Origin of the sequence: Parashewanella spongiae (assembly GCF_004358345.1) — a bacterium.
Classification (GTDB): Bacteria; Pseudomonadota; Gammaproteobacteria; order Enterobacterales; family Shewanellaceae; genus Parashewanella; species Parashewanella spongiae.
Genome location: NZ_CP037952.1, coordinates 57672 through 173014 on the forward strand (window position 1 = coordinate 57672; position 115343 = coordinate 173014).

Below are 115343 nucleotides of genomic sequence, written 5' to 3' on the forward strand. Positions count from 1 at the left end.
GATATTGAACGCGCTGATTTAGAGCGTGAAAGCCATCAGCTTGCTAAACATATAGGCTCGCTGCATGGTATTGCCGCTCCTGAGTTCTACGATAAAAAACTGTATGCCACCCTTACTGTCAAACTGAAGGACATGGGGTTGTTAGGCCAACAGCAACAAGCGCAAGTGGATGATATTGGGCAACAATTAAACCAGTTGCTTGATCCCTCTTTAAAACAAACACTGATTAACGGTGTGCATCAAACGCAGCGTGTAGAACAAGGACTATTAAATTAATGCCAATATCTGAAAAGGGAATTCAAAAGAAACAATCGATCATTGGCGGCGCAATGATTGTCGCTGGAACGGCTGTTGGGGCGGGGATGTTTTCGCTGCCTGTGGTTGGCTCTGGGATGTGGTTTAGCTATTCAGTGTTGATGTTAATTGGTGTTTGGTTGTTTATGGTGTTGGGTGGCCTGCTGTTATTGGAAGCGAACCTGCATTATGAAGCTGGGGTCAGCTTTGATAGTTTAGCTAAAAATATTCTTGGAAAGTTCTGGCGAGTCGTCAACGGTATCTCCATTGCTTTTTTGATGTATGTATTAACCTATGCGTACGTCAGCGGCGGAGGTTCGATAGTGGATCTCAGCTTCCAAGAAGCAGGTCTTCATTTGCCAGCAGAATGGTCAGGCTTGTTATTTTCTGTGGTATTGGCAAGTTTTGTGATTGTGGGCACGAAGCAAGTGAGCCGGATCTCGACCATTATGCTCGGTGGGATGATCCTGTGCTTTTTCTTCGCGACCAGTAATTTGTTATGGGAAATTGATCCTGTAAACTTATGGTTGCCTAATACTGACTCACATTATGCACCTTATATGCTCGCTGCTTTGCCAATTGGTTTAGCCAGTTTTGGTTATCAGGGTGTTATTCCAAGTTTAGTCAAACATTATGATAAGTCCGCGTCACAAGTCATTAAAGCGATTTTAGTGGGCACTTTGCTTGCGTTAATCATCTACATTAGCTGGCTAGTGGTCACTATGGGCAATATTCAGCGTAATGATTTCATTAATATTATTAATATGGGCGGCAACATGGGGGCAATGGTAGGAGCATTGACCGATGTTGTTGACAGTAATCTATTATCTAAGCTGCTCACACTATTTGCTAATTTAGCGGTTGCTTCGTCATTCTTAGGGGTAAGTTTAGGGCTGTTTGATTACCTTGCTGATCTGTTTGGTTTTGATAATTCATGGGGTGGAAGAATAAAAACAGGGCTCATTACTTTTGTTCCTCCAACTGTTTTAGGAGTGTTCTACCCCAATGGATTTATTTTAGCGATAGGGTTTGCGGCATTAGCTGGTGCGATTTCTGTGGCAATAACACCAGCATTAATGGCGTTAAAAGTGCGTAAACTTTTTCCGAATAGTGTCACTTTTAAAACACCGGGTGGGGCAACAGTAGCATGGCTAGTGTTGATCTATGGGGTGGTGATAATGGTTTGCCACATATTAAAGATGCTTGGGCTCTTACCTGTCTATGGCTAAATGACTGGGGGCTCAGCCTAAATAATGTGAAGATATAAGGAGAAAGTTCCGTTGTTTTAAAAAGTTAGGAACATGTAAAGGTAATATGTCCATTTAGTTCTTTCTAAATGATGTTAGCTAAAATTTCAAATTCAAAAAAATGCCAGATTTTGTTGTTTTAACCGAAATGGCGACTAAGTGGTTTTAAAGGTGAAAACCATTTACAGGTATCCTTATTTGTTCGCTTACAGAAAATCAATAAGTTAAAAAACTAACATCAATTAGGCTGAACACCCAAATGACTAGTTAAAGTTGCAGTTTTTCAACGTTTGTTTAATTGCAGCTTTTCCTTTTAACAAGTTGAAAGTAAGAACAACTGGTTTATTATTTCCATCAAGCAATCTAAATCTTACAACGCTTCCCTTAGTCATCTGTCTCAGCAAGCCAGCCCAATTTGTCCAATGACTACTTCTGTGAGCCGTTAATCCTTGTTGAGAATTAATGCCTACAAGCTCAACGCCAGGGTTTTTATCAACTTTTCCAAAACTAACATTTTTAAAATTATCATCGTGATTTGTATTGGTTACCATCATTTTTAGTTGTTTATTATGGCAAGATAAACTGAATTGTCCGTTATGGGACTTCGCGATAATTTCTGTAGTGTGAAGGTTGGTAAAACCATCAATATTTTCGGTCTTTTGCCAGTGAGTATCATTAATAGTGGTGGTTAAGCCAGAGGCTAAAAGAATGGCTGTCAGCATGACTACTACCTTTAACTTTAAGTAATGCAAGAAGGAGAAAAAATAGGCTTAAATTGCCAAGTATTGCCTTGAATGCGGATGAGTATTAATTATTTCCGACAGAGTAAAGCAACTAAGGGATCTAGCATTTAAAAATCTACCGCAATTGGAGTGATTGTAAGATCCCACTTTGGTAATTCACTATTTCTGACTATTTTACTTTCCAGCTCTTCTTTTTCTTTGTTATTGAGCTTGACTCCTTTTGAGTAAATTTTATCAATTAAATTGACTACTGGGCTCATCGCTTTCCATGTCATTGTTTTTGTCCATTCTATTACCGTTTTGGCTGTACTCAGTAATGTGCCATTCCAATGCCTCTCTAACGATGACCAGACTCGTTCTATCGGGTTGTACTTACTGTGGTATGGCGGGTAGTAGACGTTTCGAATCTTGAGTTTCGATTGTTCACTAAACGCTACTAATCTAAACAGGTATTGAGTACGACAGCCACTATTTTCAGGACCATTATCTGAAAAAATAATGAGTTCTTCCACTTCTAGATTTTCACTTTTAACTGAATCCCACCACCATTCAAGTGCGTCACAAATGAAGTCACTTGTTTTATTTGAGTTGCCATAAAAAACATGAAGTTGATCATTGTCGAGGTTAAGAATTCCGAACGGGATCATTTTCTTTTTTATTTCCATATCATGATCCAACGCTTGAACAGCATCAGCACTACGAGATTTACCGTAACGGGAATACTCACCAACATTAACTGTCGCTTTACAGTCGATACTAATACGGATGACTTTTTTATTACCGGTTGTTTCTTTATTGATTTTGTTTACGTTTTCAAAGATAGCGTCTGTTTGAGGAATTTTTTTTGGGGTTTAGTTTTTTGGACTCGTCGAAGTCTGTATCCCAGTCGATTTAATATGTCGTTAATGGTTCTTTCTTTAGGTAATTCTTCAGGTAGCCAGCCTTTTTCTTCAATTAACTTTTTTCTGACGCCTTTCGCTGTAATTCGGGTATACACAAACGTATTTTTAAACTTCGGGTCGGCTTGCGATTCAGGATCTACTAACGCTCTAATATCTATTTCTAATTGAGGCTGACTCACTTCACTTCGAGGTTTTCCGTCATAGTTTCCGAAACACTCGAAGCCCGTTTCTTGTTCATGAAGCCCAAGCGCAACAGCCTTTCGACACCAGCCAAATTCTGTTTCAGTTAAGCGTGGACTCCCACAGCAGAAGGTTTTGGATACTTCGGCCATAAAAACTCTTTTCTCCATCCCATGAAGTTTACTGGATGCAAGTTTAATTATCCTTTTGGACTCACTAGAAAGGTAAATTGAAGTAGACATTTGGCTGCAACCGTAAATTACTCTGTTTGGATTATACGTCGGTATAACCTAAGTCGCAGCATCCCTAAACTGACAACTCAATATAAATTATTATTTTTAATTTTCTTTTCATGAGAGCCCACGTTATAAATTCCTGTGATTATTCAGGCTGGTAAACCATAAAAGTGTTGGAGCAATTTCCTTTATCGATTTGATAACTTGTAGTGATTAACTCTTTTAATGGCGTGTGGGAATCTACTACTTTTGGCAATGCGAGGTTAATTTCTACCAATAAGCCACTGGTGCATTTTAGTTTTAAGTGTTGGTGTGCGTCTTCACCAAAGCTGTTATCAAAAGCCACAATGGTATCTTGAAAACTGACTTTCTTTCCGATATTTGGCTGAATAAATTCAGTAACAAAACGGGTACTGTTAAAGTTTTCAACAAGATTTGTGGCTAAAGTAAAAAATAAATTTGGATCATTATTTTCACAAGTACCGTGCTTCCACCATTCGTGACGTTCAAGGCAAGATCCATAGGTAACACTTGGCATAATCGCTCCAAGCCGTTGCTTAACGTCAGTATTCAGTGATATTTGTGGGTAACTACAGAAATTACTTGGTTGATGTGAAACAGAGCCGCAATACCCATAATGGGTGCCGCATTTATCTTTATTTGGCCACAAACCATGAAGACTAAAAGATTGCCACTCAGAACTCGTCGGATTGTTTTTAATCGCTATACATTCAGGTTTACTTGAATGCGTCACACAAAAAGCCGCTTGCCAGCTCAATGCAAGTACATGAGAGTCAAATTGGTTGCTGACGGAGCAACTGTCACTGCCACCATCACCACCACCGTCATCATTTATTTGTACAAAACCACAGGATGCTTCTACCCAGCGCAATGGAGATTGATTGGCTTGAGTATATACACGATACCACTCAGGGTTTTCTTTCGTACCTAAAAACTCGATGAGTGAGTAATGAGTATTGATTTGTGTGTGTAACCCACCAGGATTGGTATGATGATTTTTTGATTGGTACATAGGGCAGGTTTTAGTCGCAACAAAGCTACCTTTGATAGGCTGTGCGATGGTTATCGTTGAAAAGTTAAAGAGTAATACCGTGCACAAAATGACTTGGCGAATAAAACAATGCATGGAACCGTACCTTTCATTTCAAAAGATACGGTTTTATAGCATGTTTATTAAACTATTATCGTTGTAAAGCGGTCTAAATCGACGACTTGTTGATTAATTTTTATTAATAATTGAATTTCTTTTTATAAATTAATAAGTAAATAGCAGGCAAAACGAGTAAAGACAATAATGGTGCCGTGATCATCCCCCCGACCATAGGCGCTGCGATCTTTTGCATAACATCATTGCCTGAACCACTGCCCCACATGATGGGAAGTAAACCGAAGAAGATGGTTGCCACCGTCATCGCTTTCGGGCGAATTCGCATTACTGCACCATGAATTAATGCATGTTTTAAATCCTGTTGGGTGTGATATTCGTCGGCGGCCTTGGCTTCTTTAATGGCGTTGTTTAGATAGATCAGCATGATAACGCCGAACTCAGCCGCGACGCCCGCTAAGGCAATTAGGCCTATCGCCACAGCAACAGACATATTGAAATCGAGGAAATACAGAAACCAGCCACTGCCGACTAGTGCAAAAGGTAAGCTCAACATGATAACGCTAGCTTGCACGCTGGAGCCAAAAGTGATCATGAGTAATACAAATATCACCATCAAAGTCATTGGGATGACTTGAGTGAGCTTGTCTTTAACTCGTTCCATATATTCGTATTGACCACCAAAACTGTAGTTGTATCGTGGCGGTAAACGGACTTCTTTCTGCAAAGCTGTTTGGGCTGCTTTAATGTATTCACCCATGGATACGTCTTTAATATCCACAAAGACCCATGAAATTAAACGGCCATTTTCACTTTTTAACATGGGTGGACCTTGGATGATGTCGATATCGGCTAAATTTCTTAATGGCAAATAATGGCCTGACTTAGTGATAACAGGCAATTGGCGCAATTTTTCAATGTTGTCACGTAAAGCGCGTGGATAACGAAGATTGATGGGGTAACGCTCCTCACCTTGCACTGAGGTACCAATAGTCTGGCCTCCAATGGCATATCGAACTACATCATGAATGTCATTTAAACTCATGCCGTAGCGTGCTGCAACGTCTAGTTTAGGAGATATATCAATGTATCGGCCGCTGCTGGCCCGTTCGGCGTAAGCTGATTGCGTTTGCGGTAGTTGATTTAATACCTGTTCAATTTGAACACCGATTTGTTGCAGTTGCTCGATATTATCACCACTGACTTTAATGCCTACGGGGGTTTTAATGCCAGTCGAGAGCATATCAATACGGGTTTTAATCGGCTGTACCCAAGCGTTGGTAAGTCCAGGCACATTAACCGTATTTTGCAGTTCTTTGATTAACTCATCAAGATCCATCCCTGCTCGCCATTCATCGCGAGGCTTGAGCATGATGGTGGTTTCAATCATGGTGAGAGGTGCGGGATCTGTCGCGGTTTCTGCTCGGCCCACTTTACCAAACACGCGAGACACTTCAGGAACCGTTTTGATCAATCTGTCGGTTTGCTGAAGAATTTCAGCGGCTTTACTGGCACTTATCCCCGGTAATGTTGTTGGCATGTAGAGTAAATCCCCTTCTGCTAATTCAGGCATAAATTCATTACCTAATTGAGAATATGGGAACCACGCACTGCTCAGAATTGCTAATGCAATACCAATGGTGACTTTAGGGAAATCTAACACCCATTTTAATATCGGGTGATATATGGCAATCAATAAGCGACTGACAGGATTGCTGTGTTCACTGGGAATTTTTCCGCGAACAAAATAACCCATCAGGATAGGCACAAGGCTTACTGACAATAACGCCGCTGCTGCCATTGTGGCGGTTTTAGTATAAGCCAACGGAGCAAATAGACGACCTTCTTGTGCTTCTAACGCAAACACAGGAATAAAGCTCAAGGTAATGATCAGCAATGAGAAAAATAATGCCGGCCCGACCTCAATACTGGCTTCAGTCACAATCTGCCAATGCTCATCTCGTGTTGGTTGTCTTTGGTGCTCATTTGAAAATTGCTCTAAATGTTTATGCAGGTTTTCGATCATGACAATAGCGCCATCGACAACGGCACCAATGGCAATGGCGATGCCCCCTAAGCTCATGATATTGGCATTAACACCAAGGTGGTTCATGACAAAAAAACCGATTAAAATAGACAATGGCAAAATGACAACCGCCACGAGAGTTGAACGCCCATGAAGCAAGAACAATAAGCATACCAGACCCACCACGATGATCTCTTCTGTGACTTTTTGGAACAGGTTATCTACTGAGCTGTTGATTAATTCAGAGCGGTCATAAGTGGGCACAATTTCTACGCCAGCGGGTAATCCAGCCTTGAGTTGTTCAAGTTTCTGTTTGACGGCTTTGATGGTTGCTAAGGCATTTTCGCCGTGGCGCATAACGACAATTCCGCCAACGACTTCCCCCTCACCATCGAGTTCAGCAATGCCGCGACGTGCTGCTGGGCCTTTACGAATTGTGGCAATGTCTTTAAGCGTTACGCCTGTCCCTGATGTACTGGTGATCCCCAATGGAATTTCTCGAAAATCATCGAGGGTTTGACGATACCCCTTAGCTCGCACCATATATTCAGCTTCCGCCATTTCGATGACCGATCCACCAACTTCACCATTAGCATTGTTAATGGCTTTGATGACTGAAGCAATATCGAGCTTGTAACTGGCGAGCTTGTCAGGATCTAACACTATCTGATAGGTCATTTCCATCCCGCCTACCGTGGCAATTTCGGCAATGCCTGATACGCTTTGTAGCTCTAATTTTAAATACCAATCTTGTAAACTTTTAAGCTGAGCGAGATCATACTGCCCAGTTCGATCTACCAGCGCGTATTCGTAAATCCAGCCTACACCAGAGGCATCGGGGCCAAGCTCAGGCTGAACACCTTGCGGCAGGCGACCATTGACTTGGTTTAAGGTTTCTTGCACGCGAGAGCGCGCCCAATAGATATCTGTACCATCTTCGAAAATGACATAAACGTATGAATCACCAAAAAATGAATAGCCTCGCACCGTTTTCGCACCGGGAACCGACAACATCACCGAAGACAGCGGGTAGGTGACTTGTTCCTCGACAATTTTCGGAGCTTGACCGGCATAGGGGGTTTTCACAATGACTTGCACGTCAGATAAATCGGGCAGTGCGTCGAGCGGAGTATTTCGCAATGCGTCAATACCCACTAAGGTCATCATAATAGCCACAATCAGGACGATGACACGATGACAGATCGCCGCGGTAATAATAGTTTTCAACATAATACCGTCCTATTGTGGTGTTTCTTGACTTAAACGGATCAAGCTACCGCTCAAGCTGGCTTCAGAATCTAAAAGAAACTGCCCTGAAACGACGACTTGGTCGCCAATATTGAGCCCTGAGAGTATTTCAGCTTCCCCTTGACTCAATATTCCGACTCGAACCGTGGTGGCCTTGAAAGTATTGTCATCTTGCTTGACGATGACACGGTTAGTTTTACCAGTTTGTATCAAGGCTTGTTGTGGGATCACTAAGGCATCTGGATTTGGGCGACCAAACAGCGCGACTTTAGCCAGTGTGTTGGGCTTAAGCGCCGTATTGGGGTTATCTAATACCACTCGGACTCTTAAACTACGAGTGATGGTGTCAAGCTCTGGGTAGATATAATCGATACGGGCTTGAATTGCGTTAAGCTGAGCTGCTGGCACAGAGACATGAGCTTTTTGTCCGACTTTGAGCCAGTTTTGTTCATTTTCAAACACATCGGCAATGATCCACACTTTTTGTAAGCTGGCTAAAGATAACATCTCAGTTTGAGGCTCGATGTACATGCCTTCTCTGATCTTCAAGTCATTAACGATACCGTTGTCATTGGCATAAAACGAAACTCGATATTGGGTTTCTTTAGTTTGTTTCAGTCGCTTTATTTGATCTTGGTTAAAGCCTAAGAGCTCAAGGCGTAATTGTGCTTTTTTCAGTAAGGAAAGGTAACCTTGGTGCTTGCCTTGCTGAGTTAATGTATTCAGTGCCAGTAAATAATCATCTTGAGCATTAATAAGATCGGGGGAATAGATTTGATAAAGTAATTGCCCTTTAGTGACTTTATCTCCGACAGATTTAATCGTGAGCTTCTCGACCCAGCCACTAAAACGAGCATGAAGGTGAACGATTTGGCTTTGATCATATTCCACCTGACCAACGGTTTGCACAAATTTACTGAGGTTTGCACGTTTGGCTGTAGTGACTTTAATCGCCAGTGATTGTTGCATATGACCAGAAACATTAATGTCGTTTGGGGACGACTTATCCTCAGATTTTGTCTTCGTTTCAACCTGCACGAGATCCATTCCGCATATTGGGCATGTTCCCTTTTTATCACTGACAATATGAGTATGCATTGGACAAATAAAAGCAGGTGTTGACGATGGCTTCAAAGCCGATAATTCAGGCTTTTCAGTAAATAGTTCTGCCGTTCTAATCATTGAATGAGTGTGATGATCGTGCTCAGCATCGTTGGCCGATGAATAAGACAATGGCACATAAACTAAAAAGAGAGAAAAACCAAAAGAGAGCGTTAATAATTTCATTGAACTACCCCATCAATAAACGCTTGAATTAGAAAATAACAGCAAAAACAGCTGTCACTAAAAAATAATAATTAAGAATCGTTGGCTCGTTGTTTATTGAGCTAAATATTGGTGACTAAGAAATGGGAGGACGTAATTCAGTGAAGCCAGTAATGATATAAAAGTGATTCAAAGGCGGAGCGTTTACAACAGTCGTTGGCGTTTGTGCTGGCCAATGAATTGATGCCATCATGGCGCCGCTGACAGAAAAAGCAAAACAGTGGCTGCAATTACTCTGGCAAACATCGTCTTGTGAGCAATCGCTATCACAACAGTTATTTTTATCTGTACAACTTGTTTGATTATTGTCAGACATGGTCATCATGTGACAGTCGTGGGCACTCATCTGCAGTGAGGGCTCCATTGCTGGTACTTGAGTTTCCATCCAAGACGCATCATTTTGAGCCAAATACGCCATAGTATGTCTTTGACTCAATGCGCTTTGGCTTATGAATAAGCAAAAAACGAGTAGCAATGATGTATAACGAGGTAGACCTATGGTCATGTAACGACGCTCAAGTATGATCCAAATGGTGAATGTTCAGTTTAGCACAGTCTGTTTTTATAAGTCACAGACTTGAAACAAACGATAACAAACTTGACCAGCCTGTTTGTGTTTTAATTCCTGCCAATGAGTTGGAATATTAAGATGTGTTAACTCAGATTCTGTTTCTACATAGACTAATGCATTGTTATTTAGCCAGTTATGCTCGTGTAATCGATCAATGCATGGTTGTGCTAAATGCTTACGAAAAGGCGGATCAATAAACACAATATCAAATTTATGCTCAGGCGTTTGTTGCAGTAAAAGAAGAGCATCGCCTTTTATGACATCGGCATTTGTGCTGTTAAGGGTATCCAGATTGGCCGTTAACTGATTGGCAGCATTGGATTGAAGCTCAAAAATTTTCGCATAGTTGGCGTAACGTGATAGTGCTTCAAAGCTCAATGCACCACTGCCAGCAAAGCAATCCAGCACATTAGCACCGGCAATGTCCGGCGCTATCCAGTTAAACAGGGTTTCCCGAACTCTATCCGTTGTAGGTCTAAGGCCTTCGAGATCATGAATGGGTAATTTACGCGAACGCCACTGCCCTGAGATAATTCTTACTTGGCCACTACCGGCTTTATTTTTAGCCATTCAATTCTCGTAATGTTTCTTGAAATCATAAGGTGATAGACTATTCCCACAAAGAGAGACGTTATTCTATATCAATCGTTAAGAAGATCCGAACTGAGTATGTTGAATTTTCTGATATCTGTGATGTTAGCGTCCAACAATGAATTAATATTGAATAGATGAGCGCTGGAATTATTTATGGCAAAGAAAGGTTTTTTTTCCTGGTTTCGTAAAGATAAATCATCAAAAGAACAAACTGTGGAGCAAGACTCTGCTTCAACATTAGCAGAAGAGACTCAAGCTAAAGAAGCGGCTGAACAGGCTGAACGTGACGCTCAGGCCGCGCGATTAGTTCAAGAAGCAGAGCAACAAGCTGAAGCGGAACATTTAGCTAAAGCCGCAGCCATCGAAGCGGAAGAAGCAAAACAAGTGCTTGAAAAAGCCGCTGCAGAGCAAGCAGAGCGTGATGCTCAGGTCGCGCGATTAGCCCAAGAAGCAGAACAACAAGCTGAAGCGGAACGTTTAGCTAAAGCTGCAGCCATCGAGGCGGAAGAAGCAAAGCAGGCGCTTGAGAAAGAAGCCGCTGAACAGGCTGAACGTGACGTTCAAGCCGCGCGATTAGCCCAAGAAGTAGAACAACAAGCTGAAGCGGAACGTTTAGCTAAAGCCGCAGCCATCGAGGCGGAAGAAGCAAAGCAAGCGCTTGAGAAAGAAGCCGCCGAACAGGCTGAATGTGACGCTCAAGCCGCGCAATTAGCCCAAGAAGCAGAACAACAAGCTGAAGCGGAACGTTTAGCTAAAGCAGCAGCCATCGAGGCGGAAAAAGCAAAGCAAGCTCTTGAGAATGAGGTTGAACAAGCAAAGGATGAACAACAACCTGAACCTCAAGAAAAACCAGCGAAAGAGGGATTATTTGCTCGATTAAAAAGAAGCCTTAAGCGCACCAGTGATAACATTGGTAGCGGCTTTATTGGTTTGTTTCGCGGGAAAAAGATTGATGATGAGCTGTTTGAAGAACTTGAAGAACAGCTATTGATTGCTGATGTTGGAGTAGAAACCACAACACGCTTGATCAATAGCTTGACCGATCATGCCTCTCGTAAGCAACTCAAAGATGCCGAAGCTTTATATGAGTTATTGCAACAAGAAATGCAGAAAACTCTTGAGCCTGTTGCCATTCCCTTGATCCCTGAGGGTACAGATGGCCCCTTCGTTATCCTGATGGTTGGCGTGAATGGGGTGGGTAAAACCACCACCATAGGTAAACTTGCCAAGCAATATCAGAGTCAGGGTAAATCCGTTATGTTGGCTGCAGGAGATACTTTCCGTGCCGCCGCCGTCGAACAATTACAAGTATGGGGGCAGCGGAACGATATTCCAGTTATTGCTCAGCATACGGGAGCAGACAGTGCATCGGTACTCTTTGATGCGTTGCAAGCCGCTAAAGCACGAAATGTTGATGTGTTGATTGCAGATACAGCAGGACGTCTACAAAATAAATCACATTTAATGGAAGAACTGAAAAAAGTTGTCCGCGTGATGAAAAAGCATGATGAAGCGGCGCCCCATGAAGTCATGCTAACCTTAGATGCAAGTACAGGGCAAAATGCCATTAGCCAAGCGCAGTTGTTCCAAGAAGCCGTTGGAGTGACAGGGATTACACTGACTAAGTTAGACGGTACTGCGAAAGGAGGAGTAATTTTTGCAATTGCAGATAAGTTCGCTATTCCGATCCGCCATATTGGTGTGGGTGAGCAAATAGATGATTTACGAGCGTTTCATGCCAAAGATTTTATCGACGCGCTTTTTGACCAAGATAGCGCTTCGTCGGAATAAGGCGCAAATAGTGTCAATAGATGGCATCAATAACGTTAACTAAATAGCATCATAAGCAAAATGGATGAGTATGATTTTATTTGAACAAGTGAGTAAGGTGTATCCCGGCGGGCAGCAAGCCCTTAAAAAAGTTGATTTTCACTTAAAGCAAGGAGAAATGGCTTTTTTAACTGGGCATTCAGGTGCGGGTAAAAGTACCTTACTTAAATTGATCACTGTCATTGAGCGAGCTTCGACTGGTAGAGTGGCCATTAATGGTTTTGATGTGGCGAAATTAACGCCTAAACAGATCCCTTATTTGCGCAGGAATATTGGCATGATTTTCCAAGACCACAACCTCTTGATGGAAAAAACCGTCTTCGATAATGTGGCTTTACCGCTGATCATTGAAGGCTATTCTATCGGAGAAATTCGCAAGCGTGTTGCCGGTGCTCTGGATATGGTTGGACTATTTGGTAAAGAGCGTCATCAGCCGGTCATGTTATCTGGTGGTGAGCAGCAACGTGTCGGCATCGCCAGAGCGATTGTGAATAAACCCGCTTTACTGCTTGCTGATGAACCAACAGGGAATCTAGATCCAAAGCTATCGATGGACATCATGCAGTTGTTTGAAGTCCTAAACGATTCAGGTACCAGCGTGCTTATTGCGACTCATGATCTTGGGCTGGTGGCACGAATGAAATACCGAACTTTGACCTTGAAACAAGGGCAGTTGTTCGAGTTACGTCGAACAATTGCTCAGGAAGAGAGCGTCAGCTGATGAAATCATCTAATCAATTAAAACACGTTAATCAAAGTAAATTGCCCATATCAGGGCGTATCGTGATATTTTTTATCCGTCATGTTCAACAAGCCATGGCTAGTGTCGGTGAATTGTGGCGACACCCATTATCATCATTGATGACCATTGCCGTCTTGGGGGTCAGTTTAAGCTTGCCAGCCACCTTACAAGTATTAGTGAAAAACGCCGAAGTCGTGACTCGTTCATGGGATGATGCGGCGCAAATTTCGTTGTTTGTTAAAGTGGGCCGAAGTGAGCAATCTATTCAAAGTTTACTGGCAAGAATTAAGACTTATTCAGAAGTGGATGAAGTACATTACATTAACCGTACAGAAGCACTAGAAGAGTTCCAGCAGTTGTCTGGGTTTGGTGATGCACTGGCTTATCTCGATGAAAACCCATTGCCTGCTGTGATAACTGTGACTCCAACAATCAGTATTTCGAATCCATCACGAGCAAGAAATTTATTATTAAAATTAGAACAAGAACCTGAAGTCAATTTTGGACGATTAGACATTGAGTGGCTTGAGCGCTTACAGGCATTGGTTAGTGTGTTTCAGCACGGGGTATTTTCGATTGCCGTATTATTGATTGTGGCCGTGGTATTGGTGATAGGAAATACCATACGTCTTGCGATTATTAATCGCCGCAGCGAAATAAAAATAATGAAATTGATCGGTGCTACTGAGTCCTTTATTCAGAGGCCTTTTCTGTATACGGGAATGTGGTATGGAATTATTGCAGGGATATTTGCTGGGATAATTGTAAATTTTATTGTGTGGTACCTTGATGGCGCTTTATTGGAACTGCTTGAATTATATGAAACCAAAGGGTCATTGCAGTCACTATCCTTGGATGAGATAATTTTTTTAGTGGGTTTTGCATCGTTTTTGGGTTGGATCGGGTCTTATATTTCGGTGAAACAACATTTAAGAGCCATCGAACCAACGTAAGGGAACTAGTAATTTAGAAAGTACCAATCTTTGTACCAGCGAAGGCAGGTATCCAGTGACTTTCTATAGGAAAAAGCAAAGGCACTAGGGTCTGTTGATCTTTCGTGATTGTTTTTGCAGCGATAAATTGGCTATTTTATGCAAGGTAGAGTTTGTGAGGTTTGGTTATTATCGACATACAGAACTGTCGTTACTTCGTTTCCAGCCTGCATTGGATTGACGTGAACTCATCGGTATACTTTTTTCCGCAACTTTCCTAAACAGAAATTAATGATTAAGTATTTCCTACTAAAGTTGGTTTGCGAACTGATAAAAGTTACAAGATAATATACATAAGATATAAACTCACAATTGTTGACATATTTTGTCAATTAGTGAATAGTGCTAAATCGTTCGATAATCAACCTGATGATAATCGAGTAAAAAACAGTAGTTATAAGTAGGAGAGTAAATGGCCCTTCAAACGCAATCAATGACTATGATGGTTCCTAACGGAGGCAGCAGTCTTGAAGCTTATATACAGTCAGTCGCCAGCATTAATATGTTGGATGCCGAAACTGAACATGAGTTAGCGAAGCGTCTACATGAAACTGGTGACTTACAAGCAGCGAAAAAACTGATTATGTCGCACCTACGCTTTGTGGTTCATGTCGCTAAAGGTTATGCCGGTTACGGTTTGGCTCAAGCGGACTTGATCCAAGAAGGCAACATCGGCTTAATGAAAGCCGTAAAACGATTTGATCCAAGTGTCGGCGTAAGATTAGTATCGTTCGCAGTGCATTGGATAAAAGCGGAAATTCATGAATACGTTTTGAAAAACTGGCGTATTGTGAAAGTCGCAACCACAAAAGCACAGCGTAAGTTGTTTTTTAATTTACGAAAAGCAAAAAAGCGTTTAGGTTGGTTCAGCGATGAAGAAGTCTCTATGGTGGCTGAAAACCTAGGCGTATCAAAGGATGATGTGACCGAAATGGAATCGCGCATGGCCGCGCAAGATCCAGCTTTTGATATTCTTAATGATAGTGATGACGAAAAAGACTATGCACCCATGCATTTTCTTGAAGATCACTCTTCAGATCTTGCTAGTAATGTTGAGCAAGACAATTGGGAATTCAACGCGAATTCTCGTTTATTGTCAGCCATAAAAACCTTGGATGAACGTAGTCAACATATTTTGCAAGCCCGTTGGTTAGATGATGATAAAACCACATTGCAAGATTTAGCCTCGATTTACCAAGTGTCAGCAGAGCGTATTCGTCAATTAGAAAAAAATGCAATGAATAAACTGAAGAATTGCTTGCAAAGCTGAAATGTTTAACGATTTTATCGTTTGATTAAAACCTGCTACGGCAGGTTTTTTTGTTTGCCCAGCGAAGCTGGCAAACCCGACAGGCAGAAAGAAGTCTGTATCACCCAGACTGAGAGGAAGATAATCCGAATGGCAAGGGCGTTGTTGGCTAACGGCAAGGTCTGAAGGAAGCCATAGGAAGTTAGAGGTACACAGCGAAAGCAAACCTGATTCGGCATAATAGAGAGGTAAGCGTGCGAAATAGCGCAACGCCATATACTCAGTCAGCTCTATCATGTGCTTGAGGGTGGGATTTCTAACAGGGAGCGAGTGCAGTAACTGGGGAAGCCTGACACCTTATCTGGGATAGTCCAGAAGCTTTTATACAAGAGAAAACTCAAGGTAGAAGTTGGTGCGAGGTGGCCGATGAGCCCGTAGTAGTGAGTAAAATCCAGCCAATGAAAGCCAGTAATGGTGTGGAGGGCAAAACTGGATTGACCAATGACGTAGTTTATTGGCGACATCAACAGCCAAAAGCCAAAAGCCAAAAGCCAAAAGCCAAAAGCCAAAAGCCTTAATGTTGGCGAAGGGGTGAAGCTTAATTTAAGTTTGTGATGGACAGGATTATTTTTCACAGATACAGAAAATCACAAAAAGATGAGTGAGGCATTTCCGACTGGAGGCATTAGGTATAATGACTCTGGAGACCGAAGCCGTATACGGGAGTAATTCAGTCATATCAACCTAAAAAAATCAGTTGAACGCTGAGTATATAAGTAACTGTTTGAGCAATAAGATGATTTTATTATCATGGTTTTCACCCAATGAGTGAAATGCTCTACGCTCACAAGCTTGCTAAAATGGCTGCTATCTGCGTTGTAACTTTTGCAAGTAGAATAACTACTTGCTGCAAGCTACGCCTTAATATCAGCCATTTTTTTACGGTAGGCTACACCGCAGACTTAAGCAACTTGGTTATAAGCCACCATTTAAGTTCTAGGATTATGCAATGCCGAATAAATGGTTTGCAGAGATGGGGCTATACAATCTTGAAGAAGTACGAACGGGCTATGTGCTCAGTACAAAGTAATTGAATAAAATTAAGCAGGAGCCGTATACGAGACCCGTACGTACGGTTCTGTGAGAGGGATGGGGCACTACGCCTCACCCTACTCGATGTGCTTCAAGGATTAATTTTGAGAATTAAATCACCTCAGCTTAGGGATCTAGCATTTAAAAATCTACCGCAACTGAAGTGATTGTAAGATCCCACTTTGGTAATTCACTATTTCTGACTATTTTACTTTCCAATTCTTCTTTTTCTTTGCTATTGAGCTTGATTCCCTTTGAGTAAACTTTATCAATTAAATTGACTACTGGTCTCATTGCTTTCCATGTCATTGTTTTTGTCCATTCTATTACCGTTTTGGCTGTACTCAGTAATGTGCCATTCCAATGTCTCTCTAACGATGACCAGACTCGTTCAATCGGGTTATATTTACTATGATATGGCGGGTAGTAGACGTTTCGAACCTTTAGTTTCGATTGTTCACTAAACGCTACTAATCTAGACAGGTACTGAGTACAACAGCCGCTATTTTCAGGACCATTATCTGAAAAAATAATGAGTTCTTCGACTTCTGGATTTTCACTTTTAACTAAATCCCACCACCACTCAATAGCGTCACAAATGAAGTCACTTGTTTTACTTGAGTTGCCGTAAAAAACATGAGGTTGAGCATTATCGAGGTTAAGAATTCCGAACGGGATCATTTTCTTTTTTATTTCCATATCATGATCCAACGCTTGAACAGCATCAGCACTACGAGATTTACCGTAACGGGAATACTCACCAACATTAACTGTCGCTTTACAGTCGATACTAATACGGATGACTTTTTTATTACCGGTTGTTTCTTTATTGATTTTGTTTACGTTTTCAAAGATAGCGTCTGTTTGAGGAATTTTTTTTGGGGTTTAGTTTTTTGGACTCGTCGAAGTCTGTATCCCAGTCGATTTAATATGTCGTTAATGGTTCTTTCTTTAGGTAACTCTTCAGGTAGCCAGCCTTTTTCTTCAATTAACTTTTTTCTGACGCCTTTCGCTGTAATTCGAGTATAAACAAACGTATTTTTAAACTTAGGGTCGGCTTGCGATTCAGGATCTACTAATGCTCTAATATCTATTTCTAATTGAGGTTCACTAATTTCACTTCGAGGTTTTCCGCCATAGTGTCCGAAACATTCAAACCCAGTTTCTTGTTCATGAAGCCCAAGTGTAACAGCCTTCCGACACCAGCCGAACTCTGTTTCAGTTAAGCGTGGGCTTCCACAGCAGAAGGTTTTGGATACTTCGGCCATAAAAACTCTTTTTTCCATCCCATGAAGTTTACTGGATGCAAGTTTAATTATCCTTTTGGACTCACTAGAAAGGTAAATTGAAGTAGACATTTTGCTGCAACCGTAAATTACACCGTTTGGATTATACGCCGATATAACCTAAGTTGCAGCATCCCTTAGTGTAACGAAATCAATAAACCTAAATAAATCGGTTGGGAGCGTTCGTATACTCATAAAAAATAACTAATAGCAAGGCATAAATAGCAGCAAGCAGTGGTTTTACTTACAAAATTTATAACGCAGCTAGCGGTGATTTTGGCAAGTATATGAATGTTGAGCACTCACCTGATGGGTGAATTTGGGTTGTTTAATTTTGTATTTAACTTCATTAGATTAAAGTTAAATTGTGCGTTCAACCAATTTATTTAGGATAAAGGTTTTATTTAGCTAGGGGCTGTTTATCTTTCGTGATTATTTTTGCAGCGATAAATTGGTCGTTTTATACAAGACAGAGCTTGTGCGGTTTGGTATTCCAAATAAGCAAGCGATAACGCAGTAGAAATGACCAATTTACGCTGTCTTAGATGCTTTTGAGCGTTAACTGTTCTGTGTTGTAACTCGTTTACTTAGATGACTAAGCTTCATTGCTTAAGCCTTGAACAGATAAACGCTCAAATAGCACAAAATTTAATCCTGAAAGATAAACAGCCCCTAATATATAAAATCTGTATAAATTCAGCATCTTACTTTGAAACGTTTTTATTCTGGCTAATATTCTTGAATAGTCTAAAAAATGATTAACCGTTTCAAATGCTTAATAAGTCTATAGTTAAGGTAGATTCGCGAAGAAACTGGCTTACTAAAAGTAATGCGACTTAACGTGTGAAAAGGTGAAGTGACATGATACCAAGATCCTCAATGATGAATTCTGCAACTAAAGATTTGACCGAGGTTTTTGCGCCTAGTTTTTCAGATGAATTAAAATTTTCATTTGAACTCATCAAAAGAAATTTTTCTGTTACAGAACGAGAAATATTTGACAAGTTATTCGAATCAAATAATTTTCAACAGCTTAAGTTGAGTGAGCAAGTGTCAACGTTCATAAATGAAGTTAAAAAATTACCGTTGGAACAACAAGAGAAATTCAAGTATCAACTTAATAATGGTGATAAAAATACGTGGAAGCTTATGATTTCCTACGAAGGAATGAAGGCGTGTTGGTGTGAATTAGAAGTGAGTGATCAAGATGAAGAAAGGGAATACATACAAATAAAACTATTTGCTGAACAAATAGCATCAACATTAAATCAACTGTGCGCTGATACTTCTGCTCAAACCTTATTCAGTGAGAGAGAGCTTCAACAGCTTGTGTGTAGCATGATTGAGAATGATGCAAATTTTCCTTTGAGCAAACTAGCCGATAGAAAAACAATGCTTATCTTGTCAGAAGTGGGTGTGTTTGACACAAACCTAGCTGCAATCTGCTCAGAATATGTAAGTGAACAAAATAAACACATGTCACAAATAGAGCTCGAAAGACAGAAAAAATATGCAGGGAAAGTGAGAGAAAAGCAAAACTTATTAAATGAGTACGATGATGTCTTTATGGATGAAGTCTCTGTTCATAGTATGAGCCGATCTCGAACAAGCACGATGAACTCATCTAATACATCGAATAGCACCGGATCGGGGGAGAGCCAAAAGTCTCCTCAAGATCATAATAATGAATCAATTGAGTCACCGTCTTTGGTAAGAAACCCTGTTGGTGAGACTGAAGTGCCAAGGGGGTGGGAAGACTACGCTGAAAATAGGGAGTTAACAAATCTAACACTCGCGGAAATGGATGCTCAGACACTAAAAAGCCAAGTACAAAGAGCATTAGTTGCAGTCAACGACTATAAGACATTTGAAGCATTAACCATACAACAAATAGTAAAGGACAATAAGCATATAAGAAAAGGTGAGTTGTTGAGCGCTCTAGATAATCATACTTTTTGTTCAGATGCCTTAGTTGATATAACAAGCGGCGGAGCTGAGTCTGCAGAAAAGGAATATTGGAAACATGGATTTTTTTTACGAAAGAGCAGTAAATCTAGGAGTATGAGGAATTCTGATGATTTATTTAAAGTAACATTTGTGAGGCTTGAAAATAGCGTTGATGAAATGAGTTTATTTGTAAGGAATGAAATGCTGTTTTTAAAACGGAACTTTGATGAGACAAGTAGCGATTTTTTTCAAATTGTTGACCGTGCAAGTGCCAAATCTGAAAGCATAGATTCAATCAATCAAAATGATGCTGTGAACAACAAAGCGACGCGACAAGAAAGTGTTTCTCATGACGCAAGACAGAAAGCAGAAAGAAAAAAAGTGACTTTAGAAAATATTCATAGCAAGAGAAAATTATTACTTGAGAACAAGAGTAAAATAGAAGCCGAACTTGGAAGAAAGGGAAAAACAGAAAAAATACAGCTAGAATCCATTGAGAATGAATTAGCAATGTTAACCGTTATTGAAGAACGATTAATGAAAAGTTCAGAAGATCTTTCTTCGAAAAAGACAGATATTGCCCCTCGAGACGAAAGAGCTCAGCTACAACAATGGGCGAAAGGACAACAAAATAAGAATGGGGAAAGAAATCTCGTTGCTGATTTTCAAGTGCTCAAAGTTAACGCTAGATCGCTAAGGGGTTTTATCCAAACTTTTTATCATCGACAATTGTCAGACATGGTGACAAGCCTTGCCAATAAAAGCTCTCTATTGTTGAAAAAACATCTGCAACACTCTGAGATTCAAACAGAACTACGACAGGTAAGTGTAGGTAATACGAATTTGTATCAAATATGCTTAAATTGTTTGCTCTTAGCCTAAATTATTAATCCACTCACTCATCACTACGTGGGTTTTTATCCTCACAATATCGTCTTGCGCATCGATTAACTCGCGAATTTGATGCAAGCGTTTCATCGATGCGGCTTTTACATAGACTAACAAATCCATCTCTCCTGAAATACCACGGCAAGTAATGACTTCAGGAATGGCGTGAAACACGTGCATCACTTCAGAGCATCGAGCGCATTGGTGCTGAATTTCAAAATAAGCCGAAACGCCTTCTTTTTGAGATTCACTGAGCAGCACTTGATAACCGCGGATGATCCCCGATGACTCTAGTTTTTTAATCCGATCTGAAACCGCACTGCGAGATAAGCTGACTTGCTCAGCAATAAAAGAAACCCTTTGACGTGCATTTTTTCTGAGCAAGTTAATGATTGCTTGGTCGAATTTATCCATGACTAATAATGTTAAATTGGCTTACGTGTATAAATAACAGACATTTTGCAGGAATAATATAACAATCCCGACATATTGTCGGTGAATGAGCCGAATTTGTCGGCAAGCAGTAGCAGAATGTTCATGCAATACCCTCTATAATTCAGCTTTCTAAATTAGATTAAAAGAGTATCAATAATTAATGAACGCAACAATTGGTCGTTGGCAAGGCGCTGGATTAATGGCAACCACCCTATTAGGAACCGGAGTCTTTATTTTACCGCAGATTACGGTTGAGGTCGCAGGCTTTGGAGCACTGTTTGCTTGGGCGGCACTCACAATATGCATTATTCCTGTGACTTTGGTGTTTGGTAAGTTGTCGAGTATTTTTCCTCATGCGGCTGGGCCGGCGTATTTTGTAGAAAAAGCGTTTGGACGCACTATGGGACGAACAATCGGGCTGATATTTCTGCTCGTGGTGCCTTTAGGCGCACCCGCTGCAATTCTGATGACCTTTCAGTTTGTTGATGCATTATTTTCAGTCTCAGGATGGGCGAAACTGGGGCTGGAATTACTGGTTATTGTTGGGCTGTATTTTTTTGGTAAGCAAGGGCTGCAAGTGTCAGCTAAAGTCCAATTCGCGTTAACGCTCACAGTGATAAGTATCGTTGTTTTATTGTTTGGTTCAAGTACAGTCAATAGTGAACAGTTTGTCAGTTTAAGCCATCACGACGATGCGCAACTGTCACTAATCTTGGTTGCCTCAGGTATCGCATTTTGGAGTTTTCTTGGTGTGGAAGCCATGACTCACTTGGCAGACGACTTTAAACAGCCTGAAAAAGACATGCTGCCCGCAATGATGATTGGTGTTGCCTTGGTCGGTATTATTTACGTCGCTTGCACCTTACTCTTGTTGTTAGTTCCGACTGATCATTCTGTTGCAATGATAGGTATTTTTGATCAGCTTCTCGGGGGATATGGCGCACAAGTCATAGGTATTTTGGGGATCAGCAGTGGTTTGGCGACGGTCAACGTTTATTCAGCCAGCGCCGCGCGATTAACCCGTAGTTTTAGTCAAGAGCAAATTCTGCCGCGATACTTTGATAAGGTGAATGAACGTGGCGTCCCTGAGCGTGCTCTTACTGTAATTCTCATTGTTATGGCCGTTGTATTATTTTTAAGCTTTGTTACGGAGCAGCAGTTAGAGCATTTAATCTCTTGGACCAATGGTGTATTTGTGATTATTTATATGATGGCGATGCTATCAGCCATCAAGCTCTTAAATTGTAAATATTTGCCTTGGATCATATTAGGTTGTGGATTTTGCTTGGGAATGGCGATTGCCTTGGGCGCTAATATGACATATGCCATGTTGATGACAGCAGCAGCTGCACCAGTATTGTGGTGGCAAAAACATTATTTACGTAAGAAACAAGTGAGCGTTGAACAGCAAGGTTAATACCAATTACAGTAATTAGGATCTGTTGATCTTTCAGGATTAAATTTTGTGCTATTTGAGCATTTATCTGTTCAAGGCGTGAGCAGTGATGCTTAGCCATCTAAGTGAGCTGGTCACAACACAGAACAGTGAATGCTCAAAAGCATCGAAAAAAGAGAGAGCGTAAATTGGTCGCTCTTTCTAAATAAAAGGTGCTGCGTTATCGTTTTCTTATTTGGAAACGAAGTAACGATAGTTTTGTATGTCGATAATAACCAAACCTCAAAAAACCTGCCTTGCATAAAATAACCAATTTATCGCTGCAAAAACAATCACGAAAGATCAACAGACCCTAATCTCTCACCCAGCAAGAGATGTTGTGGGATTTGTCTCAACGTATACGCAGCCAAGCGAATACATGGCCATAAACCTAGAAACATCAGTTGACTGCGTTCTCAAGCGTAGAAAAAATGGCTGATATTAAGACGTAGCTTGCAGCAAGTAGTTATTCTACTTGCAAAAGTTACAACGCAGATAGCAGCCATTTTAGCAAGCTTGTGAGCGTAGAGCATTTCACTCATTGGGTGAAAAACATGATAATAAAATCATCCAATTGCTCAAACAGTTACTCATATACTCAGCGTTCAACTGATGTTTTTAGGATAAACCAGAGACAGCAACGTTATTATTTATAATAAGTCCATCAGGTTGAAACGTAGCTGACGGGATAATTACCAGTTCATCCCGAAATCTGACGGGCATGCATAATGGGTAACCGCTATGGCATGAAGCCCCGTGAAAAAGGTTGAGATGCAATGTAGACCGCAGCATCAAGCGAATTCAGTTAAGCGTTGTAAATCAAAAATGAAGATGGGAAGTCTCTCCTAGTTGATGACCCCTGACACAAACAGAGAAGCAACAGATAAATGCATCTGTTTGATCTTCCGGCGTAATATGAAGTGGCATGTATTGAAGGAAATAAAGTGAACGTGGGAGAGCCTGAATGTTGGAAGGTAGTGACTTCCACTATCCGAATATAAGGTAAACCGAAATTTCAGATAGGGCACTCAGGCAGTCGGATGAGCCTATAGCACCGTTAACCGTGAAGACAACATAACTTCACATCAGGGAAGGGGCTCAGTGTTACACCCGTTTTTAACCTAAACGTTCATGATAGGCGTAGATGTCATGAGCGTTTACTTTAATTTCGATTTTTCTATCACACTACACCATGAAAATTCTTTCTGTTTTATTCTAACTATTAGCAGAGCTTAAATCGTGGTCGCATTTTTTTTAGTTTTCATAACTGAACCTAAACTGATCTGGATATGGTTGCTCGTACCCTCGGCTATTTCAGCTTTTACGCATTGAATGAACGGTAAAATGACCAGTTCTTGTTAGAGTTCTTGGCAATCCAATCTATCCACTAGGCTCTGCTACTCACTTTAATTCAGTGGAGTAGTATTTTATGGAGCCTATTGTAAAAAGTTGTGCAGGATTAGATGTCCACAAGATGATGGTCATGGTCACTATCCGCAAGGAGACAGAGCAGGGAATTGAAGAAATCACCCAATCCTTTGGTACTTTAAAAAAAGAACGCTTGAAATTATGCCATTTTCTCAAACAGCATCATATTGAGCTAGCTGTAATGGAAAGTACAGGTGTTTACTGGAAAAGCATCTACCTTTCACTTGTTATTACTGGCATAAAAACGCAGGTCGTTAATGCAAGACATGTCAAGAATGTTCCCGGTCGAAAGACAGATGTCATTAACAGTCAATGGCTCGCTTCACTCGGTCACTATGGACTCGTTCGGTCAAGTTTCGTTCCAGCGCCACAGCAGGAGCAACTCAGATTACTGACTCGCAGAAGAGACAAACAAAAAAAGGAATTGAGTAATGAGAAAAATCGATTACATAAAACCTTAGATGATGCTGGTATTCGTCTGGGCGGGTTTATTAGCGACATTAACGGGAAATCAGGGCAAATACTCGTGAACGGTCTGATTGAGGGAAAGCCATTGTGTGACTTGATAAAAATGGTCGACCCAAGACTGAAAGCCGATAGAAGTGAACTTATGGCGAGTATAGACGAAACTCTTACTCCGTCACACCTTTATATCTTGCGTAATATCAAAAGTCACATTGAGTTTCTAGAGAAGCAGCTTGCTGAGCTAGAAACCTTAATTATTGAAACGATAAAACCGTGGAATGAGGCTCTGGAACTTTTGCAAACGATACCGGGCACTAGTGTTATCAGTGCAGCTTGTCTTATTGGTGAAATCGGTGACGACATGAGTTGCTTCGATGGAATGAAGGGTATCAGCTCATGGGCAGGTTTATGTCCGGGAAATAATGAAAGTGCAGGAAAAAGAAAAAGTGGGCGAATGCGTAAAGGAAACAAAATGGTCAAAACACTCTTGTGTGAAGTAGCTAATGCTGCCGTTAAGACGAAAAGCCAATTCAAAGGCAAGTACCAAGGTTTGGTCATCCGTCGAGGACACAAGAGAAGTATCATTGCTATCGCCCACAAACTTTTACGTATTATCTACACAGTATTAAGCCGAAGGAAAGCCTATTTTGACCCAGATATTAACTACGAGGAGTTAATGGTCAGGAGAAATAGTCCCCGATGGCTTCAAATGATGATTAAATACAATATGGTATAAACAGTTAAGCAAAAAGCTTAACAGACAGCCAGACTTATTTTTATCCCTTCAATAATTGCGGGGAGGACTATGTTGCGTCTAATACTATTAATTTTCACGGTAACATCAGTTGAACGCTGAGTATACGAGTAACTGTTTGAGCAATAAGATGATTTTAACCTTATACCAATTACAGTAATTAATCTCTCACTCAGCAAGAGCTAAAGGGTTTCAGTGCAAGGCACAAGCTCGAAGTACTATATTCCCTACGGCCGCCATACAAAACTGGCGTTCAACGCACTTAGTGCTTTTGTCGGGATAATTCAAGTGCTTGTAACGCAGTAATGGAATCCTTTAGCCTTGCCCTTCGGGAGCTTGTATGTGCTCACTTTGGTTTATAAAGAATACTTCTCAAAATTGTCTTGACGTAGCAATGTAATAACGACAGCTTTGTATGCCGGTAACAACTATGCCTTCATCAATTTCGATTGCACTTTGAGCACATACATAGCTCTGAGTTGAGCATTTAATTACTGTTAATTACTGTAATTGGTATTAGCTTTCAATCTTATTGCTCGCGGTAAACTGGATACTTCAGATACTGATCATCATAATAAGCACTACGTTGGTAAAACCAACGTAAGCGAGCTTTAGCATCACTAGCAAAAACCTCATCTTTTAAGGCAGCATCAAATTCAGCTTGCAGTGAAGGATTATCTTGCAACATCTTTTGTGCTAATGGCTCTACGGCGTAATCTTCAATGTATTCAGTACGGGTAAATATTGGATTAAAGAATCCCCACTGTAGAAAGGAGTCTGTCGATTGTGGCTCAAGCAATAAAATCGCTAAATCTCCCAGCGGTTGATCCGTTTCAATTTTAACCGTGCCTGTCGGTAGAGTGAGCTCTAGAGGTGATAAACTACTTTGAACGGATACACGCTGGTGGCCTTCATAAGATTGTTTGTCGAAGGTTGGATCACTAAATTGGTATTGTTGCACAATTTTACGGGTCGGCTTTTGCAATTGTGTCATGCGAATACCATGAATTGAAAGACGCTCAATGACTTCAGTCCATTGTGGCAATAAGTAATAAGCACTTGGGCGGTTAATTTTCAGTTTAGCTTTGGTGCGACCAACGACAGGCAACTGTTGATACAGCTTAGGTTCACCACTCCAGCGTACTACAGAGTTACCACTGATTGGGCTTTGCTCGGTGGAATAACCAATGCCTTTAAAATCCCACCCTTGTGGTTGCTGTTCGGCTTCCCATGTCAGTGTCACTCGATCATTAAAAGCAAATTTGTCTTTCGATATCGCCATTTTAAGCAATGTACCATGCTGACTTAAGGTTTTTAGAGTCTGCTCTAACAAGACATACGTGCCGAGCACTCGCTGTTTATAAGGCTTCAGGCTGTGATTTTCAATCAGTATGGTAGGCAAATGTCGTGCATCGCCATAGCCGTTTGAAAACCGCGGCGAGGCATTCCAAAGCGTTAGGCCTTTGGTTAAATCAGTATTGTCGATGGCAAAAACTAGTGGTCCTGGAATATGGCCTGCGGCGGTGAGGGCGGTCTCAATTTGTGGACGATACTTATTTTCGAGCCATTGATAACTGTTAGGACTTAATCCGTTCGAGAGATTATAACCAAAGGTAACATCATATTGGTAATCGATGCCGTCGGTGACATGAACGTCGATGTACAGTTGCGGATCCCATGTGTTGATGGCGCTGAGCATTAACTGCATTTCAGCGGTATCCGCTTTGGCGTAATCACGGTTTAAATTGAGATTATTGGCATTGGTACGCCAGCCCATGTCAACAGGACCTCGTTGATTGACACGATTGTATTTTCCGTGGCGTTCATGACCATCGACATTAAAAATTGGCACAAACAAGAGATTGACGTCATCGAGTAACGAGCGTTTTTCTCCAAGTACTATATCGCGCAGTAACATCATGCCAGCATCTTTACCGTCAATCTCACCAGCATGGATGCCTGCTTGAACAAGTATGCTGGGTTTATGGTTTTGTTTTAACTCATTAGGGGTTTTAGCGCCTTTACTTGAGGCGACAAACATCCAAATGTCACGCCCTTGTGGACTTTTCCCTAGACTGACTTTATGGATGAGGTTTGATTGTGCAACGAGTTTGTCGAGCCAAACAAAGGTATCGTGATAATTTGGGCTATTGATATAGTTGGACTGTTCAAAGGGCGTCGACCAAGGTGCGTTTTTGTCCAGTAATAATGATTCACTTGCTCCATGCCATTGGATCTGTGGCGGTAAGATAGTGTCATTAACAAAGGTGTCGTTAATCCGTGGGCTGGACATTTCCTTTTTTGAAATATCGCCTTCACTGGGCGCATTTACTGCAAAGGTTGAAAAAGAAGCCAAACACAGCACTGGTAGCAAGGAGGATAAATTGAGCACACGCATGACTTGGTCCCGTAAGTCGATAGAAAAACACAAATATCCTTACTTATCGTTTGCTTGAGTGCAACAAGAATCTTGAAAAACAGTACATTTATGCAGAAACACTGAGTTTTGTTATAATCCGAGCTCTTTATGAATGATATGGCTTAACTTCCTTTGACTCCACGTTTAACACGCCAGCAGTGTCAATATTGCCACTTTCCTCAGACTCATTGCTTATGTGGCATAGTGAATAAAATAACCAGTCGCGATCAATTGGTGGTGTTGCAACATCCCAGTGAAGTTAAACACGGCAAAAACAGCGTGAGATTATTGCCATTAGCCTTAGATTTTGTAAGAGTGGCAGTCGGTGAATGCGCCGATGATTTTGTCGATATTCGCCAATGGCTATCTCAGCAAAATAAACCAGTTTATTTATTGTATCCATCAGAGACCAGTATCGATGTGGGTACAGCCAAACAATCAACGGCCTCGATTTTAATTGTGCTGGACGGTACATGGCGGAAAGTGCATAAAATGCTGCAACTGAATCCTTGGCTGTATGAACTACCTCAATTGCATATCTCGCCAGATAAACCGAGCCAATACCGTATTCGAAAAGCCAAGCGTAGTGACAGTTTATCGAGTTTGGAGGCAGCGGCTTATGGTTTACAAGCTTTAGAGCCTGAGTTAAATATCGAGCCGTTATTCACTCTGTTTGATGCTATGATAACTCAACAAATCAATGCGATGCCGCCAGATGTACGGCGTCGTTACGAACCAGAAAGTTAAACAAAGGATGCAATCATGAAGTGGACAAAGGAACTGTCACAGGGTGTTTTAGTCGCACTGTTAACTCTTATCATTAATGTGATCCCACAAGCCATGGCCAATGAGCAAGGCAATAAAAAAAAGCTGAAGTGGGTGCCTAAAACCGAACGGGCTCAAGCTGAAAAAAAAGTCTCAGAACACACCAAAACTGAAATGCTGCAGGCCGAAAAAGCCAAACAAGCTGCAGAGCAAACTCCAATCCGGGAGCAAAAAGTGTTGGCGGCGCAACAAAAAAGTGATTGGGAACAACAGCAACAAACCAAATCTCAGCAGCAGTTTGCTGAACGTCAAAGCCGTGAGCAACAACAATTGATAAAAGCGCAACAAGCGGCAAAGAAAAATAAAAAGATAGAGTAAAATGAGTAATCAAGTTTGCGTGTTATGTCACCAAGAGTTGTTAACCTTTTATGCTAAAGACAAAAAACGCTCCTATCATCAATGCCAATTGTGCAAATTGGTGCAAGTTGAATCTGAGTATCATTTAAGTGCTGAAGATGAAAAAGCCGAATACGATAAACACGATAATGATGTGGCTGATGCTGGTTACCAAAAGTTTCTTTCTCGTTGCTTAGATCCGGTGCTGGAGCGAGTCAGCCCTGATAGTTCGGGATTAGATTTCGGCTGCGGAGAAGGCAAAGTATTAAGCCAAATGGCAGCAAGCCGCGGCGTTCACGTCGCAAATTATGATTTGTATTACGTCAATGAACTGAAGGCTCTTAGCCGACAATATGAATTCATTACCCTCACAGAGGTCATTGAGCACATTTATGATGTGAACCAATTATTGATCCAACTGAAATCCCTGCTTAAACCCAATGGCCTACTGGCAATCATGACCAAGCGGGTTAAAGATAAACAGGCTTTTGCTCAGTGGCATTATAAAAATGATATGACCCACATTTGCTTTTATTCGATTGAAACCTTTGAATGGATAGCCAATCAGTTTGGCTGGCAACTGGAAGTGATTTCAGATGATGTGGTGATATTGACCGTGAAGTGTGTTTGATGAGTTTGTCCTGAAGTTTTAAAAACCTAAATTTGCCTTAAGCAAAAAGGAAATTGCATTCAGCTCTAGTTTAGGTTGTGCTTGTTAGCGTGGGGAACACATGCTTTGTTTCCATATGGTGACAATATGAAGCGCTATATAAAAATGTCATTTCTTATCCTTATCTTTAGTGTGTTAACTTTATGTTTTTTAAAAATGGCAGCGGCTAATACTCAGACAGAATTGTCTTCGGCGAAAATCATTCAGCAAACATCGCCTTTCAGCTTGAGTCAACTCACTCAACGATCACCGGAATTTTTGCGTTATCAACAGAAAACACTCAATAGGGTACTTGCGTCAGAGGAAAATCCAAAAATTGTCGCAAGATGTGGTTTAGATAAAACGACGATGAAGGTCGTTTCAATTAAAGATTATGATGACTTAAAAACTCAGCTTGCGCTTTATAATACCTACAAAGGAAATTTGATTTTATTGCTGCCTGAAGCCAATTACACTATAGATACTATGTTCATTAAGGCTAAAGATGGAAACATTAGATTGTGCGGTGTTTCTGATCTGCTTGATGATGTAAATAGTGATGAGCAATCGGTTATATCTGGCGATATGAATAGCCAAAAAAATAAATATTTGGGACTGGGGATTTCTGCAACTAATTTTGTAAAAAAAGATGGCTCTGTGGCAGTCTTTAACCCAGTAAATTTTGATAACAATAGTGTGGATGATGTTTACGATAAAACGCAAATTATTGTAAAAAACGATATTCAGTTAGTCGATAACGCTTCGGTGTCTTTTATTGGTTTAGATATAAGGGTTCAAGGTGGTGATGCCGATAGCAATATAGGGTCACTCCAAGCCGTACGCTCGGGTACGATTGATATTATCGAGTCGGCATTAAGTCAAGGAGAAAGAAGTCAATCAAACTATACCTTGATTTTTTACCAAAATAGCAAACTTAGTATCTATAGGTCGGTGCTGATGTCAGCTAATAGTTATCGGTTAATTGAGTCACATACGCCTTATTCGACAGTGATTTATCAGTCTCAGCTTATTCATGTTTGGAACTCTGATTATCCCAAAAAAACCTTTTACGATCCTCTCGCTTTTGCCTTGTGTAGTTATAACACTTTTTGTATCGAAGCCGTAAACGAGCCTGTAAATATAATGCTTTATCAAAATGTCATTTTGGCGCTAGGAGGGTTTCCTGAAAACAGTTATACATCAGCAATTATTAACAATATGGCTGGAAGCTTAATCTTATATGGAAACTACTATGGGGAAAATATTTGGTTACCGCTCAATGTTGGTCCGATTACTGAATACGATAGAGTAGTGGATTTAATAAGCCTAACAGCCAATTTATGGAATAAAGCAGGCTTGACCAGCAAAAGTGTGCCCTGCATAGTGCCAAAAAATGCGACTGGTGAAATTAAATTTTATAACAGAGATAAAAGTTATACAGGGATCTGTAAGGCAGAGCATTAGTCCCTTCAACGCTACAGATTGTTGGTTTGAATGAATTTAACCAAAAAATTAACAAATACAACAAAAAAAGGTAACGTACATAAAAACTACAACAGGATAGTGTCTTATGTATTTCCCTTCTAAACCTTTACTTATTGTCACCGCACTCTTAGCACAGTCTGCAACCTTCATTGCAGCGCCGAGTTTTGCTAATCAAGCCAAATCGCTTACTGAAATGATTGAGCCAAAAGTGATCGCATTACGGCGGCAGTTACATCAGCATCCAGAACTCTCTAATCGCGAATTTGAAACCAGTAAGCTGGTGGCTTCTGAATTGAAAAAACTGGGTTTAGAAGTACAAACGGGTATCGCTCACACTGGCGTTGTCGCGATACTGAAAGGTGGAAAACCGGGGCCATTCATCGGCTTACGGGCTGATATGGATGCATTGCCGGTAACTGAGCAGTTGGATTTGCCTTTTGCATCTAAAGCGATAGCCAAATATAGAGGAAAAGACGTTGGTGTGATGCATGCCTGCGGTCACGATACTCATGTGGCCATGTTGCTAGGTGTTGCGTCCAATTTAAGTAAAATAAAAGAGCAGCTTGCTGGTGACGTGATGTTTATCTTCCAGCCCGCTGAAGAGGGCGCGCCAGCGGGTGAAGAAGGCGGCGCGGAGCTGATGTTAAAGCAAGGACTATTTAGCAAGCGTAAACCTGATCGTGTATTTGGCATGCACGTTACTTCTAGTATGCACAGTGGCACCATTGCCCTGCGCAGTGGCCCAGCGATGGCCAGTGAAGATTCATTTACCATCAAAGTTGAAGGCAAACAAACCCACGGTTCAAGACCTTGGCAAGGTGTTGATCCAATTGTTGCGTCAGCCCAAGTCATTAATGCGGTACAAACTATCATTAGCCGCCAAGTCGATGTGACTAAAGCGCCTGCAGTAGTCAGTTTTGGTGCCATTAACGGCGGCATTCGGTCAAACATTATTCCAGATGAAGTAGAGTTGATTGGTACTATCCGTACCTTCGACCAAGACATGCGTGCTGACATAAAAAAACGTTTAGCTGAAATTGCATCGAATGCGGCGCAGATTGTTGGAGCCTCCGCAACGACCGAAATCGATCATGGCTACCCGGTCACCGTAAATAATCATGAATTAGTCACTGAGATGCGTCCTGTTATTCGTAGCGTTGTCGGAGACACTAACCTTATTGAGCCGAGCTTAATCACGGGTGCAGAAGACTTCTCTTACTATGCGCTTGAAACGCCCGGCCTGTTTTTCTTTTTAGGCGTTACACCGTTAGAGCAAGACCTATCGACTGTTGCTAGCAATCACTCGCCGAAATTTTATGTGGATGAATCGGCATTAAAAGTGGGCGTAGAAGCCATGACTAAAGTCGCTATGGTTAATTTGGGTATGAAAGATTGAAATCAATTACAGTAATTAATCTCTCACTCAGCAAGAGCTAAAGGGTTTCAGTGCAAGGCACAAGCTCGAAGTACTATATTCCCTACGGCCGCAATACAAAACTGGCGTTCAACGCACTTAGTGCTTTTGTCGAGATAATTCAATTGCTTGTAACGCAGTTATGGAATCCTTTAGCCTTGCCCTTCGGGAGCTTGTATGTGCTCACTTTGGTTTATAAAGAATGCTTCTCAAAATTGTCTTGACGTAGCAATGTAATAACGACAGCTTTGTATGTCGGTAACAACTATGTCTTCATCAATTTCGATTGCACTTTGAGCACATACATAGCTCTGAGTTGAGCATTTAATTACTGTAACTGGTATAACTGCATTGCTAACAAATTTTACAAATTTCTTTACAAATAAAAATGCCAACTCTGGCTTGAGTTGGCTTATTCTATTGGCGAAATTAAAAAATTAAATTAAGGAAACACGATGAAGCGCACGTTAAGTGCTCTGAGTCTTTCATTGGGGTTGATGTTTGCTGCGACAGCAGCACAAGCCACAACGGCGGAAGACGTAAAGAGCTTCACTTTAGACAATGGTATGAAGGTGATGGTACTGGAAGATCACTCCATTCCGAATGCCAATATGTATTTATTCTGGAAAGTCGGATCACGTAATGAAGTACCCGGTATTACCGGCATTTCACATTTCTTTGAACACATGATGTTTAATGGCTCCAATAAATACGGTCCAAAAATGTTTGATCGCACCATGGAAGCCGCTGGTGGTGCGAATAATGCCTACACAACAGAAGATCTCACCGTGTACACAGATTGGTTCCCAGCCAATGCGCTTGAAACCATGTTTGATCTTGAAGCCGACCGCATCGCCAATTTAGACATTAATCCGCAAATGGTTGAAAGTGAGCGTAACGTAGTTGCCTCAGAGCGAACTACTGGACTTGAAAACTCAAATTGGCGCGCATTATCAGGACCACTAAAAGGTGTGGCTTTTCAAGCGCATCCGTATTCATGGTCAGTGATCGGGCATGAGTCTGACATTCATGCGTGGACGTTAGACGATTTAGTGAAATATCATAAAACTTATTACGCACCGAACAATGCCGTAGTGGTGATCGCTGGTGACGTGCAGTTTGATAATGTTAAAAAGCTGTCTGAGCAGTACTTTGGTGCGATACCAGCACAAACGCCGCCAGCAAAGGTTCGTACCGTTGAGCCTGAACAAAAAGGTGAGCGACGCTTGTTTGTCGAGAAAGCATCTGTTAGCACACCAAACGTAATGATTGGTTATCATACTCCGGCAGCTAAATCTGATGATTACTATGCATTAGATGTTTTGTCTTCAATTTTGAGTGAAGGTAATAGTTCTCGCTTGTACCAAGGTTTAGTCGATAAGCAAATTGCTTTAGCCGCACAAACGTACATGCCGACATCATTCGATCCGAACTTGTTTTACGTGTTCGGTATTGCTAGTCCAAAAGTATCGGCTGAAACAGTAGAAAAAGCCTTGATTGAGCAAATTGATCTTATCGCTGAAAAAGGCGTGACTCAGCATGAATTGGATAAAGTGAAAAACATCAAATTAATGAATTTTTACCGAACACTTGAGACGATTAATGGTAAAGCAAATACGATTGGAACCTATGAATTGTATTTTGGCAGTTATAAAAAATTGTTTAATGCTCCTGAGCTGTATAACAAAGTCACTCCTGCGGATATTCAGCGTGTGGCAAAAACCTATTTGAAAAAGTCGAACCGTACCGTAGGTGTGCTAGCGGCGAAAGAGGAGATGGATAAATGAAATTATCGCCTTTAAGCAAACAAATTAAGTCATGTTGGTTAGTCGCATTAGTGCTCGGGTCTAGTGTGGCGTTATCAGCTTGTAATTCAACGCCTGCACCGAAAATTGCTGAAGTTGCGGCGGTTGATACCGGCAGCTTTAGCCTGCCACAGTACGAGCAATACCAGCTAGCGAATGGTTTAACCGTGTATTTAATGCCACAAAAAGAAGTGCCATTGATCACTATTGATGCTGTGGTACGAGCAGGCAGTGTTAACGATATTCTTGGCGGCGAAGCGCGTCTCACCGCTAAAAGCCTGATGTTGGGTGCTGGTGGCAAAACCAAAGCTGAAATTGAGCAAGCTGTTGATTTTCTCGGCGCAAGTCTTGGAAGTAGTGCAGGTAAAGAAGGCAGCTACTTAAGCAGTGATTTTATGGCAAAAGATCTTGATGTGATGTTGCCTATCATCAGTTCAGTATTGACCTCACCTGATTTTGATAGCAAAGAATTTACTAAGCTCAAAGAGCGGGAAATTGCTGGGCTATCACAAGCCAAAGAAAGTCCACGTTCCGTGATTGGTCGTTATTTTGATAAGCTGATATTTGCTGATCATGCCTATGGTAAGCCAAGTTCAGGCAATCGTGATGGTTTGAAAAAACAAGACATTAGCCGGTTAAAGCGTTTTTACCAAAGCTATTATCAACCACAAAACACCGCCATTACGGTGGTCGGTGATTTTGATAAAGCGGCAATGAAAGCCAAGTTAAAACAGGCATTTGGTCAGTGGGAAATGCTGTCACAAGTCAGCCAACCTAATTTAGCGGTGGACTTACCTGAGTTAGACCGTAATCGTGTGTTACTGGTAAACAAAGGAGATGCCATTGAAACCACGTTTTTAATTGGTGGCAAAGGTGTGGCATATGATAATGCTGATCTTGTGGGACTCACCGTGGTTAATACCATTTTGGGTGGGCGTTTTACCTCGTGGTTGAATGATGAATTACGAGTGAATGCTGGGTTAACTTATGGAGCACGTTCAGCATTCATTCCTTACTCAAAGGCCGGCGTATTCCGGATTAGCACATTCACAAAAAGTGATACCACTGAAGCCGCCATTGATTTAGCGCTTGAAACCTACAGTCGTTTGTGGGAGCAAGGTGTTGATCAAGCGACGCTTGATTCAGCTAAAGCTTACGTGAAAGGGCAGTTCCCACCAAAATATGAAACTAATGGACAGTTGGCGGGCTTATTAACCAATATGTACCTTTATGGATTCGACGACAGTTACATTAATGACTTTCAAGCTAAAGTTGATGGCTTGACCATTGCTGAAACCAAGCGTTTGGTGAGTAAATACTTCCCACAAGACAATCTGCAATATGTCTTGATCGGAAATGCAGACAATATCGGCACGGTTGCAGCCAAATACGGCACCGTAACTCAGGTAGACATTAAAGACATTGGGTTTGATGTGAAGTAATTGCTATAACATTCACTGTGAATTAATAAAAGGGCTTTGGCCCTTTTTTGTTTGGCCAGCGAAGCTGGCAAACCCGACAGGCAGAAAGAAGCCTGTATCACCCAGACTGAGGGGAAGATAATCCGAATGGCAAGGGCGTTGTTGGCTAACGGCAAGGTCTGAAGGAAGCCATAGGAAGTGAGAGGTACACAGCGAAAGCGAACCTGATTCGGCATAATAGAAAGGTAAGCGTGCGAAATAGCGCAACGCCATATACTCAGTCAGCTCTATTGTGTGCTTGAGGGTGGGATTTCTAACAGGGAGCGAGTGCAGTAACTGGGGAAGCCTGACACCTTATCTGGGATAGTCCAGAAGCTTTTATACAAGAGGAAACTCAAGGTAGAAGTTGGTGCGAGGTGGCCGATGAGCCCGTAGTAGTGAGTAAAATCCAGCCGATGAAAGCCAGTAATGGTGTGGAGGGCAAAACTGGATTGGCCAATGACGTAGTTTATTGGCGGCATCAACAGCCAAAAGCCTTGATGTTGGCGAAGGGGTGAAGCTTAATTTAAGTTTGCGATGGACAGGATTTTTTTTCACAGATACAGAAAATCACAAAAAGATGAGTGAGGCATTTCCGACTGGAGGCATTAGGAATAATGACTCTGGAGACCGAAGCCGTATACGGGAGTAATTCAGTCATATCAAAGTAAATTGCCAAGGGCTAGAAGGCCTTGAGGCTGAGTGAAATACACCAACTGATGAAAACAAGACACTGAACCCAAACAACGCACACAGAGAGCTCAATGGAATGGCTCCTCTGTGCGGTGGATAATTTTCGGTTATACATTTATAGAATGCCTTAAAGCTGAATCATTTTGTATTTATCTATTTAGTGCGTTATTTCTTGCATGTTAATTCACTCACTTATTGAGTAATGTGATGGCGACAGTGCGCACACCTGCTGAGCATGAATCAATATATAGATTCATGCTCACAAGTCTCCAAGAATACCCTAGCGAAGCCGTATTATATCTGAACTTTGAGGTTTCAAAGTTTGATGGTGATGAATACTTACAAGAGTGTTATCAAAGACTAAGCAAAACCAATAGACAAAAGCTGTATGATTTTTTCAACAATAAATCATCGTCGACTCGCTCTAACTCTCGCACACGAGAGGCTCATTATTGTAAGAAGCCAAGTAACGCTTGCCGATGTTTGGCAACTGAGCCCCGCTCCATTACTCCAAAACCGAGCACTCAATATACCAAGAAAATACAGCAACCACCTTCCTCCCCTGATCCCTTTTTTACTCAGACCAGTGAGCTTATTCACTCTTGGAAACTTAAACAGAAAAGCAAAAATCAACTGGGTATTGAGTTAAATGCATTAATTGGTGGTTGCACTAAACTTTCGCAGCTTATTGAAATCATTCACACCCTAAAAAACGACAAACGGGTAATGGAAACATCATGGAACATAAGGTTAATCCATAAATTGTTACACAAAGCGGCTGAGTTTTCTGACAGCCATTCATCTAATTTCGACGGCATTTTTAGCGACATAACACGATTTAAATCGTCCTATGAAGCGAAAACATGCATATTATTACTGAAATTAATTAAGTTAAATTTAAATTTTTCAGATGCCAAAGGATTAGTGCTAGGCAATACAGCTGATGCCGGCTTAATGCAACAATGGGGCATCAAGCCTAATGTTGCCATTTACAATGCCTTTATCACGGTATGCGCTAAAACTGACCAGTTTTATAGTGCTTGGCAACTGGTGCGTGGTGATAAACCCGTGATGGCACCTCATTTGATATTAAAAGCTAATCAAATCACCTGCATGAATCTGCTCACTGCTTGCGCTGAAGCTGGACGTTATGCAGAAGCCAAATCATTGGTGTTGGGCGATTCAGCTACAGACAGTTTAATGCAACAATGGGGCATCAAGCCTGATGTTGCCATTTACAATGCTTTTATCACGGTATGCGCTAAAACGGGCCAATTTGATAGTGCTTGGCAACTAGTGTGTGGTGATAAGCCCGCGATGGCATCTCATATGTCATTAAAGGCCAATAAAATTACCTGCATGAATTTGCTGACGGCCTGCGCTGAAACGGGGCGTTATGTAGAAGCCAAATCATTGGTATTGGGCGATACAGATACAGCCAGCTTAACGCTACAATGGGGCATCGGGCCTAATGTTGCCATTTACAATGCCTTTATCACTGTATGCGCTAAAACGGGCCAGTTTGATAGTGCTTGGCAACTGGTGTGTGGTGACAAACCCGTGATGGCACCTCATCTACCACTAAAAGCCAATCTAATCACCTGCATGAATTTGCTGACGGCCTGCGTTGAAGCGGGGCGTTATGCAGAAGCCAAATCATTGGTGTTGGACGATGGCGATACGGCTACAGCGACAGTCAGCTTAATGCAGCAGTGGTGCATCAAACCTGATGTTGCCATTTACAATGCCTTTATCACGGTATGCGCTAAAACGGGCCAGTTTGATAGTGCTTGGCAACTGGTATGTGGCGATAAGCCCGTGATGGCACCTCATCTACCACTAAAAGCCAATCTAATCACCTGCATGAATTTGCTGACGACCTGTGCTGAAACAGGGCGTTATGCAGAAGCCAAATCATTGGTGTTGGGCGATGGCGATACAAATAGAGCCAGCTTAATACAACAATGGGACATTAAGCCTGATGTTGCCATTTACAATGCCTTTATCACGGTATGTGCTAAAACTGGCCAGTTTGATAGTGCTTGGGAACTGGTGTGTGGTGACGAGCCTGTGATGGCACCTCATCTACCACTAAAGGCAGATTCAATCACCTGCCTGAATTTGCTGACGGCCTGCGCTGAAGCGGGGCGTTATGCAGAAGCCAAATCATTGGTGTTGGGCGATGGCGATACAGCTACAGCTACAGCCAGCTTAATGAAACAATGGGACATCAAGCCTGATGTTGCCATTTACAATGCCTTTATTAAAGTATGTATTAAGGCAAAGGAATTAGACACTGGAATATGGTATTTAGAAAAAATAATGAACAAATGTAACATGAGTACTTTTTCACAAATACATGCTCAACTTGCGCCGCTTGAAAAAGATAATTTCGCAAGCATGATTGATAAAGGGATAATAGAAGGGATATATAAAAAAAATGTTGGCTTAATGAATCATTGTATAGATTTGCATATGGATAAAATCTTCGAAGGACATTCAGGCGATGGTACACATATTCGAGGTGTTCCATTAGCTTTCGCAAAACTATTATTTTGTTACCACAAACAAAACAATGAACCCAAAATAACATCGATCATAACTGGATACCATGGCAATAATACGTTAAAAAATGGAATGATAGGTTTTCTCAAAGATGAATTTGGACTTGAGTTTACCGAGAGTAAACTCAACTCAGGAATGATAGTATTGAGCGAGTCTACCCATTAACTTGATATTAAAGAGCACACTTTTTAGTATGAGCGTATCATAAAATGAACATCATAGAACAACGACAATATTATAATGTTAACTGCATTTTTGTTTTAATGTACTAGGGTCTGTTGATCTTTCAGGATTAAATTTTGTGCTATTTGAGCATTTATCTGTTCAAGGCGTGAGCCGTGATGCTTAGCCATCTAAGTGAGCTGGTCACAACACAGAACAGTGAATGCTCACAAGCATCGAAAAAAGAGAGAGCGTAAATTGGTCGCACTTTCTCAATAAAAGGTGCTGCGTTATCGTTTTCTTATTTGGAAACGAAGTAACGACAGTTTTGTATGTCGATAATAACCCAACCTCACAAACACTGCCTTGCATAAAATAACCAATTTATCGCTGCAAAAACAATCACGAAAGATCAACAGCCCCTAAATGGTTTTGGGGCAAAAGTGCGTTTGTCAGCATAAAATCAACGGCAATTAAGTATGTCTTTATTGCCCAGTATGATTCTTTAGCTGCTCACTACATCTATAACATAGTAAATTTGTACGAATGGTAATACTTCGTTTCAAGCTTTCGCTGGAGTGACGGAAAAGTTCGCTGAACTTTGTAGGTAAAAAGGAATCTTTATTGATTTCGTTACTCAGAGCTCAGGTTATTTAAATTGATGTCGCCTGTAGAATTATGCAACACTGTTTATACACTGTTTTGGTGCGATATAAGTGTTGCGTTATCAATGGATAATCATTATTTGAAATGAAACCCGATAATATTCTCGAAAATCTGGTAACGGCTGTCATTGTGGTCGATAAATCACTAGCTGTTCAATACGCTAACCCGGCCGCGACTCAGTTGCTGAATGTCAGTCAGCGCAAATTAGCTGGATCAATGTTATTAGCTCATGTTAGGGAGTTAGGGGTTGAAAACAGTGCATTGTTAAGCTCGGCACAAACCAACCAAAGTCTGTCCATCAATAGTACAAAATTAATTACCCATGACGGTGTCATCCATACGGTTGATATCATGATGACGTCTTTAGATCCTGTTGATCAGTTAAGTTTGCTAGAACTTAGACAAGTGGATCAACAAAATCAAATTTATCAGCAGTCGAACCAAGAGGCTCAACAACAGGCGGCTCAATTTCTTGTGCGTAACCTTGCCCACGAAATTAAAAATCCACTTGGTGGATTAAGGGGAGCGGCGCAGTTATTATCTCGAGAGTTACAAGATCAAGATGCGCAAGAGTTCACTACCATGATTATCGAGCAGGCCGACCGAATGGGGAGCCTCGTTGATCGCTTGTTAGGCCCGCAAATGCCGACCCAGCACCACTTTCATAATTTGCATCAAGTTATCGAGCAAGTGGTTCAGCTGGTCAGCATTAACTTACATGAGCACATTAGTATTCAGCGAGATTACGATCCATCCATGCCCGATGTAAAAATGGATACTGATCAAGTGCAACAAGCCGTACTTAATATTGTTCAAAATGCAATACAAGCCCTAGAGGAAAATGGAGGGGTAATTAGGCTTCGCACCCGAACTCGTCATCAAATGACGATAGGTAGTACACGGCATAAACTGGTGAGTGAGTTGGCGATCATTGATGATGGACCAGGTGTACCGACTGAATTAATGGAAACATTGTTTTATCCAATGGTGACTGGCAGAACGGACGGCACAGGGCTAGGTTTATCTATTGCGCACAATATAGCGCGCTTACATGGTGGCCGAATTGACTGCCAATCACGGCCGAGCCTAACCATTTTTACGCTATTTTTACCGATACTTTTACCCTAACTAACATGAAATGAGAGTGGTTGACATGAGCGAGCAAGTTTGGATTTTAGATGATGACAATGCCATTCGTTGGGTGATCGAAAAGTCATTAACGTCGGTTAATATTAGCAATAGCAGTTTTGTGTCTGCGGAGTCTTTATGGCACGCCCTTGTGTATTCCAAGCCACAAATCATTATTTCAGACATCAGAATGCCTGGTACCGATGGTTTAAGTTTGCTGGAGCGATTACAACAGAATCACCCAGATATCCCGGTCATCATAATCACGGCTCACTCCGACCTAGATAGTGCTGTGAATGCATACCAAGCGGGTGCTTTTGAGTATTTATCTAAACCGTTTGATATTGATGAACTCACCGCTCTCGCCGAACGAGCACTCAGTCATGCCAATGAAAGTCGTTCAAGTAAACAGATTAAAAGCCCATTGAATGTGCCTGAAATTATTGGGGAAGCGGCGTCGATGCAAGACGTGTTTCGCTCCATAGGACGCTTATCACGATCATCCATGAGTGTACTGATAAATGGTCAATCAGGTACCGGTAAAGAATTAGTCGCCAAAGCCCTACATAAACACAGCCCAAGACACGCCGCACCTTTTATTGCCATCAATGTGGCAGCTATTCCTAATGAGTTAATTGAAGCCGAGCTGTTTGGCCATGAAAAAGGCGCATTTACAGGGGCCAATAGTGGACGCATAGGGCGTTTCGAACAAGCCAATGGCGGTACCCTATTTTTAGATGAAATCGGTGATATGCCACTCGATGTGCAAACCAGATTATTAAGAGTGTTGGCAGAAGGGCACTTTTATCGAGTCGGTGGGCATGAGCCCGTTGAAGTAGATGTTCGCATTGTGGCGGCCACTCATCAAAATTTACAAGATTTAGTGGCGAGAGGAGACTTTAGAGATGATTTGTTTCACCGACTCAATGTGATCCGTATTCAGTTGCCATCATTGGCTGAACGACAAGAAGATATTCCTAAATTAGCACAGCACTTCATGCAATTAGCCGCCAAAGAAATCAATGAAGAACCGAAAACATTAACGGCTGAATGCTTAGAAACGATGAAGGCCTTTGCTTGGCCGGGTAATGTTAGGCAGTTAGAGAATACCTGTCGTTGGCTTACGGTGATGGCTTCAGGACAAGAAGTGCTCAGTGACGATTTGCCTGAGGATATTTTAACCCCTCAGGCAACGACACAGGTTAATACCATGATGTCGTGGCAAGAGGCGTTGGCGGCCTGGGTTGATGTGCAGCTTGAGAATGAACAATCTGAGTTGCTCCATGAAGTACAACTGCAAACTGAACAAATATTATTTAGTCGAGCGCTCAAACACACCAGAGGTCATAAACAAGAAGCGGCCAAGTTACTTGGATGTGGCCGCAATACTTTGACGCGAAAAATAAAAGAATTATCTATTTAATACCAATTACAGTAATTCATCTCTCACTCAGCAAGAGCTAAAGGGGTTCAGTGCAAGGCGCAAGCTCGAAGTACTATATTCCCTACGGCCGCCATACAAAGCTGGCGTTCAACGCACTTCGTGCTTTTGTCAGGATAATTCAAGTGCGTGTAACGCAGTAATGGAACCCTTTAGCCATGCCCTTCGGGAGCTTGTATGTGCTCAAATTACTTCTCAAAATTGTCTTGACGTAGCAATGTAATAACGACAGCTTTGTATGTCGGTAACAACTATGTCTTCATCAATTTCGATTGCACTTTTAGCACATACATAGCTCTGAGTTGAGCATTTAATTACTGTATTTGGTATAACCTGACCTTGGATTAAATTTAAACTTATTGTCTATAAAACAATTTAATTATAGATTTTATTATCCCGAGCTTAGGTTATTTAGGACGCCGCTGAAACATCCGTATCGTGATGATGCCAATGAGCTAGCCGCGGTTGCTTCATTACGATGATCAACACTAATGGGGCAATGCAGCAAACCAGTGCGATAGCGTTGGGCGCTGACAGGCTGGTTTGCTGCACAAGGCCACTGATCAAGGCGGCACCACTCATTTGAATACAGCCTAACAAAGCGGTTGCCGTACCCGCGCGGTGACCAAATGCTGCAAGTGCCATGCTGGTCGCAGGCCCAAGCAGTAAAGCAAAGCCGATACAAAGCAGCATCATAGGTAACATGAAGGCAAAAGAGGGGGGCAGTACTTGAATTATTGTTGGATTTTGGAACAATAAGATCAGAATTGCTGTTGCTACAAATAAAGAGAAAGCAGTCATCACGGTGTGGCGGTTACCTAACTTTTTACAAATACTAGGAGCAATAAAACAGGCCAAAATATTGATGAATGCATTAAGTGCAAATAACCCACTGAAATACAGCTCAGAGACACCTAAATGGTCAATTAACCAAACCGGTGAGTATGACACGTAACATAAAATGGCCGCCATGGCGGTCATACAACTGAACGAGTAAAATAAAAAGTGTGGTTCGGTTAATATCGGCAAATAGCGTGACCAGTGATACAGTTTACCGTCAGATACCGTATGTTCAGGCTTGGTTTCGTTAAAACGTAAACTTATGATGGTCATCACTACCACAGCGAAAAGGCTCATAAATATAAAGTTAGAGCGCCAACCAAATTGTAATGCCAGCATGCCACCTAAACTTGGAGCAAGCGCTGGGATCACACAGATAGCACCATTTAAATAGCTGTACAGTTTTGCAGTTTCATTTGGGGCAAAACAATCTCTTACGGCGCTGAATGCGACTATCGAGGTTGCACAAGCGGCTAAACCTTGCAGAACACGAGCGAGAAGTAACAGCTCGAAATCGTTGGCTGTCGCGGCTAAAAGGCTACTGAAGCCATAGAGCAAGACACCAAACAAGGCGACGGGACGGCGGCCGAATTTATCGGCTAATGGACCAATTAAAATTTGTCCTATGCCCATAGAAAATAAAAATAACACTAACGTCGATTGTATCTGGCTATTAGAAATACTGAATTCCAACGCCATGGCTGGCATAGAAGGTAGATAAATATCAATCGCTAATGGACTGAGTAATACCAACATCATAAGTACAGGTAGCGAAGCTTTTGGCATTAACATTCTCAACTTGAAGAACGCAAAGAGGGTGTCTCAACGTTAATGGTTATAAAACGGAGGCAATTTTAGCGGAAAATAAGCGCTGTGAATATCTTTATATCAATACAGGGTGTGTGGAAATGGTTATTAACAAGTTCAGTGAGTTACTCGAAAAAATACAATCGTGCAGGCATTGCGAAGATCACTTGCCTTGCCCGCCAAAACCCGTGCTGCAAGTCCACCCTGATGCCAAAATATTAATTGCTGGACAAGCGCCTGGTCGGAAGGTGCAAGAGTCCTGTATCCCATTTGATGATGCCAGCGGGGATAAATTAAGGCGCTGGCTAGGCGTGGATAAAAAGCAATTTTATAATGAAAAGCAGTTTGCTATCGTCCCTATGGGTTTTTGCTTTCCTGGTACTAGCAAACAAGGGGATCTTCCACCTAGACCCGAGTGTGCAGCGCAGTGGCGACAGGCTTTATTAGCACAACTGCCCAATATTCAGCTGACACTGGTTATAGGTCAGTATGCACAGCAATATCATTTTGGTGGTAAAAAAATGTCGGTCACAGACAGGGTGAAACAATGGAAAGATTACACCCCTAGCCGACTGGCTTTACCTCACCCTAGTCCCAGAAATATCCGTTGGTTTCAGAGTAACCCTTGGTTTGATGAACAAGTCATTCCGTATTTACAATTACAGGTTCAAAGGCTATTAAACTTAGGGGGCTAGCGATTTAGAAAGTACCAATCTTTGTCATACCAGCGAAGGCTGGTATCCATTGGTTTTAGCAAAGGCACTAGACTCCAGCCTCCAGCCTGCGCTGGAGTGACGAGAACTCATCGGTATACTTTCTTCCGCAACTTTCCTTATGAATACTTGATGAATGAGCAATCGGTGAATATATGATCCCATTAGAAACCGTTAATAAAATTATATTACTTGCTAAAGACGCGCTCCCTGAGCGCTTAACGTTAGATATTTTATGTGTTGAAGGCGTATTAAAAAGTTACCTAGTTCAGTTAGAAAAAGGAAAATTAAAAAGTATAACGACAGAAGTTGTTGCCGAAGCCAGTGCTCAATTTTTTAATGAGCATAGTGAGCAAAAGGTTCGTAAGATGCTGGACAATTATGTCAGTCAGATTTTGATGTATCGAGTTAGACAAAATAATATTGTGGATGCTCCTAAAGGTTCCAACCTTGAGTTTGAAGTCAGCACGTGTAGTGGTGCAACGTCTACTGAAACAACCAAGGATTATGCTTTCCATACATCAAATAAAATATGGCTCGCAAAAGCAAGGTTGCGAGTTTCAGAGTCAAATCCACCCCTTACCCTGCTTTTAGATCTTGATGAAACGGTTATTTTCTATGGAAGTGCGCATCGCCGTTTTAATAAAGCTTTTAAACTGTTATCGGAGGAACACAGAGGTGGAACAGTCTATTTTGATCCAAAAGCGATGGAGAATTTACTGGCTTTTCAGAGCAATGGTCATGAAATTATGATTATTACCCAAGGTGGATATCTATACAGTGATATTAAGATGTTGTTTGCAACCCAAGGTATTTTTATCGAAGATGATGCGTACTACAATAAGGTAGATATAGGCTCTAAACATGGAGATAAAAAATACTATATTGATAGGCATGAGTTTAATCATGAAACACTATTAATTGATGATAAAATGCACAATGAGCCAACCTATACTCACTTTTTGCTAAGTGGACCCACGATCCCATTCCCTTCTTTGACTTGAAGGCTTCTGTATTATACCAATTACAGTAATTAACTTCCAACTCAGCAAGAGCTAAAGGATTTCAGTACAAGGCGCAAGTTTGAAGTACTATATACCCTAACGGCCGCCATACAAAACTGGCGTTTAACGCACTTCGTGCTTTTGTCAGGATAATTCAAAAACTTGTAACCTAGTAATGGAATCCTTTAGCCTTGCCCTTCGGGAGCTTGTATGTTTTCAAATTACTACGCAAAATTGTCTCAACGTAGCAATGTAATAACGACAGTTTTGTATGTCGGTAATAACTATGTCTTCATCAATTTCAGTTGTACTTTGAACACATACATAGCTCTGAGCTGGGAATTTAATTATTGTTATTGGTATTATTTCGTTTACTTATTAATACGAATTTAGTTACAAATTTCTTTATCTATCTATATTATGGCTAATTTGTTTATATTCAGCTTGTTACTGATTTAAAATTTCACGGTGTGAGGAAAAAACTAGCCACATAAACCTCAACAACTGTATATTAAGTAACAAAATTTGTAGATAGTGATAAGGAAATTTCATGGGGCAAGAAACTTCAAAGATCCTCGTTGTTGACGATGACATGCGTTTGCGTTCATTGCTGGAGCGATATCTCCTTGAGCAAGGGTTCCATGTGCGCAGTGCCGCTAATGCAGAGCAAATGAATCGGTTACTTGAACGTGAGAATTTTCACTTGTTAGTATTGGATTTAATGCTGCCGGGTGAAGACGGTTTGTCGATTTGTAAGCGTTTACGCCAGAAAAAAAATCAAATCCCCATCATAATGCTCACAGCCAAAGGCGATGAGGTTGACAGGATCATTGGTCTTGAATTAGGTGCCGATGATTATCTGGCAAAACCTTTTAATCCGCGCGAACTATTAGCGAGAATCAATGCGGTGATGAGAAGACAAACCGCTGAAGTACCTGGCGCACCATCCCAACAAGAAGAATCCATTCGTTTTGGTGATTTCGCTTTAGATTTAGCTACGAGAGTCATGCATCACGGTGATGAAGCAATAAGCCTAACCAGTGGTGAATTTGCTGTCCTCAAAGTGCTTGTGACTCACCCTCGTGAGCCGTTATCTCGTGATAAATTGATGAACTTTGCCCGTGGTCGAGATTATTCAGCATTAGAGCGCTCGATTGATGTGCAAGTGTCGCGTTTAAGGCGCTTGATAGAGCAAGATCCTGCCAACCCACGGTATATTCAAACTGTTTGGGGGTTAGGGTATGTGTTTGTCCCTGATGGTCAATAACAAAGTAATGACCATAAAAAGGCTGCGATAAGAATAAAAATGACCACAAATAAATGGCGGCGATTGCTGCCTCGCAGTGCATTCAGTCAAACGGTTTTTCTTATTGGCAGTTTATTACTGATTAATCAGTTGGTGTCTTATTGGACAGTCGCAGTATATTTTATTCGTCCGAGCTATGAGCAGATGAACCAATTGATTGCACGGCAAGTTAACTTATTGTTTGTTGATGAAATTGAAATTGGCCGCCAACATTTAACCTTAGTCGATGCGCTTAATGCCAAAGTTAAAGACGACGGTATGCAAGTGTATAGCCAGAAACAAGCACGAGATGCAGGGGTGGATAAAGCGACTTACTATGGTTTTTGGTCATCACAAATGTCTGAGTATTTAAAAGGGCAAGCCGAAGTTCGAGTGATGCAATCCACACACTTACAAATTTGGGTCCGCCCACCTCAGGCGCCTTCTTTATGGATTAAAGTTACTCTAAACAGTGGGATTAATGAAGATGAGCTGTCACCGCTAACCTTATACCTTTTAGTAATAGGTGCATTGAGCGTGTTAGGGGGATGGACATTTGCTCGTAAGCAAAACCGGCCGTTGAAACGCCTACAACAAGCGGCTATTTCTGTGTCGCGTGGTAACTTTCCAAAACCTTTGCCTCTAGACGGTTCTAGTGAATTGATTGAAGTGACTAACGCGTTTAATCGAATGGCTTCAAGTATGAAGCAATTAGAACAAGATCGCGCTCTACTCATGGCTGGTATTTCCCATGATCTTCGTACGCCGCTTACTAGAATCCGTTTAGCGTCAGAAATGATGGTAGAAGAAGATAAATACTTAAAAGATGGTATTGTCAATGACATTGAAGATATGGACGCCATCATTAATCAATTCATTGCCTACATCAGACAAGATCAAGAATCGCAGTTAGTACCCACACAAATTAATCAATTAATCCAAGACGTCGCCGATGCCGAAATCAATCGCGGTATAGAGATTGAACTTGATCTGCAAGATTGCCCTGAAGCACTCATGAAATCGGTTTCAATAAAACGAGTGTTGAGCAATCTTGTTGAAAACGCCAGTCGCTATGGCAATGGTTGGGTGAAGATCCAGTCACAAACGTCAGAAGCTAACATCAGCTTTGTAGTTGAAGACAATGGCCCAGGGATTGATGAAAACAATATCGAAACTTTATTTCAACCATTTACTCAAGGTGATAGTGCGAGAGGGAGCATTGGATCAGGTCTTGGGCTGGCTATCATTAAACGAATTGTTGAGCATCACCTCGGAGAAGTAAAATTGACGAATAGGACTGAAGGTGGTCTACGTGCCCAAGTGTGGCTACCCATTGAATAAATTTAAAATTGGATCAAGCCGCGAGCGATAGCGGCTTTATAAATTGAAGTTGAAATTACAGCACAGCAAGCATAGTTTCAGCGTTACTCACTTCAAACGCTTTTGGCGCTTCTACATTGAGCGTTGTGACAACACCATTTTCGATCAACATGGCGTAACGCTGCGAGCGAACTCCACCAAAACTGCCGGTTTCCATTTCCAGTCCAAGCGCTTTCGTAAATGAAGCATCGCCATCCGCCAGCATCATAATGTGCTCAGCGTTTTGGCTGTCACCCCATGCCTTCATAACAAACGCATCATTAACAGAAACACAGGCGATAAAATCAACGCCTTTGGCTTGAAACTCATCAGCAAGAGTAATATAACCGGGCAAATGAGCCGCTGAGCATGTTGGAGTGAAAGCTCCCGGTAACGCGAATAGAATCACTTTTTTATTCGCGAAAAGCTCTGTAACCGTATGTTCTTTCATGCCATCAGCGATTAATTGAGCCAGTGTGGCATTGGGCAGTTTTGAACCTTGTGAAATCATAAAAACCTCAGAGAGTATTACATGGCTGCTTTAACATAAATATCAAAGCGATTCTTTTTAGTACTGATCACCGTGCTAGGTGGTTGCTGATTCAATGGCTCAGCATAGTCAGGGCGTTTTACGACCACGCGCTTTGTTGCTAAATCAAGTGCTGGTTGTAGTAACTCATCGGCGTCTTGGTCGCTACCTACGAGGGATTGAAATAGGCGCATTTCTTTTTTAATTAATGCCGACTTTTCACGATGAGGATACATGGGATCAAGATATACTACATCAGCATTCAATGAAAGCTGATGTAAGGTTGTCTGACTGCTGCCATAATTAAGGATCATTCTTTGCCGCATCCATTCACCAATCTCAGCATCAAGATAGCCTCGTCTTAACCCATCTTCAAGTAAAGCTGCAACAATGGGGTTACGTTCGATGAGTGTTACGCTGCAACCAAGGCTGGCCAGCACAAATGCATCACGACCAAGTCCCGCCGTTGCGTCAATGACTGTGGGGGTTTTGCCATTTTTAAGCCCTACCGCTTTGGCGATAGATTGGCCTTTACCACCACCGAACTTGCGTCTGTGGGCCACAGCTCCACTGGTAAAATCAACGCTGATAGCAGACAGCTTCGGTTCATCGCGTTTATAAAGGCACAATGTGTCATGTTGAAACTTAAGTTCAAAAAACGCATTTTCGTCAAAAACCAGTGCCCAGCGTTGGCATATTTCAGAAACTTTAGGGCAATGTTGATCATAAAAAATGATATTGGACACTATATGCTTGCTTAAAAAAGAAAGAAGGTGATGGCGGAGATTATACCCAGAAACCTACGAAAGTTGCTCTAGATTTTGATAAACATAGCTTGGTGACAGACTCGCAGGCATTTTAGGCTCAAAATAAGGCATAACGTGAATATTTACTACGAATGCGATAAGTGAGCTGGGGAAAATTGAAACCGAGAGATTCAATTCTGTGACGGCTTGGTTGTAGTGTCGGCAGATTGTCGAAAAACTACTGTGAATATCATAATACTTCTGTAGATGTGTATTAATGGGGGAGTCAGGCTCAGTATTGGGTTGATGCTTTGAGGCCATAAATGTTTGATTAATCTGATAGCTTAAACGCCCAGCCCGTTTAAGGTGAGATTTGACTTTTTGGTAATCATTTAATTTATAGGGTTTATTGAACTCTTGTTGAAGTTGCCCAAGTTGTTGATGATAAACTTTCTTTGTTTTCTCTGTTAATTCACTGAATGCGATGACTTGTTGTGCCAATAAGGTTTGTTGCTTCAGTGAATTATCCAGTTTGGCAATCAATTTCGTTGCCGTGTGTGATTTTTTCAATAACAGTTTTGAATAATGAATTATCCAAATCAGACAAGCGATAGCAATAATGGCGAAGAAAAGCATGTGAACCTAGTTTATAAGATCCTATGTTGATGTAAATCTAGGTGATAAAAGACAATTTTTCCAATTTAAATGTTCAGTATTAGGAAATGATTAAGCCTTGGTTCAGGATAAATAATTATAATGAACCTTACGCAAGATTAGGGCAACCAATTCGCTCGTGAATGCAGGACTCTCATTTGGAGTCCTTTTTTTTTGCTTGCGGCCAATTAAGAGTATGTGGGTGCCTCCATTCTTCAACTTGCTGCACAACCTTGTTGTGAGCAAATAAGACGCCGTTATCCCGTTGTAGGTTCGGTAAACAAGAGTAACTATATTCTTTACCCGCGAATTCAAACAACAAACAAAAAGCATGTAAATAGCAACGATCACTTGCCAGCTTGCCGTAAAGCGGATCTCCTAGTATTGGCACACCTAAACTTGCGAGTGCGACCCGTAACTGATGAGTTTTGCCTGTGTGAGGTTTTAATAAGTAAAGCCTTAGTCCCTCATTGAATGAATGACTGAAAAACTGTGTGATTGCCGGATTCTCTTTGGTTTTTAACAGCTTCATTTGTCCGCGACGTGACTTAGTCATATCACCAATGACCCAACCTTGTTTTTTTTTAGGCTTGCCTTGAGCTATGGCGAGGTAATATTTCTGTATCTGATGATGTTTAAATTTTTCCGCTAAAATATGAGCCGATTTTGATGATTTGGCGAGTAATAATAAACCAGATGTAGGGGTATCGAGACGGTGAACTGCAAATAATTTTTGCTGTTTGTCCTGTTCGACGGTGGCGACGAGCCCAGCTTCCCCGTGTTGGCTATGAAAATGAACTCCTGAAGATTTATTTATGACAATAAATTCATCGGTCTCGGCAATTAATTGGTATGGTTTTGCAGGCATATAAGCTTGATTAAGTGGTTATCAACTCAAAACTCAATAGTGACCATGAGCCCTGGACAGTTGTTTGATAAGTGAATGCTGGCATTGTGACGGGTAATGATGGCTTTTACCATAGATAAACCCAAACCTGTGCCTTGATGATGTCGGCTTGGATCTAGCCGAACTAATCTGTCGAAAACTTTTTCTTTGCAGTTATCTGGAATACCTGGGCCATTATCAATAATGTCAATGCGATTGTTGTTTTGACGAATTTCAATAATGGCATTTTCGCCTGAGTATTTAATGGCGTTATCAACAAGGTTAAAGAACGCTTGAAATAACAGATGCTTGTCGCCTTGGGTGGTAAAGTCCTGTCCGAGATTGAGGATCAAAGTTTGTTTATTAACCTCAGCCAAGGCTTCTGCCATATCTCGAAGATCATAACACATGTTATGCATGCTAAGGGGTTGACGCTCCAAGGTTTGTTGACCTTCTTCAATACGAGTTAATGACAGCATAGCATTGAAGGTGCTCAAGCAGTGATCTAACTCCTCTAGCAAATTTGCACAATGCTCTGGAAGATTTTCGGCTGGTTGATTTATCAGCTGCTCAATTCCAATGCGCAAATGAGAGAGTGGGGTGCGTAAATCATGTGCAATATTGTCTGTGATCCCTCTTATGGCAGTGAGGTTTTTTTCAAGAGTGTCGAGTACTTTGTTAAATTGATTAGCGAGAATGTCGAACTCATCGTTGCGCCAACTGACGGGGAGCCTTGTATCATAGTGGCCATGTTCAATTTGCTCACTTAGGCGATTATAGTGAACTAAACGTCTTAAAATCGCTTTGGAAAATAAATAACCGAGCGCTAAAGCGAAGACAATGGTTAGCATAACTGCGGTCGCAGATGCACTGACAAATTTATCGATTAAAGCAGCAAAATGATCCGTGCGGCTGGAAATCAACACCGGTCCATAACGGGTTTCGACTAGCCCACCAGTCAGGATATGTAATTTATCAGGTCCTGCGGTGAGTATTGGAAAGTCTTTGGTTTTCGGCAGGTAAGGCATGTCATCGGGCATAAAACTTAACGCCCCAATCACTTCATCGCCATTTTGCCACGCAACCAAGGCTGACTTTGAGTCAGCGGCTCTGATCTGCATTACAAAATTTCGCCGACTAACGGATTTTGCCAACAACTGATATCGTTGTACTTCAGCTTGCAGGTTTTGGGTTACTTGGTATCGTTGTTCAATGATAAGTTGTTGATATAAGGCAAACAACAAAGCACCTATTATCAAGGTCACTAGCACTGAAAACACGATAGTAATACGCCAAGCACTGCTTTGGTAAGGATTAATTCCTTTGGCGTAACCGATAACCTGCACCTCTCACTGTCTCAATCAATTCACCATGACCGAGCTCTTCAAACTTACGTCTAAGTTTGGCGATGTGTACATCAATGACATTTGTACGTGGGTCAAAGTGATAATCCCACACTGCTTCAAAAAGCAATGTACGGCTGATCACTTGATTGACATGCTCCATTAAGTATTTCAGAAGCTGAAACTCTTTAGGCTGCAACAAAATTTCATTACCATCTAAAGTGACATTTCGAGTTAATAATTCCATTTCCAACGCGCCCGCTCGAAGGTGGGTCTGCATCGGCTGTGTATGGCCACGCTGCATAAGCTTTTCACAGCGCACCAACAATTCTGAAAACGCAAAAGGTTTGGTCATGTAATCATCGCCACCTGCACGTAATCCTTTGACGCGTTCGTCAACATGACTCAGTGCTGATAACAGCATTACGGGAGTTTGATTGCCTGTGGCTCTCACAGCAGCCAGCAATTTTAATCCACCTAAGCTTGGTAACATACGATCAAGAATGATCAAATCATATTGATTGCTTGTTCCAAGTAATAATCCTTGATGACCGTCTGTTGCGGTTTCAATATTGTGACCCTGTTCGTTAAATCCTTTAACGATATAGTCCAGCGTCGTAGCATCATCTTCAACTAATAAGACTTTCATATGACTCCTTAGTACCACTTCAATAATGGTAATGGGCGCAGTTTTTCTACATCAAATGCTAATCGATATTGTCCATTATTATCGATAAGCTTTAATTCAAGATAGCTAATGCCCAAATCATGATCCAGTTCTGCGCGCAATAAATGTACAGAATTATTTTTAATTGCGAGTTCAACAAGCTCAGAAAAAGACAGATTGTTCTTAAAAATGAACTCAATAGCAGCTATTTTTGAACCTTGGTTGGGAGTGTATAAAGACACGTTTTGCTTGATAAGTTGGCCATCGAGCGCACGGTATTCTAGTTGAGTTATGGTGTTGGTCGTTGGATTGATAAGACTGAATAAATATCTGACATCATTTTCTTGAATGTCGATAGCAAAATTTGAAATTATGCCTGATTGGGTTTTTTCTACTATACGCATCGTTTCCATGGGATCTTGAAACGGACTGCCCGTTATTTGAGAAAGGGTCGTGGGTGTCGAAAACACAATACCACTATAAAGTAATAAGCTAAGCAGCCAGCGCATTAACTACTCCCCCCAGAATCAGATTATTGTTATCAAACAATGCTCATAGAAACAACAGGAGCCAGCTGTCATTGAGCATTACTATTTACACTTAAGATTTCGAGCTTAATCATACAGATTCCTATAGGCAGTCATACTCTTTGAATAGTCTCAGTCTAACTAAACAAGGTTTAAATCCCTATGTCGATAAGATTAAGCTTTGATCATCTTAATAAAAAGCTATTAAATTAGTTGGTTACTGTGTAATTAGTCATTCAAATTCAGTGATTAATCGAATTTCTGTTGCTGGAATGCTTACATAAATCGAAGATGATGATGCGGTAGAAGGAAGTTTACGGTTTATTTCTAGCCTTAACGCTGTAGGTGTTCCTGCGATGAAACCAAGGATCTGAGTGCGATTATGTAACTCGTAGCTAGAGATTAATTGCAGCTCAAAATGAGTGTGGTTGCTTTCTACTTCGTCAAGATGTCGATGAATATTGGCATCGTGAGGCAATAAACACATTACCGTATCACCAATAGTTCGAGGTAAAATATCGGCGGTACATACCGTGGAGCCAGCCAATGAAAACCAAGTTAATTGCTGGCTGACATTGTGATCCGTCACCGTAACCGGAAAGATATTATTGATACCTAACTGTCTCGCTACTGCAATTGATTTTGGAGATTGAAGCAGTTCACTGACTGTACCTTGCTGTACGGTTTTACCTGCATCAACAATGAGAATATTATCTGCCAGCAGCATGGCTTCCTGATGGTTGTGAGTAACCATGACAACGGGACAACGGATTTCAGACTTAAGTTTGAGCAACGCAATATGGAGCATTTCTCTGGTTTGGTTATCTACCGCAGAAAATGGTTCATCAAGCAGCAGTACCGAAGGTTCACGAGCGAGTGCTCGTGCTAATGCCACTCGCTGTCGCTGTCCACCAGATAATTGATTTGGGCGCTTATGTTTCTGTGGTAATAAGTCAACCAAGTGTAACCATTTGTTGGCTTGCCGTTGACGATCTGATTTAGGCAGATGTTTTAATCCAATAAGAATATTGTCAATTGTCGATAAATGCTCAAATAAACCAAAGTGTTGAGGCACATAACCAATATGCCGTTGTTGAGGGGAGAGATGAATCGCTGAATTGATATTGCTCCATTGCTTTCCTCCGACAGAAATTATTCCAGATACCGGTTTAATTAGTCCAGCTAAGGTTTTCAGTAATGTTGACTTCCCTGCACCTGAAGGCCCCAATACGGCAAGAATATCGCCAGCCTTGCAATGTAAGTCAGCGGTTAATGAAATTGGGGATTGAATGTTAATCGAGCAATGTAAACCATTATCTTCTGTCATGCTGCACGCCCATTTTTCTTGCGAAGTGACTACTGATCGCTAAGGTAGATACCGCAAAAATTAATAATACAAAGGACATTCGTCCAGCAGATTGAAAGTCAAAGGCTTGTACACTGTCGTATATGGCAATGGATAAGGTTTTGGTTTCGCCCTCAATATTTCCGCCAATCATTAAGACGACGCCAAACTCACCGAGAACGTGTGAAAAACACAGGACGATGGCCGTTACTATGCCCGGCCAAACGAGTGGGAGTTCCACTTTTAGTAAGCTTTCCCAGAAAGTTAACCCACAACAGGCGGAAGCATCACGAACATCCTCAGGGATGGATTCAAACGCACGTTGAATGGGTTGCAAGGCAAATGGGATATTGATCAGCAGCGAAGCCAGCACTAAACCTGAAAAATGAAACACTAATGGCTGCCCTGTTAGGCTTTGTAGTGTCTGTCCTAACCAGCTTTGCTGACCCAAACCGACCAATAAATAATAACCAATAACAGTCGGAGGAAGGATGAGGGGCGTCATCAATAGTGCTTCTAACCAATGTTTACCGGCGAAATTTCGAAAGGCGAGTACTCTGGCAGTAATGATGGCTAATGGGATCAGCAAAATTGTCGTCACCAGACTTAATTTGATGGACAATAATAACGCTTGCCAATCCATAGAGCTCCTTACATAAAATAATTTATCGATTTAATCTTGGCGAGGTAAATCAAAACCGTATTGAACAAAGATGTCTCGCGCCGTATCAGATTGTAAGTACTGAAAAAAGTGTTTCGCTGTGGCTCCAGCTGTTGAGGTCAACACCATAGACTGCAACAAAGGCTGATGTAACCCTTGGTCTATGATAGAAAACTCACCATGCTCGTGAAATGCTGGTGCTTTAACCAGTGAAAGAGCCACAATGCCACCTTGAGCTGAATTTGATAACGCAAATTGCGCGGCTTGGGCGACATTTTCACCATAAATTAATTTATTTTCAATTGGTTTCCACAATTGCTGCTGGATAAGTGCATCTTTAGCCCGTAGTCCGTAAGGCGCGTGAGCGGGGGTTGCGATGGCAAATCGAGCGATCTGGTTATTGGTTAATGCTTGTGAAAGCCCTTGTAATTTAGCGTCAAGAAGCAGGTTTGAGTCACGGGATTTAATGATGGCTAAGCGGCCAATGGCATAAACAACGAGGCGGCCTTGAGTTTTTTCGGCTTCCTCGAGCAAAAGAGGGTAATGACTGTCAGCACTGATGAATATTTCAAAAGGGGCACCATTCAGAATTTGTTGAGTTAATTGGCCAGATGAGCCATAACTTGGCCTTATGGTTAAGTGAGTCTCTTGAGTAAATTGCTGTGCAATGGCATGTAAAGCAAAACGAACGTTGGCGGCCGCAGCGATAGCTGGTGAATCTGCGGCGTAAGTCGGTATTGACAATAGGTTTAAGCCAAGCAATAAAGATAAAACTAAAGAACGTAATATAAAAAGCCATTGCATGTTATTGCCACTGCTCAGCCGTTTTGGTGTCACTGTCTCTGGCATCGACCCATTTTTCACCTTCTAGGGTAGATTCTAGTTTCCAAAAAGGCGCTTTTGTTTTTAAAAAATCTATGAGGAACTCACAAGCATTGAATGCTGCTTGCCGGTGCATACTGGTGACACCAATGAAGACAATCTGTTCACCTAGCGCCATAGTGCCAACACGGTGAATAATTGTGACATGATTGATCGGCCAGCGGTGACGTGAATCAGCCACTAAATCATTCAGTACTTTTTCGGTCATGCCTGGGTAGTGCTCTAAACTGAGATCCGTGACAACCGAGCCATCATTAAAATCGCGTACCTTGCCAATAAAGGTGACGACGGCGCCATCGGTCTGATCTTGGTTGAGCTTTTCATACTCGTCAGCAAGGCTGAAATCGTTTTGTTGTACGCGTACGGTCGTTGAGCAGCTTGTGTTTAGCATCGATTAACCACCGGTTACTGGAGGAAAAAAAGCGATTTCGTCGCCATCACTGATTACCATATCCCACGGACAAAGTTCTTGATTAATCGCGACTAACAATTTATCTGATGCCATCACCTTTGCCCATTTATCATTCTTTCTTGCAAGATGTTCGCGCAAAGTGTCGGCATTGTGTATCTCGGCCGATGGTTCAACGCTGAGTTTTGAGCATCCTAATAATTCTCGAACTTGAGCAAAAAAAAGTACGTTTATCATTGGCTCCCCTTGTTAGCATTTTCTTTTGCGATAAAGTGACCCGATTTACCGCCTTGTTTTTCTAATAATTTTACTTGGCTGATGATCATGTCTTTTTGTACCGCTTTACACATATCGTAAATGGTTAACGCCGCAACAGATGCAGCCGTAAGTGCTTCCATCTCAACACCCGTTTTACCAGTAAGCTTACACAGCGAAGTAATACGGACTCGATTGTGTTCAAGCTCTGGGATCAAGTCAACTTCAACTTTGGTTAACATTAATGGATGACATAAAGGGATCAAATCAGCGGTTTTTTTTGCGGCCATGATCCCAGCAATTCGCGCTGTAGCGAACACATCACCTTTATGATGTTCGCCAGATAAAATAAGCGCCAAAGTGTCAGCGGACATGTCAATACAGGATTCTGCCCGTGCTATTCGCTCGGTGATGGTCTTATCGCCAACATCAACCATGTGGGCTTCGCCCGCCGCATTTAAATGGGATAAAGGATGGTTCATTTATGGTTCTCAGTTCGTTGAGTCAGATGGCCGACAAAATTACACGGACGGTGGCGAGCATCAAGTTGCTCAGAAATTATTTTTTCCCAGCCTAGCTTACAAGCACCTGGTGAACCGGGTATACAAAAAATTGCAGTCTGATTGGCCAGTCCTGCGATGGCACGTGATTGCACGCTCGACGTACCGATATCTTCAAAGCTTAAATGGCGAAATAGCTCACCAAAGCCCTCCATATTGCGATCAAACAATGGTGCCACGGCGATAGGTGTGGAATCGTGCTGAGTAAAGCCGGTTCCACCATTGATGATGACAGCATGAATACTGTCATCGGCAATCCATTGAGATACCTGAGCTCTTATCTGATATCGGTTGTCATTTATGATCATGTGATCGGCCAATAAATGGCCTGCAGCCGTTAACGCATCAGCCAAATAGTGACCTGAAGTGTCTGACTCTAGGGTATGCCTATCAGATACTGTCATTACGGCAATCGTTAAAGGCATAAACTCTTTAGTGGTACATTTTGCCATTGTTGTTCTCGTTGTTTATTGTGTCTTAGCCACCAATAGAAGCTAAATGCTGAGTAACACCTGTGATGCCTTGATGCAATTCATGGGTGGATTTTTTCTGATGCAGCTGTTGATGTAAGCGTTCAATCAATTCGGCTTGCTGTGCGTCATGCTGTAACAAATCACGTAAATCAATGCCGGACTCGGTGAACAAACATAGATGCAGTTTACCCGTTGCTGAAACCCTAAGGCGATTACAAGTCGCACAAAAGTTTTTAGAGTAGGGCATGATTAACCCGAAACGGCCTTGATAGTCAGGGTGACAGAAATTTTGTGCGGGCCCATCGGTGGCACTTGGCATTTGCCTTAACCAGCCTTCAGCCATGAGTCGTGCTTTAATGGTCTCACCGCTTAAATGATGCTTTGAAAAATATTCGTGGCCGAGCCCAGTTTCCATTAACTCAATAAAACGTACATCGATTGGACGCTGTTTTAACCATTGGATAAATTTTGGTAAATCAGTGTCATTGAGATCTTTAAGTAGCACTGCATTAATTTTAATGCGTTCAAAACCCGCATCCAGCGCAGCGTCAATTCCACGCATGACTTCGTGAAATTTATTTTCACCAGTAATTTGCTGAAACTGCTTGGGATCAAGGCTATCCATAGAAACATTAATGCGTCTAAGTCCAGCATCAAACCAGCCTTTGGCGTTTTTTTCGAGGCGATATCCATTGGTTGTGGTTGCAATGGTATGAATACTACCAACATCTTTTACGGCATGAATGATATCGATAAAATCTTTTCGTAACGTAGGTTCTCCGCCAGTAATACGGATTTTTTGGGTACCTACTTTGGCAAAAGCTTGAATTAACCGTCTAATTTCATCGAGTGCCAAAAATTGCGGTTTACCGTTAGGGCGGTAACCGTCGGGGAGGCAATAACTGCATTTAAAATTACAAACATCAGTCACTGACAGCCGTAAGTAATTAAACTCACGACCAAAATCATCTACTAATTGAGACATGATCACCTTTCCAAGTGCGGGAGGTGAAATCATTTCTGATGTCACCCTGGTGGCCTTATTGCCACGGCCAGTTATCCCTATTTTTAGCTATCACATAGCTGACACGAAACGTAGGATAAAAGGCTCGGAGAACCGTCGAAAAAAGATTATAAATAAATCAGTACCGTGGTGATAGTCAAACCGTGCAAAAACTTGCGCTGGGTCAAGAGGGCGTTAAGTATTTGTGACATTACTCATTAAATTAATGGCTTCGAATTTTATTAATTTATCGTTTCTGTTTTGGGTGTTTACGGCTTTTGGGGTATTGTGGCTTTATGCACAATAAAACACTCGAGTTTGCTGGTTATGACTATCTTTTAAAGAGTACTTAATCAGTAACAAACGGGGACAGCAGACAAAAGGTGAGAAGATGGAACGCGAATCAATGGAATTCGATGTGATGATAGTAGGAGCGGGCCCCGCTGGTCTTGCTACTGCATGTCGGTTAATGCAAATTGCTCAAAAAACAGAACAAGAAATCACAGTTTGTGTGGTTGAAAAAGGTTCTGAAGTGGGTGCTCACATACTTTCTGGCGCAGTTTTTGAGCCTAAAGTGCTGGGTGAGTTGTTTGGTGACTGGAAAGAACGACAAGCGCCATTGAATACGGCAGTGACAGACGATGAAATTTATCTATTAAATTCATCCGATACTGGTCGCTTAATGCCAAACGCCTTTGTGCCTAAAACAATGCATAACGATGGTAATTACATTATTAGTGTCGGTAACTTAAGTCGTTGGTTGGCGGCCCAAGCTGAAGAGCTTGGTGTAGAAATATTCCCAGGTTTTGCCGCCAGTGAAATTTTATATCACGATGATAACAGCGTGAAAGGTATACTCATTGGCGATATGGGGCTGGATGTTGATGGTCAACAGAAAGACAGCTATATGCCGGGCATGGAATTACATGCTAAATACACAGTATTTTCTGAAGGATGCCGCGGTCATTTAGGCAAGCAGTTGATCAATCAATTCAAATTGGATAACGGTAAAACGCCCCAGCATTACGGCTTAGGGTTCAAAGAAATTTGGAAAGTGCCTGCAGAGCAGCATCAGCAAGGCAAAGTTGTGCATACTGGTGGTTGGCCGTTAACCGAAGGGGCATCGGGTGGTGGTTTCTTGTATCACATGGAAGACAACCAAGTGGTGGTTGGATTGATTGTTGATTTGAACTATCAAAACCCGCATTTAAGCCCATTTGATGAATTCCAACGTTATAAAACACATCCGGTGATCGCTAAATATTTACAAGGCGGTGAACGGATCAGCTATGGTGCCCGAGCGATAGCGAAGGGTGGTTTAAATTCATTACCTAAAATGAGCTTCCCCGGTGGTTTGCTGGTGGGGTGTGATGCAGGCACATTAAATTTTGCCAAAATTAAAGGCACTCACACGGCCATGAAAAGTGGCATGTTAGCGGCTGAAACCATTGCTGAAGCATTGATTGCTGGCGTGGAAGGCGGCAAAGACCTTGACTGTTTCCAAAAGCGATTTGAAGAAAGTTGGCTGTACCCAGAATTACGTAGTTCACGCAATTTTGGCCCCGCATTACATAAATTTGGTACCTTACTTGGTGGTGCGTTTAACTATATCGATCAAAATTGGTTTGGGGGGAACTTCCCCATTACTTTGCGTGATGAAAAGCCTGATTATGCCCAAATGGCAGAAACGTCAGCCTACAAAGTCATTGAATACCCAAAACCCGATGGCAAATTAACCTTCGATAAGTTGTCTTCAGTTTATTTGTCCAATACTTTTCATGAAGAAGATCAGCCTTGTCATTTACATCTTAAAGATAAAAATATTCCTATTCAGGTTAATTTAACCAAGTTTGATGAACCGGCTCAGCGTTATTGTCCTGCAGGTGTGTACGAAGTGGTTGAAGAGGCTGGCGAGAAGAAGTTTGTCATCAATGGTCAAAACTGTATTCACTGTAAAACCTGTGATATTAAAGATCCAAGCCAAAATATTACTTGGATCACTCCAGAGGGAGGTGGCGGCCCGAATTATCCGAATATGTAATTTGGGCTAATCTTGGTTCATTAAAACGCACGTAAAGTGCGTTTTTTTATGGTAAATAAAAATCCCTTGAAGCTATTTGAGGAATTGTAGATAGTAGCGGCCAACTAACCTCATAGTAAATCGAGTCGACAGAGCTTACCCATGACTAAAAACTACGTCAGCATAGGATTACAAAACCCAAAAACACCAGTAAATGTCAATGGCATCATGCGAGCCAGTGGTTGCTACCAAGTTGATGCTGTGTGGTATACCGGCAGACGCTATGAACTTGCTGCACGTTCAGGGGAGGCGCAGTATCAAGTGGATACCAAAAAGGCCGCACAGCGGATCCCACTGAATAAAGTAGAAACCTTACTGTCTGCTGTGCCTGAAGGAACAAAAATTGTCTGTGTCGATTTGGTAGAAGGCGCGATTCCTCTGCCAGAATTTGATCATCCAGAAAACGCTTTTTACGTGTTTGGACCCGAGGATGGCACAGTGGAGCAAGATCTCATTGATAAAGCTGACGCTGTCGTTTATGTCCCGACGGTTGGCTGCATGAACTTAGCGGCTTCGGTCAATGTGTTGCTTTACGACCGATTAGCCAAAAGTGTTCAAAAAGGACAGCAAGCTGATTTTATGGGTGATCAGCTGATCCGCCGCAGTCGAGATAATAATAATCGGATGAAAGTTAGGTAATTGGTATTAATACTATCTTCTATTGGTTAATTGTTTTAATCTAAATAAAAATGCTTCTTGGTTGTATTTAAGTTGGAAGTCGTTCTGCAATCTAGAGGTAATACCAATTACAGTAATTAAATGCTCAACTCAGAGCTATGTATGTGCTCAAAGTGCAATCGAAATTGATGAAGGCATAGTTGTTACCGATATACACAGCTGTCGTTATTACATTGCTACGTCAAGACAATTTTGAGAAGCATTCTTTATAACCAAAGTGAGCACTTACAAGCTCCCGAGGAGCAAGGCTAAAGGTTTCCATTACTGCGTTACAAGCACTTGAATTATCCCGACAAAAGCACGAAGTGCGTTGAACGCCAGCTTTGTATGGCGGCCGTAGGGAATATAGTACTTCGAGCTTGTGTCTTAAACCCTTTAGCTCTTGCTGAGTGAGAGATTAATTACTGTAATTGGTATAAGGCAAGTATTGGTATCACAAATGGATGAGTGAGAAATACATGACGGATAAAATAACAATAACCGTGCTTTATTACGATGCACCAATCAGTTTGACCATCAAAACCGAAGTATTGACCAACATTACTCAAACTAAAGATAAGCGAATTGTGTTACCACATGACTATAAAAAAGCAAAAGTGATAGTGGCAGTATTTGAAGGTGATTGCCAAATGCTCAACTTTTTGGGCGAACGAGCGATCCATTAACCTAGAAACATCTGTTGACTGCGTTCACTAGCGTAGAAAAAATGGCTGATAGTAAGACGTAGTTTGCAGCAAGTAGTTGTTCTACTTGCAAAAGTTACAACGCAGATAGCAGTCATTTTAGCAAGCTTGTGAGCGTAGAGCACTGGTGAAAAACATGATAATAAAATCATCGTATTGCTCAAACAGTTACTCGTATACTCAGCGTTCAATTGATGTTTTTAGGATTAACCATAAATAAATCTCAGAAAGGAGGTAGAAAGCTATCTCCTTTACCATCACATCAGCGAAGTCACTGGAATTAGCTGATTTCTTCGCCGACGAGTAATACTGGAGCTGCGTCCAGTTCTTCAGCATCCATCATGGAAGCGATTCGTTCTACGGCAAACAACAATTGGCTTTGTTCCCAACTTTCTAAATTCTGATAACGCTTTATAAAATGCTCTTGCAATGGTTTCGGTGAATTTGTGAGCAAAGCCTTACCTGCATCACTTAATGATAAATGCACTTTTCTTTTGTCTTGTTGACTGCGAGTGCGGATAACAATATTACGGCTTTCTAAGCGGTCAATAATCGTGGTGACAGTTGCAGGACTAAGATTGATGTCTTGTGCAATTTGTTTGGCTAAAGGTGCCGTTAATTTATTAATGGTCTGGATGACCAGTAATTGCGGAGCGGTGAGTCCTGATTGTTTATTTAAGCGACGAGAATGGATATCAATGGCACGTGTAACGCGGCGTAGTGATATCAATAGTTCTTCGTATTTTTCCATAAACGTCTCAACAAAAGGTTAGTTAAAAAAGGCAGAGCGGTTTTGGCCCATTCTGCCTGATGATAAAATTAATGCATTATTTAAAATGCAAAAGTACGTGCCACAGATAATACAACTCGTGCATCACCTTCATCAACATTCATATTGGTGTCTTCGACAGAAATATCAAAATCAAAGTTATTAACGCTGGTTAAATAAGCAAGGCGTACATTGTTATAAGCTTTTGCGCCTTCCCAAGCCCACTTTGTTTCGTCTTGTGACATTGAACGAGAAAAACTCAAACGTAGGCTGTGGCCTTCAGAAACTTCAACAGTATGTGCGGCTAGTGCAACAACATGTGATGTATCGAAACCAAAGTAATCCCACGCGTAAGCGACTCTTAGCTCAGATTGGCCGACTGAAGATGCTATATCCAGTTGTGTATATACTTCTGCATAGTTAAGGTCAGAAGAGGTGTCACCACCGTGATAGCTGTAATAGGAAATACCAGTATCTAAACCTAAATTATCATTCAGTTGGAAGTATTTACCCACATAGGCATCCCACTCAAGATCGCTACCGCCGCCAGCAAAATCGACATTAGATGCAAAAGTGCCAACGTACCAGCCATTGTCCCAACCGTAATCTAAGCTGGCTTGTAATGCGGGCTTTTCTTCTGTTTGGCTGTAACCGTTATAACTGTAATCCGATACAGCTATAACGGTTGAGCTTGCACCCGCTACCGCTAGGCTAGGTAAGGTCAGTGCCGCAAGTGTTCCTAAGACTAGTATTGTTTTTTTCATTCTATTTATTCCATTGATCGTTATTATTTTAATATTCATTGTTACTTAGCGTGTACTAGCTTCGAGAAGTCGAGTTGGTTCGCTGACGGTGAGCTTTCGATGGCGTTTACTTCATTAAATTTATATCGCAGGATATAAACAAAACAGGCTACAAGTAGACCAATGGCGAGTGCACCGACCCATTGAATTTGTAAGAAGTCCAATTTGAATAATAATGTTAGCCCTGAAAGCAGTACGAGATTACCGATAAAGTACTTGGTTTTCCCAAAGCGTTTTACAGTAAGGTTCAAGTTATCGGTGTACAGACGGATGAGTGAATCGAGTGAATTGATCACAAAAGTGACACCCACGACAACCATGGCGAGGTTGTACAAGCCAGTCGTATCGATACCATTTGAGCTGAAGTAGTACAGAATGGTGAACCAAATCGCGATGGGTATAGACGGGTAAACCATCATCGCAATCAAGACTTGATAGGCTTTCATACCACCCACAAATCGAGAGGTGAACTGACCGATCATAATGCTCCACGCAAACCACCAAAATAAGTAAAATTCGTGGTAATCATTCAGTGGCAACACAAAGTGATGGAGATTGCTAAAGTAGCCACCCAGCAGGCTAAAAGTCTGTGCAAATTCACCGAGGCTGTTTTCTGCTGGTAAAAAAGCACCTGCCCACATGATAGCGATTAAACCAAGGAATAACCAAGTGCTGGCAAGGCTCAAATATCGGACATAGCGTAAGCTGGTGCTTGAATAGACAGCAATAGCAATCACGGCTAAAACAATTAAATAAAAGCTACCAACTATCGTTTCACCGTCACCTATTTCGGGTAAATACCAAGGTAAGTTTGATAACAATAAATAAGCGGTAAACGCACAAGTACCAATGATAACAAGGTTATTGATGAACTTGACGATACCAATTTCAAAAAACTTGACTCTTGGCTCTATGACACAAAAATAAAAACAAGTTAAAAAGTAGAAGCCCCAGATTAAAAATGCCCAAAAACCAAACTCAATGGCGAGTGGGTTGGTAAATCCATACTCAGGGCTGGTGGCGACATCCGCATATCCTGCAAATTCAGTTAGTGGGAACATAATCAAGCCCACATCTAAGCCAGATGTAAATAGAATCGCGATGAATGTATAGGTGCGTGCAGGTGTAACGCCGACGCATTTCACATTGCCCCATCGGTAAATGATGAAGGCGATACTCAAAATCGTGAATAAAATACCGAAGGTAAGTAAAGAGGTCATCATAGGCCTCCAGTTATTGTTGTAGTAATGTTCATACAGTGCTCTTATTTATGAAAAAAAATGCACAAGGTGTTGGGTGTCATTCGACGAATGAGCAACCATATCGAGCCAACTGACCAATAACACGAATGTTATGGTCACAAGATAAAAACAGTGTGATCATCAATTTCGATAAATAATCATAAAACACATTATTTATTGAAATTGTGATCGACCGTTATAACTACGCAAGTACTTGGATCAGACCTTTTAGCCATTTTGAATAGTGGCAATCAGCACCGCTACTCAAAGGCTGTGGCAGATACTTCGCCACGGTGTAAAACTCGTTTATTTAGGTTCAATCGCATTAGCTCACCACACGCTTAGGCGTAGTTTCGCGTTGACGTTGTTGCCAATCTGTCCCTAATCGAACTTCAGCATCACTCGCTGGCAGAGGCGCCTTGCCCAATATTAAGTCGGCTGCCCTTTCAGCCACCATAATGGTGGGCGCGTTCAAGTTTCCGTTTGGAATAGTTGGGAAAATTGACGAATCAACGATCCGTAACCCCGTCAAACCATGTACTTTGGTTTGCGGATCAACCACTGCAAGAGGATCTGTGCCCATTTTGCATGAACAAGAAGGGTGATAAGCCGACTCGACCGATTGACGCACAAATTGATCGATTTGCTCATCGGTTTGAACCGCGATACCGGGCTGAATTTCTTCACCTCGGTAATCGTCAAGTGCAGGTTGATTAATGATTTCACGGGTCAGGCGCACACAAGCGCGGAAGCCTTCAATATCTTCAGGCTCTGACAAATAATTAAAGCTAATCTTAGGAGCCACGTTTGGGTTCGCAGACACTAGCGTGACGGCGCCGCGGCTTTTGGGTTTGTTGTGGCCAATATGCACTTGAAAGCCATGCCCTGCAAACGCTTCTTTACCGTCATAACGCATGGCGGCAGGCAAAAAGTGATATTGTAGATCTGGCCATGCCAAATTAGCTTTAGAACGGATAAAGCCACAAGACTCAAAATGATTGGTCGCGCCTAAGCCCGATTTATTTAAAATCCAGCGGGTGCCAATGGCTAATTTGCTTAATGGATCTAAGCTACCATTGAGCGAAATCGGCTGGGTACATGTGAATTGAAAATAAAACTCTAAGTGATCTTGTAAGTTTTTCCCGACACCAGCTAACTCATGTTTTAACTCAACACCCGCAGCATTTAAAGTGGATTTATCACCAACTCCTGATAGCTGTAATATGTGCGGTGAACCCACTGGACCTGCGGACAAAATCACCTCTTTATTGCAATGTACTTCGATGGTTTTGCCTTTACGTTGATAACACACACCAGTGGCGGTTTTATTCTCAAGCATCACTTTGTGAACCACTGCATGCGTCACAACTGTAAGATTAGGACGCTTCATGGCAGGGCGTAAATAAGCATTTGATGTTGACCAGCGCACACCATCTTTAATGGTCATGTGCATGGGGCCAAAGCCTTCTTGTTGTGCGCCATTGTAATCCGCTGTCGCTAAGTAACCAGCATCCACGCCTGCATCAATAAAGGCTTTATAAAGAGGGTTACGCATTTGGTTACCATTATTTACGGCAAGCTCGCCTTGGTCGCCGCGGTAATCATCCTCACCAAAAGCCCATGTTTCGGCTTTTTTAAAGTAAGGTAAGCAATGGGCATAGTCCCAACCATCGGCACCATGTTGTTGCCATTCGTCGAAGTCCATCCCATGACCACGAACATATACCATGCCATTTATGGATGATGAACCGCCCAACACTTTACCGCGAGGACAATGCATTCGACGATTATCTAGCCCTTGTTCGGGTTCGGTTTCAAACTGCCATGCGTATTTCTTGGAATTCATTGGAATGGATAATGCGGTTGGCATTTGAATGAAAATGCTTTTATCGCTGCCGCCAGTTTCTAATAATAATACTGAGTTGTTGGTATCTTCAGACAATCTGTTGGCAAGCACGCACCCAGCAGAACCGGCACCAACAATAATGTAGTCGTATTTTTTGTTTTGATCAGACATAGTTAAAGATACCTTAAAATGGGCTTTCAAGCGGTTGCATGCCAACGTATACCGCTTTCACTTGGGTATAAGCTTTTAGGGTTTCTGTGCCATTTTCACGGCCAATGCCAGACATTTTATAACCACCGACAGGCATTTCTGCTGGAGAGGCGCCATAAGCATTGATCCAGCAAATACCCGCTTGCATCTGATGAATCACTCGATGAGCGCGGGTAATGTTTTGAGTAAACACGGCCGCAGCTAATCCCATTTGAGTATCATTAGCACGGGCGATGACGTCAGCTTCATCGGTAAATTTGAGAACCGACATGACAGGGCCAAAAATTTCCTCTTTGCAGATGACCATATCATCAGTGCAATTTCCGAAAATCGTTGGCGCGACAAAACAACCATTAGGCGCTGAGTCAGGTGATAGGATGGTGCCGCCACACAGTAATTCAGCCCCTTCTTGAATACCAATATTGATGTATTCCATCACTTTTTGTTGATGTGCTTTGGAAATTAATGCACCGAAATTGGTTTCTTCAGCCATAGGATCACCACAAACAATATTGTCTTTGGTGCGCTTAAGCAATTTCTCAATAAAGATTGGATAAACTGAATCGTGCACGAAAACACGAGTGCCGTTGGTACAAATTTCACCTTGGGTGTAAAAGTTACCGAGCATGGCCGCTGATACGGCATTATCGATGTCTGCGTCGTCAAAAATAATGAGTGGTGATTTGCCGCCAAGTTCCATGGTGACATCTTTCAGTGAGCCTGCGGCCGCAGCCATGACTTTTTGGCCTGTTCCCACTTCACCAGTAAAAGATACTTTGGCAATGTCAGAGTGGGATGTCATCCATGCGCCAACAAGGCCGTCACCTTGAATGACATTAAATACACCATCAGGGACACCTGCCTCAGAAAAAATTTCAGCCAGTTTTAAAGCGCCAAGCGGTGTTTCTTCAGAAGGCTTAAATAACATCGCGTTACCTGAAGCCAATGCAGGCGCTGACTTCCAACAGGCTATTTGCAGTGGATAATTCCACGCGCCAATCCCTGCGCAAATACCAAGGGGTTCACGACGAGTATAGTAAAAATCATCACCGACTTGCTGTTGAGCACCTTCGATTCCTGCGGCAAGACCAGCAAAAAATTCAATCGAGTCAGCGCCACTGGCGACATCGACCACAGAGGCTTCTTGCCAAGGTTTACCGGTATCAATGACTTCAATTGCAGCCAACTCATCATTACGCTGGCGAAGCAACTCAACGGCTTTTAATAAAATTCGGCATCGTTCCATACCACTCATGGTTGACCACAATTGGAAACCTTGCTGTGCACTGATTATGGCGGCTTGTTGCACTTTAGCATCGGCCACTTCGACTAAATAACTAACTTCCCCAGTCGCTGGGTTGATCACTTCAAAGGTTTCACCTGTGTCATTAGCAAGGTACTGACCATTGATATAATTACGATAAACAACTGACATAAAAATTCTCCCTATGGCTCGTGCGCCATAGTAATACGATGGAAATCGGTTGATTTGGCACTAAGATGCTCTTTGTAGAGCCTTGTCAGTCCCTTGAAGTTGTACAGAGATGAAACTTTTACATAGTTTTTTGGCTTGTTCGAAAGCCTGCTTTGGATCGCTATCCAATGCGCTGCGCAACCAAAAACCGTCAATCATTGCGGCGGTTTGTTTGGCGGCTTGAATGGCCGAAGTACGCTCTAAGACTTGTGAAAATGAAAATAATAAATTGCTATACAGTCTTTGATTATTGACGCGTTGTAAGCGGGCTAATGCATCATCATGCATAGCTTGAGCCCAGAAGCTGAGCCAAGTTTTTGTTGCCGCATTAGATTGCTGTAAGTCAGTAAAGTTAGCTTCAACAATCAGCAATAATCGTTGCTCAGGAGACAAATTGCGATCTCTGGTTTGGCTGAGTAATGCTTGTTTAAGGCCGTCAATGAGGTAACGAAGTGTGGCTTCAATCAATCCTTGTTTACCACCAAAGTAATGACTGATGATCCCGGAAGATAATCCAGCATTAGCACTAATGGTGTTGATCGTGGTGTTATGCAAACCAAAACATTCAACGGATTTGAGGGTAGCGTTAATCAGCTCTTTTTTGCGCTGATATTTTATTTCGTTCCTTGACATAGTTCGGCACATTCTCAATTAAAGTGTTATGAATGAAAGTTGATTGAACGTTCAATCAACGAGCATGATAATAGTTAGAACTCTAATTATCAAGGTGCGCTTTTAGGAATGAAAAGCAGGTGGTGAAAATAGTTTTGGTGAAAATGTTACTTGGTGGCGATGTTTATATATTTGTTTTTAAGTGGTTTTTATTGTTTTTAGTCAGCTGTGTTTTTGCATGCCAATATCGTTAAAGTAATTACAGTTAAAATAGTTACAGTTAAAACTATTTGTTGTAATAAGGCCAAATTCTCAATGAAGATTTATTCAGGTTAAAACAAAAATGCATTTAACATTATAAGATGGTCGTTGTTCTATGATGTTCATTTTATGATGCGCTCATATTAAAAAGTGTGTTCGCTAGGGTCTGTTGATCTTTCAGGATTAAATTTTGTGCTATTTGAGCATTTATCTGTTTAAGGCGTGAGCAGTGATGCTTAGCCATCTAATTGAGCTGGTCACAACACAGAACAGTGAATGCTCAAAAGCATCGAAAAAAGAGAGAGCGTAAATTGGTCGCTCTTTCTAAATAAAAGGTGTTGCGTTATCGTTTTCTTATTTGGAAACGAAGTAACGACAGCTTTGTATGTCGATAATAACCAAACCTCACAAACTCTGCCTAGCATAAAATAACTAATTTATCGCTGCAAAAACAATCACGAAAGATCAACAGACCCTAGTATCAAGTTAATGGCTAGACTCGCTCAATACTATCATTCCTGAGTTGAATTTATCCTCGATAAACTCAAATCCAAATTCATCTTTGAGAAAAATTATCATTCCATTTTTTAACGTATTATTGCCATGGTATCCAGTTATGATCGATGTTATTTTGGGTTCATTGTTTTGTTTGTGGTAACAAAATAATAATTTTGCGAAAGCTAATGGAACACCTCGAATATGTGTACCATCGCCTGAATGTCCTTCGAAGATTTTATCCATATGCAAATCTATACAATGATTCATTAAGCCAACATTTTTTTTATATATTCCTTGTGTTATCCCTTTATCAATCATGCTTGCGAAATTATCTTTTTCAAGCGGCGCAAGTTGAGCATGTATTTGTGAAAGAGTACTCATGTTACACTTGTTTATTATTTCTTCTAAATACCATATTCCAGTGTCTAACTCCTTAGCCTTAATACATACTTTAATAAAGGCATTGTAAATGGCAACATCAGGCTTGATGTCCCATTGTTTCATTAAGCTGGCTGTAGCTGTAGCTGTAGCTGTATCGCCATCGCCCAACACCAATGATTTGGCTTCTGCATAACGCCCCGCTTCAGCGCAGGCCGTCAGTAAATTCAGGCAGGTGATTCGATTGGCTATTAATGGCAAATGAGGTGCCATCACGGGCTTATCACCACACACCAGTTGCCAAGCACTATCAAAGTAGTCAGTTTTAGCGCATACCGTGATAAAGGCATTGTAAATGGCAACATCAGCCTTGATGCCCAATTGTTGCATTAAGCTGGCTGTATCGCCATCGCCCAATACCAATGATTTGGCTTCTGCATAACGCCCCGTTTCAGCGCAAGCCGTCAGTAAATTCAGGCAGGTGATTGAATCTAACTTTAGTGATAGATGAGGTGCCATCAAGAGTTTGTCACCACGCACCAGTTGCCAAGCACTATCAAACTGGCCAGTTTTAGCGCATACCGTAATAAAGGCATTGTAAATGGCAGCATCAGGTTTGATGCCCCATTGTTGCATTAAGCTTGCTGTATCATCATCGCCCAACACCAATGATTTGGCTTCTGCATAACGCCCTGTTTCAGCGCAGGCCGTCAGCAAATTCATGCAGGTGATTGAATCTGCCTTTAGTGGTAGATGAGGTGCCATCATAGGCTTGTCACCACACACCAGTTGCCAAGCACTCTCAAACTGGCCAGTTTTAGCGCATACCGTAATAAAGGCGCTGTAAATGGCTACATTAGGTTTAATGCCCCATTGTTGTATTAAGCTGGCTGTAGCTATATCGCTCAACACCAATGATTTGGCTTCTGCATAACGCTCCATTTCAGCGCAGGCCGTCAGCAAATTAATGCAGGTGATTGAATCTGCCTTTAGTGGTAGATGAGGTGCCATCAAGGGGTTATCACCACACACCAGTTGCCAAGCACTCTCAAACTGGCCAGTTTTAGCGCATACCGTGATAAAAGCATTGTAAATGGCAACATTAGGCTTGATGCCCCATTGTTGCATTAAGCTGGCTGTAGCTGTAGCTGTATCGCCATCGGCCAACACCAATGATTTGGCTTCGGCATAACGCCCCGCTTTGGCGCAAGCTGCCAACAAATTCATGCAGGTGATTTGATTAGCTTTTAATGGCAAATGAGGTGCCATCAAGGGGTTATCACCACACACCAGTTTCCAAGCACTATCAAACTGGCCAGTTTTAGCGCATACCGTGATAAAAGCACTGTAAATGGCAGCATTAGGCTTGATGTTCCATTGCTGCATTAAGCTGTCTGTAGTTGTATCACCCAATACCAATGATTTGGCTTCTGCATAACGCCCCGCTTCAGCGCAGGCCGTCAGCAAATTCATGCAGGTGATTTGATTGGCTTTTAAAGGCAAACGGGGTGCCATCACGGGCTTATCACCACATACCAGTTGCCAAGCACTCTCAAACTGGCCAGTTTTAGCGCATACCGTGATAAAGGCATTGTAAATGGCAACATTGGGCTTGATGTCCCACAGCTCCATTAAGCTGTCTGTAGCTGTATTGCCATCGCCCAACACCAATGATTTGGCTTCTGCATAACGCCCCGATTCAGCGCAGGCAGCCAGCAGATTCATGCAGGTGATTGAATCTACCTTTAGTGGTAGATGAGGTGCCATCACGGGCTTATTACCACACACTAGTTGCCAAGCACTATCAAACTGGCCCTTTTTAGCGCATACCGTGATAAATGCGCTGTAAACGGCAACATTAGGCTTGATGCCCCATTGTTGCATCAAGCTGGCTGTATCTGTATCGCTATCGCCTAACACCAATGACTTTGCTTCTGCATAACGCCCCGCTTCAGCGCAGGCAGCCAGCAAATTCAGGCAGGTGATTGAATCTGCCTTTAGTGGTAGATGAGGCGCCATCACGGGCTTATCACCACACACAAGTTGCCAAGCACTATCAAACTGGCCAGTTTTAGCGCATACCTTGATAAAGGCGCTGTATACGGCAACATCAGGCCTGATGCCCCATTGTTGCATTAAGCTGGCTGTATCTGTATCGCCATCGCCCAACACCAATGTTTTCGCTTCGGCATAACGCCCCGTTTCAGCGCAGGTCGTCAGCAAATTCAGGCAGGTGATTGAATCTGCCTTTAGTAGTAGATGAGGTGCCATCACGGGCTTATCACCACACACCAGCCGCCAAGCACTATCAAACTGGCCAGTTTTAGCGCATACCGTGATAAAAGCATTGTAAACGGCAACAACAGGTTTGATGCCCCATTGTTGCATTACGCTGGCTTCAGCTGTATCGCCTAGCACCAATCCTTTGGCATCTGAAAAATTTAAATTTAACTTAATTAATTTCAATAATAGTGTGCATGTTTTCGATTCATAGAACGATTTAAATCGTATTATGTCACTAAAAACGCCGTCGAAATTAGATGAATGGCTGTCAGAAAACTCGGCCGCTTTGTGTAATAATTTATGGATTAACCTTATGTCCCATGATGTTTCCATGACCTGTTTGTCGCTTTTTAGGCTGTGAATGATTTCAATAAGCTGCGAAAGTTTAGTGCAACCACCAATTAATACATTTAACTCAATACCCAGTTGACTTTTGCTTTTCTGTTTAAGTTTCCAAGAGTGAATAAGCGCACTGGTCTGAGTAAAAAAGGAATTAGGTGAGGAAGGTGGTTGCTTTATTTGCTTGGTATATCGAGTGCTCGATTTAGGAGTAATGGAGCGGGGCTCAGTTGCAAAACGTTGGCGAACATTACTTGGCTTCTTACAATAATGAGTCTCTCGTGTGCGAGAGTTAGAGCGAGTCGACGATGACTTATTGTTGAAAAAATCATACAGCTTTTGTCTATCGGTTTTGTTTAATCTTTGATAACCCTGTTGTAAGTTTTCATCACCATCAAACCTTGAAACCTCAAAGTTAAGATAGGATAGAGCTTCGCTAGGGTATTCTTGGAGGCTTTTGAGCATGAATCTATATATTGATCCATGCTCAGCAGAAGTGCGCACTGTCGCCATCACATTACTCAATAAGTGAGTGAATTAACAAGCTAAGAAATAACGCACTGAAATGATAAATACAAAAATGTTCAGCTTTAAGGCATTCTATAAATGTATAACAGAAAATTATCCACCGCACAGGGAAGCCGCTTGGTAGCATATAGTTGTACATCAGACTCAAACAAAAAATAATGAAATTGAGCGTAAATTGGTTTTGTCCAAAAACGTGCTTCTCTCGGTATGATACTTATACCAATTACAGTAATTAAATTCCCAGCTCAGAGCTATGTATTTGTTCAAAGTACAAGTGAAATTGATGAAGACATAGTTATTACCGACATACAAAACTGTCGTTATTACATTGCTACGTTAAGACAGTTTTGCGTAGTAATTTGGACACATACAAGCTCCCGAAGGGCAAGGCTAAAGGATTTCATTACTAGGTTATAAGTTTTTGAATTATCCCGATAGTACTTCAAACTTGCGCCTTGTACTGAAAACCTTTAGCTCTTGCTGAGTGGGAAGTTAATTACTGTAATTGGTATTATTACCCGAATACATCTAAAAAATAAAAAAATGTGCTACAGCAGGAGGGGAATCTTCAGTATTGAAATAACGCGCTGAAAAATAAGTGTTTATTTTTGAAATTTATTTAGTAACATATCAAAAACATAAAAATATTGGACTGATTGCGGTATGGATACTTCTGATTTGTTAATCAATGCAATACTGTATGTATTTCTTCCACTCTGGGGAGCCGCAGGATTTGTTGACTGGTGTTGCCATCGCGCCACTAAAATAGAAACGACCTCAGGTATCAAAGAGTCACTTTTACATTCTTTAATGGGGATCCAAATTGCCATTCCCATAGCCCTTTGTTTAGCCTTTTATGTCAATGTATTAATCCTGCTCCTTTGTATAATTACGTGGATTTCACATGAAATTGTGGCCCATTGGGATGTGAAATATGCCGCCCCTAAGCGTGAAATTTCAATTTGGGAAATGCATGCGCATACTTACCTCGGCTCTCTGCCCTTATACATGCTTATTTCTATCATCGTGATTAACTGGCAAGCGTTTCTGCAACTGATTTACCTCGATTGGGCTGGCAATTTGTCACTTGTCCCAATGGAAGAACCTCATGGCTCATCGGCTTATTTACCTGCCTATGTCACATTTATGATGATCGCATGTGTATTTCCATACGCGGAAGAAAATCTACGTTGCCTTAAGGCGTACTTAATTAAAGGAAAATAAGTGGACGTTTATATTAATAGCACTGGGCACTATTTACCGGGCGATGCCGTTGGAAATGAGAGCATTGAAGATATTCTCGGACTGATCCACGGTAAAAAGAGCCGTTTAAAAAACAAAATTCTAAAATCTAATGGCATTGTACAGCGTCATTATGCGATTAATGAGCAGCAAGAAACGAAGATATCCAATAGTGATATGGCCGCTACAGCTGGAATCGATTGTATTAATAATAGCTACTTGTCTCCAGCTAAAATACAGATGCTCAGTTGTGCCACCAGTCAAGGCGACATGATATTACCGGGTTTTGGCAGCATGGTGCAAGCCGCGTTAAATCTTTCAGAGATTGAATTGCATACGAGTCATGGCATTTGCTCTAGTAGTATGATGGCGTTGAAAGTGGCCGTTAATAACATTAAGTGTGAAGACAGTGATAATGCGTTAGTTGTTGCGAGCGAGTTAACGTCTCGATTGTTTAAACATTCCCGTTATGAACAGTTAGACAGTAATGAAGTTGATTTTAATGCTGAGTTTTTGCGTTGGATGCTGTCGGACGGTGCCGGAGCGATACTATTAGAAAATCGCCCAAGAGCTATGGCAACAAGCATTAAAATTGATTGGATAACCAGCTTTTCTCACGCCAATGTGTTACCCGTTTGCATGTCCGTAGGGCGAGCAAAAAACGAAGAGGATAAAACTTGGCAAGATTATCAATCCTATGCTGATGCAGAGAAAGCGGGTGCGTTAATGCTTCGCCAAGACGTTAGATTGCTTGAGCACATTGTCGCCATCGGCGTACAAGGTTTTTTGAAGTTAATCGCACAAGGTAAAATCATTCCATCCAAAATAGACCATGTTTTGTGTCATTTTTCTTCCAAATATTTTAAAAGCAAAATATTCGACATGCTTGATACCGCGAGCATCAGTATTCCCGAAAGTAAGTGGTATACCAACCTCTATCAACGAGGTAACACGGGCTGTGCAGCCATTTTTATTATGCTTGATGAGTTTATTAAAACGCATGATCTCAAAGCCGGTGAAACCATCTTTTGTATGGTTCCAGAAAGCGGTCGATTCAATTGTGCTTACATGCACTTAACGGTGGCAGGATAACGACAAATGGAAAATACGGTATTAACTGAATCAGGGAAAACATGCTTACAAGGATTATTGAAAGTATGGCTCGATTTCGATTTATCTTTAAATAAAGTTCCGATTATCCAGCGATTAGAACAAAATCGATTAAGTGTGGAAGACTACCAAAAATTACTGCTTAATTTGCGCCAGCAAGTGGTTGAGGGCTCTCGCTGGATCAGTCGAAGTGCTTCAAGTTTTGATCGTCATTATTCGGATGTACGATCCACCGTTATCCATCATGCGACAGAAGAGCACCGTGATTATTTACTGTTAGAAGCTGACTATGTCGCCGCTGGAGGTTTACTGACAGAGATACAATCAGCTAAGAAAAATATCGGCTCAGAAGCATTACATGGTTTTCTGATGTATCGATCCAGTCAGCCAAATCCTGTCGATTTAATTGGTGCGATGTGGATTATTGAAGGACTTGGTAACAAGATGGCCAGTCGCTGGGCAAAACTCATTAGTCAGCAATTTACCTTTGAAAAATCGGCTACGTCTTTTATGGAATATCATGGTAATAATGATGAAAACCATATGAGAGAGCTGTATCAACTTATCGATCGAGTGGCGACATCAACAAAAAATGTCGATGACATTATCCGCACTTCAAAGGTCGTTGCGAAGTTATACCAACTGCAATTAGAAGAGATCGATAATGGCTAACAAGACGCGAAGTCCTTATTTGCAAGCCATCAGTCAGGATGATTCACTCCCTATTGAACATGTAGCTGTGCAGTTATGGCTGAAAGATCTTGATAATGGTTTGCGTTGGACACTAAGGCCGATTTTACAGTTCTTTTTTGCGTTTGTGTTGCATATTGTATGGTTTATCAAACGCCTTCCATTACCCCAATTCAGTGCGCATTCTTTGTTACAGAAAACTATTTGCTGGTTTTGTACTTATTTTGTATCCAAGGAAGCTAACCTATTAATTTTGAGACACTTTGCGACAGAATCAAACATTTTAAATTTTCTAGCAGAGAACAGCGGCCATGATCACAAGGTAAATTTATATCCTAAGAAAATCAGTGATATGCTAACCCAAACCTTTGTTAATCATGATCAAGAGTTGTTTGACTGTTTTATTAAACTCGGAGCTGTGAAACGCTCCGATAGCGAAACTACAAAAAAACATCGTTGGGCAGCGTGGCAACCCATCAATATGGATGAGTTCACCATTGAGCAAAAGGTCACTCAAATTTTAGATTTTGAAACATCCCATGCATTATTTATGTGTCTGTTTTGCTTATTATTAAAAAGAGACGAATACCGTGATGCAATCAACGGATTTAATTTAGATCAATCCATTGCGATTAGAGTTGGCAATATTATTGATGATAATACCCTTACGGAATATGCCTATAACAAATATCCACAATATTTGGTCGGTCCATGGAATTTGGGGCAACGTTTTTTAATGCATGGTTTTTTTACAGAGCATCTGTATGCGAAATTAGAAGCGATGAGAATAAGCCAGTTAGAGTAGCTTTTTTAAGACACAAGAATATGAATACTTCCACTTTTATTCATGCGGAATAAACGAATATATTTTGCAGTAGATCATAAAAACACTCTGAATTAGAGTTATTACTTTAATTTGTTCGTAGATCGAGTATTATGACGATGTTGAGCGCCACCAACTGTGTTGGTGGAACTTGAGTCTTGTTGAAGTTAGCTTCTCCCCAAAAGGGCTAATTTATTTTTACCGGTGGCAGTTGCTACCGGTTTTTTTTTGCAAAAAAGCCAGCTTATGCTGGCCGTTATTGTTCATCTAACTCATTTATCAATCAATAATTTTCGTTAGCTGTTTCATCAAGCTGGCACCATTGGCTTAAAATTGTTAATGCTTTTTTCTTGCCAGTCCCTTTTAACGACGAAAATGGTTCAACTCGAACGCTGTCACCAAACTCAGCCAGTTCATTGCGAACAAAGTTGACGGTTTTCATTTTGGCGCTTTGATCTAATTTATCGACTTTTGTCAGTAATGCCAAAACAGGGAGTTCACTGGCCACAGCCCATTCTATCATCTGCATATCAAGATCTTTAAGCGGGTGGCGGCTGTCCATAAGCACAACAACACCTGCCAAACACTTGCGTTGCTGCAAATACTCGCCTAATGCCTGTTGCCACTTTTTCTTTAATGCCAATGGCACTTGCGCAAAACCGTAACCCGGTAAGTCCACTAAGCGACAATGTTGATTTAATGCAAAGACATTGATTAATTGAGTTCGACCGGGCGTTTTACTGGTTCTCGCCAAGCCTTTTTGTTCAGTTAACACATTTAATGCACTCGATTTTCCTGCATTTGAACGACCTGCAAACGCAATTTCAACGCCTACATCACCGGGTAGGTGTTCATCCAAGTGTGCAATGTCTGGCGCACTTATTAGAAACTTTGCTTTACGGAAATCTATCTCGGGGTCAGCCACGGTTTACTCCAACTTTCGATAACGCAATACTATAATTATCCAAGGATTGCTTACTTTTCTACGATTTCGTGTAGAATATTATATTGATCACAATATTAAACATATTATCACGCTTACGGGTCTTGCCAGTAAGCTCAGGACAATAATCTTAACAAAGAAGTTGGAACGCCATGAAAAAGTTAGCTCTTATGCTGTCTGTTATCGTTGCCACAATTTCAGCACCTGTTTTTGCTGAAGGTAGTGCTGAAGCCGGTCAAACTAAAGCGGCCCTCTGTGCGGCTTGCCACGGAATGGATGGCAATAGCTTAGTTGCCATGTTTCCGAAGCTTGCAGGTCAACATGCAGAATATTTGAAGAAGCAATTACATGATTTTAAGACCGGTGGGCAAACTAATGGTGCCAAAGGTCGTTTTGACCCAACAATGGCTGGTTTTGTTGCCGCACTAACGGCTCAAGATATTGAAGATTTATCGGCTTATTTTGCCGCACAGAAATCTTCACAAATAGCAGCTACGGATGGTTCTGCCGCTGGTATGGAACTGTACAACTCTGGAGATGCAGAGCGCGGCATTACCGCTTGTTTAGCGTGTCACGGTCCGACTGGTAAAGGTATGGGAGCTGCAGGCTTTCCAAGTCTTGCAGATCAATACCCAGACTATATTAAAAGCCAGCTAACTAAGTTTCGTGATGCAACGCGTCATAATGACTTAAACGGCATGATGAGAGATATCTCTAAAAAATTAACAGATGCTGATATTGATGCGCTCACAAAATATATTGCGAGCTTGAAGTAATTATTTTTAAAAAAGTGAGATAAAAAAGGATGTTATGAAACATCCTTTTTTATCCGGAAGTAATTAACGTTAACGTCAACGTAATTTATTGGATCGTTTTGTTGACATTCTTATGTAACTTCGGTTTAATGCGCCCTGTACCGAGGTAAACCCAACTGTCATGCAAGTAATAATAAAAATAATGAACAGATTTCGGTATTGATACATTTAAGATATAAGAATAAAGAACGCTAAAATAATAATAAAACTACAACCACTCTCTAATAATAATAAGAGTCGTGGCTTACCTTTAAGCCCTGGTTATTCAAATTGTAAGGACAGGTTAATTTTGACCGACCGCTGTATAGCATTCCCTTACCGCTAAAGAGTTTTGCTTTGCTCACATCTGAAGGATTCAGATGAAAGTTAAACTGAAAACTCGCTAATAATGAAAACATGGATTGTTGACTCAACATCACAGACGATGTTTTAAGATGTGTTAATTTTTGGCCATCTGACCAGTCGTTTTACGGCACATAACAAAAAGTTAGGAAGACTCATAATAATAAAAGATGCATGGACAGCTGTTACTCAAGATACCGACCGGGAATGTCGCTAAGCAAGCATGGATACTTGAGATCAGATTACAGTGTCGAAGACACTCGTTCATATAGGCGGCAGATTATTCTGCCGCCTTTTTTATTTCTTTAATTTTTAGCAGCTTTGAGATTATTTCTAAAGATGTGACGATTCAAGATTAAAGTGTTATGTTTGAGTTCGTTAATCCTAGAAACATCAGTTGACTGCGTTCTCAAGCGTAGAAAAAATGGCTGATATTAAGACGTAGCTTGCAGTAAGTAGTTATTCTACTTGCAAAAGTTACAACGCAGATAGCAGCCATTTTAGCAAGCTTGTGAGCGTAGAGCATTTCACTCATTGGGTGAAAAACATGATAATAGAATCATCCAATTGCTCAAACAGTTACTCATATACCCAGTGTTCAACTGATGTTTTTAGGTTAATTGAACGTCAACGAATGAATATTTTTATTTGAATACTCTTTTTCTATGAATTGGTTTTGTCATCTTTATGCATCATTGCTTGGTTTGTCATGGGCACGCTCGATACTTCTATCAGGATAAAAAACGCAGTTATTTTAATTGTACTGCATGTGGCTTTATCTGCTCAGATCCTAATACTCATTTGCCTCAAAGTGTTTTTAAACAGCGCCTTGGCAACGAGAAAATGAAACTGCAAGCGAAACACGCTACTTTTATTTCTACAGTTATTACCGAATTTCAAAAACAACAAGCACAATGTTTGCGTATTTTAAATTATGGCTACCCGTTGGACGGCGATTTAATGGATAAAATAATAGGGTTTGGGCACTTGTTTTTCCAATTTAATCCCTTCGATGAAGTGGACTCTAAAATGCTCAAACAAAAGTATGATGTGATCATCAATTACCGTGTACTTGAACATTTTGCTAATCCGAAACGGGATTGGCTATTGCAATCACGTTTATTGAAGCAAGGAGGATGGGTGATTGTTGAGACACAGTTATTAAACGATCCTGCTGCTTTTAATTCTTGGCATTTTATTAATGATGCTACTCGGATCAGCTTTTACCAAGCGCAAACATTAAATTATCTCGCGGAGTTATGCGAGCTCTCAGAAGTGTTTAATAATGGCACGCTGATCGTGTTGAAAAAGAATTAACCATGCAGATCATGATATACTGTTGAAATTATCGAATTGTACATATCAGCATAGTAAATACATCACATGCCTAGAAGTAAAAAAACGCGTAAGGTCAGCGAAAATGGCCCAAAGAATGCTCCTCGAACCAAGAAAGAAGATCGCAGTTCTGTCAGCAAAAAGCGAAACAATGGTAAAAAGTCAGGCAGTCGTCATAATGAACAGCAATTAGCGGCTCAAAAAGGTGGCTCAGCTGCCGCGGTTGCAAAAGATGCTCGTCATGGTAGCAAAAAGCCTGTCATACTTAATATTGCTACACCGGAGCTTCGTCAGCCAGAGACTAAAGTGAAACAACCTAAGCTGACAGACGAGCAAAAGCTATTACAACTCGAAGACAATCCGCGATTAAATAAACTTCTAGATAGGCTTGAAGAAGGTAAAGTCTTGAGCAATGAAGATCAGCAATGGCTCGATAGTCAATTAGATCAAATTGAATCTCTGATGAATAAGCTCGGCTTAAATGATTCTGTAGAGACACAGCCTAAAAAAGCAAAAAACAGCGATGACGAGCTCTTTGAACGTTTTGAGTCAGGTGCTGATTTATTGAAAGACTATCAAAACTAAGAGGCTGTGAATGCAGGTAGCATTAATTATTGGAGCGGTGTGTATTATTGTTGGATTAGCCGCTTACGCCACAATATTAATTCTTCAATTGCGTCAGCAAAATCGCAAGCAGAAAGCAATTGCAACTCAAAAAGCAGAAACGATAAAAGCTAAGCAAACTTCAGTGTTAGGTGATATACGTTATATTGCTGCTGCTATGATTGAAGAACGGTGTGAACTATCAGAAGGTGTAATGAGAATTGTGAAATTGTTTGAATCGATTTCACTGTTAGAGTTGGTTGAGCCTAAATATCCACAATTGTTTGCCCACTATGCTTGTATCGCCACTCATCCAATCATGGAGCAACGGAAGGCGCTTTCAAAACAACAGCGAATGAAACTTGATTTGGAGCGAATGAAGTCAGAGGCTACCTACGAGCAAGGCATCATTGAAGAAGTAAAAAAAATTCAGCATTTTGATTTGGCAAAAATGGCACATTGATTTAACGGTAAATAGAGTAATAATCGTTTTTACTCTATTTATTGAGCCGTGAACTGTGCTACTCAATAGTTATTATCGCTCGTCACTACTCTGATACTCCAAACTGATATACCTTAGGTTGTTGTGTTACCTTCAATCGATGAGCGCGAAAATCAGCTAATTTGTCTAAATGAAATTTTTTCAGAAAGTGATATAGCGTATCATTTGATGTTGCAGTGTTTACTTGATGTTTACCAGATGTTGATTGTGGCGTGTTATCAGTTTGGACAGGAGCAACATATCTAGTCCTGTGAGCTTGAGCCGTTGAGTAAGATGGAGTCGACATAAGTATTTAAATACTATGATCCTAAAATCGCATAATAACCCATTAAAGCTGAATGAAAGCTGTTTATGGTTACTCGTTCCAATTAATGTACAGTTTGAGTTCATTATTCATTAAAAGATTTTATTGTCGAAAGTTCAGCAGTCAAATTCACAATCTGCGTTAGATCAAAGTTTTACTCATTCGCTTCAGGCATACTTCGGGCATTAAGCATTAGCTACCGTGAAACGCCGGAGGCAAGATTGTGAGTTATTCTCCAAAAATTAACTGGGATCAGTCGATGATCGAGAAGTACAATTACAGCGGTCCTCGATACACCTCTTATCCAACAGCTTTAGAGTTTGACGATAGCTTTAGCGAAAATGCGTTATTAGCATCAATCAAAAACAGTAAAAGCCGTGAATTATCCCTTTATATTCATATCCCGTTTTGTGCAAAACTTTGCTATTACTGCGGTTGCAATAAAGTCATTACACGACATAAGCATAAAGCTGAGCAATATCTAGAATACTTGAAAACAGAAATTATTAATCGCGCCCCGTTATTTAAAGATTATCAGGTAACACAGATGCATTGGGGCGGCGGCACACCGACTTATCTTGAGCCTGAGCAAATTTTGTGGCTCACAGATCAATTAAAATCAGCGTTTAATTTTGTTGATGATGGTGAATTTTCGATTGAAATTGATCCAAGAGAAATAGAACTTTCAATGCTTGATACATTAAAAGTAGCCGGATTTAACCGTATCTCGGTTGGTGTTCAAGATTTTAATAAGCAAGTACAAAAAGCGGTCAACCGTGAACAAGACGAACAGTTTATTTTTGATTTGATTGGAAGGGCGAAAGCGTTGGGTTTTGTTTCTACAAATGTTGATTTGATTTATGGTTTACCGCATCAAACACCAGTGAGTTTTGCTCAAACTATCGAACGGACGATTGAATTATCACCCGACAGATTATCAGTGTTCAATTATGCGCACTTACCTTCTCGTTTTGCTGCGCAGCGAAAAATTAAAGATGATGACCTACCGTCAGCATCACAGCGTTTAGAGATATTACATCAAACCATCAAAACATTAACAGATGCTGGTTATCAATTTATTGGGATGGATCATTTTGCTAAGCCTGACGATGAGCTCGCTAAGTTACAACGCACTGGTAAACTGCATCGCAACTTTCAAGGTTACACCACTAAAGAAGAGTGTGATTTATTAGGTTTGGGCGTATCGTCAATAAGCCAAATTGGCGATTGTTATGCGCAAAATCAAAAAGAAGTCCGTGAGTATTATGGCGCAATTGATAATGAGGGGCATGCCCTTTGGAAAGGCTGTGAGCTCGATCGTGATGACGAAATTCGGCGTGTCGTGATAAAACAGCTTATCTGTCATTTTGAACTTGATATGGCGAAGATAGAAAAGCAACTTGATATCAAGTTTGATGAATACTTCGCAGAAGATCTAAAACTGCTGCAAACCTTTGTTAATGACAAGTTGATAATCATTGAAAATCGAATCCTCAGTGTGAATGCGACAGGGCGTTTATTGATCCGTAATATTTGTATGTGTTTTGATAAATACTTCCGAGATAAAGCTCGCCAGCAACAGTTTTCACGAGTAATTTAGTTGAGATAAAAGTAAAGGTTTCAAAATCTTGGAACCTTTATAAATATGTTTCACTAATGTTAATTTTTAATATTAGTAAATTGTTACTAGCTGCAAAGTTTTTCATAGTACAAACCGCTAAAGCAACAATAAGTGGTTAATCATTTATAATCAGTTGGTTAGTGCGAAATTATATAATTTAAATATAATATATTTTTTATAAATATCTAGACCTTATTACTATTGCGATATTCAGCGATATAGGTAAATTTCCTATAACTGAATCACTTTAAAACGAATTTACAAAAATTTGTTTTATTGTTTTTCATTTTTAAAAAAACTGGGAGAAAAAAATGCCTACACGTACAAGGAAGTTACTCATCGCGATTGCGGTTTCATCTATTTTCAGCGCCTCTGTTGTTGCTGGCGACCATAATGAAATTACCATTGATCAAAGAACAGTGAGCAATGAAGGTCAAACTGCCACTTCAACTCAATTCGGTAGTTTTAACCAAAGCACGATAAACCAAGAAGGTGATGCTCAGGATTCATCAGTAATACAAAATGGTGAATATAATGTATCATCATTAACTTCTAATGGTTATGGAAACACACAATTCATTGAGCAAACCGGTGAATACAATAACAGTACAGTAGCAGTTTATGGTGATGCAAACGTAAACGATGTGACTCAGGATATATCTAACTACTCGTATAGCGAAACACGTGGTAGCGACAACGAGAATACGATCACTCAAAATGGTATAAGTAACTATAATTATTTTAGCTTTAGTGGTGATAATAACGTCCATACCCTCGATCAAGCAGGAGAAGATAACCAAAGTTACTTTTATTCATTTAATGAAGCTAATCGTAATACAGCCACCATTACTCAAGGCGGTCAATATAATCAATCACGTATTGTTAATGTAGGCTCTGATGACAATGAGTTTGTTATATCACAGGATGGTGATTCTAACTCTTCTTTAATTCAGGGTACTGTTGGGCATACGAACAGCTTTAATATCTCGCAGGTTGATTTTCTAAATACAGCTAGGTTAATCAATGTAGCGGGTAACAACAACGAAATCACAGTAGATCAAGATGGCGACCAAAATAATGTAGGCGACGGTGATGTGGCTGAATTCAGCGGTGATAACAATGTTGTCAATATTACTCAAACAGGTGCCTCGAACAGAACTGACATGCGCGTACTTGGCGATGCTAATACCGTAAGTTTACATCAAGATGGCAATAGCCATTATGCACGTATGACGACTGATGGTAATTCAAACACGGTTAATGCATCTCAAAGTGGTGACATTAATATGATTGATATTTTAACCACAGGTGATGAGAATAGCATCGAGCTTGCTCAAGTTGGTGGCAGCAACGATATCTCAGGCATTGATGGCGTAAGCGCTGACTTTGGTGTTACTGGTTCAAATAATACGCTTACTATTTCTCAAACGGGTAATCTAAACAGCGTATTTGGCTCTTCTACTGGCTCTGCTAACAGCATTAGTGTGGCGCAAACTGGTACAAGCAACACAGCGGTTACAACGCAAAACTAATAAAATCAGCATGAATGTAAAAAGGTCGGTGAATACCGACCTTTTTTGTGCTCGTCTGCGGTAAAATTATTTAAAGATTTTTATTTGTAACATCCATTATCCTAAATAAATCGGTTGGGAGCGTTCATATACGCAGTCAACTGATTTTTTCAGGGTTATCATTCATCCTCGGCTTTTCCAATTATCCATTTTTTGCCTGAAACCATTGCTGAAATCACTCCTGGCTGGAGTGATATTTCTGTCTTAATGACGCCGATGATATGGAGGGCAATCATAATTAACAGTACATAAACACTGTATAAATGTATTTTCCCAATGACAGATTTATAAGGCTTAAGTTGAGCAATAGCTTGTTGATCTACAAGGGTCTCATCATAAGGTTTAATGGCTGTTGGTTCATAGTCATCCTTTACTATCCATTTTTGGAAAATACCGCCCAATGGAGGGTAATAAATATCAGTACCCGCACGAATTAATCCTGTGACCATTACAATGATCATTAATATAAACATAATGATGACGGCGATTTTACCCAGTGGGTTATGTCCAAGGTATTGTGGTTTTTGTTGCGCCGTAATTTGAGATTGATATTGAATGATATCTTTAATTGGAGCGCGACCTAAGCGCAGAGTTGGATGTATACAACCAAAGCAACCCCACACTAACCTCACGATTAAATTGAGTGCGAACCCGTAGCCTAAAACTACATGGAGCGTTTTGAGCGCAATTTTAGCTTCAAGCCCATGGATCCCCAATGCGGATTTATTCAACATGACTAAGCCAACAAAAGTCAGGGTTAAAATAAACAATACATTTAACCAATGAAAAATTCTTCTGGGACTATCCCATACGTGATGGACAGTGAAATGCGCTTTAGCCACTTGATGACTCCAGTATCACGATTAACGATATTACAAGTAATAGTGTAGGCTTGTTTACCTTAATTTGAGGTTAACAAGATAACTAAATGAGAGATTTATTAGGGTCTGTTGATCTTTCAGGATTAAATTTTGTGCTATTTGAGCATTTATCTGTTCAAGGCGTGAGCAGTGATGCTTAGCCATCTAAGTGAGCTGGTCACAACACAAAACAGTGAATGCTCAAAAGCATCGAAAAAAGAGAGAGCGTAAATTGGTCGCTCTTTCTAAATCAAAGGTGCTGCGTTATCGTTTTCTTATTTGGAAACGAAGTAACGACAGTTTTGTATGTCGATAATAACCAAACCTCACAAACTCTGCCTTGCATAAAATAACCAATTTATCGCTGCAAAAACAATCACGAAAGATCAACAGACCCTAGTCTTTAATTCAATGTATTGGTATTGCTCTCTCACATTGATGATAGCAATATCATTTATCCATCGAGTCATTTTAGTGATATGGCTGGCGACGTCGCCGAAGGGCTCGGATTAGGAGTTGTGGCAACAAATTTGGCTGTCGAAAAACAATTGGTGGAAACTCCTTTTCAAATAAGCGGCCATACTGAGCATTTATGGTTTATTTACCACAGGGATTTACGTAGTAGCAATAAGGTTGCTGCGTTATATCAATGTCATAAAGAGCACTTTTGATTCACACGTATTGAATAGATTATTAACGACTTTAAGGTGAGATTAGAAATAAATTCTCTTTGAGCTTGAGTTAATGAGGAAGCTATCATGTCGGCTGCTTCATGAGCTGACATAAAGCTCTCTGTCGGATAATACCAATTACAGTAATTAACTTTCCACTCAGCAAGAGCTAAAGGATTTCAGTACAAGGCGCAAGTTTGAAGTACTATCGGGATAATTCAAAACTTGTAACGTAGTAATGGAATCCTTTAGCCTTTCCCTTCGGGAGCTTGTATGTGTCCAAATTACTACGCAAAACTGTCTCAACGTAGCAATGTAATAACGACAGTTTTGTATGTCGGTAATAACTATGTCTTCATCAATTTCACTTGTACTTTGAACACATACATAGCTCTGAGCTGGGAATTTAATTACTGTAATTGGTATAATCATCATCGGCAGAGTCCAAAAGCCAGTGTTCATTCGAGCAGGGTACAAGGCAATCACTTTCATTAAGGGATCTAGCGATTTAGAAAGTACCAATCTTTGTCATACCAGCGAAGGCAGGTATCTAGTGGCTTTTATAGAAAAAAGCAAGGCACTAGACTACCGATATACAAAACTGTCGATACTTCGTTTCCAGCCTGCGCTGGAGTGACGAGAACTCATCGGTATAATTGAGAGTAATAACAGATAGTACATTGGCCCAATAACATATAAACAATATTAAAATTGGTTAATAAACAGAGTTTATATTTGTGAGGTAACAGCTTGAAGTGTAAGCTTATAATTCGTTAGAACTACTCGTGGGGGTGATACCATGGCTTTAGTTGCAAAGTATACTGCTAATGCTGTGTATGACAATCCTCGCCGCTTTCAGAAGATGCTTGACCCTAATATTAAGAAAGCTACAGCATTAGGGTTAAAAGATTGGTTAATCGACGTTATCTTCCGCAAGGGTTCAAAGGCACAAGCACTGAAAGAATTGCATCATATTATGCATAGTACACCAGCGGATGATCTCCCTGTACAGCCTCCCGTTTGTGGCGAACAGGCAGAAGTCTCTCCAATGGAAAATATTCGACATCATTCTCTTGTCAGGACAACTGAAACACCATTGCTGATGACCTATGGAAAATATACGGCGTTTCAAAATCTCAGAAAGCACTTAAAAACAGGCGTTGATCCTAAAGTGTGTGATATCAGTGTGGATAAACTCAGCGGTACGATTACATACTCAATCGCCGGTCGAGAACTGTGTTGTGAATATATATCAGATTTACTGAGATCGGTGAAACGCGATGGTCGGGATTATTTTGCTAACTACGGTCAGGAAGTTATCGATTTCATTGATTTGAACAAAGAAATGTTGAATGAAATGAGGATTAAAGAAGGAAAAAAAACAATTAAAAGCGCTGCCGAGGTTGGTGCGGATGAACTACTTGATGTGAGTATTATTCATTTTAAAAAGTCAGAAGAAGCAAACGAACTTGTTGAATTATTAAAGCAACTTGGCATTGGTGAAGAAGAGCTTTCAACCACTGTTTTTGATACGTGGGTGACGTCCGGTGATCCAGAGGCCTTGAAGAAATACAATTACACTACTTTTGTTACCGTTTCTAGAATTTCGCAGAAAGAAGCTTCACAACAACCTGAGCCAGAAGAAAGTTTTTCAAGAAAAAGGGCTACGATAAATCTTGCTAGATCGTTATCACAAAGTGTTAAAAGGTCAATTAGAAGTTCAAACCGTTTTATTAGAATGATGTCTCAATCCAATGAGTCGCAAGAAAAAGTAGCATCAGTTACAGAGAGCCTTCGGCTCTGGAAACACACTATGTCTCAATCGGGCAGGCATATACATCCTGCGACCCACATACCGCGACCTTCGAGGTGAAATTAACATATTCATTAAGAAGAATGACTCTAGATCTTGAAACGTAAACTTCACCTACTTGGTGCTATGTTGAATCTACCCATTAATAGCACCAGTATGCCCGCCATTTATGCATTTTCTTAACATCATTCGGAGCTCGAAAGGGAGTTTTATTAAGGAGAGATCAGGTTGCTCAGTGAACAATGAATAAAAACAAAAAAGACCGCCTAAGCGGTCTTTTTCAGTATTGAGCTGATGTATCGTAATTAATCAGAGATTAAGCAACGATTTTAGCTACAACACCAGCACCAACAGTACGGCCACCTTCACGGATAGCGAAGCGTAAACCTTCGTCCATCGCGATTGGAGCAATCAAAGTAACAACCATTTGTACGTTGTCACCAGGCATTACCATCTCAACACCTTCTGGCAATTCGATAGTACCTGTCACGTCAGTTGTACGGAAGTAGAACTGTGGACGGTAGCCTTTGAAGAATGGAGTGTGACGTCCGCCTTCTTCTTTTGACAATACATAGATTTCTGATTCGAAAGTCGTATGTGGAGTGATTGAACCAGGCTGTGCCAATACTTGACCACGCTCAACTTCATCACGCTTAGTACCACGTAGTAGTACACCACAGTTTTCGCCAGCACGACCTTCGTCAAGCAGCTTACGGAACATTTCAACACCAGTACAAGTGGTTGAAGTCGTATCTTTGATACCAACGATTTCTACTTCGTCACCCACTTTAATGATACCGCGCTCAACTCGACCTGTAACAACAGTACCACGGCCTTGAATTGAGAACACATCTTCAATTGGAAGAATGAATGCACCGTCAATAGCACGCTCTGGCTCTGGGATGTAAGTGTCTAATGCGTTAGCAAGTTCAAGAATTTTCTCTTCCCACTGTGCTTCACCGTTAAGTGCACCTAATGCAGAACCTTGGATAACTGGTAGGTCATCACCTGGGAATTCGTATTCAGATAGAAGTTCACGAACTTCCATTTCTACTAGCTCTAGAAGCTCTTCATCGTCAACCATGTCACATTTGTTCATGAATACGATGATGAATGGTACACCAACCTGACGTGAAAGCAGGATGTGCTCACGTGTTTGTGGCATAGGGCCATCTGTAGAAGCTACTACTAGGATTGCGCCGTCCATCTGTGCCGCACCAGTAATCATGTTTTTAACATAATCCGCGTGACCTGGGCAGTCTACGTGTGCGTAGTGACGAGTTTCAGTGTCATACTCGATGTGAGAAGTATTAATCGTAATACCACGCTCACGCTCTTCTGGAGCATTATCGATTTGTGCGAAATCTTTAACGTCACCACCGAAAGCTTTGGTTAAAACGTGTGAGATCGCTGCAGTTAGAGTAGTTTTACCATGGTCAACGTGACCAATTGTACCTACGTTAACATGGGGTTTACTACGTTCAAATTTTTCTTTAGCCACAATAATTTCCTTTCTTTTCAAGATGTCCAGTATGTACTGGACTGCTCAAGTCATAATCTATAGTTGGAACTCAATAGGCGCTTAGCCACGAGCTTCCATCATCGCCTTGGCAATGTTTTGCGGTGCATCAGAGTACTTCAAAAACTCCATAGAGTATGAAGCTCGCCCTTGAGACGCAGAACGCAAATCAGTTGCATAACCAAACATTTCAGATAGAGGGACTATTGACCGAATGATTTTAACGCCGGCAAAACCGTCGTCCATTCCCTCAATCAGACCGCGGCGACGGTTTAAGTCGCCGACTACGTCACCCATATAATCTTCTGGGGTAGTCACTTCTACTTTCATGCAGGGTTCGAGCAACACAGGATCCGCTTGTTCCGCACCCTGTCTGAAGCCCATCGAACCAGCAATCTTGAACGCCATTTCATTCGAGTCTACATCATGGTATGAGCCATCGAATAGAGTGACCTTCACGTCCAACACAGGGAAGCCGGCGATAACTCCGCTCTTCATCTGCTCTTGGATTCCTTTGTCAACGGAGGAGATGTATTCACGAGGGACTACACCACCTACTATTTCGTCAACGAATTCATAACCTAAACCCGGTTCAAGGGGTTCAAGTTTTAACCAAACATGGCCATATTGTCCACGCCCGCCTGATTGGCGGATAAACTTGCCTTCCACTTTTGTCGAACTGCGAATGGTTTCGCGATAAGCCACTTGAGGTTTACCTACGTTACAATCAACGCTAAACTCACGACGCATGCGATCGACAATAATGTCTAAGTGTAATTCACCCATGCCTGAAATCAGAGTTTGCCCTGATTCATCGTCAGTTTCAACACGGAAAGATGGGTCTTCTGCAGCTAATTTTTGAAGCGCAATACCCATCTTATCTTGATCGGCCTGTGAACGAGGTTCAACAGCAATGGTGATCACTGGATCTGGGAAGTCCATACGTTCCAAAATCACTTTATGATTTCCGTCGCACAGGGTATCACCGGTGGTGACCTCTTTAAGGCCAATTGCTGCTGCAATATCACCAGCACGAACTTCGGAAAGTTCGGTACGGTCATTGGCATGCATTTGCACCATACGGCCAATACGCTCCCGCTTCTGCTTTACGGGATTGTAAACGGTTGAACCTGAAGATAGTATCCCGGAATAAACACGGATAAAGGTTAATGTACCAACAAAAGGGTCGGTAGCAATTTTAAATGCGAGTGCAGAAAATGGTTCATTGTCGTCAGGATGACGCTCAACTTCATTTTCTTTCTCATCAATACCTTTAATGGCAGGCACATCAATCGGTGACGGAAGAAAATCGACAACAGCATCTAATACGGCTTGTACGCCTTTATTTTTAAATGCGCTGCCACAGGTTGCCAATACTATTTCGTTATCAATGGTTCTCTGGCGTAAAGCTTGTCTAATTTCAGCTTCGGATAACTCACCTTCTTCAAGGTACTTATCCATTAATTCTTCTGAAGCTTCAGCCGCTGAATCAAGCATGTATTCATGCATTTCAGCCGCTTTATCTGCATATTCTGAAGGAATGTCTTCGTAGGTGAATGTGACACCTTGATCCGCTTCACTCCAATTAATGGCTTTCATCTTGATTAAATCAATGACGCCTTTGAAGTGTTCTTCGCTGCCCATATTTAAATGAATAGGCACACAGTTGGCACCTAAGCGATTGCGTATTTGATCGATAACACTTTCGAAGTCTGCACCAGCGCGATCCATTTTATTCACAAATACTAATCGTGGAACCGCGTATTTGTCAGCTTGACGCCACACAGTTTCTGATTGTGGCTCAACGCCAGAAGCACCACAAAATACGACTACGGCACCATCAAGGACGCGCAATGAGCGTTCAACTTCAATAGTGAAATCAACGTGACCTGGTGTGTCAATGATATTAATACGATGCTGAGGGAATTGTGCGTTCATGCCCGGCCAAAAGGTGGTCACGGCGGCTGAAGTGATGGTAATACCACGCTCTTGTTCTTGCACCATCCAATCGGTTGTTGCTGCACCATCGTGCACCTCACCAATTTTATGTGATAATCCGGTGTAAAATAGAACACGTTCGGTGGTAGTGGTCTTACCTGCATCTACGTGAGCGCAAATACCGATATTACGATACCGCTCAATAGGAGTGTTACGTGCCACGAAAATACCCTCTTTGCTGAATTTTTAGTTTCAGCTAAATAAAAATGTGCGCGGATCCGAAGATCCGCGCTAAGCAATTACCAGCGGTAATGAGCAAACGCTTTGTTTGCTTCTGCCATACGATGCACGTCTTCGCGCTTCTTAACAGCAGTGCCTTTATTGTCTGATGCGTCTTGCAACTCACCAGCTAAACGTAAAGCCATAGATTTTTCACCACGCTTACGTGCTGCTTCAACTAACCAACGCATTGCTAAGGCATTACGACGGACAGGGCGCACTTCACATGGTACTTGGTACGTTGAACCACCAACGCGACGAGATTTAACTTCGACGGCTGGGCGAACATTGTCCAATGCTGCTTCAAGGATAACTAGATGTTCTTCGCTTTTCTTTTCAGCGACAACATCAAGTGCTTGATAGATGATTTTTTCTGCAGTCGACTTTTTGCCGTCTTGCATAATGACGTTGATGAACTTAGCCAACAACTCACTGTGAAACTTTGGATCTGGTAGGATTTTACGTTGTCCTACAACGCGACGTCTTGGCATATTAATTCTCCGTATGCTTCAGGTTTTTCCAAAACTGGAATAACAATTTTACTAGCTTGGCCTTACTAACTTAACGGAAAGTTAAGACTTAGGACGCTTAGCACCGTACTTAGAACGGCCTTGGCGACGTGCAGTTACACCAGAGCAATCTAATGCACCGCGAATAGTGTGATAACGCACACCTGGTAAATCTTTAACACGACCACCGCGGATCAAAATCACGCTGTGCTCTTGTAAGTTGTGGCCTTCACCGCCGATGTATGAAGTCACTTCAAAACCGTTGGTAAGACGAACACGCGCTACTTTACGTAGTGCTGAGTTAGGTTTTTTAGGTGTTGTTGTGTACACACGTGTACAAACACCACGTTTCTGTGGGCACGCTTCCAACGCAGGCACGTTAGTCTTATCGACTTTAGGTGCGCGTGGCTTACGTACCAACTGGTTTACAGTTGCCATGTCTAGCTCCGTTTCAGCCGAGTAAACTCAGCGAATAAGGTGTGAAAAATCTATATCCCACTACTGTGGGACGCGGAATTTTAGAAAGCAAATGCCGAACTGTCAAGAAATAGACAGTTTTTATCCAAAATTCTTCTACAAACTCTTTTTAAAAACAAAGGCAAAAGGCGCGTGAAACGCCTTTACCTAAGGAAAGTTTGTAATATTACTCTTTTCTAGCTGCCCGCTAGATTCAACAGATCCGCAAGGTTCTGTTCAGCTTCGCTTGCAGAAATCGGTGCTGGTTCAGCCACTTCTTCTGTTTGCTTCGCTTCATTACGCTTAACGTGATACGAGTAACCGGTACCTGCTGGGATCAGACGACCAACAATTACGTTTTCTTTCAGACCACGTAATGGATCGCTCTTACCGCCAACTGCAGCCTCAGTAAGTACACGTGTTGTTTCTTGGAACGATGCCGCTGAGATGAAGGACTCAGTTGCAAGCGATGCCTTGGTAATACCTAATAAGTCTCTTTCGAAGCTTGCTGGTACTTTACCTTGAGCAATGAGCTCACGGTTAGCAATCTTAACGCGAGCGACTTCAGCTTGCTCACCTTCTAGGAACTCACTATCACCTGAAGTAGTAATAATACACTTACGCAGCATTTGGCGAATGATCACCTCAATGTGCTTATCGTTAATTTTTACACCTTGCAGACGGTAAACGTCTTGCACTTCGTTGGTGATGTAATTCGCCACATGATGAATACCACGTAAACGCAGAATGTCATGAGCTGCTTCTGGTCCGTCAGCAATAACCTCACCACGTTCGACTTTTTCACCTTCGAACACGTTCAAGTTACGCCATTTAGGGATCATCTCTTCATAGGCATCGCCACCATCAGCAGGCGTGATCACAAGACGACGCTTACCTTTAGTTTCTTTACCGAATGAAATAGTACCCGTGATTTCAGCAAGAATAGCTGGCTCTTTCGGTCTACGTGCCTCAAACAAGTCAGCAACACGTGGTAGACCACCGGTAATATCACGAGTTTTCGAAGACTCTTGTGGGATACGTGCTAACGCGTCACCAACGTTGATATCAGAGTTATCTTCTAGGTTTACAATCGCGTTACCTGGTAAGAAGTATTGTGCAACCACGTCTGTACCTGGGATCATCAAATCGTTGCCGTCGGCATCAACAAGACGAACCATTGGACGCAACTCTTTACCAGCACTGCTACGTTGAGCGACATCCATCACAACGATTGACGACAGACCCGTTAATTCGTCAGTTTGACGTGTCATAGTAACACCATCAATCATATCAACGAATTTCATCTTACCCGCCACCTCAGAGATGATTGGGTGAGTATGTGGATCCCAGTTCGCAATGATTGCGCCAGAAGTCACAGCTTTGTCTTCATGAGCTTCTAAAATTGTACCGTATGGTACTTTATAACGCTCTTTTTCACGACCAAGCTCATCGATTATCGCCAGTTCAGATGAACGAGATACGATAACAAGCTTATCTTCACTGTTGGTTACGTGCTTCGCATTATGCAGCTTCAATGTACCCGCGTTTTTCACTTGTACGTTGTTTTCTGCTGATGCTCTCGATGCCGCACCACCAATGTGGAAGGTACGCATGGTAAGCTGTGTTCCAGGCTCACCAATTGACTGAGCAGCAACAACACCGATTGACTCACCGTGGTTAATGATGTGGCCACGAGCCAAATCACGACCATAACAGTTCGCACAAACACCGAAGTCTGTTTCACAAGAAATTACTGAACGAACGATAACTTCATCGACAGAGTTTTCTTCTAGCGTGTCACACCAAGCTTCGTCTAATAGCGTGTTGCGTGGTGCTAGGACTTTCTCAGTGCCAGGATAGAAGACATCTTGTGCAACTACACGACCCAGTACACGTTCACGTAGCGGCTCAACAACATCACCACCTTCAATCAACGGCTTCATTGTGAGACCTTCGTAGGTGCCACAGTCATCTTCAATAACAACAAGATCTTGTGCAACGTCAACAAGACGACGAGTCAAGTAACCTGAGTTTGCTGTTTTCAATGCCGTATCGGCCAAACCTTTACGCGCACCGTGAGTTGAGATGAAGTACTGGAGTACGTTCAGACCTTCACGGAAGTTCGCCACAATCGGCGTTTCGATGATTGAACCATCTGGTTTTGCCATCAAACCACGCATACCAGCAAGCTGACGGATCTGAGCGGCACTACCACGAGCGCCTGAATCAGCCATCATGTAGATGCTGTTGAATGACGCTTGTTTCTCTTCTTCACCGTCACGGTTGATGACAGTTTCAGATGACAAGTTGTCCATCATCGCTTTCGATACTTGCTCGTTAGTACGTGCCCAGATATCGATAACTTTGTTGTAACGTTCACCCGCGGTAACAAGACCAGATTGGAACTGCTCTTGAATTTCGCGAACTTCAGCTTCGGCGTCAGCAACTAAGGTGTACTTCTCATCAGGGATGACCATGTCATCAATACCAACAGAAGCACCTGATTTGGTTGCAAAACGGAAACCGGCATACATGAGTTGGTCAGCGAAAATTACAGAGTCTTTTAGACCAAGTTGACGGTAACAAGTGTTGAGAAGCTTAGAGATCTGCTTCTTACCCATGTTCTGGTTAACGAGATCGTACGACAAGCCTTTCGGTAGTAATTGTGATAACAATGCACGACCAACTGTTGTATCGACGATACGAGTCGTTTCAGTGGCTTCACCGTCCGTTGAAACTTCAGTTTCAGTGATACGGACTTTAACGCGTGAATGCAGTTCAACCGCACCTGTTGCGTAAGCTTTTTCCACTTCATCTGTTGACATGAAGGCCATACCTTCACCTTTACCGTTAATTTTTTCACGGCTGGTGTAGTACAGACCCAATACCACGTCTTGAGACGGAGTGATCACTGGCTCACCGTTTGCTGGTGACAAAATGTTGTTGGTTGACATCATTAAGGCGCGAGCTTCTAACTGAGCTTCAAGCGTTAATGGAACGTGAACCGCCATTTGGTCACCATCGAAGTCAGCGTTGTAGGCCGCACAAACGAGTGGGTGTAATTGAATTGCTTTACCTTCAATTAGTACTGGTTCAAAGGCTTGAATACCCAGTCTGTGAAGTGTTGGTGCACGGTTAAGTAGCACTGGATGTTCACGAATCACTTCGTCTAGAACGTCCCATACTTCGCCAACTTCGCGCTCAACCATTTTCTTAGCGGCTTTAATCGTTGTCGCTAAGCCACGGCCTTCTAATTTGCCGTAGATGAATGGCTTGAATAGCTCAAGTGCCATTTTCTTAGGCAGACCACATTGATGCAGGCGCAAAGTAGGACCTACGGTAATTACCGAACGGCCTGAATAGTCAACACGCTTACCAAGTAAGTTCTGACGGAAACGACCTTGTTTACCTTTGATCATGTCAGCCAAAGATTTAAGCGGACGTTTATTTGAACCGGTAATTGCACGACCACGACGGCCGTTATCAAGCAATGCATCAACAGACTCTTGCAACATACGCTTTTCGTTACGTACGATGATGTCTGGAGCAGCAAGATCTAACAAACGCTTCAAGCGGTTGTTACGGTTAATCACGCGGCGGTATAAATCGTTCAAATCTGAAGTCGCGAATCGACCACCGTCCAAGGGTACTAAAGGACGTAAATCAGGTGGAAGAACCGGTAGTACTTTTAAGATCATCCACTCTGGTTTATTACCAGATGTGTGGAATGCTTCAAGTAATTTCAGGCGCTTTGTGACTTTCTTACGACGGGTTTCAGAGTTGATAGATGGCAACTCTTCGCGCATCATTTCAATTTCTTTTTCAACGTCAATCGCGCGAAGTAAATCAAGCACGGCTTCCGCACCCATTTTCGCTTCGAATTCGTCACCAAATTCTTCTAATGAATCGAGGTACGCTTCTTCCGTCAACATTTGACCCTGTTCAAGGGTTGTCATGCCAGCTTCAGTAACCACGTATGATTCAAAATACAATACGCGCTCAATATCACGTAATGTCATGTCCATCATCAAGCCGATGCGAGATGGTAGCGATTTTAAGAACCAAATGTGGGCAACTGGGCTTGCCAGTTCAATGTGACCCATACGCTCACGACGTACTTTAGTCTGGGTAACCTCTACGCCACACTTTTCACAAATAACACCACGGTGCTTAAGACGCTTGTACTTACCGCACAAACATTCGTAATCTTTTACTGGACCGAAAATACGCGCACAGAACAAGCCTTCACGTTCTGGCTTGAAAGTACGGTAGTTAATGGTTTCTGGCTTTTTAACTTCACCAAACGACCAAGAGCGGACCAAGTCAGGTGACGCTAGGCCAATCTTGATACCTTCAAACTCTTCGGTTTTGCTCTGCTGTTTCAGAAACTTTAATAAATCTTTCACGTTTCTCTCCTGAAGGAGTTAAATCGGGTGCCCCGGTTTAACAGGGCACCATTCATTGAGCCAAACGAGGCTATTGCCTGCGCTTAAAGCTGATCTAACTCGATGTTAATACCGAGTGAACGGATTTCCTTCAGTAATACGTTGAAGGACTCAGGCATACCTGGTTGCATCTGATGGTTGCCGTCAACAATGTTCTTATACATCTGAGTACGACCATTGACGTCATCTGATTTCACGGTAAGCATTTCTTGAAGCGTATAAGCGGCACCATATGCTTCTAGTGCCCATACTTCCATCTCACCGAAACGCTGTCCACCAAACTGTGCTTTACCACCCAGCGGCTGCTGAGTAACTAAGCTGTATGATCCGGTAGAACGGGCGTGCATCTTGTCATCAACCAAGTGGTTCAGTTTCAGCATGTACATGTAACCAACGGTTACACGACGCTCAAATTCATCACCGGTACGACCATCAAATATTCTTAATTGACCAGATTCTGGTAAATCAGCCAAGGCAAGCATTTGCTTGATTTCTTTCTCTTTAGCACCATCAAATGCTGGAGTAGCAATCGGCAAACCACCTTTTAGGTTTTTCGCTAAGCGCATGACTTCGTGATCTGAGAAGCTGTCTATGTCCACTTTCTGTTGGACTTCGTCGCCTAACTCATAAACCTGCTTGATATAACCACGAACTTCAGCCATCTCACGTTGCTCTTCTAACATGTCAGCAATCTTGTTACCAACACCTTTAGCAGCCGCACCCATGTGAACTTCAAGAACCTGACCGATGTTCATACGAGATGGTACACCAAGCGGGTTCAGTACGATGTCGACAGGATTACCTTTCTCATCGTATGGCATGTCTTCAACAGGACAGATCTTCGAGATAACACCTTTGTTACCATGACGACCCGCCATCTTATCACCAGGCTGAATCGTACGTTTCACTGCTAAGTAAACCTTAACAATTCGAAGTACGCCAGGTGCTAAGTCATCACCTTTGGTGATTTTACGACGTTTAAGATCAAACTTCTTATCGAAGTCAGCTTTAAGCTCTTCGTGTTGCTCAGCCAATTGCTCAAGTTCAGTCTGCTTACTCTCATCATTGATGATTTGCATTAAGTAGTCTTTACGACTCATTGCATCAAGCTTTTCTTCACTGAAGCCTGCGCTTAGAAGTAAATGACGAGCACGATGTAATACACCTTCTTCAAGGGTCTTGAACTCTTCACTTAAGTCTTTACGTGCTTGAGCAACGTGCATCTCTTCAATTTCAACAGCACGCTTGTCTTTTTCAACGCCGTCACGGGTAAATACCTGAACGTCGATGATAGTACCTTTTACTGAGTTCGGTACGCGCAGTGAACTGTCTTTAACGTCAGAGGCTTTTTCACCAAAGATAGCCCGCAATAGCTTTTCTTCTGGAGTGAGCTGAGTTTCACCTTTAGGTGTCACTTTACCCACTAGAATGTCGCCGCCTTTAACTTCAGCACCGATATAAACGATACCTGATTCATCCAGCTTAGACAGAGCAGATTCACCAACGTTTGGAATGTCAGCTGTGATCTCTTCGCTACCCAACTTAGTATCACGAGCGATACATGAAAGCTCTTGAATGTGGATAGTGGTGAAACGGTCTTCTTGCGCAACGCGCTCAGAAATAAGGATTGAATCCTCAAAGTTATATCCGTTCCAAGGCATGAAGGCGATACGCATGTTTTGACCAAGCGCTAAGTCACCTAAATCCGTTGAAGGACCATCGGCGAGTACATCACCGCGAACCACTGGATCACCAACGAAACAGCAAGGACGTTGATTAATACAAGTATTTTGGTTTGAACGGGTGTATTTAGTCAGATTGTAGATATCAATACCAGCTTCACCTGGTTTCAACTCTGCTTCATTGACTTTAACGACAATCCGGCTTGCATCAACATACTCAATGACACCGCCACGATTTGCAGAAACAACAACACCTGAATCGACAGCCAATGTGCGTTCAATACCTGTACCGACAAGTGGCTTTTCAGCGACTAGCGTAGGTACAGCTTGACGTTGCATGTTAGCACCCATCAATGCACGGTTCGCATCATCGTGTTCTAGGAATGGAATCAAAGACGCCGCAACCGAAATAATCTGTTGTGGTGAAACATCCATATACTGAACATCAGCCGCTGGCATGAACGTTGATTCACCACGGTGACGAACAGCAATTTGCTCTTCAACCATACGGCCATCAGCATCGACTTCAGCGTTCGCCTGTGCAATGACATAGCGACCTTCTTCAATGGCAGATAAGTATTCAACTTCATCAGTAATGATGCTATCAACTACTTTACGGTATGGAGTTTCCAAGAAACCGTATGAGTTAGTGCGTGCAAATGACGCTAACGAGTTGATCAGACCAATGTTTGGTCCTTCAGGCGTTTCGATTGGACATAGACGACCGTAGTGAGTCGGATGTACATCTCGAACTTCGAAACCAGCACGTTCACGAGTCAAACCACCTGGGCCAAGTGCAGAAATACGGCGCTTGTGCGTCACTTCGGAAAGCGGGTTGTTTTGATCCATAAACTGAGACAACTGTGAAGAACCAAAGAATTCTTTCACAGCCGCAGAAATTGGCTTAGCGTTGATCAAATCTTGTGGCATGAGTTCATTCAAGTCACCGAGACTTAAACGCTCACGTACCGCGCGTTCAACACGTACAAGACCAACACGGAATTGGTTTTCAGCCATTTCACCGACGCTACGAATACGACGGTTACCTAAGTGATCGATATCATCGACTTCATCGTTACCATTACGGATTTCGATGATTTTCTGCATAACAGCAACGATATCTTCTTTAGATAACGTGCCTTTACCTTGATCTTCCGCGATGCTAAGACGACGGTTGAACTTCATACGACCGACTTTAGACAGGTCATAACGCTCTTCACTGAAGAACAAGTTCTGGAATAAGGTTTCTGCAGCTTCTTTGGTTGGCGGCTCACCAGGACGCATCATGCGGTAAATTTCTACCAATGCTTCCAAACGGTTTGTCGTAGGGTCAAGACGTAGAGTATCTGCAATGTATGCGCCGTTATCCAGCTCATTCATAAACAAGGTTTCTACTTTCTTGATGCCAGCCAATGACAGATTTGCAAGGCCTTCAAGACTGAGTTCAGAATTTGCGGAAACAAGTACTTCGCCTGTATCTGGGTCGATATAGTCTTGTGCTGCATACTTACCCACGATGTACTCTACAGGTACTTCGATTTGGGTCGTATTAGTCTTACCAAGTTGACGAATATGACGTGCAGTAATACGGCGACCCGCTTCTACTAATATATCGCCTGTTGCATCTTTTATGTCGAAACTCGCTGTTTCACCACGTAGGCGCTCAGGATCGAGATCCATGACCAAAGAGTCTTTCTTAACGGTAAACGTGATGCGGTCAAAGAAGATGTCTAAGATTTCTTGAGTAGAGTACTCAAGGGCACGCAGTATGATAGTCGCAGGCAATTTACGGCGACGGTCAATACGGACGAATAGGGCATCTTTTGGATCGAATTCGAAATCTAACCATGAACCACGGTAAGGAATAACACGTGCGTTATAAAGCACCTTACCAGAAGAGTGGGTTTTACCACGGTCGTGATCGAAGAATACACCAGGGCTACGGTGTAACTGAGAAACAATAACACGCTCAGTGCCGTTAATAACGAACGTCCCGTTACCAGTCATCAGTGGGATATCACCCATGTAGACATCTTGCTCTTTAATGTCTTTGACTGTACCAGCAGCGGCTTCACGATCGTATAACACCATACGCAATTTAACGCGTAAAGGTGCTGAATATGTAACACCACGAATTTGACATTCTTTTACATCAAATTCAGGTTCGCCCAGCTTATAACTAACGTACTGCAGCTCAGAATAACCTGAGAAGCTTTTGATGGGAAAAACGCTACGGAATGCGGCTTCGAAACCACGTTCACCAGTTGGATCTTGATCGGTGAATTTCTTGAAAGAGTCTAATTGAATAGACAACAAGTACGGAATGTCCAAAACTTTCGGACGTTTACCGAAGTCTTTGCGAATACGCTTCTTTTCAGAATAGGAGTAAACCATGGGTTTCCTCTGTGTGCAGATGTGACCAAGACTGAATGATGACATTATTGTCATAACTCAGCACGTTTGCCCATCACCGTTGATAGCACGAACCTAACCAGTAATCTCTGTTAGGCACTGCAAAATCAGGCGACAAACGGTGACAAAAAATTCGCCAGCGCATAAAGCGCAAAAAAGGCCAACGGTTAAAAAACCGTCAGCCTCCACTCAATACTAGATTGAGTGAGTAAGTCTAATAAATAGCTTACTTGATTTCTACAGCAGCGCCAGCAGCTTCTAGATCTTTAACTAGAGCTTCAGCTTCTTCTTTAGAAATACCTTCTTTAACTGCAACTGGTGCAGATTCAGCCATACCTTTAGCTTCTTTCAGGCCAAGACCTGTAGCGCCACGTAGAGCTTTAATTACAGCAACTTTGTTGTCACCGTGAGAAGTAAGAACTACGTCGAATTCTGTTTTCTCTTCAGCAGCAGCACCTTCGCCAGCGCCACCAGCAACAACAGCAGCTGCAGCAGATACGCCGAACTTTTCTTCCATTGCTTCGATTAGTTCAACAACTTCCATTACAGACATTTCTGCAAAGGCTTCTAAGATTTGGTCTTTAGTGATAGACATAAGAAATATTTCCTATTGTTCTGAATTCAATTTTATTAAGCAGCAAGCTTAAAATTAAGCTGCTTCTTCTTTTTGATCGCGTAGAGCGGCCAGTGTACGTACCATTTTGCCAGCAGATGCTTCTTTTAGAGTCATCATCAACTGTGCTAATGCTTCTTCGTACGTTGGTAGTTTCGCTAAACGATCAATTTCAGTTGCAGGGATGAAATCCCCTTCGAAAGCTGCACCTTTCACTTCGAATGCTTCTTGCTCTTTAGCGAAGTCTTTTAAAAGACGCGCTGCAGCACCTGGGTGCTCGTTAGAGAAAGCAATCAAAGTTGGACCAGTAAATACGTCAGCTAGGCACTCATAATCAGTACCAGCTACTGCACGACGCGCTAATGTGTTACGTACTACACGTACATAAACACCATTTTCGCGAGCAGTTTTACGCAAACTTGTCATAGAACCTACAGTTACGCCACGTGAATCAGCAACAACTGCAGAAAGTGCACCTTTGGCAACTTCGTTGACTTCAGCAACAATCGCTTGTTTGTCTTCGAGTCTTAATGCCATTGGCTTTACTCCTGGATTCTACCTAGGATCTCTCCTAGTGTTTACCATGCTAAATATATTGTATTTAGCTACTTAAGGTGCAGATTTTCCAGCAGAAAAAAATCTATCTGGGGCCTGACACCATCTACGTAGGCATTGATTAAGCCATGCTATAACGCATTGCACCTACGGTCTTGGACGGAAACTCATTATCCTAATGAGCTTCAACCCACAAGGCGCGCGATTATAAAACAATCAAAGCGCCTTGTATACTCATATCAAATTTTTTTGCTATGAGTGAAATTGATTAAGCGACTTCTAGAGACCCTTGCTCAACCGTAACACCTGCACCCATAGTGGTAGAGATAGTTACTTTCTTCATGAAAACGCCTTTCGCTGAAGCAGGCTTAGCCTTCTTAACAGCAGCAAGGATGGCTTCCAAGTTTTCTTTAAGCTGAGTTGGTTCAAAATCCACTTTACCGATAGTAGTGTGAATGATGCCGTTTTTGTCATTGCGGTAACGCACTTGACCAGCTTTAGCGTTTTTAACGGCTTCAGCAACGTTTGGCGTTACAGTACCGGTTTTAGGGTTAGGCATAAGACCACGTGGGCCTAAGATTTGACCTAATTGACCAACAACACGCATCGCATCAGGAGATGCAACAACAACGTCGAAGTTCATTTCGCCTGCTTTAACTTGAGCGGCTAGATCATCCATACCAACAAGTTCAGCACCAGCTTCTTTCGCTGCTTCTGCGTTCGCACCTTGTGTGAACACGGCAACACGAACTTCACGACCTGTACCGTGTGGCAATACAGTTGCACCACGTACGTTTTGGTCAGATTTACGAGCATCGATGCCTAGATTTACTGCAACATCAACACTTTCTACAAATTTAGCTGTCGCTAATTCTTTCAATAAAGCAACGGCTTCATTGATGTCATAGCTTTTTGTTGCTTCAACTTTCTCACGGATCACGCGCATACGTTTAGTTAGCTTCGCCATTCTATTAATCCTCTACTACCAAACCCATTGAACGTGCAGTACCTTCAATTGAGCGAGTCATCGCATCAATATCAGCACCTGTCATGTCTATCGCTTTTAGCTCAGCAATTTCTTGCACAGCAGCGCGTTTAATCGTGCCCACTTTTTCAGTGTTAGGACGAGAAGAACCTGACTTAAGACCAGCCGCTTTCTTAAGCAAGAAAGATGCAGGTGGAGTTTTGGTTTCGAACGTGAATGAGCGATCGTTGTAAACTGTGATCACTACGGGTACTGGCATACCCTTTTCCATTTTTTCTGTACGTGCGTTAAACGCTTTACAGAATTCCATGATGTTCACACCTTTTTGACCCAAAGCTGGACCAACTGGTGGTGACGGATTGGCAGAGCCAGATTTTACTTGAAGTTTGATGTAACCATCAATTTTTTTAGCCATTTTGACTTTCCTCAGTTTGGGTGCAAACGCTATCAAACACTATGTTTGTAGCTCCCCTTAAAACAACGGTGGCGAATTATACCGATAGTCGCCACCGTTTACAAATTTCTCTTGAAGCTTAAGAAGAACTGAAATTAACCTTTTTCTACTTGGCCAAAATCTAATTCAACTGGAGTTGAGCGACCAAAGATCATTACTGACACTTTAACTCGGCTCTTATCGTAATCAACTTCTTCAACGGTTCCGTTAAAGTCAGCAAAAGGTCCTTCGATAACTCGAACCACTTCACCGGGTTCAAAGATGACGCGATGAGTCGGTGACTCAGTAGTTTCAGCAAGACGAGATAAAATCGCATCAGCTTCACGATCAGTAATGGGTGCAGGACGATCTGAAGTGCCACCAATGAAACCCATAACACGTGGAATGCTTTTCACTAAATGCCAGCTTTCGTCATTCATTTCCATTTGAACTAATACATAGCCGGGGAAGAACTTACGCTCGCTTTTGCGGCGTTGGCCTGCACGCATTTCCACAACTTCTTCGGTCGGAACAAGAATTTCGCCGAAGTAGTGTTCCATATTGTGCATTTTGATATGTTCGATTAATGACTTGCAAACACGACCTTCATAGCCGGAGAATGCTTGAACTACATACCATCTTTTTTTAGCTTCAATAGCTTCTGTCATGCTAAGTGCCTATACGCCAGTAATAAAGTTGACTATTTCTAATAACACCATGTCCATTAGCCATAAAATAACAGCTAAAATGGCTGTTGCGGCAAGAACAATAAAGGTTGTGTTCAGCGCTTCCTGACGTGTCGGCCAGATGACTTTTCGAACTTCAATGTGCGCTTCACGAGCAAATTCCAGCGCTTGTTTACCTTTCGCGGTTTGCAAAGCAATAACGCCAGCAATGGCAAACGCCACAACAACGCCACCAGCACGAACAAGTACACTTGCTTCGCTATACATTTGATTGCCAATTATTGCTGCTGCCAGCAAAATAATGGCGATGCCCCACTTAACAATATCCAGAGGGTTACTCTGGTTTTCAGTATTCGTTGTCATCGGTTAGTTCCGTTACTTAGTACGACCTGAGCTTATCTCTTAAGCCTATTTACGCTATTCGTATTTAATCTCTTAAATTGCAAGATTAGCTACGCTATGAAACATGGTTAAATTACCACATTTCTACCTATGTCATTGCCTATTTGCCTTGAACAGGTAAAAAATCGGTCATAGATTGTATTCTTAATCCGCATAATTGGCAAGGTATAAGCGTTATAGAGAATTTTATACCAATTACAGTAATTAACTTCCCACTCAGCAAGAGCTAAAGGATTTCAGTACAAGGCGCAAGTTTGAAGTACTATCGGGATAATTCAAAAACTTGTAACCTAGTAATGGAATCCTTTAGCCTTGCCCTTCGGGAGCGTGTATGTGTTCAAATTACTACGCAAAATTGTCTCAACGTAGCAATGTAATAACGACAGTTTTGTATGTCGGTAATAACTATGTCTTCATCAATTTCACTTGTACTTTGAACACATACATAACTCTGAGTTGGGAATTTAATTACTGTAATTGGTATTAATTAATGTATCTTTTTGATGCGGTTGAATCTGTTTATGTTTGTGTTGATTTTCATGATGAGTTTATGGGTATAGAAAAATCATCCGTAAAGTTTCTTTTCTGGATGATAGACAGTGACAAATTGAGGGTTATTTTGGGCGTCATAACCATGAAATCGTTGCTCTGGTTTCACTACTAAACCATAATCATCTTCAAGCTTTTTTGTCACCGTAGGGGAACAAAGCAAATGCTGAGTTAATGTCCCCGTAAGAGGAAGGATCCCGTTTTGTTTTAATCTGCGGATTTCCTCTTCTATTTCAATTTTTAATTGTGGTTCTAATGTAGTGATATCTCCGTGCTCAAAGGTCAGTTTTTCAAGCACTGTCATTTTTGTTGGTACGCGAATTTGACGCAATTCGATTTCGTTATGGATACTGGATAAGTATTCTTTACCATCTTTTGTGCGTAAACAGGCTGCTCGCCCGTTTGTTTGTTTCAATGCTTCTTTACTGTGATCTTCAGTGCAGGTCATTAACTCTGCTTGTTTTGCTATTGCTCGGCGTACGTTATCGTCCAGTGCTTGCATTGTACAATCATAAGCACTGGTTGCTCGAGTGATCTTCAATTTTCGCTTTTCATTGCTTACATCAAGCTTATATCGCTCTATATAAGAACCTGTATGGCTTTTGTCGCTTTTAGGCATGCCTCCTGTGACATAAGCAAGATCTTTAGCGCCTTCCATTAGGCTCATAAAGGTTGCTTTAAAGACTGAGTCTTGTTCCATTGCTTCGGGTAAATCAAGCAGCTCTGATTGGAAGTATGTCCATTTTTGTAGGCCTTTATCTGTTTTCCATTGTTTTGAAATATGGTTTAGTCGGATAACGTCGATACGATCAGCTAGTCGGATTATTTGGCGTACAGTTCTTTCTTCTGGGGTACATTCTGGGGATGTATCGGGGTAAAGCTGAGGGAGAGTACAGTCAGATAAATCACTTTCTTTGTTTTTGAGTGCGGTAGCTACAAGCTGTGTTATGGCTGAAGAATATCTAGCCGCCATTTTCATATCTCGTTGGAAAATAGCCGCAGCTTGAATTTCCTCTTCTGATTTGTCGGTTACTTCGGCCGCAACGTCATGGTAAATCATTGCGAGAGGAATTAACTCTTTTAATTCTGGTTCCTCAATAAACAGTTCCGCAGTAGTTGGCTGATATAGGATAAATAGTTCGATTAAGGCTTCTGCAATGATTTGTGTACGAGTGACGTGTTCAGCACCATGGTTTTTTTTAAACATAACCGGAACAGGTTTTACGGACGACACTAACACTTCTAGCTGCTTTTCTTGGGGGGAGCAGTAATAATGATGAACAGCAGTTTGAGCAAGTGCTAGGTAACTTTTATTCCTAGTGATAGGTGACTTGTCATATCTTTTTCTCAACCAATTAAAATGAGCGGAATTTTGTACTTTTATCGGCTTTTTTACTGTTTGAGGTAGGCTTTCGGTTTTTACAGGCATATCGATGACGGGTTTATTTTGTTGCATGGTATCGATACACTCTATGTAAGCTATTTTTGCGGATTTTTGGTCATGAATTGTATTGAGTTTTTTTGTATAATATTGATCGAGTAAAGTGAGTGCTTCTTGTTTACGCTCGTTGTAGAGATGCTTTGCAACTTGATCCGACATATTTCTACCTACTCGAAGTTGCCTGCCAAATTCATGGGTAAAGTAGTAAACATTACCTTTACTATTTATTTTATCTTTTGTCGTTACCGCGTGTTCAGTCTCAAATGCTTCTGATTTAATTTCATCAAAATCTTCGTTGAAACTCTCTGGTTTGTTTTTGGAAACGAGCAAACAATTCTCATTCATTGGAGTTAACGGTACAAAATTCGGAGTGATTGTTTTATGAATACGAGTTGATCGTTTGCTCAACCATTGACGAAACACCATTAACCAAGCACTTACCTTTCCTTGGTTGAGTCTTGCTTCAGGCGGCGCAAAAGGGTTAATTTCACAGCCTGTGATGATTTCAAAATCTTGGTAATAAATTCTTGTTTGTTTGGTACTTGCTATTATTGGTGGTAATAAAGGCGTATCGGGAACTGAAGTTGCCTCTTCTACGTCAAGTTCTAGTTTAAATTCGTTGTTTACAATGGCTATATCATGATCATGGTTATACTGTTCATCATGCAGTAAAGATGTATTTTCTTGTTCTAATTGTGTTCGTAATTCCTGAGTGTCAACACGAAAGCCAAACGGTAATAAGGCTTTAATTAGCTGAATGATAGGGTGAGCTTCTAATTTATTCACATTAAAGTCATTCATTTCACTGATGTCGAGCTTCTCTTTTATTGTGTCAGTAAAAAAGACTCTCAATTCAGTAGGTTGAAGATGAAGTGTGTTTTTGATTGCAAGGGCAGCTTGTTGTAATTGCTCTTGGTCAAATATATTTTTTTGAAAATGATTAATTGCTGTTGATAGTAAATCCTGCCATTCTTCTGTTTGTTTATAAGGCATTTTTTCTAAGTTTATGGGTTCTTGATGCTGAACCATGTATAACCAAAGTATAGGGGTTTGTTTAAGCAATTTCTGGTCGATTTTGACTTCGCAGCCTTGTTGATAAAGGCGTATGCCAATTTGGTGCAGTTCGTGCTGTCTTTCTGCTGCATCTTTATATTGCTCGTGAACCAAAATTTGGAATAGATTAAAGTATCCCATGACTCCTGCGCAGTGTGTGTAGTAGGTGGTGTTCAGATTGGCGCCATTTTCACAGCAAAGCTCAAATTTGGTTAAATTGCCTTCTCGAACGGCACTGAGTATCGCATTGCGATATGGAGTGGATAAAACACGTATCGCTTCAGAGAGTTCACTCGGCGGGTGTTGCAGTAAATCAAGCAGCTGAGACGGTGGTAGATGGCACAAGAGTGATTCAATGTTTGTTGACGCTGTTTTTTCAGCAAACACTCTCATCTTTTTTATACCAAAGTTTAATTCATTAATATTGTCATGTGTCAGTCCTAGGTCACTAAGGAAAACAATTTCTTTAATTTCTCCTGATTGGCAGCTGTAAAATACCACTGGCAATTCATCGATATTCAGTTCCTTCTCAAGTTTTGTCTTCAGCTGAAGCTTTTTAGATAGTTGATTTAAACTGCATGGGAATGGAATGATCACACATTGGTACTGCTCTACTCGGTAACCTTCAATAATGGTTTCGTTTGTTTTTTGGGAGTATATTTGCTCTTCAGGTTTGTTATGGCCACTCATATGAGTACCGTCTTCTTTAAAATGACCCGAAGTTCTGGAGCGGTATAGCGAGTCGAGTCGATTATCAGACTCTGATATTTTCTCAAACAAACAATGGCGATTAGGATGAAGCTGCCTGAAATGAGCCGTTAGGCTCGTATTACTAGTGGTCGAGGTGTCTTTTTTATAGCAATACAATGCTTTGACAGGGTACAGCCCTAAATGAAGTTCCAGATAAAATAATTCAACCCGCATACCTCTTTTTAATATTGTTCCCGGCCTAGGTTCGACTTTTTGAGATTGATATTCCAACTCTAATCCTGCGCAGCCAATTGTCGGACTATCGACATTAATGCCACGACAGAATAAGTCACCGATTTCAAAAAGCTGCAGGATATGTTCTCTTTTTTGCTGTTTTGTTTGAGGATCTAACAGAGAATGGTTCAACCATTTCTCATTAACTTCAGGTGTTCGACTGGCAGCAGAAACAAACTCAAAGTTATGTTCTGCTGCCAATGCTCGCCATTGATTGAAAAGTCTTGGGTTGACAGGGACCACTTGGCGTTCCTTAAAAAAGTTACTCTGGGAGATCGATTGCGAAGTATGATTGGCTTCAAACGACTCGAAAGCTTGGTCTATTTCATAGGAATCATGTGATTGGTTATCAGGAAAGGTAAATAAGTCTCTGGCTAAGGTGTGGAGTTCGACAGACAACTTATATTTTCCTTCGTACTGTATAAAGTGTTATTGCAAAAAGTTATTCGTTAGGTATTCGAGAATCAAATTTTAACTTAACAAATAAGAGTGTTATTTAATTTAATCGCTTTTATATTAGTGGGTTATTGTTTTTTGATTAATAATGATTAATGTGTTTTTAATGATGTGAGTCTGTTGAATGAGCAAGGACTTTAATTGTTGAAGGATTTCTTTATCACTAAATCAACATCAAAGTTGAGTAACATAATAAAAACGTACACAATACTTTTACCTGACACAATTATAAAATGCCCTATGAACTTGAAACGAATTCTTACTTTTTCAGCATTGGCTCTGACCAGTTACAGTACGGCCGCGACTGATATCTCCCTTGATTCGATAAAAAAAGACATTACTTTTTTAGCACATGATGATCTCAAAGGGCGGGCGAGTTTCACCGTTGAAGCAGAACAAGCAGCAGATTATATAGCTCAGCGCTTTAAAAATATTGGTCTACTACCATACAAAGGTACGTTTAAGCATACTTTTCCTGTTTATGTTCGACAAGTGACTCAAGTTGATGTGGCACTTAATGGTAAGGTGGTTGCTGATAAACATCTTGCTATCGTGACAACCGCTAAAAATGTGTCTTGGCATCAAGGCAACACGAATGTGTCAACCCATCGAGTGGCTGCTGAGGATAGTTTAGGGGAAAAACTGTCGGAGTTGAACCTTCAAGGTGGTAACCATCTCGTATTGGTCGACGTTGCTCATGAAAAAATGTTTGGACGTTATAAACACTATTTTGAACGTCCGAAAACCAGCCTTTCGGATGACAATACGGGGACTTTGGTCTTAGCGCTAACGAAGGAAGATCAAGCGAATCACTTTTTGATTTCAGCTCAGAGCCAGACGGAAAAGAAAAAACTGACTAATGTAAGTGGCCTTTTACCGGGGCGTTCAAAAGATTATGAAGTGGTGCTTTTTTCTGCGCATTATGATCATATTGGTATGTTGCAACAAGATGAGGAAGGCGCTAAAAAGACTGATGTGATATTTAATGGCGCCGATGATGATGCATCAGGCACTACCGCCGTAATTAACCTTGCTCAGCATTTTAAAGACAAGAATGACAATGAACGTAGTTTGATGTTTGTAGCTTTTGCTGCTGAAGAAATTGGTGGTTTTGGGTCGCAATTTTTCTCAAAACAGTTACCAGTTAAAAATATCATGGCAATGATCAATCTAGAAATGATTGGTAAACCTTCCAAATTTGGTCATGGTAAAGTGTGGATGACCGGAATTGAACGTTCTGATCTTGGCGATATCATGAATGATGCACTTAAACCTCATGATACCGAAATTTTCGCTGATCCATATCCAAAACAGAAGCTGTTTTATCGTTCTGATAATGCCACTCTCGCACGTCTAGGTGTGCCAGCACACAGTTTTAGTAGCACCCAGCTCGATAAAGATCCTCATTACCATAAAGTGAGTGACGAAGTGTCTACGTTAGATTTAGAATCAATGAAAAAAGTCATTGATACTATCGCACGTGCCGTAGAACCCATTGTGGCAGCAGAAGCGACACCAAGTCGTTTGGACGCGACGCAAGTGAATGCTAAGGGCAAAATTTTTTAGCGATAAACATAAACAACATGTGCGCATAGTTGTATGCCCATGCAGAGCGGCTTCGTGGTGAATTCGAGATATATTGGTGAAGCCTTTATCAACGACTTCAGTAACGAGGCCGTTTTGCGTTTTGCTCAATTTTAGGTATTCACCAAAATTTCTTACCCATTCATGAAATAGATGCACCGAAAGGGTTAAAAATCCATATATGAACCTAAATAAATCGGTTGAACGCACAATTTAGCTTTAATTTATTGAAGTTAAATACAAAATTAAACAACCCTAATTTACCCATCAGGTGAGTGCTGAACATTCATATACTTGCCAAAACCACCGCTAACTGCGTTATAAATTTTGCAAGTAGAATCACTACTTGCTGCTATTCATGCCTTGCTATCAGTAATTTTTTCTGCGTATATGAACGCTCCCAACCGATTTATTTAGGATGAAGGTAAAACTCTATTTACTCCCAGGCACTCAGAGCAATGAAAAATTATGGGAAAAGCTGTTGTCTGAGTCGAATCATCAATTTGAATTCATACAGTTAGCTATTCCTATTGCGGCTGACTTTAATGAATTAATTGAGAAAATCATCGCTAAACTTCCAGACGAGAGAATCAACCTGCTCGGATTTTCATTAGGGGGTTATTTAGCCGCTCACATCGCGATGATTCACCCTGAGAGAGTAAGTCGATTAATGGTTATAGCAAACAGCCCTTGCCAGTTAAACGCTCACGAATTAATCCAACTCCAGCAGGTGCTTAATTTTATCGAACAGTTTGGCTATAACGGTATGGGCTATAAAAAAGCCGCCAGTATGGTGGATGATGCACAGGTTCATGCTGATGTGATTGATACTTTGTTGCAGATGGATGCCAAGCTCGGCAAAACTACCTTGGTCAATCAATTAGAAATCACTTCATATCGAGAAGATCTAGCCCTGCCGCTATCGAAGTTGACGATGCCAATAAGTTTTTATTACAGCGAAGCCGACAGCTTGATTAATAAGACATGGATAAATGGACTGAGTAAGCATCAACACATTTCGGTTTATTGCACTTCAGGTAAAGGGCATATGTTGCCACTGGAAAAACCAAAAGAGTTATTGAGGGTGATTGAGCAGTGGGTATGATTGTCTCTGGGCATAAAAAAAGCCCCAGCAACAAAGTGCTGAGGCGCCATAATGTGGCTTTTCACTAAAAAGTGAAATAAAAAGGTCTGAAAGATAGAACATCTTAACCTCTGTACCCTACGCCGAAGATATTACGATATTCATTGGCTCATGAAAAACAGTTTTCTCAAAAACGATTCAATAATGTGAAATAGATCGCGTAATTGCAGTAAATGATATCAATTTGTGTATAGGTGTTATTTTTTGATTAAATGGTGTAGAAATTTAGATTTAAACGACCATGCTGGCTTTCGCGGTAGTGGTCGCATAAATAGTAGAATTTATTGGATGAATACAAGCCGCTTTTAGTGCGCTTGTTGCCAGTTATCACCGAGACCAGCTTCTGCGAGTAATGGCACATCTATCTGAGCAGCTTGAGCCATTAACTCACAGACTTTAGCTTTAAGTGTTTCAGCTTGAGCTTCGTCGACTTCAAAGACTAATTCATCGTGTACTTGCATGATCATATTAATTTCACCATTGGTCTCGGTCGCTATCCAATGGGCAACAATAATCATGGCTTTTTTGATGATGTCAGCGGCCGTTCCTTGCATGGGGGCGTTAATCGCGGCGCGTTCTGCAGCTTGGCGGCGCATGGCATTTCGGGCTTTGATTTCTGGTAAATATAAGCGTCGACCAAATAAGGTTTCGACGTAGCCTTGTTCAGCCGCTTCAGCGCGAGTGTCTTCCATGTACTTTTTTACGCCCGGATAACGAGCAAAGTAAGTATCAATATAAGACTGTGCTTCGGCGCGTGCAATATCAAGTTGTTTGGCTAAGCCAAAGGCTGACATGCCATAAATTAAACCGAAATTAACCGCTTTTGCACGACGACGTTGTTCCGTTGAGACTGCTTCAAACGGTACATCAAATACTTCCGCAGCAGTCGCACGATGGATGTCTTTGTTGGCTGCGAATGCGTCGAGTAAACCACGATCTTGTGATAAATGAGCCATGATCCTAAGTTCAATTTGTGAATAATCCGCCGCGAGCATTTTGCGACCGCTTGGTGCAATAAAGGCTTGACGAATTCGGCGCCCTTCTTCGGTACGAATGGGAATATTTTGCAAATTAGGATCACTCGAAGACAATCGACCCGTCGCGGCATTAGCTTGGTGATAACTGGTGTGTACGCGGCCTGTTTTACCGTTTACCATTAATGGCAGCTTATCGGTGTAAGTGCTTTTAAGCTTAGCTAAACTGCGGTGCTCCAATATGATTTTTGGTAGTGGGTAATCTAATGCCAATTCAACTAAGACTTCTTCCGCTGTCGAAGGTGCGCCTTTAGGGGTTTTCTTGATGATGGGATAACCCAACTTTTCAAAAAATAATACTTGTAATTGTTTGGGCGAACTTAAATTAAAGGTGTCGCCTGCAATCTCATAAGCTTGTTGTTCAAGTTTGTGGATCTTCTGTTCAAGTTCTTGGCTTTGCTGACCGAGCAACATGCTGTCGATCAATACACCGCCGCGCTCCATATTTGATAATACAGACAAAACAGGCAATTCAATATCAGTGAATACACGAGCCAACTCGGGGGATTTTTCGAGTCTTGTCCATAAATGTTGATGCAAACGCAAAGTGATGTCAGCGTCTTCAGCGGCATAAGGTGATGCCGTTTCGAGAGGAATTTGATTAAAGGTTAATTGTTTAGCACCTTTACCAGCTATTTCTTCGAAACTAATGGTTTTGTGGCCAAGATACTTAAGAGCGAGATCGTCCATGTTGTGACGAGAAGCCACGGAGTTGAACACGTAAGATTCGAGCATAGTGTCGAATTCAATACCCTGTAATTCGATACCTTCGTTGGCTAAAATTGCAACATCATACTTTAAATTCTGGCCGACTTTTTTGATCTTCGGATTTTCTAATAGTGGTTTTAATTTGGCTAATGTTTCAGCTTTATCAAGCTGAACAGGTGCGTCTAAATAATCGTGTCCAAGGGGTAAATAAGCAGCTTTGCCGGCTTTTACTGCAAAAGATAGACCGACTAACTGAGCATCCATATAATCAAGGCTGGTTGTTTCAGTATCGATGCAAATTAATGATGCTTGTTCAAGTTGGGTTAGCCAAGCATTGAGATCATCTGTTGTTAATAGTGTGCTGTAATCGGTTTCAATCGTTTCGGCTACGACTATTTCATCATCGTTATTAGTAATCGTCTTGTTTGTTGGGGACATTTGATTACTTGAACTGCCACTGTCAAGCAATTCAGCGAGCCAGCGTTTAAATTCCATTTCACCAAAGCATTTTATTAA

90 protein-coding genes, 2 pseudogenes and 1 riboswitch (2 of these 93 cut by a window edge) are annotated in these 115343 nt (G+C 41.5%); of the genes and pseudogenes, 42 read left to right on the forward strand and 50 right to left on the reverse strand.

The genetic code is table 11. The features are described 5' to 3' along the window. Positions 1 to 276 carry the 3' end of a glycerol-3-phosphate 1-O-acyltransferase PlsB gene (plsB, locus tag E2I05_RS00220; protein ID WP_121853102.1) on the forward strand. It extends 2178 nt beyond the left edge of the window, so 276 of the gene's 2454 nt are visible here — the last part of the coding sequence; its start codon lies beyond the left edge, outside the window; its stop codon occupies positions 274 to 276. Further along, positions 276 to 1523, forward strand: a complete 1248-nt coding sequence (locus tag E2I05_RS00225; RefSeq protein ID WP_121853101.1) for an aromatic amino acid transport family protein — start codon at positions 276 to 278, stop codon at positions 1521 to 1523. Before plsB ends, E2I05_RS00225 begins: the two co-directional genes overlap by 1 nt. 281 nt (positions 1524 to 1804) lie before the next feature. Here E2I05_RS00225 and E2I05_RS00230 read toward each other — a convergent pair whose 3' ends face one another. The 7 genes and pseudogenes from E2I05_RS00230 to rsmD all read right to left on the reverse strand — a co-directional run bounded on the left by E2I05_RS00230 (position 1805) and on the right by rsmD (position 10469). After that, a complete protein-coding gene (locus tag E2I05_RS00230) occupies positions 1805 to 2263 on the reverse strand; it encodes a hypothetical protein (RefSeq protein ID WP_121853100.1) in 459 nt (152 codons plus the stop codon). Positions 2264 to 2391: 128 nt separating this feature from the next. Continuing rightward, positions 2392 to 3608 (reverse strand): annotated as a pseudogene (locus E2I05_RS22875) (ISAzo13 family transposase). A gap of 139 nt (positions 3609 to 3747) precedes the next feature. Further along, positions 3748 to 4749 carry a ribonuclease T2 family protein gene (locus tag E2I05_RS00245; RefSeq protein ID WP_121854138.1) on the reverse strand — a complete coding sequence of 334 codons (1002 nt, stop codon included), beginning with the start codon at positions 4747 to 4749 and terminating at the stop codon, positions 3748 to 3750. 103 nt (positions 4750 to 4852) lie between these two features. Continuing rightward, entirely contained in the window at positions 4853 to 7984 is a 3132-nt protein-coding gene (locus tag E2I05_RS00250; protein WP_121854139.1) for an efflux RND transporter permease subunit, read from the reverse strand. Positions 7985 to 7993: 9 nt separating this feature from the next. Beyond that, positions 7994 to 9289 (reverse strand): efflux RND transporter periplasmic adaptor subunit, encoded by a 1296-nt coding sequence (locus tag E2I05_RS00255; protein ID WP_121854140.1) that lies wholly within the window; start codon positions 9287 to 9289, stop codon positions 7994 to 7996. 115 nt (positions 9290 to 9404) lie between these two features. Next, on the reverse strand, positions 9405 to 9746 hold the full coding sequence (locus E2I05_RS00260; RefSeq protein ID WP_121854141.1) for a hypothetical protein: 342 nt from the start codon (positions 9744 to 9746) through the stop codon (positions 9405 to 9407). A gap of 144 nt (positions 9747 to 9890) precedes the next feature. Further along, the gene (rsmD, locus tag E2I05_RS00265) at positions 9891 to 10469 is read right to left on the reverse strand and encodes a 16S rRNA (guanine(966)-N(2))-methyltransferase RsmD (RefSeq protein ID WP_121854142.1); all 579 of its coding nucleotides are present in this window, start codon (positions 10467 to 10469) and stop codon (positions 9891 to 9893) included. A 177-nt stretch (positions 10470 to 10646) separates the two neighbouring features. Between rsmD and ftsY the strand changes: the two genes are divergently transcribed. From ftsY to E2I05_RS21885, 5 genes are all read left to right on the forward strand, one after another. After that, positions 10647 to 12284, forward strand: a complete 1638-nt coding sequence (ftsY, locus tag E2I05_RS00270; protein ID WP_121854143.1) for a signal recognition particle-docking protein FtsY — start codon at positions 10647 to 10649, stop codon at positions 12282 to 12284. A gap of 70 nt (positions 12285 to 12354) precedes the next feature. Beyond that, the gene (gene ftsE, locus E2I05_RS00275) at positions 12355 to 13044 is read left to right on the forward strand and encodes a cell division ATP-binding protein FtsE (protein ID WP_121854144.1); all 690 of its coding nucleotides are present in this window, start codon (positions 12355 to 12357) and stop codon (positions 13042 to 13044) included. Beyond that, positions 13044 to 14018, forward strand: coding sequence for a permease-like cell division protein FtsX (ftsX, locus tag E2I05_RS00280; RefSeq protein ID WP_121854145.1), 975 nt, complete (start codon positions 13044 to 13046; stop codon positions 14016 to 14018). The genes ftsE and ftsX overlap by 1 nt, the downstream gene beginning before the upstream one ends. A 451-nt stretch (positions 14019 to 14469) precedes the next feature. Beyond that, positions 14470 to 15327 carry an RNA polymerase sigma factor RpoH gene (gene rpoH / locus E2I05_RS00285; RefSeq protein WP_121854146.1) on the forward strand — a complete coding sequence of 286 codons (858 nt, stop codon included), beginning with the start codon at positions 14470 to 14472 and terminating at the stop codon, positions 15325 to 15327. Positions 15328 to 15725: 398 nt separating this feature from the next. Beyond that, on the forward strand, positions 15726 to 15884 hold the full coding sequence (locus E2I05_RS21885) for a hypothetical protein (RefSeq protein ID WP_170179600.1): 159 nt from the start codon (positions 15726 to 15728) through the stop codon (positions 15882 to 15884). Between the two features lie 655 nt (positions 15885 to 16539). Here the strand turns inward: E2I05_RS21885 and E2I05_RS22880 are convergent. Next, positions 16540 to 17756, reverse strand: a pseudogene (locus tag E2I05_RS22880) (ISAzo13 family transposase). Between the two features lie 807 nt (positions 17757 to 18563). Here E2I05_RS22880 and E2I05_RS00310 point away from each other — a divergent pair. Continuing rightward, positions 18564 to 20513 carry a hypothetical protein gene (locus E2I05_RS00310; RefSeq protein WP_121854150.1) on the forward strand — a complete coding sequence of 650 codons (1950 nt, stop codon included), beginning with the start codon at positions 18564 to 18566 and terminating at the stop codon, positions 20511 to 20513. Here E2I05_RS00310 and E2I05_RS00315 read toward each other — a convergent pair. After that, positions 20505 to 20933 (reverse strand): Lrp/AsnC family transcriptional regulator, encoded by a 429-nt coding sequence (locus E2I05_RS00315; RefSeq protein WP_121854151.1) that lies wholly within the window; start codon positions 20931 to 20933, stop codon positions 20505 to 20507. The genes E2I05_RS00310 and E2I05_RS00315 overlap by 9 nt on opposite strands. Positions 20934 to 21114: 181 nt before the next feature. Between E2I05_RS00315 and yjeH the strand changes: the two genes are divergently transcribed. Then, positions 21115 to 22371 carry an L-methionine/branched-chain amino acid transporter gene (yjeH, locus tag E2I05_RS00320; RefSeq protein WP_121854152.1) on the forward strand — a complete coding sequence of 419 codons (1257 nt, stop codon included), beginning with the start codon at positions 21115 to 21117 and terminating at the stop codon, positions 22369 to 22371. 1447 nt (positions 22372 to 23818) lie between these two features. Then, the gene (locus E2I05_RS00325) at positions 23819 to 25018 is read left to right on the forward strand and encodes an IS110 family RNA-guided transposase (protein ID WP_133309409.1); all 1200 of its coding nucleotides are present in this window, start codon (positions 23819 to 23821) and stop codon (positions 25016 to 25018) included. A gap of 547 nt (positions 25019 to 25565) precedes the next feature. Here E2I05_RS00325 and E2I05_RS00330 read toward each other — a convergent pair. Continuing rightward, positions 25566 to 27434 (reverse strand): M14 family metallopeptidase, encoded by a 1869-nt coding sequence (locus E2I05_RS00330; protein WP_121854839.1) that lies wholly within the window; start codon positions 27432 to 27434, stop codon positions 25566 to 25568. 153 nt (positions 27435 to 27587) lie between these two features. Here E2I05_RS00330 and E2I05_RS00335 point away from each other — a divergent pair, with 153 nt between their 5' ends. From E2I05_RS00335 to glnG, 11 genes are all read left to right on the forward strand, one after another. After that, positions 27588 to 28202 (forward strand): tRNA-uridine aminocarboxypropyltransferase, encoded by a 615-nt coding sequence (locus tag E2I05_RS00335; protein ID WP_121854840.1) that lies wholly within the window; start codon positions 27588 to 27590, stop codon positions 28200 to 28202. Between the two features lie 15 nt (positions 28203 to 28217). Next, complete coding sequence (locus tag E2I05_RS00340; protein ID WP_121854841.1) at positions 28218 to 28598, forward strand: hypothetical protein; 381 nt, start codon at positions 28218 to 28220, stop codon at positions 28596 to 28598. A 1-nt stretch (position 28599) separates the two neighbouring features. Next, a complete protein-coding gene (locus E2I05_RS00345) occupies positions 28600 to 29247 on the forward strand; it encodes a class I SAM-dependent methyltransferase (RefSeq protein ID WP_121854842.1) in 648 nt (215 codons plus the stop codon). Positions 29248 to 29511: 264 nt separating this feature from the next. After that, positions 29512 to 30729, forward strand: coding sequence for a hypothetical protein (locus tag E2I05_RS00350; RefSeq protein ID WP_133309410.1), 1218 nt, complete (start codon positions 29512 to 29514; stop codon positions 30727 to 30729). 106 nt (positions 30730 to 30835) lie between these two features. Further along, on the forward strand, positions 30836 to 32146 hold the full coding sequence (locus tag E2I05_RS00355; protein ID WP_121854844.1) for an amidohydrolase: 1311 nt from the start codon (positions 30836 to 30838) through the stop codon (positions 32144 to 32146). Between the two features lie 473 nt (positions 32147 to 32619). Beyond that, positions 32620 to 33951 (forward strand): M16 family metallopeptidase, encoded by a 1332-nt coding sequence (locus E2I05_RS00360; protein ID WP_121854845.1) that lies wholly within the window; start codon positions 32620 to 32622, stop codon positions 33949 to 33951. Continuing rightward, positions 33948 to 35411 carry a M16 family metallopeptidase gene (locus E2I05_RS00365; protein ID WP_121854846.1) on the forward strand — a complete coding sequence of 488 codons (1464 nt, stop codon included), beginning with the start codon at positions 33948 to 33950 and terminating at the stop codon, positions 35409 to 35411. Before E2I05_RS00360 ends, E2I05_RS00365 begins: the two co-directional genes overlap by 4 nt. A gap of 395 nt (positions 35412 to 35806) precedes the next feature. Next, on the forward strand, positions 35807 to 35947 hold the full coding sequence (locus E2I05_RS21890; RefSeq protein ID WP_170179602.1) for a hypothetical protein: 141 nt from the start codon (positions 35807 to 35809) through the stop codon (positions 35945 to 35947). 382 nt (positions 35948 to 36329) lie between these two features. Further along, complete coding sequence (locus tag E2I05_RS00375) at positions 36330 to 38852, forward strand: pentatricopeptide repeat-containing protein (RefSeq protein WP_121853254.1); 2523 nt, start codon at positions 36330 to 36332, stop codon at positions 38850 to 38852. A gap of 747 nt (positions 38853 to 39599) precedes the next feature. Next, the gene (gene glnL, locus E2I05_RS00380) at positions 39600 to 40643 is read left to right on the forward strand and encodes a nitrogen regulation protein NR(II) (RefSeq protein WP_121853253.1); all 1044 of its coding nucleotides are present in this window, start codon (positions 39600 to 39602) and stop codon (positions 40641 to 40643) included. A gap of 25 nt (positions 40644 to 40668) precedes the next feature. After that, a complete protein-coding gene (gene glnG, locus E2I05_RS00385; RefSeq protein WP_121853252.1) occupies positions 40669 to 42066 on the forward strand; it encodes a nitrogen regulation protein NR(I) in 1398 nt (465 codons plus the stop codon). 429 nt (positions 42067 to 42495) lie between these two features. Here glnG and E2I05_RS00390 read toward each other — a convergent pair whose 3' ends face one another. Beyond that, positions 42496 to 43710, reverse strand: a complete 1215-nt coding sequence (locus tag E2I05_RS00390; protein ID WP_121853251.1) for a multidrug effflux MFS transporter — start codon at positions 43708 to 43710, stop codon at positions 42496 to 42498. 122 nt (positions 43711 to 43832) lie between these two features. On the opposite strand from E2I05_RS00390, the gene E2I05_RS00395 reads away from it, so the two are divergent. The 4 genes from E2I05_RS00395 to envZ all read left to right on the forward strand — a co-directional run bounded on the left by E2I05_RS00395 (position 43833) and on the right by envZ (position 48074). Next, positions 43833 to 44426, forward strand: coding sequence for a uracil-DNA glycosylase family protein (locus E2I05_RS00395; RefSeq protein ID WP_121853250.1), 594 nt, complete (start codon positions 43833 to 43835; stop codon positions 44424 to 44426). 173 nt (positions 44427 to 44599) lie between these two features. Further along, positions 44600 to 45448 (forward strand): hypothetical protein, encoded by an 849-nt coding sequence (locus tag E2I05_RS00400; RefSeq protein ID WP_121853249.1) that lies wholly within the window; start codon positions 44600 to 44602, stop codon positions 45446 to 45448. Between the two features lie 550 nt (positions 45449 to 45998). Further along, positions 45999 to 46715, forward strand: a complete 717-nt coding sequence (gene ompR / locus E2I05_RS00405) for an osmolarity response regulator transcription factor OmpR (RefSeq protein WP_121853248.1) — start codon at positions 45999 to 46001, stop codon at positions 46713 to 46715. A gap of 39 nt (positions 46716 to 46754) precedes the next feature. Further along, positions 46755 to 48074: a two-component system sensor histidine kinase EnvZ gene (gene envZ / locus E2I05_RS00410; protein WP_121853247.1), complete on the forward strand. Its 1320-nt coding sequence runs from the start codon at positions 46755 to 46757 to the stop codon at positions 48072 to 48074. Between the two features lie 55 nt (positions 48075 to 48129). Here the strand turns inward: envZ and E2I05_RS00415 are convergent, their stop codons facing one another. From E2I05_RS00415 to moaA, 15 genes are all read right to left on the reverse strand, one after another. Then, positions 48130 to 48603 (reverse strand): peroxiredoxin, encoded by a 474-nt coding sequence (locus E2I05_RS00415; RefSeq protein WP_121853246.1) that lies wholly within the window; start codon positions 48601 to 48603, stop codon positions 48130 to 48132. Between the two features lie 17 nt (positions 48604 to 48620). Beyond that, the gene (locus E2I05_RS00420) at positions 48621 to 49358 is read right to left on the reverse strand and encodes a class I SAM-dependent methyltransferase (protein WP_376707898.1); all 738 of its coding nucleotides are present in this window, start codon (positions 49356 to 49358) and stop codon (positions 48621 to 48623) included. A gap of 63 nt (positions 49359 to 49421) precedes the next feature. Then, entirely contained in the window at positions 49422 to 49910 is a 489-nt protein-coding gene (locus E2I05_RS00425; protein ID WP_170179603.1) for a LemA family protein, read from the reverse strand. Positions 49911 to 50175: 265 nt separating this feature from the next. After that, a complete protein-coding gene (locus E2I05_RS00430; RefSeq protein WP_121853243.1) occupies positions 50176 to 50889 on the reverse strand; it encodes a TIGR01621 family pseudouridine synthase in 714 nt (237 codons plus the stop codon). Between the two features lie 26 nt (positions 50890 to 50915). Further along, a complete protein-coding gene (locus tag E2I05_RS00435) occupies positions 50916 to 52172 on the reverse strand; it encodes a sensor histidine kinase (protein WP_121853255.1) in 1257 nt (418 codons plus the stop codon). A 49-nt stretch (positions 52173 to 52221) separates the two neighbouring features. Continuing rightward, positions 52222 to 52899, reverse strand: a complete 678-nt coding sequence (locus tag E2I05_RS00440; RefSeq protein WP_121853242.1) for a response regulator transcription factor — start codon at positions 52897 to 52899, stop codon at positions 52222 to 52224. Positions 52900 to 52907: 8 nt separating this feature from the next. Then, the gene (locus E2I05_RS00445) at positions 52908 to 53426 is read right to left on the reverse strand and encodes a hypothetical protein (protein WP_121853241.1); all 519 of its coding nucleotides are present in this window, start codon (positions 53424 to 53426) and stop codon (positions 52908 to 52910) included. A gap of 250 nt (positions 53427 to 53676) precedes the next feature. Beyond that, on the reverse strand, positions 53677 to 54771 hold the full coding sequence (locus E2I05_RS00450; RefSeq protein WP_121853240.1) for an ABC transporter ATP-binding protein: 1095 nt from the start codon (positions 54769 to 54771) through the stop codon (positions 53677 to 53679). Beyond that, positions 54758 to 55432, reverse strand: a complete 675-nt coding sequence (gene modB / locus E2I05_RS00455) for a molybdate ABC transporter permease subunit (protein ID WP_121853239.1) — start codon at positions 55430 to 55432, stop codon at positions 54758 to 54760. Before modB ends, E2I05_RS00450 begins: the two co-directional genes overlap by 14 nt. Positions 55433 to 55462: 30 nt before the next feature. Then, positions 55463 to 56254 carry a molybdate ABC transporter substrate-binding protein gene (gene modA / locus E2I05_RS00460; RefSeq protein WP_121853238.1) on the reverse strand — a complete coding sequence of 264 codons (792 nt, stop codon included), beginning with the start codon at positions 56252 to 56254 and terminating at the stop codon, positions 55463 to 55465. Position 56255: 1 nt separating this feature from the next. Then, entirely contained in the window at positions 56256 to 56723 is a 468-nt protein-coding gene (moaE, locus tag E2I05_RS00465) for a molybdopterin synthase catalytic subunit MoaE (RefSeq protein WP_121853237.1), read from the reverse strand. 3 nt (positions 56724 to 56726) lie between these two features. Continuing rightward, positions 56727 to 56978, reverse strand: coding sequence for a molybdopterin synthase sulfur carrier subunit (gene moaD / locus E2I05_RS00470; RefSeq protein ID WP_121853236.1), 252 nt, complete (start codon positions 56976 to 56978; stop codon positions 56727 to 56729). Next, positions 56975 to 57478, reverse strand: a complete 504-nt coding sequence (gene moaC / locus E2I05_RS00475) for a cyclic pyranopterin monophosphate synthase MoaC (protein WP_121853235.1) — start codon at positions 57476 to 57478, stop codon at positions 56975 to 56977. Before moaC ends, moaD begins: the two co-directional genes overlap by 4 nt. Beyond that, a complete protein-coding gene (gene moaB, locus E2I05_RS00480; RefSeq protein ID WP_121853234.1) occupies positions 57475 to 58008 on the reverse strand; it encodes a molybdenum cofactor biosynthesis protein B in 534 nt (177 codons plus the stop codon). Before moaB ends, moaC begins: the two co-directional genes overlap by 4 nt. Positions 58009 to 58033: 25 nt before the next feature. Beyond that, positions 58034 to 59014 (reverse strand): GTP 3',8-cyclase MoaA, encoded by a 981-nt coding sequence (gene moaA / locus E2I05_RS00485; RefSeq protein WP_121853233.1) that lies wholly within the window; start codon positions 59012 to 59014, stop codon positions 58034 to 58036. Then, positions 59002 to 59156: riboswitch (molybdenum cofactor riboswitch) on the reverse strand. It overlaps the preceding gene by 13 nt. Positions 59157 to 59423: 267 nt before the next feature. On the opposite strand from moaA, the gene E2I05_RS00490 reads away from it, so the two are divergent. The 3 genes from E2I05_RS00490 (at position 59424) to E2I05_RS00500 (ending at position 62455) form a co-directional block, all read left to right on the forward strand. Next, complete coding sequence (locus E2I05_RS00490) at positions 59424 to 61073, forward strand: electron transfer flavoprotein-ubiquinone oxidoreductase (protein WP_121853232.1); 1650 nt, start codon at positions 59424 to 59426, stop codon at positions 61071 to 61073. A gap of 141 nt (positions 61074 to 61214) precedes the next feature. Next, positions 61215 to 61751 carry an RNA methyltransferase gene (locus E2I05_RS00495; RefSeq protein WP_121853231.1) on the forward strand — a complete coding sequence of 179 codons (537 nt, stop codon included), beginning with the start codon at positions 61215 to 61217 and terminating at the stop codon, positions 61749 to 61751. Positions 61752 to 62233: 482 nt separating this feature from the next. Then, entirely contained in the window at positions 62234 to 62455 is a 222-nt protein-coding gene (locus E2I05_RS00500; protein ID WP_121853230.1) for a DUF2375 family protein, read from the forward strand. A gap of 298 nt (positions 62456 to 62753) precedes the next feature. Here the strand turns inward: E2I05_RS00500 and E2I05_RS00505 are convergent, their stop codons facing one another. The 7 genes from E2I05_RS00505 to E2I05_RS00535 all read right to left on the reverse strand — a co-directional run bounded on the left by E2I05_RS00505 (position 62754) and on the right by E2I05_RS00535 (position 73700). Next, positions 62754 to 63224 (reverse strand): MarR family winged helix-turn-helix transcriptional regulator, encoded by a 471-nt coding sequence (locus E2I05_RS00505; protein ID WP_121853229.1) that lies wholly within the window; start codon positions 63222 to 63224, stop codon positions 62754 to 62756. Positions 63225 to 63304: 80 nt separating this feature from the next. Then, positions 63305 to 64006: a TorF family putative porin gene (locus tag E2I05_RS00510; RefSeq protein WP_121853228.1), complete on the reverse strand. Its 702-nt coding sequence runs from the start codon at positions 64004 to 64006 to the stop codon at positions 63305 to 63307. A 41-nt stretch (positions 64007 to 64047) separates the two neighbouring features. Beyond that, positions 64048 to 65265, reverse strand: a complete 1218-nt coding sequence (locus E2I05_RS00515) for a BCCT family transporter (RefSeq protein WP_121853227.1) — start codon at positions 65263 to 65265, stop codon at positions 64048 to 64050. A 346-nt stretch (positions 65266 to 65611) separates the two neighbouring features. After that, complete coding sequence (gene betA / locus E2I05_RS00520; RefSeq protein WP_121853226.1) at positions 65612 to 67303, reverse strand: choline dehydrogenase; 1692 nt, start codon at positions 67301 to 67303, stop codon at positions 65612 to 65614. Positions 67304 to 67316: 13 nt separating this feature from the next. Further along, positions 67317 to 68777: a betaine-aldehyde dehydrogenase gene (gene betB, locus E2I05_RS00525; protein ID WP_121853225.1), complete on the reverse strand. Its 1461-nt coding sequence runs from the start codon at positions 68775 to 68777 to the stop codon at positions 67317 to 67319. A 60-nt stretch (positions 68778 to 68837) separates the two neighbouring features. Beyond that, entirely contained in the window at positions 68838 to 69449 is a 612-nt protein-coding gene (gene betI / locus E2I05_RS00530; protein ID WP_121853224.1) for a transcriptional regulator BetI, read from the reverse strand. A gap of 726 nt (positions 69450 to 70175) precedes the next feature. Beyond that, positions 70176 to 73700, reverse strand: a complete 3525-nt coding sequence (locus tag E2I05_RS00535) for a pentatricopeptide repeat-containing protein (protein WP_133309411.1) — start codon at positions 73698 to 73700, stop codon at positions 70176 to 70178. A gap of 678 nt (positions 73701 to 74378) precedes the next feature. Between E2I05_RS00535 and E2I05_RS00540 the strand changes: the two genes are divergently transcribed. Genes E2I05_RS00540 through E2I05_RS00555 form a run of 4 tightly spaced genes read left to right on the forward strand, consistent with a single transcriptional unit; the run spans position 74379 to position 77562 of the window. Continuing rightward, positions 74379 to 74939 carry a diguanylate cyclase gene (locus E2I05_RS00540; protein WP_121854549.1) on the forward strand — a complete coding sequence of 187 codons (561 nt, stop codon included), beginning with the start codon at positions 74379 to 74381 and terminating at the stop codon, positions 74937 to 74939. Then, positions 74940 to 76049 (forward strand): beta-ketoacyl-ACP synthase III, encoded by a 1110-nt coding sequence (locus E2I05_RS00545; RefSeq protein ID WP_121854550.1) that lies wholly within the window; start codon positions 74940 to 74942, stop codon positions 76047 to 76049. A gap of 6 nt (positions 76050 to 76055) precedes the next feature. Next, on the forward strand, positions 76056 to 76739 hold the full coding sequence (locus tag E2I05_RS00550; RefSeq protein ID WP_121854551.1) for an iron-containing redox enzyme family protein: 684 nt from the start codon (positions 76056 to 76058) through the stop codon (positions 76737 to 76739). After that, entirely contained in the window at positions 76732 to 77562 is an 831-nt protein-coding gene (locus E2I05_RS00555; protein ID WP_121854552.1) for a DUF6999 family protein, read from the forward strand. The genes E2I05_RS00550 and E2I05_RS00555 overlap by 8 nt, the downstream gene beginning before the upstream one ends. 301 nt (positions 77563 to 77863) lie before the next feature. Here E2I05_RS00555 and yihA read toward each other — a convergent pair whose 3' ends face one another. Continuing rightward, positions 77864 to 78505, reverse strand: coding sequence for a ribosome biogenesis GTP-binding protein YihA/YsxC (gene yihA, locus E2I05_RS00560; protein WP_121854553.1), 642 nt, complete (start codon positions 78503 to 78505; stop codon positions 77864 to 77866). Between the two features lie 170 nt (positions 78506 to 78675). Between yihA and E2I05_RS00565 the strand changes: the two genes are divergently transcribed. From E2I05_RS00565 to E2I05_RS00580, 4 genes are all read left to right on the forward strand, one after another. Then, a complete protein-coding gene (locus E2I05_RS00565) occupies positions 78676 to 79299 on the forward strand; it encodes a c-type cytochrome (RefSeq protein ID WP_121854554.1) in 624 nt (207 codons plus the stop codon). Positions 79300 to 80367: 1068 nt separating this feature from the next. Beyond that, on the forward strand, positions 80368 to 80997 hold the full coding sequence (locus E2I05_RS00570; RefSeq protein WP_121854555.1) for a methyltransferase domain-containing protein: 630 nt from the start codon (positions 80368 to 80370) through the stop codon (positions 80995 to 80997). Positions 80998 to 81063: 66 nt separating this feature from the next. Then, the gene (gene yihI / locus E2I05_RS00575) at positions 81064 to 81600 is read left to right on the forward strand and encodes a Der GTPase-activating protein YihI (RefSeq protein ID WP_121854556.1); all 537 of its coding nucleotides are present in this window, start codon (positions 81064 to 81066) and stop codon (positions 81598 to 81600) included. Positions 81601 to 81610: 10 nt separating this feature from the next. Further along, the gene (locus E2I05_RS00580) at positions 81611 to 82081 is read left to right on the forward strand and encodes a DUF2489 domain-containing protein (RefSeq protein ID WP_121854557.1); all 471 of its coding nucleotides are present in this window, start codon (positions 81611 to 81613) and stop codon (positions 82079 to 82081) included. Positions 82082 to 82166: 85 nt separating this feature from the next. Here the strand turns inward: E2I05_RS00580 and E2I05_RS00585 are convergent, their stop codons facing one another. Next, positions 82167 to 82406 carry a hypothetical protein gene (locus tag E2I05_RS00585; protein ID WP_121854558.1) on the reverse strand — a complete coding sequence of 80 codons (240 nt, stop codon included), beginning with the start codon at positions 82404 to 82406 and terminating at the stop codon, positions 82167 to 82169. A 241-nt stretch (positions 82407 to 82647) separates the two neighbouring features. Between E2I05_RS00585 and hemN the strand changes: the two genes are divergently transcribed. After that, positions 82648 to 84024 (forward strand): oxygen-independent coproporphyrinogen III oxidase, encoded by a 1377-nt coding sequence (gene hemN / locus E2I05_RS00590; RefSeq protein WP_279387041.1) that lies wholly within the window; start codon positions 82648 to 82650, stop codon positions 84022 to 84024. Between the two features lie 332 nt (positions 84025 to 84356). After that, the gene (locus E2I05_RS00595; protein ID WP_121854560.1) at positions 84357 to 85577 is read left to right on the forward strand and encodes a hypothetical protein; all 1221 of its coding nucleotides are present in this window, start codon (positions 84357 to 84359) and stop codon (positions 85575 to 85577) included. A gap of 158 nt (positions 85578 to 85735) precedes the next feature. Here the strand turns inward: E2I05_RS00595 and E2I05_RS00600 are convergent, their stop codons facing one another. Beyond that, the gene (locus E2I05_RS00600) at positions 85736 to 86458 is read right to left on the reverse strand and encodes a cytochrome b/b6 domain-containing protein (protein WP_121854561.1); all 723 of its coding nucleotides are present in this window, start codon (positions 86456 to 86458) and stop codon (positions 85736 to 85738) included. Positions 86459 to 86898: 440 nt separating this feature from the next. Here E2I05_RS00600 and E2I05_RS00605 point away from each other — a divergent pair, with 440 nt between their 5' ends. Further along, positions 86899 to 87147, forward strand: coding sequence for a type 2 periplasmic-binding domain-containing protein (locus E2I05_RS00605; protein ID WP_121854562.1), 249 nt, complete (start codon positions 86899 to 86901; stop codon positions 87145 to 87147). A 799-nt stretch (positions 87148 to 87946) separates the two neighbouring features. Then, entirely contained in the window at positions 87947 to 89020 is a 1074-nt protein-coding gene (locus E2I05_RS00610) for a hypothetical protein (RefSeq protein WP_121854563.1), read from the forward strand. Positions 89021 to 89276: 256 nt separating this feature from the next. Here the strand turns inward: E2I05_RS00610 and tuf are convergent, their stop codons facing one another. From tuf to E2I05_RS00675, 13 genes are all read right to left on the reverse strand, one after another. Further along, positions 89277 to 90461, reverse strand: coding sequence for an elongation factor Tu (gene tuf, locus E2I05_RS00615; protein WP_133309412.1), 1185 nt, complete (start codon positions 90459 to 90461; stop codon positions 89277 to 89279). Between the two features lie 81 nt (positions 90462 to 90542). Then, entirely contained in the window at positions 90543 to 92639 is a 2097-nt protein-coding gene (gene fusA / locus E2I05_RS00620; protein WP_121853755.1) for an elongation factor G, read from the reverse strand. Between the two features lie 77 nt (positions 92640 to 92716). Further along, complete coding sequence (rpsG, locus tag E2I05_RS00625) at positions 92717 to 93187, reverse strand: 30S ribosomal protein S7 (protein ID WP_121853754.1); 471 nt, start codon at positions 93185 to 93187, stop codon at positions 92717 to 92719. Positions 93188 to 93268: 81 nt separating this feature from the next. Continuing rightward, positions 93269 to 93643 (reverse strand): 30S ribosomal protein S12, encoded by a 375-nt coding sequence (gene rpsL, locus E2I05_RS00630; RefSeq protein ID WP_121853753.1) that lies wholly within the window; start codon positions 93641 to 93643, stop codon positions 93269 to 93271. A 215-nt stretch (positions 93644 to 93858) separates the two neighbouring features. Then, the gene (gene rpoC / locus E2I05_RS00635; RefSeq protein WP_121853752.1) at positions 93859 to 98067 is read right to left on the reverse strand and encodes a DNA-directed RNA polymerase subunit beta'; all 4209 of its coding nucleotides are present in this window, start codon (positions 98065 to 98067) and stop codon (positions 93859 to 93861) included. A gap of 83 nt (positions 98068 to 98150) precedes the next feature. After that, positions 98151 to 102182 (reverse strand): DNA-directed RNA polymerase subunit beta, encoded by a 4032-nt coding sequence (gene rpoB / locus E2I05_RS00640; RefSeq protein WP_121853751.1) that lies wholly within the window; start codon positions 102180 to 102182, stop codon positions 98151 to 98153. Between the two features lie 244 nt (positions 102183 to 102426). Next, positions 102427 to 102795 (reverse strand): 50S ribosomal protein L7/L12, encoded by a 369-nt coding sequence (gene rplL / locus E2I05_RS00645; protein WP_121853750.1) that lies wholly within the window; start codon positions 102793 to 102795, stop codon positions 102427 to 102429. Positions 102796 to 102849: 54 nt separating this feature from the next. After that, positions 102850 to 103350, reverse strand: coding sequence for a 50S ribosomal protein L10 (gene rplJ, locus E2I05_RS00650; RefSeq protein ID WP_121853749.1), 501 nt, complete (start codon positions 103348 to 103350; stop codon positions 102850 to 102852). Positions 103351 to 103636: 286 nt separating this feature from the next. Then, positions 103637 to 104335 carry a 50S ribosomal protein L1 gene (gene rplA / locus E2I05_RS00655; RefSeq protein WP_121853748.1) on the reverse strand — a complete coding sequence of 233 codons (699 nt, stop codon included), beginning with the start codon at positions 104333 to 104335 and terminating at the stop codon, positions 103637 to 103639. 4 nt (positions 104336 to 104339) lie between these two features. Further along, positions 104340 to 104768, reverse strand: a complete 429-nt coding sequence (gene rplK / locus E2I05_RS00660; protein ID WP_121853747.1) for a 50S ribosomal protein L11 — start codon at positions 104766 to 104768, stop codon at positions 104340 to 104342. A gap of 134 nt (positions 104769 to 104902) precedes the next feature. Beyond that, positions 104903 to 105454, reverse strand: a complete 552-nt coding sequence (nusG, locus tag E2I05_RS00665; protein WP_121853746.1) for a transcription termination/antitermination protein NusG — start codon at positions 105452 to 105454, stop codon at positions 104903 to 104905. Positions 105455 to 105463: 9 nt separating this feature from the next. Continuing rightward, a complete protein-coding gene (secE, locus tag E2I05_RS00670) occupies positions 105464 to 105835 on the reverse strand; it encodes a preprotein translocase subunit SecE (RefSeq protein ID WP_121853745.1) in 372 nt (123 codons plus the stop codon). Positions 105836 to 106439: 604 nt separating this feature from the next. Beyond that, a complete protein-coding gene (locus E2I05_RS00675) occupies positions 106440 to 110300 on the reverse strand; it encodes a hypothetical protein (protein WP_121853744.1) in 3861 nt (1286 codons plus the stop codon). Between the two features lie 297 nt (positions 110301 to 110597). On the opposite strand from E2I05_RS00675, the gene E2I05_RS00680 reads away from it, so the two are divergent. After that, entirely contained in the window at positions 110598 to 111923 is a 1326-nt protein-coding gene (locus E2I05_RS00680) for a M20/M25/M40 family metallo-hydrolase (protein WP_121853743.1), read from the forward strand. 499 nt (positions 111924 to 112422) lie between these two features. After that, on the forward strand, positions 112423 to 113046 hold the full coding sequence (locus E2I05_RS00685) for an alpha/beta fold hydrolase (protein ID WP_165905494.1): 624 nt from the start codon (positions 112423 to 112425) through the stop codon (positions 113044 to 113046). A gap of 344 nt (positions 113047 to 113390) precedes the next feature. Here the strand turns inward: E2I05_RS00685 and polA are convergent, their stop codons facing one another. Continuing rightward, positions 113391 to 115343: the 3' portion of a DNA polymerase I gene (gene polA / locus E2I05_RS00690; protein ID WP_121853741.1), read on the reverse strand. It continues 822 nt past the right edge of the window; 1953 of the gene's 2775 nt are visible here — the last part of the coding sequence; its start codon lies beyond the right edge, outside the window; its stop codon occupies positions 113391 to 113393.

Bases quoted from the DNA above. Each gene is read 5' to 3' on its own strand.
- rpsG (WP_121853754.1), bottom strand. From the start codon at position 93,187: ATGCCAAGACGTCGCGTTGTAGGACAACGTAAAATCCTACCAGATCCA.
- rpoH (WP_121854146.1), top strand. From the start codon at position 14,470: ATGGCCCTTCAAACGCAATCAATGACTATGATGGTTCCTAACGGAGGC.
- E2I05_RS00585 (WP_121854558.1), bottom strand. From the start codon at position 82,406: ATGTCGACTCCATCTTACTCAACGGCTCAAGCTCACAGGACTAGATAT.
- E2I05_RS00315 (WP_121854151.1), bottom strand. From the start codon at position 20,933: ATGGATAAATTCGACCAAGCAATCATTAACTTGCTCAGAAAAAATGCA.
- E2I05_RS00445 (WP_121853241.1), bottom strand. From the start codon at position 53,426: ATGCGCTGGCTGCTTAGCTTATTACTTTATAGTGGTATTGTGTTTTCG.
- E2I05_RS00570 (WP_121854555.1), top strand. From the start codon at position 80,368: ATGCATCATTGCTTGGTTTGTCATGGGCACGCTCGATACTTCTATCAG.
- E2I05_RS00395 (WP_121853250.1), top strand. From the start codon at position 43,833: ATGGTTATTAACAAGTTCAGTGAGTTACTCGAAAAAATACAATCGTGC.
- E2I05_RS00535 (WP_133309411.1), bottom strand. From the start codon at position 73,700: ATGGCGACAGTGCGCACTTCTGCTGAGCATGGATCAATATATAGATTC.
- E2I05_RS00580 (WP_121854557.1), top strand. From the start codon at position 81,611: ATGCAGGTAGCATTAATTATTGGAGCGGTGTGTATTATTGTTGGATTA.
- E2I05_RS00390 (WP_121853251.1), bottom strand. From the start codon at position 43,710: ATGCCAAAAGCTTCGCTACCTGTACTTATGATGTTGGTATTACTCAGT.
- rplA (WP_121853748.1), bottom strand. From the start codon at position 104,335: ATGGCGAAGCTAACTAAACGTATGCGCGTGATCCGTGAGAAAGTTGAA.
- E2I05_RS00365 (WP_121854846.1), top strand. From the start codon at position 33,948: ATGAAATTATCGCCTTTAAGCAAACAAATTAAGTCATGTTGGTTAGTC.
- rplL (WP_121853750.1), bottom strand. From the start codon at position 102,795: ATGTCTATCACTAAAGACCAAATCTTAGAAGCCTTTGCAGAAATGTCT.
- yihI (WP_121854556.1), top strand. From the start codon at position 81,064: ATGCCTAGAAGTAAAAAAACGCGTAAGGTCAGCGAAAATGGCCCAAAG.
- E2I05_RS00400 (WP_121853249.1), top strand. From the start codon at position 44,600: ATGATCCCATTAGAAACCGTTAATAAAATTATATTACTTGCTAAAGAC.
- E2I05_RS00310 (WP_121854150.1), top strand. From the start codon at position 18,564: ATGATGAATTCTGCAACTAAAGATTTGACCGAGGTTTTTGCGCCTAGT.
- rplJ (WP_121853749.1), bottom strand. From the start codon at position 103,350: ATGGCATTAAGACTCGAAGACAAACAAGCGATTGTTGCTGAAGTCAAC.
- E2I05_RS00430 (WP_121853243.1), bottom strand. From the start codon at position 50,889: ATGCCTGCAAAACCATACCAATTAATTGCCGAGACCGATGAATTTATT.
- moaA (WP_121853233.1), bottom strand. From the start codon at position 59,014: ATGTCTCAATTAGTAGATGATTTTGGTCGTGAGTTTAATTACTTACGG.
- E2I05_RS00500 (WP_121853230.1), top strand. From the start codon at position 62,234: ATGAGTGAGAAATACATGACGGATAAAATAACAATAACCGTGCTTTAT.
- secE (WP_121853745.1), bottom strand. From the start codon at position 105,835: ATGACAACGAATACTGAAAACCAGAGTAACCCTCTGGATATTGTTAAG.
- rpsL (WP_121853753.1), bottom strand. From the start codon at position 93,643: ATGGCAACTGTAAACCAGTTGGTACGTAAGCCACGCGCACCTAAAGTC.
- ftsE (WP_121854144.1), top strand. From the start codon at position 12,355: ATGATTTTATTTGAACAAGTGAGTAAGGTGTATCCCGGCGGGCAGCAA.
- E2I05_RS00245 (WP_121854138.1), bottom strand. From the start codon at position 4,749: ATGCATTGTTTTATTCGCCAAGTCATTTTGTGCACGGTATTACTCTTT.
- rplK (WP_121853747.1), bottom strand. From the start codon at position 104,768: ATGGCTAAAAAAATTGATGGTTACATCAAACTTCAAGTAAAATCTGGC.
- E2I05_RS00555 (WP_121854552.1), top strand. From the start codon at position 76,732: ATGGCTAACAAGACGCGAAGTCCTTATTTGCAAGCCATCAGTCAGGAT.
- ftsY (WP_121854143.1), top strand. From the start codon at position 10,647: ATGGCAAAGAAAGGTTTTTTTTCCTGGTTTCGTAAAGATAAATCATCA.
- E2I05_RS00360 (WP_121854845.1), top strand. From the start codon at position 32,620: ATGAAGCGCACGTTAAGTGCTCTGAGTCTTTCATTGGGGTTGATGTTT.
- betB (WP_121853225.1), bottom strand. From the start codon at position 68,777: ATGTCAGTTGTTTATCGTAATTATATCAATGGTCAGTACCTTGCTAAT.
- glnL (WP_121853253.1), top strand. From the start codon at position 39,600: ATGAAACCCGATAATATTCTCGAAAATCTGGTAACGGCTGTCATTGTG.
- E2I05_RS00225 (WP_121853101.1), top strand. From the start codon at position 276: ATGCCAATATCTGAAAAGGGAATTCAAAAGAAACAATCGATCATTGGC.
- glnG (WP_121853252.1), top strand. From the start codon at position 40,669: ATGAGCGAGCAAGTTTGGATTTTAGATGATGACAATGCCATTCGTTGG.
- nusG (WP_121853746.1), bottom strand. From the start codon at position 105,454: ATGACAGAAGCTATTGAAGCTAAAAAAAGATGGTATGTAGTTCAAGCA.
- E2I05_RS00565 (WP_121854554.1), top strand. From the start codon at position 78,676: ATGAAAAAGTTAGCTCTTATGCTGTCTGTTATCGTTGCCACAATTTCA.
- E2I05_RS00550 (WP_121854551.1), top strand. From the start codon at position 76,056: ATGGAAAATACGGTATTAACTGAATCAGGGAAAACATGCTTACAAGGA.
- moaE (WP_121853237.1), bottom strand. From the start codon at position 56,723: ATGCTAAACACAAGCTGCTCAACGACCGTACGCGTACAACAAAACGAT.
- E2I05_RS00495 (WP_121853231.1), top strand. From the start codon at position 61,215: ATGACTAAAAACTACGTCAGCATAGGATTACAAAACCCAAAAACACCA.
- E2I05_RS00250 (WP_121854139.1), bottom strand. From the start codon at position 7,984: ATGTTGAAAACTATTATTACCGCGGCGATCTGTCATCGTGTCATCGTC.
- E2I05_RS00490 (WP_121853232.1), top strand. From the start codon at position 59,424: ATGGAACGCGAATCAATGGAATTCGATGTGATGATAGTAGGAGCGGGC.
- moaD (WP_121853236.1), bottom strand. From the start codon at position 56,978: ATGATAAACGTACTTTTTTTTGCTCAAGTTCGAGAATTATTAGGATGC.
- E2I05_RS00595 (WP_121854560.1), top strand. From the start codon at position 84,357: ATGCCTACACGTACAAGGAAGTTACTCATCGCGATTGCGGTTTCATCT.
- moaC (WP_121853235.1), bottom strand. From the start codon at position 57,478: ATGAACCATCCTTTATCCCATTTAAATGCGGCGGGCGAAGCCCACATG.
- betI (WP_121853224.1), bottom strand. From the start codon at position 69,449: ATGTCAAGGAACGAAATAAAATATCAGCGCAAAAAAGAGCTGATTAAC.
- rpoB (WP_121853751.1), bottom strand. From the start codon at position 102,182: ATGGTTTACTCCTATTCTGAAAAGAAGCGTATTCGCAAAGACTTCGGT.
- E2I05_RS00345 (WP_121854842.1), top strand. From the start codon at position 28,600: ATGAGTAATCAAGTTTGCGTGTTATGTCACCAAGAGTTGTTAACCTTT.
- E2I05_RS00515 (WP_121853227.1), bottom strand. From the start codon at position 65,265: ATGACCTCTTTACTTACCTTCGGTATTTTATTCACGATTTTGAGTATC.
- E2I05_RS00230 (WP_121853100.1), bottom strand. From the start codon at position 2,263: ATGCTGACAGCCATTCTTTTAGCCTCTGGCTTAACCACCACTATTAAT.
- moaB (WP_121853234.1), bottom strand. From the start codon at position 58,008: ATGGCAAAATGTACCACTAAAGAGTTTATGCCTTTAACGATTGCCGTA.
- modA (WP_121853238.1), bottom strand. From the start codon at position 56,254: ATGCAATGGCTTTTTATATTACGTTCTTTAGTTTTATCTTTATTGCTT.
- E2I05_RS00325 (WP_133309409.1), top strand. From the start codon at position 23,819: ATGGAGCCTATTGTAAAAAGTTGTGCAGGATTAGATGTCCACAAGATG.
- E2I05_RS00340 (WP_121854841.1), top strand. From the start codon at position 28,218: ATGAAGTGGACAAAGGAACTGTCACAGGGTGTTTTAGTCGCACTGTTA.
- envZ (WP_121853247.1), top strand. From the start codon at position 46,755: ATGACCACAAATAAATGGCGGCGATTGCTGCCTCGCAGTGCATTCAGT.
- E2I05_RS00505 (WP_121853229.1), bottom strand. From the start codon at position 63,224: ATGGAAAAATACGAAGAACTATTGATATCACTACGCCGCGTTACACGT.
- E2I05_RS00255 (WP_121854140.1), bottom strand. From the start codon at position 9,289: ATGAAATTATTAACGCTCTCTTTTGGTTTTTCTCTCTTTTTAGTTTAT.
- ompR (WP_121853248.1), top strand. From the start codon at position 45,999: ATGGGGCAAGAAACTTCAAAGATCCTCGTTGTTGACGATGACATGCGT.
- E2I05_RS00375 (WP_121853254.1), top strand. From the start codon at position 36,330: ATGGCGACAGTGCGCACACCTGCTGAGCATGAATCAATATATAGATTC.
- rsmD (WP_121854142.1), bottom strand. From the start codon at position 10,469: ATGGCTAAAAATAAAGCCGGTAGTGGCCAAGTAAGAATTATCTCAGGG.
- E2I05_RS00415 (WP_121853246.1), bottom strand. From the start codon at position 48,603: ATGATTTCACAAGGTTCAAAACTGCCCAATGCCACACTGGCTCAATTA.
- ftsX (WP_121854145.1), top strand. From the start codon at position 13,044: ATGAAATCATCTAATCAATTAAAACACGTTAATCAAAGTAAATTGCCC.
- betA (WP_121853226.1), bottom strand. From the start codon at position 67,303: ATGTCTGATCAAAACAAAAAATACGACTACATTATTGTTGGTGCCGGT.
- E2I05_RS00610 (WP_121854563.1), top strand. From the start codon at position 87,947: ATGGCTTTAGTTGCAAAGTATACTGCTAATGCTGTGTATGACAATCCT.
- modB (WP_121853239.1), bottom strand. From the start codon at position 55,432: ATGGATTGGCAAGCGTTATTATTGTCCATCAAATTAAGTCTGGTGACG.
- yjeH (WP_121854152.1), top strand. From the start codon at position 21,115: ATGAACGCAACAATTGGTCGTTGGCAAGGCGCTGGATTAATGGCAACC.
- E2I05_RS00540 (WP_121854549.1), top strand. From the start codon at position 74,379: ATGGATACTTCTGATTTGTTAATCAATGCAATACTGTATGTATTTCTT.
- E2I05_RS00440 (WP_121853242.1), bottom strand. From the start codon at position 52,899: ATGAAAGTCTTATTAGTTGAAGATGATGCTACGACGCTGGACTATATC.
- E2I05_RS00450 (WP_121853240.1), bottom strand. From the start codon at position 54,771: ATGACAGAAGATAATGGTTTACATTGCTCGATTAACATTCAATCCCCA.
- E2I05_RS00680 (WP_121853743.1), top strand. From the start codon at position 110,598: ATGAACTTGAAACGAATTCTTACTTTTTCAGCATTGGCTCTGACCAGT.
- E2I05_RS00510 (WP_121853228.1), bottom strand. From the start codon at position 64,006: ATGAAAAAAACAATACTAGTCTTAGGAACACTTGCGGCACTGACCTTA.
- E2I05_RS00260 (WP_121854141.1), bottom strand. From the start codon at position 9,746: ATGGCGTATTTGGCTCAAAATGATGCGTCTTGGATGGAAACTCAAGTA.
- E2I05_RS00355 (WP_121854844.1), top strand. From the start codon at position 30,836: ATGTATTTCCCTTCTAAACCTTTACTTATTGTCACCGCACTCTTAGCA.
- E2I05_RS00330 (WP_121854839.1), bottom strand. From the start codon at position 27,434: ATGCGTGTGCTCAATTTATCCTCCTTGCTACCAGTGCTGTGTTTGGCT.